We start from the raw sequence: 111,500 nt of genomic DNA, 5'->3' as shown, positions 1-111,500 counted from the left end.
GTTCTGGACGCCGGAGGGTGCGACGCGCCCCCCGTCTGCCATGCCCGACAGCGGAAGGACCGTCGACGTGAGCCAGTACGTGTCCCGGTTCGCCGGCACTCTGGCGGCGCCGCCCCGGCTCCGGCTTCCCGGCCGGCCCCGCAGCCCGCGCCGTGTGGCCATGCTCAGTGTGCACACCTCCCCGTTGCACCAGCCCGGCACCGGTGACGCCGGCGGTATGAACGTCTACATCGTGGAGCTGGCCAAGCGGCTCGCCGCGATCAACGTCGAGGTCGAGATCTTCACCCGGGCCACCACCGGCGGCCTCTCCCCGGTCGTCGAGCTCGCGCCCGGCGTGCTCGTCCGGCACGTGGACGCGGGCCCGTACGAGGGGCTCGCCAAGGAGGAGCTGCCGGCCCAGCTGTGCGCCTTCACGCACGGCGTCATGCAGGCCTGGGCGGGGCACCGGCACGGGCACTACGACCTGGTGCACTCCCACTACTGGCTCTCCGGCCACGTCGGCTGGCTCGCGGCCGAGCGCTGGGGCGTCCCGCTCGTCCACACCATGCACACCATGGCCAAGGTCAAGAACGCGGCGCTCGCGGAGGGCGACACCCCCGAGCCCGCGGCCCGGGTGATCGGCGAGACCCAGGTCGTCGCCGCCGCCGACCGGCTCATCGCCAACACGGCGGAGGAGGCCGACGAGCTCGCCCGCTTCTACGAGGCGGACCCGGCCAAGATCGCCGTCGTCCATCCCGGGGTGAACCTCGACCACTTCCGTCCCGCCGACGGCCGCGCCGCCGCCCGGGCCCGGCTCGGGCTGCCGCAGGACGCCTTCATCCCCGCCTTCGCCGGCCGCATCCAGCCGCTGAAGGCCCCGGACATCCTGCTGCGTGCCGCCGCCGTGCTCCTGGAGCGCGACCCGTCGCTGCGCTCGCGCATGGTGGTGCCGGTGGTCGGCGGGCCGAGCGGCAGCGGCCTGGCCAAGCCGGAGGGGCTGCAGAAGCTCGCCGCCAAGCTGGGCATCTCCGACCTCGTCCAGTTCCACCCGCCGGTCGGGCAGGACCGGCTCGCGGACTGGTTCCGGGCGGCCAGCGTGCTCGTCGTCCCCTCGTACAGCGAGTCCTTCGGCCTCGTCGCCATCGAGGCGCAGGCCGCCGGCACCCCGGTCGTGGCGGCGTCGGTGGGCGGTCTGCCCGTGGCCGTACGGGACGGCGTCACCGGCTTCCTCGTGCAGGGCCACGACCCGGCGGACTACGCCCGCGCGCTGGGCCGCTTCCTCGACGACCCGCAGCTGTCCGCCCGGATGGGCGCGGCCGCGGCCCGGCACGCCGCCTCGTTCGGCTGGGACACGGCGGCGTCGGCGACGGCGGACGTGTACACGGCCGCCATGCACGACCACCGGCTGCGCGAACACCGCCGTCGCGTACGCTCGCACCATGGCTGAGGGCGAGGCACAGGCACAGGACGTCCGGCGGATCGTCGAGGACACCTTCAAGGACGCGGAGCTGGAGTGGGAGTCCCCGGAGCCGGGCTCCTACGTGGTCAAACTCCCCGGCACCCGCAAGCTCTTCACCACCCTGTCGCTGCGCGTCGGCCGCCACTCCCTCTCGCTGAACGCCTTCGTCGTCCGCCACCCGGACGAGAACGAGCCCGGCGTCCACCGCTGGCTCCTGGAGCGCAACCTCAAGCTGTACGGGGTGAGTTACGCGGTCGACGCCCTCGGCGACATCTATCTGGCCGGCAAGCTGCCGCTGGCCGCCGTCAGCCCCGAGGAGCTGGACCGGCTCCTCGGCTCCGTCCTGGAGGCGGCGGACGGCGACTTCAACACGCTCCTTGAGCTGGGCTTCGCGTCGGCGATCCGGCGGGAGTACGCGTGGCGGGTGTCGCGCGGCGAGTCGACGCGGAATCTCGACGCGTTCAAGAACCTGACCCAGAAGCCCGCCAACTGACCCCTTCCTGACCCCTTCCTGCACGGGTGATGTCGTGCCATGCTCCCACCCGGCGCAAATCTGAACACCGTTCATATACGTGAAGGGCTCAGGTTCATGGCACTCGGCAGGCTCAGCAGAAGGACGTTCGTCGGCGGCGCGGCGGCCGTCGTGGCCGCGGCCACGACCACGGGCTTCACCCCCGGCCCGACCCCGGCCCGCGTCCCGCCCCGCACGACCGACCCGACCCCCGGGCGCACCCCCGCCCCTCTCCCGGACTCCCCCGGGGAACCCCGGACCTCCCTCTGGGAGGAGTACACCGCCGCCCCCCGCACCCACCCCCAGATTCCCTACGTGGGCTCCGCCGGCGCCCACGGCGGAGCCGCCCGGCTCCCGCGCCCGCCCGTCGTCGAGAACGTCCTGGCCCACGGCGCCACCCCCGACGGCTCCGCCGACTCCGCCCCCGCGATCAACCGCGCGCTCGCGGCGGCGGGGGAGCGGGGCGGCGGCACCGTGCTCGTGCCGCCCGGCACGTACCGGATCGACGGCTACCTGCACATCGGTGACAGCGGCGTCGTGCTGCGCGGCGCGGGCTCCGCCCGGACGGTCCTGCGCGCCACCCGGAGCCTCACCGAGCTCATCGGCCCCTACGGGTCCCGCTACGGCGGCGACAAGTCCGCCTGGTCCTGGGCGGGCGGCCTGATCTGGCTCTCCCCGCGGGCCCGGCACGCCTCCCTCGTCGCCGCGATCCGGGAACGGGCCTGGCCCTTCGAGGGCTGGACCGGCAACCGGCGCGACGGGTGGACCACCCTGACCGCCGTCCGCCCGGCCCGGCGCGGCGACCGCACGCTCACCGTCACCGACCCGTCCCGGCTGCACCGCGGACAGCTCGTGCTCCTCCGGCTCGCCGACGACGCCGACCACACCCTCCTGGAGCACATGGCGGGCGACGGACCCGGCCCCGAGGCGTACACCTGGGACGACAAGACCAAGCTGACCTCGTACGTCCCCTACGAGTGGCCCGTGCGGATCACCCGGATCGACGGCGCGCGCGTCCACCTCGAACGCCCCCTGCCCCTCGACGCACGCCCCGCGTGGGACCCCCGGCTCGTCTCGGGGGCCGAGGCCCTGACCGGCTCCGGGGTCACCGGGCTGACCCTGCAGGCGCCGCTGCTCGGCCAGTCCCCGCACCTGCTCGACCGCGGCTACAACGGCGTCACCTTCCAGTGCGCGTACGACTGCTGGGCCGAGGACGTCGTCGTCCGCGACGTCGACAACGGGTTCGGGCTCGTCGCCGCCTCCGCCTGCACCCTGCGCCGCACCCGCGTCGAGGGGCGCGGCGCGCACCACCCGTACTTCTGCCGGGAGGGCTCGCACGACAACCTGGTCGAGGACTTCCGCATCGCCGCCCGCACCGTGCCCGCCCCGGCCGGCACCCAGCTGCACGGCATCAACGTGGAGGGCCTGTCCAGCCACAACGTGTGGTCGCGCGGGGTCATGGAGACCGGCACCTTCGACACCCACCGCGGGATGCCCTTCGCCAACGTCCGCACCGAGATCACCGTCCGCAACGACGGACGCCACGGCGGCGACGCCTCCGCGGGCCCGCTCTACGGAGCCCGCTTCACCCACTGGAACGTCACGGTGACCAACGGCCGGGCGGGACTCGTGCGGCTGGACACGGTGGCTCCCTACAGCGCGACCGCCGGGATCAGCGAGGTCCGGGAGTTCGACCAGATCGACGTGCCGGACTTCGCGGGCGACCTCCACACACGCCTGGAGGCGTACGGCGCGCCCGACGCCGTACGCCCCCGGAATCTGTACGAGGCGCAGAAGGCCTTCAGGAGGTGCTGACGGCCTCCGCCTTGTCCTCGGGCTCCTTGACGACCGGGACGTCCGCCTCGGCGCCGGCGAGGGCGGTCCGCAGCCGGGTCTGGTAGCCGAGGGCGGCCACGGCGCCGACGACGGCGCAGGCGATCCACAGGACGTCCGGGCCGGGGCCGTCGACGATCCAGCCGGCCAGGATCGGCGCGACGAAACCGGCGACAGCCCAGGACATCCCCATCACGCCCTGGTAGCGGCCGCGGGCGTGCTCCGGGGCGAGACGGGCGGTGGCGGCGGCGTTGGTGGGGACGTGGACCATCTCGCCGATCGTCCAGACGACGACGGTCGCGCCGAAGGCGAGCGAGCTGCCGGCCAGCGCGGTGGCGCCGGTGCCGAGGGCGAAGAGGAGGGAGGAGACGGTCAGCAGGAGGACCGGCGAGCGCTTGTCGGTGACCTTGTTGACGAGCAGCTGGAAGCCGACGATGACGACGCCGTTGACGGCGATGACGGCACCGTACGCGGAGGGTTCGAGGCCCTCGGTGGCCATGGTCAGCGGCAGGCCGATCCAGGGCGCGGTGAAGACCAGGCAGACGAGCAGGTTGAGCAGCACCAGGGTCCGGAAGGGCGCGTCGCGCAGCACGGTCAGGACGCTGACCCGGTCCTCGGCGAGCGCCTCGCCGGTGGCCGCGTCGACCTTGGCCTCCGGCCGGGTCTCCGGCAGGCGGAGGAAGACGATCAGGGCGCACAGCACGGTGGCGGCGGCGTCGACGAGGAAGAGGGTGCGGTAGCCGAGGACGATGGCGACACCGCCGCCGATGGCGGCGATGGCGAAGCCGAGGTTGAGCGCCCAGTAGTTGAGGGCGTAGGCGCGGCGCACGTCGTGCTCGGGGACGAGGTCGGCGATGCTGGCGTTGATGGAGGGCCGCACGCCCTGCATGGCGATGCCCATGAGGAGGACGACGACGGCGACGCCCCAGGGATCGGTGACGACCGCGAGCAGGGCCGAGCAGACGGCGGCCGCGAGGTGCATGCTGACCATCGTGGGGCGGCGGCCCCAGCGGTCGGTGAGCATGCCGCCGAGCGGCGAGCCCGCCACACCGCCGAGCCCGTGGAGGGCGACGACGAGGCCGGCGAACCAGGCGGAGTGCCCGAGCTCCTGGGTGAGGTAGAGGGAGAGGAAGGTCAGGACGAAGGCGCCGGTCCGGTTCACCAGGGTCGACAGCCAGAGCCACCAGAAGCCCCCCGGAAGCCCCGCGACCGTGGTGCGCGCTGATCGTATGAGCGAGTCGATGGACATGTGTGGCCGGCCCCCTGGTGCGTGTAAGTCCCTCATGCGGCGCTCGAAACTTACGCATCTCATACGCCGGACGCCAGCGAATTGACGGTGCGCGTCAATCGTCGGCGGTCGTCTAGGCTCGGACACATGGCCGACGCACCGTACAAGCTGATCCTCCTCCGCCACGGCGAGAGCGAGTGGAACGAGAAGAACCTGTTCACCGGCTGGGTGGACGTCAACCTCACTCCGAAGGGCGAGAAGGAGGCGACGCGCGGCGGTGAGCTGCTCAAGGACGCCGGCCTGCTCCCGGACGTGCTGCACACCTCCCTCCAGAAGCGCGCCATCCGCACGGCGCAGCTCGCCCTGGAGTCCGCCGACCGCCACTGGATCCCGGTGCACCGCTCCTGGCGCCTGAACGAGCGCCACTACGGCGCGCTGCAGGGCAAGGACAAGGCGCAGACGCTCGCCGAGTTCGGCGAGGAGCAGTTCATGCTGTGGCGCCGCTCGTACGACACCCCGCCGCCGGCCCTCTCGGACGACAGCGAGTTCTCGCAGGCCCACGACGCCCGCTACGCGACCATCCCGCCGGAGCTGCGCCCGCAGACCGAGTGCCTCAAGGACGTCGTCCAGCGGATGCTCCCGTACTGGTACGACGCGATCGTCCCGGACCTGCTGGCCGGCCGCACGGTCCTGGTCGCCGCCCACGGCAACAGCCTGCGCGCCCTCGTCAAGCACCTCGACGGCATCTCCGACGCCGACATCGCGGGCCTCAACATCCCGACGGGCATCCCGCTGGCCTACGAGCTCGACGAGAACTTCAAGCCGATCAACCCCGGCGGCACCTACCTCGACCCGGACGCGGCGGCGGCGGCCATCGAGGCCGTGAAGAACCAGGGCAAGAAGTAGTCGCGGACGCCCCGACGACGAGGGCCCCCGCCGGTGATGTCGTGCCGGTGGGGGCCCTCTTCGGTGGTTTACGGCGTTCCTTGTCCCGGGATTGTCGCGGCTTGGCGACAGGCCATGGCCGAATATCGCCCCTTGGCCCGGGTGTTGCTACGTTCCGTACCGGGATGCGGCCCGTGGCGGGCCGCCGTGGCACGGGGGGAGCCCGGAATGAAGGTCATGCGCGTCAGGCGAGGAAGACCCGTCGTCGTCGCGGCCGCGGCGGTCGTGCTGGCGGTCGTGGTCACCGGGTGTCAGAAGGGCGGCGCCACGGACGGGGCGGCCGCCGGGCCGAGCGCCGTGGAAACGGCCACCGCGGCGCCCGCCGGTGACGCGACCGGCAGCGCCGAGCCGTCGCAGGAGCCGACGCCCGTGAAGCCGGTCGTGAAGCCGCGGCCGAAGGCCCCGTCGCAGTACGCCAAGCCGCCGAAGAAGCCGGCGCCCGGCAAGACGGCCACGGGTTGTGTCACCGAGCCGCCCGCCCCCGAGGCCTACGACCCCGACGAGTTCGCGCTCTACCGGATCGAGGAGCTCCCCGCCGACACCGGCAAGGTCAACCTCGTGGTCCAGCACGGCGCGTGGGGCTGCGGTGAGCCGGACACCGACGGCGCGCCGTTCGTCGTCAGCGGTGAGGAGTCCCGCTGGGCGCTCGACCAGGCCGCGTACGTCACGGCCACCGACCCCGTCGTCGCGAGCACCGAGAACCAGCGGATCGGGGTGCAGGAGCTGATCGACTGGGTGCACGCGCACCCGGACTCCGGCCTCGTCTTCCGGTACCAGGTCGGCGACGACGGCGCGATCCACCGGCTGGACCAGGTCTTCATGCCGTGACGGGGCCGGACGGGTGACGGAGAAACCTTCCGGCCGTGGCTCGCCGCACGGTGGGGGCGCGAGGGGCGGTACAGGTGCGGATGACCTTGGTCGTCCCTCACGAAACGAGACCCCTCGTGCGCCTTCGGCACACCCTCGCCGCCACCTGCGGCGCCCTCGCCCTCACCGCCGTCCTGGCCTCGCCCGCCCACGCCGCCACCGGCGACTTCTCCTACAGCGTGGTCGAGGCGAACGGTTCGCCCGTCCACGTCACCCTGCACGACCCCGCCGGCGGCGCGTGCATCACCCTCGCCGAGGCTGCCGACCCGGCCTCCTCCGAGCCGGCGTTCGCCCCGCACAACGACACCGACGAGTACGCGATGGTCTTCACCGAGCCGGACTGCACCGGCGACTCCTGGACCCTCCGCCCTCACGGCCGCCCGGCCTCGGACCGGCTGAAGCTCCGCTCGGTCGTCTTCCTCAGGCCGTAACCGCTCCCGCCTTCCCGACCGGCCGCAGGTCCCGCCGCATCAGCACCTCGTCCCGCAGGTCCCCCGGGGCGAGGCGCAGGGCGCCGGGCCAGCGGCCGGTCTCGTACCAGCCGAGGGCGCCGTAGAAGCCCTCCAGGCCCTCGCCGCCGCGGGCGGCCAGCCGGAGGTGGTCGAGCGCGAGGTCCTCGCGGGCGACGCGGTGCAGTTCGCGCATCAAGGCGGTGCCCAGGCCGTGGCCGCGGAAGTCGGGATGGGTCTGGAGGTGGTGGACCGTGCCCCAGTGGGCGATCAGGGGGTTCGGGTCGTGGCCGAGCACGACCCAGCCGGCGAGCCGCGCACCGACCGTCGCGGTGATCAGACGGTGCCCTTCCGGGGCGAGGCGGGCGGTCAGGGCGTCCACGGCCGGGGCCACCTCCGCCTCCGTGACCGGCGGGAACGGGAAGCCGGCCGCGCCGCCCGCGTTCGTGACCGCGATCCAGCACTCGGTCAGGCGCTCCCGGAGCGCCGGAGTGATCCGCTCGGGGCTCGTCGCGTGGGCCAGCAGCACGGGGTGGGGGAGGGGGAGCGGCGGCGTGGTGGGTGTGGTCGGCATGGACGGCATCCTCTCGTGGGCGCCGGGCGCGCTCCACCGTGGATCTTCGCGCGTGGCCGCCCCCGCGGAATTCGCGCGCGGCCGCCACAGCGGATCGTTTACCGTGCGCGCCATGAGCACGTCCCTGCGCCTTGAGCCGATCACCCCCGCCAACCTCGACGCCGCCCTCGACCTGCGCGTTCATCCTCATCAGGCCGAGAACGTCGCCCCCGTCGTCCGCTCGCTCGCCCTGGCGTACGCGTACGGCGAGACCGCCTGGCCGCGCCTCATCCTCGACGGGGACGAGCCGGTCGGCTTCCTGATGGCCTTCGTCGACATCCAGTGGGACGCGGAGAAGGATCCGGCCGACCGGCGCAGTGGGCTCTGGCGGCTCAACATCAGCGGCGAGCGGCAGGGCAAGGGCTACGGGCGGTTCGCCGTCGACGCCGTGCGCGAGGAGCTGCGGCGGCGCGGGGCGACCGAGATGTACGTCTCCTGGCACACCGGCGAGCACGGGCCCGGCGACTTCTACCGCAGGCTCGGTTTCCGCGAGACCGGCGAACTCGCCGGAGACCAGGTCGTCGGCGTGCTCGACCTCGGCTAGGGCGCCGGTGGGCGCGGGCCCGCCGCGTACGAGACGAACGGGGCGCGGAGCCCCCCGCGTACGAGACGAACGCCCCGCCCCGGGCCCCGCGTAGAAGACGAACGCCCCGCCCCGGGCCCCGCGTACGAGACGAACGCCACCACCCGGGCCCCGCGTACGAGACGAACGCCCCGCCCGGATCCCCGCGTACGAGACGAACGGGGCGCGCGGGCCCCGCCTACGAGACGAACGGGGCCCGCGGCTCAGCCGTGCGGTGTCCTACGACGTGCAGCCGCCGCACTGGCACGGCGCGCCGGACTGGCAGCCGCAGCCGCAGCCCGAGCCGCACCCGCAGGCGCCGAGGACGGGCAGGAACTCCGCGTCGCGCGCGAGCGGGGTCTCCTGCTGGGGGTCGGTGATCGGAGCGGATTCGGCCATGGGGGTCCCTCCCTGAGAGGCGTACCTCGCCTCCCCCCATTGCATGCCCACCGCCCAGGGCGCATCAACGGCGCACTGTTGTGCGAACCGTCGGCGGAAGACGCCTACGCGCCCTCGACCGGCACGTCCGCCGGCTGGAGCTCGTCCGCGTGCTCGCCCGTCACCAGGTACACCACGCGCTTGGCCACCGACACCGCGTGGTCGGCGAAGCGCTCGTAGTAGCGGCCCAGCAGCGTCACGTCCACGGCCGTCTCGATGCCGTGCGACCAGCGGTCGTCCATCAGGTGCTGGAACAGCGTCCGGTGCAGCAGGTCCATCTCGTCGTCGTCCTGCTCCAGCTGGAGCGCCATGTCGACGTCCTTCGTGATGATGACCTCCGCCGCCTTCGCCATCAGGCGCTGCGCCAGCTGCCCCATCTGCAGGATCGTGGCGTGCAGGTCGTTCGGCACCGCGCGGTCCGGGAAGCGCAGCCGGGCCAGCTTCGCCACGTGCTGGGCCAGGTCGCCCGAGCGCTCCAGGTCGGCGCTCATCCGCAGCGAGGTCACCACGATCCGCAGATCCGTCGCCACCGGCTGCTGCCGCGCCAGCAGGGCTATCGCCCGCGCCTCCAGGTCGTGCTGCAGGTCGTCGACCTTCTGGTCCGCGGCGATCACGCTCTCCGCGAGCTTCAGGTCGGCGTCCAGCATGGCCGTCGTGGCGCGCCCGATCGCGGACCCGACCAGGCGGGCCATCTCGACCAGGCCCTCGCCGATCGAGTCAAGTTCCTCGTGGTACGCGTCCCGCATCGATGTCCCTCTCTACGTTCCGGCTCTGGGCGGATTGCTCCGGGCAAGGCTCCGGTCCGGGTTCCGGCGTGGGACCGGTGACTCCCACGCTCCCACGTTCGGCCCCCTACGCGTCCGATTCCACCCCCACACGTGAACCGCCACTTTCTCCCAGGTGAACTCTGGGCAACGCGGGCCATAGGGTCGACCAGGTCAAATGAACCACCCCCGTCCCCTCGGTGAACTCTGAGCGACGAGTGTTCGAGCAGCCACTCGGACGGCTGGGAGAGTGTCCGTCGGCCCGCATAACCTGGATGGCATGGACGTGAACGCGGCGGTCGCCGCATTGGCCGCTATCGCCGGCGTGTGCACCGGCGTGATCGCCATGCTGGCGTTCCGCTGGAGCGAGCGCGACCAGGCGCGACCCACTCGTACCTCCCTGCACACCGACGCCGTGCTCCCGCCGGGCGTCGACACCGTGCTGTCCGTGCTGCGCTCGTCCGCGGTGGTCCTCGACGAGAGCGACTCCGTGGTCAAGGCCAGTTCGGCCGCGTACGCCCTCGGCCTGGTCCGGGGCGGGAAGCTGGCCGTCGAGCCCATGCTCAACATGGCCCGCGACACCCGCCGCGACGGGGAGATACGGCAGGTCGAGCTCGACCTGCCGCGGCGCGGCACCGGACGCGGCGAGGCCCTCGCCGTCTCCGCCCGTGTCGCCCCGCTGGGATCGCGGCTGGTGCTGCTGCTGGTGGAGGACCTGACGGAGGCCCGCCGCATAGAAGCGGTACGGCGTGACTTCGTCGCCAACGTGAGTCATGAGCTCAAGACTCCCGTCGGCGCGCTGTCCCTGCTGTCCGAGGCCGTCATGGACGCCTCGGACGACCCCGAGGCGGTCACCCGTTTCGCGGGCCGGATGCAGATCGAGGCCACCCGCCTCACCAACCTCGTGCAGGAGCTCATCGACCTCTCCCGGGTGCAGAACGACGACCCGCTGGAGGACTCCGAGCCGGTCCGGGTGGACGAGCTGGTCGCCGAGGCGATCGACCGCTCCCGGCACACCGCGTCCACGAAGCAGATCACCATGGCCTCGGGAGGGGCCTCCGACCTCCACGTCTGGGGCAGCCGCGGACAGCTCGCCGCCGCCCTGGGCAACCTCGTCGAGAACGCCGTCAACTACTCGCCGGCCCACACCCGGGTGGGCATCGCCGCCCGCCGGGTGACGGCGCCCGGCGGCGACCTCATCGAGATAGCCGTGACCGACCAGGGCATCGGCATCCCCGACAAGGACAAGGAGCGCGTCTTCGAGCGCTTCTACCGCGTCGACCCCGCCCGCTCCCGTGCCACCGGCGGTACGGGCCTCGGCCTGGCCATCGTGAAGCACGTGGCGGCCTCGCACGGCGGGGAGGTCACGGTGTGGAGCACCGAGGGCCAGGGATCCACCTTCACCCTGCGGCTGCCCGAGGCGGGCGCCGTACGGGACCGCCGGTCCTCCGACTCCGCCTCGACCCCCGATCTCATGACCGAACCGCTCCCCGCCCCGGAGGTCCTTCCGTGACCCGAGTGCTTGTCGTCGAGGATGAGGAATCCTTCAGCGACGCCCTGTCGTACATGCTCCGCAAGGAGGGCTTCGAGGTCGCCGTCGCGGCGACCGGGCCCGACGGCCTCGACGAGTTCGAGCGCAACGGAGCGGATCTCGTCCTCCTCGACCTGATGCTGCCGGGTCTGCCCGGTACGGAGGTGTGCCGTCAGCTGCGCGGCCGCTCCAACGTCCCGGTGATCATGGTGACCGCCAAGGACAGCGAGATCGACAAGGTCGTCGGCCTGGAGATAGGAGCCGACGACTACGTGACGAAGCCCTTCTCCTCGCGGGAGCTGGTCGCCCGCATCCGCGCGGTGCTGCGCCGCCGCGGTGAGCCGGAGGAGGTCACCCCCGCCGCCCTGGAGGCCGGCCCGGTCCGCATGGACGTCGACCGTCACGTGGTCACCGTCGCCGGCGGCAAGGTCGACCTGCCGCTGAAGGAGTTCGACCTGCTGGAGATGCTGCTCCGCAACGCGGGCCGCGTCCTCACCCGCATGCAGCTCATCGACCGCGTCTGGGGCGCGGACTACGTCGGCGACACGAAGACCCTCGACGTCCATGTGAAGCGCCTCCGCGCCAAGATCGAGCCCGACCCGGGCGCGCCGCGGTACCTGGTGACGGTGCGGGGCCTGGGCTACAAGTTCGAGCCGTAGGCCGTAGGCAAGGAGGCCCCGGGCCGGTGAGGCCGGGGGCCGCGAGCGGCCTCCTGCTCGCCGGGCACGGGGACCGCGGGCCTCGGCGGCCGCGCGCTCGTGAGCCGTAGGGCAGGGACGTCGCGAGCCGTACGGCAGGGGTCTCGTGGAGCCGCACGGCATGAAAAAAGGGGCGCCCCTCGGGGCGCCCCTCCTTCGTGTGGCTCAGTGACCGGCCGCGTGGCTGGCCTCGCCCGACGGCGTGGCGGTCCCCGACGGGGTCGCGGTGCCCGACGGGGTCGCGGTGCCCGACGGCGTGGCCGGGGTCGTCGGCAGGGTGGCCGGCGGCTTCGGGAGCTCGGACGGGCCGTACTCCTTGAAGTAGCTCTTCGCCGGGACGACGAAGGCGCTCAGGCCCACGTCGCCGGTCTTGCTCAGCTTGAAGACGACCTTCTGCGCGGCACCGTTGCGGTCCTGGTGCAGGCCGCCCTCGATCGTGGCGGACGCGTTGCCCTGGCCGCCGATGACGACGGAGCCGCCGGCGGGGACGACGATCGGGCCGTTGCCCTCGGCGGCCTTGAGCTTCACGACCCCGACCGTGCCCGGCAGGGTGATCGAGTCGATGGTCTGGCGCGTCCGGCCGTTGTTGAAGACGGTGGCGGAGACGACGGCGGGACCCACCGCGCCCGGTTCGGGCTGGGTGATCACCAGCGCGTTCTGGATCTTGACGTCGTCCACGGTGACGGCGGCGTTGTCCGGGCGGATCTCGAGGGTCTGCGCGTCGTTGCCCGCACCGCAGGCGGACAGGGCGGCGATCGAGATCACGACGGCGGTGGCGGCGAGGGCGCCGCGTCGAAGGCTGCGGCTCACGGCGGCGGCAACTCCTAGGACGTACGGGCAGGCTAGGGAAGGACTAAAGGTGTGTCAGCGGGCTTAGGTTACCGAGCCGCACTCTCCGTCCCGCACCCGACCCGCCCCTCCGCGGCGGCCCGCCACGCGGGCGGCTCCCCGGCCGGGCATCGAGAACTCGCCGTCCTGGCCGGATCACGACCCATTGACACGCCGTTCACATAAGCGTCGTGATCAATTCGGGTGCCGTCCGCGCATTCCGCCGTCCGCGCCATTCGGGAATCTCCGGTGATCAATTCCCGAATCCGCCCGGACGGGTGGTCGATCCTCGAACGGAGTACGTGAAGCAGGTCACTCCGAAACGGTCAAATCAGGACATCCGGCCCCTCGCGCACCCCTCGTGGCAGCTGTAACGTGGGTGTTTCTCTGCGTCCGCGCAGCGGCTCCGACCTGCGAATACCACCTTCCGGAAGTCCTCCGCAGCACGTTCGCGTCGCTGTTGTCAAGCCCCGAGATATGCCCTGACCTGCGAAAACGCCATTCAGAAGAAGCCGTATCCGTGTTACCCTGGATAGCCACGGAAGGGGTACCTGTCACATGACGTTCAAGGTTGGCGACACCGTGGTCTATCCCCATCACGGGGCCGCGCTGATCGAGGCCATCGAAACTCGCCAGATCAAAGGCGTGGACAAGACCTACTTGGTGCTCAAGGTCGCGCAGGGCGACCTGACGGTTCGTGTGCCGGCGGACAACGCGGAGTTCGTCGGTGTTCGCGATGTGGTCGGTCAGGATGGGCTGGACCGGGTCTTCGAGGTGCTGCGCGCACCGTACGCAGAGGAGCCGACGAACTGGTCTCGTCGCTACAAGGCAAATCTGGAAAAGCTCGCCTCGGGCGATGTCATCAAGGTCGCCGAAGTGGTGCGCGACCTGTGGCGTCGTGAGCGCGAGCGTGGACTCTCCGCCGGTGAGAAGCGCATGCTCGCCAAGGCCCGCCAGATCCTGGTGAGCGAGCTGGCCCTCGCGGAGAACACGAACGAGGACAAGGCCGAGGCCCTCCTCGACGAGGTGCTCGCGTCCTGACGCCGGTCGCCTGACGACTGGCAGTACGCCATGCCAAGCACATGCCGCGGTGCCCGCTGACATGCTGTGAATCTCCTTGATTCCACAGCGCCGTCGCCGGGCACTGCGGCATGTTCGTCTCTCTTTTCCGACCCCCTGCCGTTCCTCGCACGGCGACGCCTCGACCGTCGTCACGGAAGGGTCCGGTCGAGGCGTCGCCAGCAGCTTGCTGACGCCATACCCACGTCGCCCGCGGAAACAAACCTGCCGGAGTGCAACCGATGACAGACGAAGCGCGTCCCCCACGAACCGCCGTGGTGATCCCCGCGGCAGGCAGGGGCGTACGCCTCGGCCCCGGCGCCCCCAAGGCGCTGCGCGCGCTGAACGGCACCCCCATGCTCATCCACGCCGTCCGGGCGATGGCCGCCTCCCGCGCGGTCTCCCTCGTCGTCGTGGTCGCCCCCTCCGACGGGGCCGCCGAGGTGAAGAACCTCCTCGACACCCACGCCCTGCCCGAGCGGACCGACTACGTCGTCGTCCCGGGCGGCGACACCCGCCAAGAGTCCGTGCGACTCGGCCTCGAAGCCGTCCCCCGGGACGTCACGACCGTCCTCGTCCACGACGCCGCCCGCCCCCTCGTACCCGTCGACACCGTCGACGCCGTCATCGAGGCCGTACGGGACGGGGCCGTCGCCGTCGTCCCCGCGCTGCCCGTCGCCGACACCGTCAAGGAGGTCGAGCCGGCCGAGCGGCCCGGCGCCCCCGAACAGGTCGTCGCCACCCCCGTCCGCGCCCGCCTCCGCGCCGTACAGACCCCGCAGGGCTTCGACCGCGACACGCTCGTCGACGCCCACGCGACCGTCGCCCTCACCGGCGAGGGCGCCACCGACGACGCCGGCATGGTCGAGAAGCTCGGCGCGCCCGTCGTCGTCGTGCCCGGCCACGAAGAGGCCTTCAAGGTGACCCGCCCCCTCGACCTCGTCCTCGCCGAGGCCGTACTCGCCCGCAGGAGGGCCAACGATGGCTTCTGACAGCCGCCCCCAGCTCCCCGTGCTCCCCCGGACGGGCATCGGCACCGACGTCCACGCCTTCGAGAAGGGGCGCGAACTGTGGTGCGCCGGCCTCCTCTGGGAGGACGAGGAGTACGGACTCGCCGGACACTCCGACGGTGACGTCGCCGCCCACGCCGCCTGCGACGCGCTCTTCTCCGCCGCCGGCATCGGCGACCTCGGCGCCCACTTCGGCACCTCGCGCCCCGAGTGGTCCGGCGCCTCCGGCGTCACCCTCCTCGCCGAGGCCGCCCGCATCGTGCGCGCCGAGGGCTACGAGATCGGCAACATCGCCGTCCAGGTCGTCGGCGTCCGCCCCAAGATCGGCAAGCGCCGCGACGAGGCGCAGAAGGCCCTGAGCGAGGCGGCGGGCGCACCGGTCTCCGTCTCCGGCACCACCACCGACGGGCTCGGACTGACCGGTCGCGCCGAAGGACTGGCCGCGCTCGCGACCGCGCTCGTCCATCCCGTAACGGCTCCTTAGGGGCACAACCCCCCGAAAAAGTCGCCCCGTGACCGGGAACAGGTCGCGGGGCACTGCCCCCCGCCCACTACCCTGGAGTGGTGACCATTCGCCTGTACGACACCAGCGCCCGGCAGATCCGTGACTTCACCCCGATCCAGCCGGGCTGTGTCTCGATCTACCTCTGTGGCGCGACCGTGCAGGCCGCCCCGCACATCGGGCACATCCGCTCCGGCCTGAACTTCGACATCATGCGCCGCTGGTTCGAATACCGCGGCTACGACGTCACGTTCATCCGCAACGTCACCGACATCGACGACAAGATCATCAAGAAGGGCGCCGAACAGGGCCGCCCCTGGTGGTCCATCGGCTACGAGAACGAGCGCGCCTTCAACGACGGCTACCAGGCCCTCGGTTGCCTGCCGCCCAGCTACGAGCCGCGCGCCACCGGTCACGTCACCGAGATGGTCGAGATGATGCGCGGCCTCATCGAGCGCGGCCACGCCTACGAGGCGGACGGCAGCGTCTACTTCGACGTGCGTTCCTTCCCGGGCTACCTGGAGCTGTCCAACCAGGACATCGACGACCTGCGCCAGCCCACCGAAGAGGGCATTACCGGCAAGCGGGACCCCCGCGACTTCGCCATGTGGAAGGCGACCAAGCCGGGCGAGCCCGACTGGGAGACCCCGTGGGGCCGCGGCCGCCCCGGCTGGCACCTGGAGTGCTCGGCGATGGCGCACAAGTACCTGGGCTCCGCCTTCGACATCCACGGCGGCGGCCTCGACCTGATCTTCCCGCACCACGAGAACGAGATCGCCCAGGCCAAGGCCTTCGGCGACGAGTTCGCCCACTACTGGGTGCACAACGCCTGGGTCACCATGAGCGGCGAGAAGATGTCGAAGTCGCTCGGCAACTCGGTGCTCGTCTCCGAGATGGTGAAGAACTGGCGCCCCATCGTGCTGCGTTACTACCTGGGCACCCCGCACTACCGCTCGATGATCGAGTACAGCGAGGAGTCCCTGCGCGAGGCCGAGGCGGCGTTCGCCCGCATCGAGGGCTTCGTGCAGCGCGCCACCGAGAAGGCCGGAGCGCCCGTCGCCCCCGCCGCCGAGGTGCCGCCGGCCTTCGCCGAGGCCATGGACGACGACCTGGGCGTGCCGCACGCGCTGGCGATCATCCACACCACCGTCCGCCAGGGCAACAGCGCCCTGGCCGCCGACGACAAGGACGAGGCGATCGCCCGCCTCGCCGAAGTACGCGCCATGCTCGGCGTCCTCGGTCTCGACCCCCTCGACCCGCACTGGGCCGAGGAGACGGACCGCGGCGAAGAGCTCCACGGCGTCGTCGACACCCTCGTCCGGCTCGTGCTCCAGCAGCGCGAGTCCGCCCGCGAGCGCAAGGACTGGGCGACCGCGGACGCCATCCGCGACCAGCTGAACCGGTCGGGCCTCGCCATCGAGGACAGCCCCGACGGCCCCCGCTGGACGCTGGGCAACCGCTAGAGAACTGATGAGTGTGCCGTCCGGGCCTCCGGGCGGCACACTTCACTTACGGACTTCGTACGCAGCAGGCAGAGGAAACAGGTAGTAGTCATGGCCGGGAACAGCCAGCGCAGGGGACGACGTACGTCCAACAAGAAGGGCGCGACGGTCGGCAGCGGTGGCCAGCGGCGCAAGGGCCTCGAAGGCAAGGGCCCCACGCCCAAGGCCGAGAACCGCAAGGGCCACAAGGCCTTCCGCGTCTCCAACGCGATGGCCCGCAACGCGGCCAAGCGCAAGCCCGTCGCCCGCCGCGGCGGCAAGGGCCAGTCGGAGATGGTCGTCGGCCGCAACCCGGTCTTCGAGGCACTGCGCGACGGGGTGCCCGCCACCACGCTCTACGTCCAGCAGTTCATCGACAACGACGAGCGCGTGCGCGAGGCCCTCAACCTCGCCACCGGCCGCGGCAACATCAACATCATGGAGGCGCCGCGCCCCGAGCTCGACCGGATGACCAACGGGCTCAACCACCAGGGCCTCGTCCTCCAGGTCCCGCCGTACGAGTACGCGCACCCCGAGGACCTCGCCGAGGCCGCCTACGACGACCACGAGGACCCGCTGATCGTGGCCCTCGACGGCGTCACCGACCCGCGCAACCTCGGCGCCGTCGTCCGCTCCGTCTCCGCCTTCGGCGGCCACGGCGTGGTCGTGCCCGAGCGCCGCGCGGCCGGCATGACCGCCGGCGCCTGGAAGACCTCGGCCGGCACCGCCGCCCGGACCCCGGTGGCCCGCGCCACCAACCTCACCCGCTGCCTGGAGCAGTACCAGAAGGCCGGCCTCACGGTCGTCGGCCTGTCCGCGGACGGCGACACCGAGGTGCACGAGCTGGAGGCGCTCTCCGGCCCCGTCGTCATCGTCGTCGGCTCCGAGGGCAAAGGTCTGTCCCGCCTGGTCGGCGAGACCTGCGACTTCCTCGTCCGCATCCCGATGCCGGGCGGCGCCGAGTCGCTGAACGCCGGTGTCGCGGCCGGCGTCGTCCTGTACGAGGCGGCCCGCCGCCGGATGGCCTGACCCGCCTCCCTCGTACGGGCTGACCCGTACGAGGGACGCACCCCGGCCGTGATCTTGACGGGCCTCGGACATTTGGAGCCCGTCAAGGCAGTGTCCTAACCGCACATCACTCGGTTAGATGAGTGTGGACACCAGAACGCCCCGGCCGGGGTTCGACGATCAGCCCGCGCTGAGCATGGTCAAAGTGGCCTCCGATCCCGCCCAGGTGATCGTGAACCACGCCAGCTTCCGTGTGCGGCTCGCGCCGGCCCAGCAGCCGAAGTTCGCCGCGAACCCGCGGATCGCCGCGCTCGCCGGAGCCGCTGTCGGAGCGGGTGCGGCCGGCGCCGGCACCGCCCGCCGCAGGCCCGTCGTATGGACCGGGAAGTCCTCGCCCGGCGCCACCGGCCTCCTCCAGGCCGTCCGCGAGTCCTCCGCCCCCGGCGGCGTCTCCACCCTGGAGCCGACCACCCAGGCCATCCCGCGCATCGACACCACGATGCCCACCCCTGCGGTGCCCGCCGGGCCGCCCGCCCCCCTGCTCCCGCCGATGCGGAAGGCCGAAGGGGCGTACGACGAGCTCTACGCACTCGAACCCGACCCGCACGCCCCGGACACCGACCCGCACCCCCACGGCTCGCCCCGGCACGGCGCGGCCTGGACCTCCGCCGCCACCGCGGCCGGCGTCCGCCACGCCTACTACCCCGGCCGCCGCATGAACCTCGGGGTCGTCCTGCTGCCCCTACGGGTCTTCCTCGGCTTCATCTCCATCTACGCGGGCATGGGCAAGCTCTGCGACCCCGTCTACTTCGACGGCGGCGAGCGCGGCTCCATGGTGAAGTGGCTGCACTCCCTCCACCCGTGGGCACTGGCCGAGCCCCTCCGCGACTTCGCCCTCCAGCACCCGGTGGGCGCCGGCCTCACCGTCGCCTTCCTCCAGGTCGTCGTCGGCGTCCTCACCGTCCTCGGCCTGTGGCAGCGGGTCGCGGCCGTGGTCGGCGCGCTGCTCTCCGCCGCCCTGATCCTCACCGTGAGCTGGAAGACCGTCCCCGTCTACGACGCACCCGACATCATCTTCCTCGCCGCCTGGTCGCCGCTGATCATCGCCGGCGCCCCCGTCTACTCGATCGACGGCCGGCTCGCCGGCGAGGCCTGGCGCACCCTCGGCCCCCGCTCGGAACTGTGGGAACTGCGCCGCCGCGTGCTGCGCCGCAGCACGGTCGTCGCCGCGGTGGTCGTCGGACTCACCCTGCTCGTCGGCTCCATCCTCGGCGGCGCCGTGCGCTCCACGGAGATGGTCACCGTGCCCGGACCGAACGACGACCCGATCAACCACCTGCCGGGCGAACCGCTCCCCAAGGAGCCGGGCGCGACCAGCCCCTCCCGCAAGGCCCCGAAGAGCCCGAAGCCCTCGGCGACGACCGGGGCGAGCGGTGAGCGCGAGAAGGACGAGGAGGCCTCGCCGACCGAGTCGGCGAAGGAGACCCGGCGCAGCGAGCGCCGCAGCCCGTCCGCGACGCAGGGCACCCGCAGCCCGAGCCGGTCGCACACGTCCTCGCCGTCCTCGTCCAGCAGCAGCTCCGGCTCGGGCGGCTCGAGCGACTCCGGCGGTACGAGCGGCACGCCGAGCAGCGGCGGCAGCAGCGGCGGCTCGTCGGACGGCGGCTCGACGTCGGGCGGCGCGCGCAACCCGATCGGCGGCCTGCTGGGCTGACCGGACCGGGAGTCGGCGGAAGGGCCCCGGGTGTCGTCGGACACCCGGGGCCCTTCGTTCCTTCAGCACGTCCGCCGCCCCGTCGCCGTCGCCGGCTCCGCCGCGGCCCCGACCGCCGCCGCGCTGATCCCGATCCGAGGCCGGCACGGCACGGCCAGGACCTCCCGCGCGTACGCCGAAGGGGCGGCACCACGTCGATCGTGGCGCCGCCCCTTCTGTGTACGCGGGATCCGCGAGCCCCCTTCAGGCGTGGGAGGCGAGCTCCTTCGCCGCCTCGGTCAGGTCCTTCGCGGTGTCGATGGCCCGCCAGTACGCCCCCTGCGGCAGCGGGAAGCCCGCCAGGCTCCGCTCCCGGGCCAGCCGCGGGAAGGTCGTGCGCTCGTGGTCGCCGCGGTCAGGCAGCAGCTCCGTGAAGGCGGGCGAGAAGACGTACACGCCCGCGTTGATGAGGTACGGGGACGGCGGCGCCTCGATGAAGTCGGTGATGTGCCCGAAGGCGTCGGTCTCCACGGCGCCCCACGGGATCCGGGGCCGGGCCAGGGCCAGCGTGGCCGTCGCGTCCCGCTCGGCATGGAACTCCGCCATCTCGCGCAGCGAGAAGCGCGTCCAGATGTCGCCGTTCGTCGCGTACCAGGGCTGCCCGGGCTCGGGCAGGTGCGCGGCGGCGTACTTGAGGCCGCCGCCACGGCCGAGCGGCTCGGACTCGACGACCGTGGTGACCTTCAGCGGCAGATCGGCCCCGTCCAGCCACTCCTGGAGCACGTCGGCGAGGTGACCGCAGGAGACCACGGCGTCCGTGACCCCCTCGGCGGCGAGCCAGGACAGCTGATGGCCGATGATCGGGGTCCCGGTGCCCGGGATCTCGACCATCGGCTTGGGGCGGTCGTCGGTGTACGGGCGCAGCCGCGAGCCCTGGCCGCCCGCCAGGATCACGGCCTGCGTCGGGGAGGTGTGCATACCGGGAACGATATGCGGTGTACGGCAGGCCTACCGGGTGCGGCTCAGCTGGCGTGCAGGACGCCGTACGCGAACGACGTGTCGCAGACCGGGCGGGAGAAGGACTGGGCGCGGGTCGGACCGAAGCGGTCGACGGCGGCGGCGCCGAGGGCGCGCGCGATCGACATGCAGTGCCGGGCGAGCGACGGCCGGTTCTCCACCTCGCGCTGGAGGTGGGTCAGGGCGACGCCGGGGTCCTTCTCCTGCAGCTCTGCGAGGAGCTGGTCGCGGAGAACGTCCTGCGGGGCACGGGACTTGGCGCGGGTGGAGACGTCCGTGGACGACGCGGTCAGCATCTGGGTCCCGGAGCCCTGGCCGGCCCACGGAACGGCGGACACCGCGAGCGTTCCGGAGAGCACCAGGACGACGGGCAGGACGAGGGCGAGGGAGCGGCCGATTCGGCGGGCAGTGTGCGTCACGCAGGCGAGCGTAGCGGCCGGTAGTGAAACGGCGACATTTAGTCACTCTCGCGGGGGATGGTTCGAGGCGACTTTTCGAATCCTGTGTTGACGCGGGTGGGCGGCCGCGGGGGTGAATGCCCAGTTCTGCCGGGGTTTTCGCCGACTCGGCGATTCATGCCCGCCCGTACGCGAACGGCCCCGCCCCCGCAAGCGGGACCGGGACCGTTCGGCACGGCTGCCGACGCCGGGGCGCCGGGGTGCCAGGACGTCGGACGTCAGTGCGTCCGGACGTCAGGGCGTTCAGTCGGAGAGGCGCTCGCCCGTGGAGGTCGAGAAGACGTGCAGCTCGGCCGAGCGCGGCACGACGTGCAGCGTGGAGCCCTTGGCCGGGACCTCGCGGCCGCCCACGCGGACCACGACGTCCTTGTCCTCGCCGCCGACGCGGGTGGAGCCGTACACGAAGCCGTCGGAGCCGAGCTCCTCGACCACGTTCACGGTCACGGCCAGGCCGTCCTTGCTCGTCGGGCCGGAGACGTCGAAGTGCTCGGGACGGACGCCGACCGTCACGGTGGTGTCGCCCTTGTCGGCCGCGGCGGCGATGGCCTCGCGGGAGACCGGCACGATGCTCTCGCCGAACTTCACGCCGCCGTCGGTGATCGGGACCTCGATCAGGTTCATGGCCGGGGAGCCGATGAAGCCGGCGACGAAGAGGTTGGCGGGACGGTCGTACATGGTGCGCGGCGTGTCGACCTGCTGCAGCAGACCGTCCTTGAGGACCGCGACCCGGTCGCCCATGGTGAGGGCCTCGGTCTGGTCGTGCGTCACGTACACGGTGGTGATGCCGAGCCGGCGCTGCAGGCTCGCGATCTGCGTACGCGTCGAGACACGGAGCTTGGCGTCCAGGTTCGACAGCGGCTCGTCCATGAGGAAGACCTGCGGCTCGCGCACGATGGCGCGGCCCATGGCGACACGCTGGCGCTGACCGCCGGAGAGCGCCTTCGGCTTGCGGTCCAGGTACTCGGTGAGGTCCAGGATCTTCGCGGCCTCTTCGACCTTGGCGCGGATCTCGCTCTTGTTGACGCCGGCGATCTTGAGCGCGAAGCCCATGTTGTCGGCGACGGTCATGTGCGGGTAGAGCGCGTAGTTCTGGAACACCATCGCGATGTCCCGGTCCTTCGGCGGCAGGTGCGTGACGTCGCGGTCGCCGATGCGGATGGCGCCGGAGGTGACGTCCTCCAGGCCGGCCAGCATGCGCAGCGAGGTCGACTTGCCACAGCCGGAGGGGCCGACGAGAACGAGGAACTCGCCGTCGGCGATCTCGATCTCCAGCTCGTTGACGGAGGGCTTTTCGGCGCCGGGGTAGACCAGGGTCGCCTTGTCGTAGGTGACGGAAGCCATGGTGATGTGTCCCTTCACCGGCAGGAACGTGCCGGACGATCCGAGTAAAGGAAGGATGTGGTGTAGTCCACCTGGGTGAACTTCCGGTGACGGTACCTGGCGATGTCGGATCTGTCAGCAGTCCGGGGAGCGTGAGATTTCCGACCGTCGGCGCGCGGGCGTTCGTTACACTGCTTTCGCTGCCGCCTTAGCTCAGTTGGCTAGAGCGCTTGACTTGTAATCTTGAGGTCGTCGGTTCGATTCCGACAGGCGGCTCGTCGATCAGGTGTCCCGGACCCAGCAGGGTCCGGGACACTTGTGCGTTACGGGGCGTGTGCGAGGGGTGTTTCCGGGGAGGGGTGCGGCGGATGAGCCGGCGTTCCAGTGGGTTGATCGGGACCTGGGCCGAGGCGCAGCGGGTGGCGCAGCGCGAGCGGGAGGGTCAGCAGCAGGCGGTGCTGCGGCAGCAGCGCGAGGCGGAGCGGGCGCAGCGGGCGCACGAGCGGGATGTGGCGCGGATGCACCGGGAGCAGCGGGCGGAGTACCGGCGGCACCGGGAGGCGGATGCGCTGCGGCGGACGCGGGAGCTGGACGAGCGGGTGGCGGTCTTGGAGGGGCTGCTGGTGGCGGGGTGCCGGGCTCGGGCGTTGTCGGTGGAGGGGTTGCGGCAGCCGGAGGAGGTGGCGCCGTTCGCGCCGGGTCCGCTGGCGGAGCCGGTGGCGATGCCGGATCGCCGTTTCTACCAGGATGGGGCACGGTTCGAGCGCGACTGGTACGCGGCGCAGGCGGCGGAGGCGCGGAGGGTCGAGCAGCTGTCGGCCTACCGGCGGCAGTACGACGAGTGGGCGGCGGGCCGGCTCGCGGAGATCCGTGCGCACAACAGCGGGATCGCGGGGGCGGAGACGGCGTTGCGCTCCGGTGAGCCGGACACGGTGGTGGAGTACTTCTCGGCGGTGCTGTTCGCGTCGACGGCGTGGCCCGAGGGGTTTCCGCGGCAGGTGTCGGCGGCGTACGACCGGGGTTCCCGGGGGTTGGCGCTGGAGTGGGACCTGCCGGCGTACGACGTGGTGCCGGCGGCGAAGGGGGTCAAGTACCTGCCGAGCACGGACCAGGAGCGGGAGGTGCCGCGGCCGGTGTCGCAGCGGCGGGCGCTCTACCGGGAGGTGCTGGCGCAGAGTGTGTTGCTTGCGCTGCGGGAGTTGTTCGCCGCGGACCGCTTCGGGGTGCTGGACCGGGTGACGCTGAACGGCTTCGTCGGCGGGGTGGATCCGGCGACGGGGGTGGTGGGCCGGGTCTGTGTGGCGTCGGTGGCGGTGGAGCGGCGGGCTTTCGGGGCGTTGAACCTGGAGTTGGTCAGTCCGTTGGAGTGTCTGACGGGGGCGTTGTCGGGGCGGCTTTCGGCGAGGCCTGATGAGCGGGTGGCCGTGCAGCCGTTGTTGTTGCCGGAGCAGGTGGGGTCGGGCGTGGTGTCGCAGGGGGACGGTGCGGAGCCGGACCTGTTGGCGATGGACCCGATCGCCTTCGAGGGTCTGGTGGCGGAGCTGTTCCGGGCGCGCGGGCTGCAGGCGGTGACGACGCGGCGTTCCAACGACGGCGGCGTCGATGTCGAGGCGCTGGATCCGGATCCGATCAGGGGTGGGTCGATCATCGTGCAGGTGAAGCGTTACCGGAACACGGTGCCGCCGAGTGCGGTGCGGGATCTGTTCGGGACGGTGCAGGGGGCGGGGGCCAACAAGGGGGTGCTGGTCACGACGTCGGGTTTCGGTCCGGGCTCGTACGCCTTCGCGAACGGTAAGCCGCTGACGCTGATCTCGGGGCCGGAGCTGGTGGAGCTGTTGCACCAGCACGGGCTGCGGGGGCGGCTCGGGGCGGGGGAGCCGACGCCGACGCTGGTGGAGCCTGTGCGGGCGCCGGCCGAGGCGGACGAGGGCTTCAACCTGCTCGGCATGGTGTGGACGGGCTCGGTGGCGCTCGACGTGTGTGCGCTGGTGTGTGCGGGGAGCCGGGTGCTCGCGGACGAGTGGTTCGTCTTCTTCAACAACGCGGCGACACCCGACGGTTCGGTGGCGATGGTGACGGCTCCGGCGGGGGACAAGGCGGCGGTGCGGGTCGGCTTCGATGCCTTGCCGGCGCACGCGGACCGGCTGGTGCTGGTGGCGGCGGTGGATCCGGAGGTGAACCCGGACGCCGATCTGGCGGGGTTCGCCGACGCGGGGATCGTGTTGCGGGACGACGCGGGGGCGGAGCTGGACCGGCTGGAGGTGTCGGACGGGCGGCCGGGGGAGACGGCGCTGGTGCTCGGTTCGTTCCGGCGGCGGGCGAGCGGGGACTGGGATTTCGTGCTGGGCGGGAAGGGCTATCGGGGCGGGCTCGCGGAGCTGGTGGGGGACTTCGGGATCGAGGTGGAGTAGGCGGTCAGGGGGCGGGGGTTCTCGCCCCCTGACGTGTGGTGGGCGGCGCCCGTGCGGTGGGACGGGTTCGTCGGGTGGCGGGGGTCAGCGGCCGCTGAGGCGGTTGGCGAGGACGGCGATGCGGTCGGTGGCGGCGGTGCGGGCGGCGGCTTCGCGGTGGTCGGCGCCGCGGAAGGCGGCGTACATGGTCTGGACGCCGAGCCAGCGCAGGGGCTCCGGCTCCCACTTGCGGACCCGGTGGTTGACCCAGGGCAGGGTGGTCAGGTCGGTCGGGCCGGATTGGCCGGAGTCCTGCTGGATGAGGTCGCGCAGGGTGCGGGCGGCGAGGTTGGCGGTGGCGACGCCGGAGCCGACGTAGCCGCCGGCCCAGCCGAGGCCGGTGGAGCGGTCGAGGGTGACGGTGGCGCACCAGTCGCGCGGGACGCCGAGGACGCCGGACCAGGCGTGGGCGATGCCGAGGCCGGCGAGTTGGGGGAAGAAGCGGACGAGGATGTCGCGGAGGGCCTGGACGGTCTGGGGCTGGGTGCGGCCGTCGTTGTCGGTGCGGGAGCCGTAGCGGTAGGGGACGCCGCGGCCGCCGAGGGCGATGCGGCCGTCGGCGGTGCGCTGGGCGTACATGTAGGCGTGGGCCATGTCGCCGAGGGTCTCCAGGCCGTTCCAGCCGATGGATTCCCATTGGGCGTCGGTGAGCGGTTCGGTGGCGATCATCGAGGAGTTCATGGGGAGCCAGGTGCGGCGTTGTCCGGCGAGGGAGGCGGTGAAGCCTTCGGTGCAGCGCAGGACGTACGGGGCGCGGACGGTGCCGTAGGGGGTGACGGCGTGCTTGGGCCTGATCTCCGTGACGGGGGTGGACTCGTGGATGGTGACGCCGAGTGCTTCGACGGCGTCGGCGAGGCCCTTGACGAGTTTGACGGGGTGGAGGCGGGCGCCGTGGGGGGTCCAGGTGGAGCCGACGGCGCCGGTGACGCGGAGGCGTTCGGCGGTCTCGCGCGCGCTGTAGAGCCGGCGGTCCTTCTCGCCGAAGGCGATCTCGACCGCGTGGAAGGCCTTGAGGCGGGCGAGTTGGGCGGGGGAGGTGGCGATCTCGAGGACGCCGCCGCGGTGGATGTCGGCGTCGATGCCTTCGGCGGCGCAGACGTCGATGACTTCGGTGACGGTGTCGTTCATGGCGTGCTGGAGGCGTGCGGCGGCTTCGTGGCCGTGCTGCTCGGCGTAGCGGTCGCGGCCGGCGATGCCGTTGTAGAGCCAGCCGCCGTTGCGGCCGGAGGCGCCGTAGCCGCAGAAGGAGGCCTCGAGGACGGTGATGTCGAGGAAGGGGACGGCCTTCTTGAGGTAGTAGGCGGTCCACAGGCCGGTGTAGCCGCCGCCGACGATGCAGACGTCGGCGGTGGTGTCGCCAGGCAGCGGTTCGCGGGGGGCGGGGGCGCCCTCCTGCGCGTACCAGAACGAGATGCCGCCGTTGATCGTGCTCATTGTCTATCCCTCTTCCGGGTGCGTGCGCGGGAGGTTACCGGGGGCGTCGGTTCCGTGGATACGGGTCCTTCGGCGTGGGTTCGGCGTGGGTTCGGCGTGGGCGGGGCGGCCGGCTTCGGAGGCACGGATCTCGCGGGGGGCGGGGACCGGGTGTCCCTCGCGCGGAACCCGCTGGCGAGGCACCTGTCGGGGGGTGCACCCTGGCCGCATGATCCGTATCGCCACGCCGGCCGACGTCCCGGTGATCCATCAGCTCATCCGCGATCTGGCGGAGTACGAGAAGGCCCTGGACGAGGTCCGGGCGACTCCCGAGCAGCTCCACGAGGCCCTTTTCGGCCCCCGGCCCGCCGCGTACGCGCACATCGCCGAGACGGACTCCGGGGAGGTCGCCGGCTTCGCGTTGTGGTTCCTCAACTTCTCGACCTGGCGCGGTGTCCACGGCATCTACCTGGAGGACCTGTACGTCCGCCCGGAGATGCGCGGCGGCGGCCACGGGAAGGCCCTCCTCACCGAACTGGCCCGTCTGTGCGTGGCGCGTGGTTACGAGCGCCTGGAGTGGTCGGTCCTGAACTGGAACCAGCCGTCCATCGACTTCTACGAGTCGCTGGGCGCGCGCCCGCAGGACGAGTGGACGGTGTACCGGCTGACGGACGAGGCGTTGAAGGGGCTCGGCTCGTAGGGCGTGCGTGTCCGGCGTCGCGCGGTGCCGCGCTCAGCGTCGCGATGCGCCGTGGCACTGGCCGCCAAGGCAGTGTGGACACAGGAAGACGACCCCCGCGTCCCCTTTCGCGGGGGTCGTCTTCCTGTGTCCGCGGCGTCCTGTAGGAAAGGGGCATGGACAATGACATTCAGCAGCGTTTCGAGCGGATCACCGCTTTCGTCGAGGCACGGCTCACGCCGCTCTTCGATCCCGGGAACGGGAGCGACCACGGGTTCGGGATGGACGACACCTCGCGGGCGCTGCGGGCGTTGCGGTACACGGTGCAGGCGGCTTCGGCGGTGAACGGGCTGGTGGAGAAGCGGGAGTCGGCGCCCGAGCTGCGGCAGGTGGTGGACCAGGCGCTGGAGCACAACTGGGACGTGCTGCGCTCCATCGCCCGGATGTGGGAGGACCACCCCGACTTCCTGAAGGAGTTCAAGGGGCACTCCTGGGACGTGCTGGGGGTCTGACGGGCCGCTGCCGCCGCCGTCGCCACCCGGGTTGCCGGGCGGCGGGCGTTCGTCGACGACGGTCTCGTTCGGGCGCCCGGCAGTCCCGTTCGGGCGGGCCCGCGGTTCCGTTCCGGCGGGCCGACGACGGTTCCGTTCGGGCGGGCCCGGGGTTCCCGTTCGGGCGGGCCCGGGGGCCGGGGTTGCGACGTCCCGGAGCCCGGCCGGCCCGGCTACGGGATCAGGACCACCTTGCCCATCGTGCCCCGGGTCTCCAGGGCGCGGTGGGCCTTTGCCGCCTCGGCGAGCGGGAAGCGGTGGACGGCCGGGCGGAGGGTGCCGGCGGAGGCCGCCGCGAGGGCGGCGAGTTCGAGGTTGCGGACGTCGCCGCCGGCCTTCCGGATCATGACCGGGCCGAGGACGTTCTTGGACGTGATGCCCCGCTCCCTGAGTTCCTCCTCGGTGAACGTGAGCGGTTCGCCGTCGTGCGGGCCGGCGCCCGACCAGCCGAAGACGATGTGCCGGCCGCCCTTGCCGAGCAGGTCGACGGCCGCCCGGCCCGTCGTCCCGCCCACCGAGTCGTAGACCACGGTCGCCGCGCGGTCCCCCAGGTAGGCGCGGACCTGCTCCGGCCAGGTCGGCTCCGTGTAGTCGACCGCGATGTCCGCGCCGTTCTCCCGTACCCGTGCGACCTTCTCCGGGCCGCCCGCCAGGCCGATGACCGTGGCTCCCGCGTTCTTCGCGTACTGCACGAGGAGCGTGCCGATGCCGCCCGCGGCGGCCGGGACGACGGCGATCGCGTCGGGGCCGAGGTCGGTGAACTGCAGGATGCCGAGGGTGGTGCGGCCGGTGCCGATCATGGCGACGGCCTCCGCATCGCCGAGGTGTCCGGGGAGTGCGTGGAGGCGTGCGGCGTCGGCGACGGCCAGTTCGGCGTAGCCGCCGGGCGCCATGCCCAGGTGGGCGACGACCCGCTTGCCGAGCCAGGACGGGGCCGTGCCCTCGCCCAGCGCGTCCACCGTGCCCGCGACCTCGCGCCCGGGGACGGTGGGGAGCTCGGCGGGGGCGGGGAACGGGCCGGTCATGCCCTCGCGCAGGGCCGTGTCCAGCAGGTGCACGCCGGCCGCCGCCACCTTGATGCGGACCTGGCCGGGTCCCGGGGCCGGGTCCTCGATCTCCTCGTACGTCAGGTTCTCGGCCGGGCCGAAGGCGTGGAGGCGGATGGCACGCATGGTCTGCTCCCTGTGCGTCGGGCGTCGGATCGCTCCGTGACGTCCCACAGCCTCTGACCTCAAGCTTGCTTGAGGTCAAGGGGTGCCAGGTGACGGATCTCGGCGCGCATCGCGAGCGACACGGCCTCCACCGCGCTCGTGAACGACACCTCCGCCAGCACCCCCGGGGCCGCCACCTGGTCGCCGGCCAGGTAGACGCCGTCGCCCCGGTCGATCGCCGGCCGGTCGCGCCAGGTCGTGCCGGGGCGGTCGACCGCGCCCGTACGCCCCTGGGAGACGGCCTCGCGCCGCCACACCGTCCGCTCGCGCCAGCCCGCGAAGCCCAGATCGAGCAGCCGCTCCGCGTGCGCGACGCCGTCCGCCTTCGCGGCGCCCGGCCCGATCGGCATCTGCATCTGGAGCAGCTGCTCGCCGGCCGGGGCGAGGCTCGGGTCCTGGGTGGTGAAGCGCTCGATCCAGCCGGGTGCGTCCAGGTCCGAGATCGCGAACGGGTCGCCCTTCCGGGTCCGCAGTGCCAGGTCGAGGAGGACGGTGCGGCCCGACTCCCAGGTCAGGCCGGGGTCGCCCAGCAGGCGTGCGGCCGCCGGCAGGGCCGTCGCCACGATGACGGGGCCGCCGCCGACCGGCAGGGTGTCGACGCGTGACGAGGTCTCCAGGCGGACGCCCAGCTCCCAGGCGCGGGCCGCCATCCGGTCGATCAGCCGGCCCCAGCCGCCCTTGACGAAGTGCGCCTCCGCCGGGACGGACGCGGCACGGTGCAGCCGCTCCTGCACGAAGCGGGCGGAGAGTGCGCCCGGGTCGTGGTGGTAGAGGGCCACCCCGCTGTAGGCGGCCGCCGCCTCGGCCGCCTCGCGGCCGACCAGCCCGGTCGCCCAGGTGCGGAAGTCGACGTCCACGGGGGCCTGCTCCGCCTTGCGGAAGGACTGGCGCAGCAGCCCGAGGGGCGGGAGGCGGCGCAGGGTGCCCCGGTGGTGGAAGCGGAGCCTGGCGGCCTCCAGGGCGGGCAGCGGTGCGAGCTCGCCGAGCAGGCCGCGCTGCTTGAGCCAGGTCCAGTGCGGGCCGCCGTCGTAGATCGCGTGCGGGCCCTCGTTGGTGAGGTAGGGGCCCTCGGCCGTACGGGCCCGGCCGCCGAGGGTGTGGTGCGACTCGTACAGGGTCACCTGCGCCCCGGACTCGGCGGCGGTGACGGCCGCCGTGACTCCCGCGAAGCCGCCGCCGACGATCGTGATCTTCCGCATCTCTCTGGCTCCCTCGTGTCCTTCGTGTCCCTGCTGTGCCCGTCGTGTGGTGGCGGGCGTCGGGGTTCACGGAGGGGACGGACGGGGCGGGCGCGTTCGTGACATAGGCGGCAGGGTGTGTGTCAGTGGCGTGCGTCACCATGGCCGCATGAGGAAGAAGACGGTTCCGAAAGTGCGCCGGCCCGAGGTGCGGCTGCCCGACCTGGAGCGGTACGACGGGGGGCTGGAGCCCGACGGGGACTACGACTCGCTCCTGCTCGACGGGCTCGACCTGGCCGGGCAGAACGGCGCCGGGGCGCGGTTCCTGGACTGTGCCGTGCGGGACTGCGGGCTCGACGAGGCGCGGCTGACGGCGGCGCGCTTCCTCGACTCCGTACTGGAGGGGGTGCGGGGCGTGGGGACGGACCTCGCCGGGGCGCAGCTGCGGGACGTCGAGGTGGTGGACGCGCGGCTCGGCGGGGTGCAGCTGCACGGGGCCGTCCTGGAGCGGGTGTGGGTGCGGGGCGGGAAGATCGACTACCTGAATCTGCGCGAGGCCCGGCTGAAGGACGTCGTCTTCGAGGGGTGCGTGCTCGGCGAGCCGGACTTCGGCGGCGCGGTCCTGGAGCGGGTGGAGTTCCGGGACTGTGTGCTGGCGGGCGTCGACTTCCAGCGTGCGCGACTGAAGGACGTCGATCTGCGCACGGTCCAGCGCATCGACATCGCGCGCGGTGCGGACGCCCTGGCCGGCGCCGTGATCTCCACGACGCAGCTGCTCGACCTGGCGCCGGTGTTCGCGGCGCAGCTGGGGGTGCGGGTGGAGGACGCCTAGCGGATCTTCCCGGGAGCGGGAGCGGGAGCGGGAGCGGCGCGTCCAGCTGGTGCGGCGCGTCCCGCGGGTGCGGCGCGTCCGGTGGGTGCGGCGTGTCCCGCGGAGGCAGGTGTGTCCGCCGGACGCGGGCGCCGGAGGGGCGTCGGGGGCGGTCAGGAGACGCGGGGGAAGCGGGCCTGCAGGTCCCAGACCACCGGGTTGTCCGCCAGGCCCTCGTGCATGTCGGTCAGGTCGGCGATCAGGTCGTGCAGGAAGTCGCGGGCCTCGCGGCGCAGTTCGGCGTGGTTGAAGGTGAGCGGCGGCTGGTCGCCGGGCATCCAGTCGGCCTCGACCTCCACCCAGCCGAAGCGGCGCTCGAAGATCATGACGTCGGAGGACTCGGTGAAGTCGAGTTCCGCGTACTGGGGCTGTGCGGCACGGCTGCCGCGGGGGTCGCGGTCGATCCGCTCGACGATGTCGCACAGCGCCCACGCGAAGTCGAGCACCGGCACCCATCCCCAGGCTGTGGACACCTCCTCGTCCTTGTCGGTGTCCGCGAGGTACACGTCACCGCAGAAGAGGTCGTGGCGCAGCGCCTGGACGTCCGCGTGGCGGTAGTCGGTCTGCGGGGGGTCGGGGAAGCGGCGGGAGAGCGAGTAGCCGATGTCGAGCACGGATCGATGGTCCCATGCCGGGTCGGGGCCGCCGCCCGCCCCTCAGCGCCCGTGGACCGCCCGTGCCAGCCGCGGCCCCAGCCAGCGCTTCAGCCGGCGCAGCGGCTCGATGCCGTTGGCCGCGCGGTCGAGGCGGTAGTAGAGCTGCGGCGGGATGTACGGGAGGAGGGGCGAGTGGCGCTGGCCGAGCAGGGCGAACATCCGCTCCGGCTCCAGGCGCATGTAGCGGGGGAGGTTCTCGTACCACCGGGCGCTGTGGCGGGCGGCGCTCTGGGCCGGGACGAGTTCGGCGCGGCGGCGCGCGCCGTACGCGGCGAGGGCCGCGTCCAGCCGGTCGCCCGCGGGCGCGGAGCGCAGCGCGGCCGCGAGGACGAGGGCGTCCTCCAGAGCCAGGGTGGTGCCCGCGCCGATCGAGTAGTGGGTGGTGTGGGCCGCGTCACCGAGCAGCACCAGGCGGCCGTGGTGCCAGGTCCGGTTGGTCAGGGTGCGGAAGGTGAGCCACTGGGCGCTGCCGTCGGCGTGCTCGCGGCCGATCAGCGGTTCGCCGTCGAGGAGGTCGGAGAACAGCTTCTCCAGCAGGCGCAGGCTGTCGGCCTCGTTCATGCGGTCCAGCCCGAGGCCGGTCCAGGTGTCCGGGCCGCACTCCACCACGCAGGTCGACTGTTCGCCGCTGAAGCCGTACGCGTAGCACCAGATCCAGCCGTGCTCGGTCTCCTTGAAGGCGAAGCTGAAGGAGTCGAAGACCTTCGTCGTGCCCAGCCAGATGTACGGGTTGCGGCCGCCGGCGAGCACGGGGCCGAAGCGGTCCGCGTGCGCCTCGCGCAGCGCGCTGTTCACCCCGTCGGCGGCCACGACGAGGTCGGCGCCGGCGAGTTCGGGCGCGTCCGGGCCGTCGACGGCGTGCTCGTGGACGACCTGGACGCCGAGTTCCCGGGCGCGGTCGGCGAGCAGGTTGAGCATCCGGCGGCGTCCGATGCCGAAGCCGGCGTCGCCCCGGTGGACGGTCCGCTGGTCGCGGACGATCGCCACGCCGTCGGTCCACGTGACGGAGGCGGCGGCGATGGCCTCGGCGGACTCCGGGTCGCCCGCGCGCAGTTTGTCGAGCAGCCCGGCCCAGTAGGTGACGCCCCAGCCGTAGGTGGAGCCGGCCGGGTTCCGCTCGTACACGGTGATGTCGTGGGCGGGGTCCTGGCGCTTCATCAGGATCGAGAAGTACAGGCCGCCCGGCCCGCCGCCGACGATGGTGATCTTCACGCGTGCTCCCACGAGGACCTGACACTGTGCGCCTGAACGGCAACGCACAGTAGCAGCCCTACGGCAGCAGTCGCTGCTCCTTCGCCACGGCCACGGCGCCGGCGCGCGTGTCGACGCCGAGCTTCGCGTAGATCCGGCCGAGGTGGGTCTTGACCGTGGCCTCGCTGATGAACAGGGCGCGGGCGATCTCGCGGTTGCCGAGGCCGTGCGCGAGCTGCCCGAGGATGTCGCGCTCGCGGTCGGTGAGGCTCGGCGCCGCCGCGCCCCGCATCCGGTCCATGACGCGGCTGGCGACCGGCGCCGACAGCGTCGTGCGGCCCTGGGCGGCGGAGTGGATCGCGGCGAACAGTTCCTCGGGCCGTTCGGCCTTCAGGAGGTAGCCGGTGGCCCCCGCCTCGATGGCCCGGGTGATGTCCGCGTCCGTGTCGTAGGTGGTGAGGACGAGGACGTGGACGCCGGTCGGCGCGATCCGGCGGGTGGCCTCGACGCCGTCGATGCCCGTGCCGAGCTGGAGGTCCATCAGGACCACGTCCGGTCGCAGGTGGGAGGCCATCGCGACGGCCTCCTCACCGCTGCCCGCCTCGCCGACGACCTCGATGTCGGGGGCGCTGCCGAGCAGGGCGAGCAGGCCGGCGCGGACGACGGCGTGGTCGTCGCAGAGCAGGATGCGGACGGGCTCGCGGGCCGGCGCGTTCACGGGCGTACCTCCAGCGGGATCGCGGCCGAGAGCACGGTGCCCTCGCCGGGGGCGGACTCGATCGTCAGGGTGCCGCCCAGCTGCCGGGCGCGCACCTGCATCGCGGGCAGTCCGTGGCCCCGTACCCCGGTGTCGGCGGGACGGTCCGCGGGGTCGAAGCCGCGTCCGTCGTCGGCGACGTCGAGGACCACCTGGTCGTCGAGGTAGGTCAGGGTGAGGGCGGCCGAGGTGGCCCCGGCGTGCTCGCGGACGTTGGCGAGGGCGCCCTGAGCGATCCGCAGCAGCGCCGACTGCACCCGGTCGGGCAGCGGCACGGCCGTCCCGTCGACCCGGAAGGCGGCCGACTCGCGGGTGGCGAGCCCGCGCAGTGCCTGCTCCAGGCCGCCGCCCTCGGCGAGGTCGGCGGGGGCCAGGTCGTGGACGAAGCGGCGGGCCTCGGCGAGGTTCCGCTCGGCGATCGACTCGGCCGTGCGCACGTGACGGCGGGCGGTCGACGGGTCGGCGTCCCAGGTGCGGTCGGCGGCCTGCAGCAGCATCTGCTGGCTGGACAGGCCCTGGGCCAGGGTGTCGTGGATCTCCATGGACAGGCGCTGCCGCTCGGCGAGGGTGCCCTCGCGGCGCTCGGTCGCGGCCAGCTCCCGGCGGGTGCGGATGAGGTCCTCGATGAGCGCCCGCTGCCGGTCTGCCTGCCGTTCGGCGTGGACGAAGACGGCGGTGGCGATGGCGGCGACGGCCGGCGGGGCGATGACCAGGTTCGGGTCGAAGCCGCCGTGCGAGAGCTGCACCTGGGCGGTGACGACGAAGACGGTGAGCAGGGCGACGAGACCGAGCGCGGCGCGCGGCGGGAGGGTGCGCAGGCCGGTGTAGAAGAGCGGCACCGCGCACCAGGCGAAGCTCGGCGCGAGCACCACGAGGACCATCCACACGGCGACGACCGTGCAGAGCCAGGCGATCCGGCGGGGTGTGGCGCGGGTGCCGAGGACCGGCCCGAGGAGGTAGAGGGAGGCGAGCGCGCCGGACAGCGCGACGATCCAGGGACTGCGGTCCTCCCAGGGGTGGCGCAGCAGGAAGCGGGCGAGGGAGGCGCCGAGGAGGAGGAAGAAGGCGACGTGCATGACCCGCGCGAGCCAGCGTGCGTCCGGGTCACGGTCCATCGTCCACCTGCTTCGTGGTGCGTCGTCGTACGGCGTCATGCGTCCTGGCCCCCGGCCGTCGTGCCGCGGGCGGGCCACGTGCACGTCCGGCGTGCCGCGTGCCCGTCCGACGTGCCCGTCCGGAGTGCCACGTGCACGTCCGGTCGTTGCCCGTCCGACCTGGGGATACGTATCCATCCTGGCCCAGGGGGACCACGCGGGCATCAACCGATCGGCTGACGTCCCCGTCCTCCATGATGCGTGGCGAGGGCAGCCGGAACGTGGACCGCCGGGCCCCTGTTCCGGGCCGAGGATCGATGGCAGAGCGAACGGAACAGCCTCCCTTCCTCCCTCACCTCAGGAGCCCGCCATGAAGAAGAAGTTCCTCCTCGGCACCACCGCCGCCGTCGTCCTCGCCGCCGGCACGTTCGGCGCCGTGTCCGCGAACGCCTCCGCCCCGCAGGCCGCGCCGGCCGCGGTCGTCGCCAAGAAGGCCGACGCGGACCACGACAACCTGCGTCAGACCACGCACCTGACGATCGAGGCCGCGACGAAGGCCGCGCAGGTCACCCTGAAGGCCGCCGAGAAGGAGAACCAGCGGGTCTCCGTCGCCGTCGTCGACCGCAACGGCAACACCCTCGTCACCCTGCGCGGCGACGGTGCCGGCCCGCAGTCCTACGAGTCGGCCGTGAAGAAGGCGTACACCGCGGTGTCCTGGAACGCCCCGACGTCCGTCCTCGCCGGCCGCCTCGCCCAGGCGCCGAACCTGAAGGACATCCCCGGCACCCTCTTCCTGGCCGGTGGCGCCCCGGTGACCGCCGACGGCGGCCCCATCGCCGGCATCGGCGTGGCGGGCGCCCCCTCCGGCGACCTCGACGAGAAGTTCGCGCAGGCCGGCGTGGCGTCCCTCGACGACTGATCACGCGGCCCCACCCACGTCAGCGGCGCCCGGTTCCCCCACCGGGCGCCGCTGATCCGTGCCCGGCCGCGGGCGGACGCCCGCATACGCCCGTACGGCGGGCGCACGCCCGGATGCGCATGCCTGTTTAGGATCGGTTCGTGAACACACGCAGCCGAATCCGCGCCGGAGCCGCGGCCGTCGCCTTGGCCCTGCTCGCCGCCGGCTGCACCGGCTCGGGCAGCGGGGGCGGGGTGCGGGGCACCCCGGGCGCCGCCGGGCTGCGCGACCCGTTGTTCCCCAAGCTCGGCAACGGCGGCTACGACGTGAGCCACTACGCGCTCACCCTCTCCTACGACCCCGCCACCGGCCGGCTCGACGGCCGCGCCGAGATCACCGCGAAGGCCACCCAGGACCTCAGCGCCTTCAACCTGGACCTGGCCGGCCTCACCGTCCGCGGCGCCACCGTCGACGGGGCGCCCGCCGCGGTCAACCGGGCGGGCGACGAGCTGACCCTGCGCCCGCATGACGAGATCGAGGACGGGGCCGAGTTCCGCACGACCGTCAGTTACGGCGGGCTGCCGAAGACCATCACCGACTCGGACGGCTCCGAGGAGGGCTGGCTGAAGACCGCCGACGGCGCCCTGGCGCTCGGTGAACCGACCGGCTCGATGGCCTGGTTCCCCGGCAACCACCACCCGTCCGACAAGGCCGCCTACGACATCACGATCACCGTCCCGTCCGGGGTGAAGGCCCTCTCCAACGGCGTCCTGACCGCGGAGAAGCAGGCGCCCGGCGGGCGCACCACGTCCGTCTGGCACGTCGCCGAGCCGATGGCGAGCTATCTCGCGATGCTCGCGATCGGGCGCTACGACACGAGTTCCACGACGTCCACGGCCGGCGCGGGCGGCACGATCCCCGTCCTCACCGCCGCCGACCCGGAGGTCGCCGCGGAGACGGCCGCGCTGCGCGCCCGGATCCCGGAGATCCTGGACTGGCAGAAGGAGAACTTCGGCCCTTACCCCTTCGCCGCGTCCGGGGCGGTCGTCGAACGCGACGACGACGTCGGCTACGCCCTGGAGACCCAGACCCGCCCGGTCTTCCCCGCCTCCTCCTTCGACACCCACACCCTCGTCCACGAACTGGCCCACCAGTGGTACGGCGACTCCGTCTCGCCCGCGAGCTGGAAGGACATCTGGCTGAACGAGGGCTTCGCGACGTACGGGGAATGGCTCTACGCCGAGGACTTCGAGCACACCCCGGCGCAGAAGAACTTCGAGAAGGCCTTCGCGAACGACGCGGCATGGGCGTTCCCGCCCGCGGCGCCCCGTACCCCGGAGGACCTGTTCGCCGCGCCGGTGTACCAGCGGGGCGCGATGGTGCTGCACCGGATCCGCCAGGAGGTCGGCGACGACACCTTCTTCGAGATCCTGGAGGGCTGGCCCACGAAGCACCGCCACGCCAACGTCACCACCGAGGACTTCACGACCTACGTGGAGTCGGTGACGGGCCGGGACCTGAGCGGGCTGTGGGACGTGTGGCTGTACGGCGACGGGAAGCCGGACAAGCCGACGGACTAGGCGTCTCCTCCGGATCCGGACCTGGCGGACCGGATCGGACGGACCGGATCGGACGGACCGGACCGGACCGGATCGGACGGACCGGACCGGATGGACCGGATGGACCGGATCGGACGGACCGGACCGGATGGACCGGATCGGATGGACCGGATCGGACGGACCGGACCGGATCAGGAACCGGTGCCCGCGGTCCGGGTCACGACAGGCTCTTGCGCAGGACGACGCAGGGGCGGCCGTGCGCCAGGTCGGGGCGGCGGTCCGTCTCCTCGTAGCCGAGGGACGTCCAGAAGGCGAGGGCGCGGGGGTTGTTCTCCAGGACGGCGAGGCGCAGGCCGGTACGCCCCTGGGAGCGGAAGCCCTCCTCGACGTACGCGGCGAGCCGGCGGCCGAAGCCCTGGCGGTGCGCGTCGGCGTGGACCATCAACAGGCCGATCCAGGGATCGGGTTCGGCCGGGTCGGGGTGGCGGGCGAGGGTGACGGCGATCGCGACCAGACGCCCTTCGGAGCGGGCGAGCAGCACCTCGGCGGTGGGCTGGGCGAGTTCGTCGGCGAGCGCGGCGGCGACCTGCTCGGGCCGGATGCGGCCGGGGTCCGGGAAGTCGCCGCTGAGTTCCTGGAAGTCCTCGTTCGAGGCGTACAGCCCGGTGAGTTCGGTGAGCAGCGGGCCCGGGAGGTCGTAGGGGTCCTTGGCGGTCAGCGGTTCGACGATCACCGGGCAAGCGTAGAGCCCCGGCGCTCGGGCGCCGGGGCTCCGGGTCACGCGCGGGGCCGGGTCAGAGGTTGACGCCGAAGTCGCGGGCGATGCCCTCCAGGCCGGAGGCGTAGCCCTGGCCGACGGCGCGGAACTTCCACTCGGCGCCGTTGCGGTAGAGCTCGCCGAAGACCATGGCGGTCTCAACGGCGGCGTCCTCCGACAGGTCGTAGCGGGCGATCTCGGCGCCGCCGGCCTGGTTCACGATGCGGATGTACGCGTTGCGGACCTGGCCGAAGTTCTGCGAGCGGTTCACCGCGTCGTAGATGGAGACCGGGAAGACGATCTTGTCGACGCCGGCCGGGAGGCCCGCCAGGTTGACGTTGATCTGCTCGTCGTCGCCGCCGCCCTCGCCGGTGCGGTTGTCACCGGTGTGGACGATGGTCTGGTCCGGGGTGGACTTGTTGTTGAAGAAGACGAAGTGCCCGTCGGAGACGACCTTGCCCGCGGCGTCGACGCCGATGGCGGAGGCGTCGAGGTCGAAGTCGGTGCCCGTGGTCGTACGGACGTCCCAGCCGAGGCCCACGGTGACGGCCGTGAGGCCCGGAGCCTCCTTGGTCAGCGAGACGTTGCCGCCCTTGGAGAGGCTTACAGCCATGGGAAGTCCCTTTCCTCGTGGTGCCACGCGGTGGTCGTGCCGGTGATCGTGTCTGGAAGAACGCGAACGGAGGCCCGGTGGTTCCCGGGCGAAAACAGGGTGACGCATCGACCGGCCTCCGGGGAACATGGATGACATGTCCGGTCCGTATCCCATCCGCGGCTCCGTCTCGCTTCCCGAGGCCGAGCTCCACTGGCGTTTCTCGCGGTCGTCCGGGCCGGGCGGGCAGCACGTCAACACCAGCGACTCGCAGGTGGAGCTGCGCTTCGACCTGGCGGCGACGGAGGCCCTGCCGGAGGTGTGGAAGGCGCGCGCCCTGGAACGCCTGGCCACGCGCCTGGTGAACGGTGTCGTCACCGTCCGCGCCTCGGAGCACCGCTCCCAGTGGCGCAATCGCGAGACGGCCGCCGTGCGCATGGCAGCCCTGCTCGCCGAGGCGACCGCCCCGCCGCCGAAGCCGCGGCGCGCGACGAAGATCCCGCGCGGGATCAACGAACGGCGGCTGCGGGAGAAGAAGCAGCGTGCCGACACCAAGCGCGGCCGCCAGGGCCGCGACTGGGGCTGAGCGGGCACGGCCCCGGGCCGGGGCCGGTGCGGGCGTCAGGCCAGGGTGCGGTAGCGCCCGCGGAAGTAGGTGAGCGGGCCGCCCTCCGAGGAGGGGAGGGTCGTGGCGAGGACACGGCCGACGACCAGGGTGTGGTCCCCGGCGACCACGCGGCTCTCGGTGCGGCATTCGAGCGTGGCGAGCGCGCCGCCCATCAGGGGCGCGTTGCTGTGCGGGCCGCGGGTGTACGGCACGTCGGCGAAGAGCAGCCGGTCGCTGACGCGGCCCTTCATCGCGAAGCGGCCGGCGATGTGCCGCTGGCTCTCGGAGAGCAGCGAGACCGCCCACACGGGCACCTCGGCGAGCAGGTCGTCCATGCGGGAGTCGTTGCGCAGGCTGACCAGGACCAGGGGCGGGTCCAGCGAGACCGAGAGGAAGGCGGTGGCCGTCATGCCGACGTCCTCGCCGTGCGGGCCCTCGTCCGGGTCGTGCGCCGTCACCAGGACGACGCCCGCCGCCAGACGGGCCATCGCGGCCTTGAACTCGTCGTTGCTCACTCCCTCAGCATGAGGGATCGCCAGGTCGTGGGCGGTGGGCGGGGCGGCGGGCTGGGTGAGGGTCTTCTGCAGCACCCTCGCACGCTAGTCCGGACGGCGGGCCCCCTGCATCGGGCCCCGGGACCAGCCGGACTTCCCCCGCCGGTCCTAGGACCCCCTTCCCCCGCCGGTCCCGCGCTGTTCACGTGCCGTTCGTCAACCCCTGCGACCGCTTGTGACTTGAGTCACAGAGCGCAGTATTTGTTGACCCTGTGTACCGGGTGCACAGCTCGCTGTGATTCAGTGGCGGGGACAGTGCACCACGAAGCCGATGAAGCCGATGAGAACCCAGGAGTCAGCTGTCGAGGTCTCGGGGAGAGCGAGCGATGGAGACCGAGTCGGAGCCGTACGTCCGTCTTGCGACCCTGCGGCAGCTGCATCAGGTCGTGGCGGACCTCAACACCGCCCGCAGCCTGGCGGACACCCTGCAGGCCGTCGCCGACGGCATCGTCGCGGGGCTCAACTATGAGCTGGCCTGCGTCAATCTCGTACGCCCCGACGGCGATCTGGTCGTCGCCGCCTTCGCCGGCAGCCCCGCCGCCGAGGCCCTGATCACCGGCCGGGTCGGCTCCCGCGCCTCCTGGGACCGCCGCCTTTCCATGGGCGAGTCCTGGGGCGACCTGCGGTTCATCCCGCACACCGAGGGCTGGGTGCTCATCGAGGACGACGTCCCGCAGTGGCACACGGAAGGCCCGGCCCCCCGCTTCGAGGACGAGTGGCACCCCCACGACCGCCTCTACGCGCCGATGTACTCCCCCAGGCTCGGCTCCGGCCGCCCGGGGGGATCCGCGTCCGGCTCCGGCCGCGAGCTGCTCGGCGTCATCTCCGTCGACCGCCCGCGCAACGGGCGCCACCCGGGCCCCTGGGGCCGTGAGGCGCTCCAGATGTACGCCTCGCAGTCCGCCATCGCGATCAGCAACGCCCGGCTGCGGTCCAACATGCAGCGCGCCCTGGTCCGCCTGGAGCGCGAGCAGCAGGCGCTGCGCGCCAGCGAGGAGTCCTTCCGGCAGGCCTTCGAGTACGCGCCGTCCGGAATGGCCATCGCCGAGATGGGCGGCGACCAGCACGGCCGGCTGCTCCGCACGAACGACGCCCTGTGCCGGCTGCTCGGCCGCCCGGCCTCCGTGATGCGGCGCTATTCGTTCGCCGACCTCGTCCACCCCGAGGACATAGGCACCCTGCTCCGCACCTCCGCCGAGGGCGGCCGCGCCGAGCTGCGCCTCGGCCGCCGCGACGGCACGTACGTCTGGGTCTCCCTGCGCAATTCCGTCGTCGCCGACACCGCCGACGGCCCCCGCTTCCTCCTCACCCACGTCGAGGACATCGAGGAGCGCAAGCGGCACGAGCTCCAGCTCGCCCACCGCGCCTCGCACGACGCGCTGACCGGCCTCCCCAACAGCGCCGAGCTCCGGTCCCGGCTCTCCGCCCGGATCTGCGAGCGCCCCTTCGCCGCCACCGCGGGGGACCCGGTGGCCGCCCCCGCCGACGGCTTCGAGTCGCCGTACGACTACGAGCAGGAGCACGGCTTCGGCTTCTCGCCGGTCGGCGGCGGTGCCGGACCGTACGACCACCACGTCCACATCGTGGCCCCCACCGGGGGCGAGACCGACGACGGCACGAAGGGCCTCGCGGTCCTCTTCTGCGACCTCGACGGCTTCAAGTCGATCAACGACCGCTTCGGGCACCACACCGGCGACGCCGTGCTCATCGAGGTGGCCCGCCGCCTCACCACGGGCGTCCGGGACGGGGACACGGTCGCCCGGCTCGGCGGTGACGAGTTCGTCGTCCTCGCCGACGGTCTGGGCGCCGCCGACGCCGCCGACCTCGCCCTCCGGCTGCGGAACGCGATCATCCCGCCGATCCGGGTCGACGGGCGGGCGGTGCGCGTCGGGGCCAGTTTCGGCATCGGCTGGGCCGAGTGCGGCATGACCGTCGAAGAGGTCCTGAACAGCGCCGACCAGCGGATGTACATCGAGAAGCGGTCCCGTTCCAAGGTGCACCGGCGGGCCGGGTAGCCGGACCGGGCAGGGGCGTTCACCGGTCGTACACACATCGCCGAACCGTCGGCAGGGCCGTTCGAGGTAGGCTCGGCCGGTCGGCGACGGCTGGCGAGCAGGCAAGAAGGAGTGACCCGGATGGCTGCCGGTAACGACGGCGCGAAGACGCCCGAGGACGACGATCCGTTCGGCTACCTGTACGCGGACGGACAGGCAGCGGGTGCCCAGCCGCCCCAGGGCGGCGGCTACGGCTACCCGGGTCCGGCGGCGCAGCCGGGCGTTCCCCGCACCTCGTACAACCAGGTCCGCACGGTCGGCGAGCGGCAGTACGGCGGCCACGCCGCCCAGGGCCAGGTCCCGCACCAGCAGGGCTACGGCCAGCCGCACCCCCAGTACGCGGCGCCCGAGACCTACAACGGCGGCGCCCCCACCCGGCCCGTGCCCCCGGCGCCGGCGCAGCGCGGCGGCGGCCCCAACACCAGGGGCCTGCTCATCGGCGCCGTGGCGGTCGTCGCGGTGGTCGTGATCGGCATCACGGCGGCGGTGATCAGCAACACCGGCGACGAGAACGACTCGGCGGGCTCGGGCGGTACCCCGACGGGCACCTCCACCCAGGTCTCCGAGTCCCCGTCGACCGACCCCAGCCAGTCCGCGCAGCCCCCGCAGGAGCTGCCGAAGCAGGACGCGGCGACGCTGAAGCTGGGCGGCTCGGCGGCCCTCGCCAAGGACATCAAGGGCGCGGAGGGCGCGGACGGCGCGTACGTGACCGGGTTCAACGCGATCGGGTCCTCGGTGACCTGGCAGGCGGACGTGGCGCAGGCCGGCAGCTACCGGCTGTACGTGCGCTACGCGATCCCGGCGGCGGACGGCAACGCCACGCTGACGGTCAACGACAAGGCCAACAGCAACCCGATAGGCCTGAAGAACTTCATCGGCTCGTCGGACCCGAACCTGGAGAAGAACTGGCAGACCACCTGGGCGCCGGTCACTCTCAAGCAGGGCATGAACACGATCAAGCTGTCGTGCGAGCAGGGCAACCAGTGCAACGCGGTCTTCGACTGGCTGGAGATCCGCACCGGGAGCTGATCCGCCGGCCCCGGCCGTGAGCCGTGACGGGCCCCGGAGGCGTGCGCCTCCGGGGCCCGCGGCGTTCCCGGAGCGTCCCGGGACGGCCGTGAGCGTTCCGGCCGTCGCGGCTTGCAGGGCGTCGAGCGTGGGTCGATGGGGCCGGGGGCGCGGTTCGGGAGTACGTGCGCGGGCCGTCGCGGGCGCGCCGGGCGCTCACGTGGTCGGGCGCGGCTCGGGCGCCTACGCGGCCGTGGCCGGTTCGTGGACCGTGACGCGGGGGAGCAGGGCCTCGTACGCCGTCGCGTCGAACTCGCCGGCGACCGGGGAGAGCACCGTGGCCGCCGAGAGGGCGACGGCGTGGGCCAGGCGGGTGGGCCAGTCGGCGCCGTCGACGAGTCCGGCGAGGAGCGCGGCGACGGCGGAGTCGCCCGCGCCGGTCGGGTTGCCCTTCACGGGGGCGGGCGGGGCGGCCTGCCAGAGTCCGTCCGGGGTGGCCGCGAGGAGGCCGTCGGGGCCGAGGGACGTGACGACCGCGTGGGCGCCGCGGCGGCGGGCGTCGCGGGTGGCGCGGTGGGGCTCGCGGGAGCCGGTGAGCTGGGCGAGCTCCTCGGCGTTGGGCTTCACCAGGTCGGGGCGGGCGGCGATGCCGCGGCGCAGCGGCTCGCCGCTGGTGTCCAGGAGGACGGGGACGCCGGCGGCGCGGGCGAGCCGGACGAGTTCGGCGTACGCGCCGACGTGGATGCCCGGCGGCAGGCTGCCGCACAGGGCCACGGCCCGTGCCCCGGCGAGGAGTTCGGTGAAGCGGCCGGTGAACGCGGTCCACTCGGCGGGGGTGATGGCGGGCCCGGGCTCGTTGAGCTGGGTGGTGTCGCCGCTCGCGGCGTCGACGACGGCGACCGTGCGGCGGGTGGCGCCCGAGGTCGGCACCAGGGCGTCGTGGACCGGCTGTCCGGCGGTCGTCCGGGCGAGCAGTGTGCGCAGGGTCTCGCCGGTGGCGCCGCCGGCGAAGCCGGTGACGACCGTCTCGTGGCCGAGGGCGCCGAGCACCCGGGCGACGTTGAGGCCCTTGCCGCCGGGGCGTTCGATGACCTGGGTGACCCGGTGTGAGGCGTGCGGGACGAGCGCGGGGACGCGGTACGTGAGGTCCAGCGCCGTGTTGAGGGTGACCGTGAGGATCACCGGACCCACCCCCGTCTTCTCTGTCACCGGCTGTCAGCGCCCTGATCATGCCAAAGAGAAGGCGGTTGGCCCAGACCCCGGGACCAACCGCCGTGCGCCACCGTGCGGCAACGTGTGCCGAAATCAGCCCACTTGCGGCTCAACCACCCAGGCGCCCTTGCGCATCACGCCCTTGAGCTCGAAGTCCGCGTCGAGGACGACGAGATCGGCGTCCTTGCCGGGCTCCAGCGAGCCGACCCGGTCGTACACGCCGAGCAGTCTGGCCGGGTTGGCGGAGATGGCCTGGACGATCGACTCCACCGGCAGTCCGTCGACGGTGGCCGCGCGCTTGAACGCCCGGTCGAGGGTGAGCGTCGAGCCGGCGATCGAGCCGCCCTCGACGAGCCGCGCCACGCTGTCCTTCACCTCGACCTCCAGCGGGCCGAGCATGTAGCGCCCGTCGCCGAAACCGGCCGCGTCCATCGCGTCGGTGATGAAGGCGACCCGCTCCGGTCCCGCGTGATGGAACGCCAGCTCCAGTGCGGCCGGGTGGAGGTGGGTGCCGTCGTTGATGAGCTCGACGGTGATCCGCTCGTCCTCCAGCAGCGCGGCGATCGGGCCGGGCGCGCGGTGCCCGAGGCCGGGCATCGCGTTGTAGAGGTGGGTGGCGACGGTGGCGCCCGCGTCGATGGCGGCCCGTGTCTGCTCGTACGTCGCGTCCGTGTGCCCGATCGCGGCGATGACGCCGTGCTCGGCGAGCAGCCGTACGGAGTCGATGCCCCCGGGCAGCTCGGTCGCGAGGGTGACCATGCGGGCCTGTCCGCGCGCCGCGTCGACCAGCTTGCGCACGTCCGCCGGGTCGGGGTCGCGCAGCAGCGTCTCGTCGTGGGCGCCCTTGCGGCACGGGGAGATGAACGGGCCCTCGAAGTGGATGCCGGCGATGTCGCCCTGCTCGGCGAGCTCGGCGACCAGGCTCGCTCGGCGGGCGAGGAAGTCCATGTCACCGGTGACGAAGGAGGCGACGACGGTGGTCGTGCCGTGCAGCCGGTGGGTCCGGACGCCGGTGAGGATCTCGTCGACGGTGCCGGAGGTGAAGGAGGCGCCGCCGCCGCCGTGGTTGTGCATGTCGACGAAGCCGGGCACGACCCAGTGGCCGGAGAGGTCGAGCGCGGGGGCGTCCTGCGCCGCGCTGCCGGCGATACGGCCGTTCTCGACGATCACTCGTCCGTTCTCGACGATCCCGGTCGGCAGCACCACGCGGGCCCCGGTGAGAACTGTGGAAACGGCCATCAGGCGGATACCTCCGAGTCGGTGGGGCGGTCGGTCGGCTGCTCGTCGGTCGGCCGCCCGTCGGCGAGCAGGTCCCAGGCGAGGAGGCCCGCGCCCAGGCATCCGGCGGTGTCCCCGAGGGCCGCCGGGACGATGGCGGGCAGCTTCTGGAACGTGACGCGCTCCTCCACGGCGGCCCTCAGGGGTGTGAACAAGGTTTCCCCGGCCTCGGCGAGACCGCCACCGATGATGAGCGTGCGGGGGTCCAGCAGGGTGAGCGCGGTGACCAGCCCGTCGGCGAGCGCGTCGACCGCCCCCTGCCAGACGCGTGCGGCCCGGGGGTCGCCGGACTCGACGGCCTTGGCGCAGTCGGCGGCGTCGGCCTCGGGGTCGCCGGAGGCGTCGGCCCAGGCGAGGGAGACGGCGGAGGCGGAGGCGTACCGCTCCAGGCAGCCGCGCTGGCCGCAGCCGCACGCGGTGCCGCCCGGGCGGACGACGATGTGGCCGATCTCGCCGGCGTAGCCGTGCGCGCCGGCCTCGATCGCGGAGCCGATGCCGATGGCGCCGGCGATGCCGGTGCCGAGCGGCACGAAGAGGAAGCGGTCGGCACCGTTGCCGGCGCCGATCCGGCCCTCGGCGAGGCCGCCGGTGCGCACGTCGTGTCCGAGGGCGACGGGGATGCCGCCGAGGCGCTCGCTGAGCAGCGCGCGCATCGGGACGTCGCGCCAGCCGAGGTTGGCGGCGTAGACGGCGATGCCGTTCTCGGCGTCGACGATGCCGGGCACGGCGACGCCGGCGGCCGCGGCGGGCTCGCCGTACCGCTCCTGCCCGAGGGCGCGCAGCTCCTCGGCGAACCCGAGGATCGTCTCGACGACGGCCTCGGGCCCCCGGTCGCGGCCGGTGGCCCGCCGGGCCTCGTGGAGCAGGGTGCCGTCCGTCCCGACGAGGGCGGCCTTCATACCGGTGCCGCCCACATCGAGGGCGATGACGTGTCTCACGGGGACAGTCTGGCGCGAGATCCCCCGAAAGGTCTAGTCCACTGTGGAGGATTGTTGCGGTCGGATACAAATTCACGCCCGCCCGGCCCGCCCCGCGGCTCGGTGACCGGGACCCGTCCGCCCGGCACGAGGGTCGCACTCCGGGCCGGGTTCCGGGGTGGGTTCCGGGGTGGGGCGGGGGTAGGGCGGAGGTGGGTTCGGGGGCCTGGAGGGGGTGCCGACGGGGTGGCCGCGGGGCGGGTCGGGTGGCCTCGCCTGGTCCAGACCAGCAGGAAAATACGGAAGGTTCTGCCAGAAATGCGGAGCCGGATGCCGCCCCGCAGGCCAATGCGTTGCCGAAGCGATATGCGAGTGGTGTAGACCTCCGGTGAGCAGACGGGAGAAACTTGCGGCCGACCAAAACCTCGACGACGAGCAAAGGGTGGATTACGGCTGTGCAGCGGCGACGATTCCTTGGACTGGCCGCGGCGGCCACCGCTCTTGGTCTGACCGCCGGCCTCTCCGGCTGCGGCACGCTGAGCGGTGACGGCGGTGACGTCACCCTGAAGCTGGTGGCGGCCGACTACGACCTCACCGGCGGCGACTCCACCAAGAAGTACTGGGCCGGCCTCGTCGCGGCCTTCGAGGCGAAGAACCCCGGCGTGAAGGTCCAGGTCCAGATCGAGTCCTGGAACGACGTCGACAGCAAGGTCGCCGAGCTCGTCAAGGCCGGCCAGGCCCCCGACATCGCCCAGATCGGCGCCTACGCCGACTACGCGGCCGCCGGCGACCTCTACTCCGCCGACGAGATGCTCTCCATACCGGTCCAGGCCAACTTCCTGGCCCCGCTCGTCGACGCCGGCGAGTACAAGCGCACCCAGTACGGCCTGCCCTTCGTCGCCTCCACCCGGCTGCTCTTCTTCAACCGGGGCCTGTTCGACCGGGCCGGCATCGACGAGCCCCCCACCACCTGGGACGAGCTCGCGGCCGCCGCCGGGAAGCTCAAGAAGAAGGGCGTCGCGTACCCCTTCGCGCTGCCGCTCGGTCCCGAGGAGGCCCAGGCCGAGACGCTGATGTGGCTGCTCAGCGGTGGTGGCGGCTACACCGACGACACCGGCCGCTACCGGATCGACTCCGAGGCGAACATCCGCACCCTCGACTGGCTGCGGAAGAACCTCGTCGCCGAGGGCCTCACCGGCCCCGTCGCCCCGGGCGAGCTCAACCGCAAGGAGGCCTTCGCCGCCTTCACCCGCGGAGAGGTCGGCATGCTCAACGGGCACCCGTCCCTGATGCAGGAGGCCGAGAAGAAGGGCATCAAGGTCGGCAAGGTCGCCCTGCCCGGCGCCGACGGCAAGGCCAGGGCCACCATGGGCGTCGCCGACTGGATCATGGGCTTCAAGCAGAACGGGCACCGCAAGGAGGTCGGCGCCTTCCTCGACTTCGTCTTCAGCGACGAGAACGTGCTGAAGTTCGCCGGCGACAACGACCTGCTGCCCGCCACCGTCACCGCCTCCGCCGCCATGCAGTCCGCACCCGAGCACGCGAGCCTCCGCGAGTTCCTGGAGGCGCTGCCCGACTCCCAGCTGCCGCCCGTGGGCAAGACCTCCTGGGCGCAGGTCAGCGGTCGCGTGAAGAAGGACATCGGCAAGGCGGTCCGGCCGGACGCCAAGCCCTCCGAGATCCTCGGCCGGATCGCCCGGGAGGCGACGGCGGCGGAGAGCGCGGAATAAGTTGGTCTGTATGACCACCGAATCCGGCGAGCTGGGCGAGCGCGAGCGGGCCGTCCTGGCCATGGAGCGGCGCTCCTGGCCGGGACCCGGCGCGAAGGAGCGGGCCGTACGCGAACAGCTCGGCCTCTCCGCCACCCGTTACTACCAGCTGCTCAACGCCCTCCTCGACGACCCGAGGGCCCTCGTGCACGACCCGGTGACGGTCAACCGCCTGCGCCGGGTCAGGGCCGAGAGGGAAGCGCGCCGCTGAGACGGGGCGGCCGCCGGAACCGGTGCCGTGAGGCGGTGGCGCTGACGCGGACGCGATCCCTCGGTAGGGTCGTGGACATGGTCAGCCGCCTTCCGCACCCGGCCACCACCGCCGGCCGAGACGGTCTGGACGCGCTCCTCGCGCGCCCGGAGCAGGCCGTCGTCGCCCTCGACTTCGACGGGACGCTCGCCGAGATCGTCCCGGACCCGGAGCAGGCCCGCGCCCATCCCGGCGCCGTGCCCGCCCTGGCCGCCCTCGCCCCGCACGTGGCCTCCGTGGCCGTGATCACCGGCCGCCCGGCCGGGGTGGCAGTCCGCTACGGAGGCTTCGCCGGCGTCCCCGGCCTGGAGCACCTGGTCGTCCTCGGCCACTACGGCGCCGAACGCTGGGACGCCGTCTCCGGCACCGTCCACGCCGCCGCCCCGCACCCGGGCGTCGCCTCGGTCCGCGCCGAGCTGCCCGGCTTCCTGGACCGCGTCGGGGCCTGGCCCGGCACGTGGATCGAGGAGAAGGGCCGCGCGGTCGCCGTCCACACCCGCCGCGCTGCGGACCCCCAGGGCGCCTTCGAGGCCCTGAAGGGCCCCCTCGCCGACCTGGCCACCCACCACGGCCTGGTCCTCGAACCGGGCCGGATGGTCCTGGAACTCCGGCCCCCCGGCATGGACAAGGGCGTCGCCCTCGCCGACTACGTCCGCGAGATCGGCGCCGGCTCCGTCCTCTACGCCGGCGACGACCTGGGCGACCTGCCGGCCTACGCCGCCGTCGAGAAGCTCCGCTCCGACGGCACCCCCGGCCTCCTCGTCTGCTCCGCCGCCGCCTCGGAGGCCGTCCCCGGCCTCGCCGACCGCGCCGACCTCACGGTCCCGGGGCCGGCGGCGGTGGTGGACTTCCTGGCGGGTCTGGCGGAGGAGCTGGACCGGAGGGCGGATCAGGGGGCGTAGAAGCCCTGGATGTCGGCTACGAGGTCGACGCTGCCGCTGTGGTTGTAGAGCGTGACCTTGCCGTCGACGACGGGTACGACGACCAGGGTGGACACGGTCTGCCCGGCGGCCACGTTGAGGTTCGACGTGTTCGGCCGGGTGGTCCCGTACGGATAGACGCTGACGTACGTGCCGTTGGTGGCGTTGGTCGCCGTCACGTTCATGACGACCGCCGTCACCCCGGTGGCCGGCACCCCGTTCCGTCCGGCGACGGTGAGGGTGAGCGTCTTGCCGCCGCCCAGCTTGGCCTTCGGGGCGCCGATCGCGGCGCGGGTGTCGAGGGAGCGGGAGGGGGCGAGGGGCTGGAAGAGCGAGCCGAGGTGGTCGTTGCGGTAGTAGCCGACGACATCGGCGATCACGTCGGCCGCGCCGAACCGGTTGAGGAGGGCCAGGGAGTCGTCGTACAGCGGGACGACCACCAGGTTGGAGGCGGTCTGCCCGGCCGCCACCTGCACGTGCGACTGCGCGTAGGTGCCGATGTAGGGGGTGCCGTACGCCGAGACGAACGTGGCCGCCGAAGGGTTCGTGACGGTCAGCTGGAGCACCACGGCCGTGACGCCCGTCTTCGGCACCCCGCCGCGCCCGAGGACCGGAGCCCACCCGAGCATGCCTGCCTCCAGCCGGCCCTTCGCGACGCCGAGCCCGATCCGGGAGTCCACGATCCGGGCCGGCTTGAGGGGCTCGAAGAGCGTGCCCGAGCCGGCTGTGTAGTAGCCGGTCACATCGGCGACGAGGTCGACGCTGCCGGCGTGGTTGTAGAGGGTGACCTTGCCGTCCTTGACCGGGACGACGACCATCCCGGCCACGACCCGGCCCGCGGGTACGTTGAGGTTGGAGGCGTTGGGGCGGGCGGTGCCGTACGGGTGGACCGTGACGAACGTCGAGGCGCTCGGGTTGACCGCGGTCACGTTCAGTGCGACGGCCGTGACGTCGGTCGCCGGTACCTGCCCCTGCCCGGTGACCTGGAGCGTGATCGAGCCGCCGGGGCCGACCTTGCCCTTGTGCGCGCCGAGGCCGCTGCGCGTGTCGAGGATCCGGACCGGATCATTCGTGGTCCCCGACACGCCTGCGAACCGGCTGGAGGCGAGCGAGGCACCGCCGACCAGGGTCACGGTGCCGGACTCCTGGACGGCGGGGCCGATGCCGTCGGCGGGCGGAGCGGTGAGCGTCCATGTGTACGCACCGTTCGCCAGCAGGGTGCCGGCCCTGTCACGCCCCTTCCAGAAGACCTCCAGCTTCCCGCGTATCTCCGTTCCGGCAGCCAGCTCGCTGACCTGGCCCGTCCGGTTGTCGCGGGCCGTCAGGGTCCAGGAGCCCACCGGCTTGCTGTACCGACGGGTGAGGAGTTGCCACGCGCCGGTGGAGGCGGCGTCGACGTACGTCGACGCCGTTCCGTCCAGCACCGCCAGCGGCTGTGCGGGGATGCCCGTCGCCACGACGTGCACCTGCTGCTCGGCGTCGACGTAGGCGAGATGGCCGCCGAACTTGTCGACGCTCCAGCGGACATGGCGCTGGGAGACGCCGGTGTCGGGCAGTGCGCCCACGACTCGGCTCGCCGGACCGTCGGCGGCGGCGCCGGTGAGGACGAGCTCTCCGGCGGTCTTGTCGTGGGTGACGACGTAGCCGTCGCCGAGCAGGGCCTCGCCGGACGGCACGGACCGCGACGACTTCGCCGTACGGTCGTAGACGCCGGCCGGTCCGTTCGCGCCGCAGGACCAGTACAGCCAGCGGGCGGTCACCTGGAGTTCCGCGGGGACGCAGGGGGCACCGGTGTTCACGGTCTCGACCGCCTGGCCGGTCTTCAGGTCCTTGGCGGCCAGGGTCCCGTTCTCTCCGGTCGCGCTCCACAGCAAGGTGTTCCACAGGGCGGCGGCGACGGGTGCGCGCGTTTCGAGGATCCCGCCGCCGATCGACCGGATCGTCTGCGTGCCGGGCGTGGCCGACGTGCCGGGGACGGTGTGGACCAGGTAGCGGGAGGAGACGGCGTCGATCCTGCCGCCGGCGGGCAGGTACAGGTCGGAGAAATCGTAGTCCCCGGAACCGTTGACGTAGTAGCGCCAGTTCGTGTCGTCCGCGCTCACCCGGCGGACGAACCGTCCGTCCCCGAGTGCCATGTACGCGGCGCAGGCGGGGTCGTCGTCCTCGCACGGGTCCATCGCGATGCCGGTGAGCTCCGACCGGATCCCGTACGCCGGGGTGCCGGAGAGGCTGATGTCCCGGACGTACTCGAAGGCCGAGTGGTCGCTGTCGTCGAGGACGGAGAGGCGGCCTTGGGCCAGGGCGATGCCTCGGATCTTCGCGGGGTTGGGCAGCGGCTTCACCATCGTCACCACGGGCTTCCCCGAGGCGTCGGCGGCGACGCGGCGGACGCCCCAGTCGACGGCGTCGGAGCCGCCGACGACCGCGGCGGTGCCGTCCGGTCCGGCGGCCACCCCGTTGGACACCTTGGCGAGCAGGGTGACGGCGGGACCGCCTGCGATCGGCTTGGCGTCGAGAGAGCTGCTCGACGACACGTAGACGAGCCAGTCGCCGACGATGGCGAACTGGTCCTTGGAGGTGCCGTTCGCCTGGTAGTTGTCCACGGTGACCTCGGTGAGCGGAGCCGAGAGGTCGCTTCGCGAGGCCACCAGAACCTTGTGGTCGGTGCTGTCGGAGCTGTACAGCGCGATGTGGTCGGGAGACAGCTTCGCCCTGGCGAACGTGCTGGGGACAGGCGCGGTGAGCGTCTCGACGCGTCCCGTCTCGGTGGAGGCGATGCCGTACCGCCGCTTCTCGTCCTGGACCCGCGTCGTGGTGAGGATGCCCGACCGGTCGCCGGCGAGGGCCCCGCCCGCGAAGGTGTCGTCCGGGCCGGTCACGGGAAGGTCCCGGACGGTTCCGTCGGGGCGGAGGGACAGCAGGTGCCACGCGCCGGTCGTGTACGTTCCGTCCGGCTGGGGGATCCTCTCGTAGGCGACCACCGTGGAGTCGTGGACCGAGTACGCCTTCAGCCCCTCGGGGAGCTTCAGGTGGCGCGAGGTGCCGTCTGCGGCGCGCAGTTCGACCTCGCCCTCACGAAAGAGCGCCAGGGTGTCGGCGCCCGTGCCGAGGATGGTCGTCCCGGCTTCGTTCGACAGGGGGACCGGGGTGCTGCGGCCGTCCGCGTACCGGGTCCACAGGACCTGCCGGTCCGCTCCCTGGTAGTGGAAGACGCCCTCGGCTCCTGCGGCGTCCGCCCGGTAGTACCGCGACTGGGCGGTCAGATAGGGCGATGCGCTGATCGCGGACGACCTGCGGGCCGCCGGCACGACGACCTCTCCCGCCCCCGGCTCCTCCGCCGTCGCCGTCACCGCCAGTGGTGTCAGGACGCCGCCCACCGTTAGTGCGATGGCCGTCGCGGCGACGGATGCGCTCCGTGCCCAGGTGTGACGAAACACCAGGAAATCCCTCCCCAGAGACCCTGCCGTGCCCCCCACCGCAGGTGGACCGGAGGGTAACAGCAGGAAGAGGCGCCCCGGTCCGCCGGGGCGCCTCTTTTTGAACAGGGTCGGTCAGGCAAGGACCCTGCTACGGGGCCGGGTTGAGCACGCTGATCGTCAGGTCGTCGCCCGCGTCACCCGTGACCGTGACCTTCACGCCGTGGCCCGCGACCCGCACGCTGGCCTGGGGGGCCGTGGCGTCGTAGTACGCGTCGGGGTCGGTGTCGTCGAAGACCGGGATACCCGGGACCGAGGGGGCGCAGGCCGCCTTCGTCTCGACGGTCTTGTTGCCGCCCTTGCCGACCAGGACCTCCTTGTGGAGGCAGGTCGCGTCGGTGGGCTCCAGGCCGAAGGTGGCGTCGAAGGGCTGGCGCCGGTTCGTCGGGGCCGTGCCGTCGTCGTAGCGGAACGGGGCCGGGCGGGCGTCCACGGCCATCGCCGAGCCGCCGCCCGGGTGGGCGCTGACGTTGTTGTCGTCGTAGGAGCGGTCCACGTACCAGACCAGCATGCCGTTCTGGAAGCGGAAGAACTCCACCCAGTCCGGGGCGGTGATGCCCTTGCTGAACTGGTATGGGCCCTCGGCGAGGAGCGCGTCGGCGCCGACGTACTCGCGGTTCTCCAGCAGGTAGTAGCGCGTGGAGGTGGCGGTCTCGGTGCCGGTCGAGATCTTCCAGCGGCCCTGCGCCGTCCAGCCGTTCGCGCCCTGCTCGACGTCGTCCGCCGCCAGGGTCGTCCCGCCGGCGGTCAGCGTGACGTCGTCGACGAACGCGCCCGCGAAGTGGACGCCGCCGTCCGACTGGTAGCGGAAGCGGAAGAGGGAGGGCTTGCCCGCGGAGTCGTACGAGTAGCGCAGCGTCGTCCACTTGCCGGCCGAGGAGCCGGAGACGGCCGCGCCGGCCCGGGCCCAGGTGGCGCCGTTGTCGAGGGAGTACTCGGCGAAGAGGTAGTCGAAGTCGGCCTCGATCTCGTACCAGGCGCTCGCCTTGACGGTGACCTTGGGGGCGGCCGGGACGGTACGGGTGAGGGACTGGTTCAGCCCGTCGGCCGAGCCCGTCCACCAGGCGTGCGTGCCCGAGGGCGGTGTCGCGTACGTCGTGCTGCTCGTCTTGTCCGGGAGCGCCACGCGGACGGCCTGCGCCTTGCCGGCGACCTGGAGCGCGGCCGGGCTCAGCGTGTACGAGCCGGTGGCGCCGAGCGGCGCGTCGGCGACGTCGAGCCAGCCGAGGAAGAGCTTCTCCTCGGCGCCCATCAGGCCGGGGTGGGTGCCGATGCCCTCGCCGGCGGCGGCACCGTGGCCGAGCCAGGAGCCGGAGCTCATCAGGGTCCAGAAGGCGGTGGAGTTCTCGCCGCCGTCGGTGTCGTAGTAGTCCGGCAGTCCGAGGTCGTGGCCGAACTCGTGGCAGAAGACGCCGAGTCCGCCGTTCTCGCCCTCGGTGGTGTAGTCGCCGAACCAGTACTTCGACTGGCCGATGCGGGCGCCGCCCGCCTTGTTCTGCGTGCCGGAGACGTCCGGGCCGGTGAGGCCGAAGTCGTCGCCGTTGACGTACCAGCGGTGCGACCAGATGGCGTCCTCGCCCTGGGCGCCGCCGCCCGCGTCCTCGCCCATGCCGGCGTGGACGGCCTGGAAGTGGTCGATGTAGCCGTCGGGCTCGTCGAAGTTCCCGTCGTGGTCCCAGTCGTTGCGGTCCCAGACGTCGAACTGGGCGAGGTAGGCGTCGATCTCGGCCGGGCTCTTGCCCGCCGCGAGCTGCGCGTTCCACCAGGCGTCGCCGGTGTCCTGGACGAAGGCCCAGGAGCCGCCGGTGTCCTCGACGGCGTTGTCGCCGTACCGGGAGGCGTTGTACGGGACCTTGACCCAGTCCTCGACGGTGTTGCTCACCGAGTAGCGGCCGCCCGACAGTTTCTCGTAGAAGGTCCGCATCGACTCGCCGGAGCCGTTGAACAGGTCCTCGTAGTGGGCCTTCGAGAAGTCGGCGGTCCAGGCGTTGGAGTTGTCCAGGGTCCGGTCCGGCTGCGGGATCCGGTTGTGCAGCGGGCCGGGGACGCTGCCGTACTTGCCGAGGCTCTGGTCGCCGAACTCGGAGAGGATCGTGAGGATCTTCTCCTGGCGTACGGCGGTCGTGGTCGTCGTCTCGGCGAACTTGCCGGGCGCGACCTCGACGACGCCGCGGGCGTTCGCCTTCGCCTTGCCCTTGGCGACCAGGTCGATCGCCTTCTCGCGCAGCTCGCTGCGCTGCTTGGTGAGCGGTCCGGGGCGGTTGTCCGCGCGGGGCGCCGTGGTGGCGCCGGTGCCGCCGTCCCGGGATTCCTGCGCGGCGGCCGGGGTGAGGCCGGCGGCGAGGAGTGCGGTGAGCGCCGACCCGATAGTCATGCCCACGACAATCTTTTTCACGTGGTGCGATCCCTTCGCTCGCATGCGTAGGACGCATGGTGCGCATGGTTCCGTTGTGGGTGAACGGATCGCCTGGGGGAACGATCGGCGCAGAGTCTGGCACGAAAGACCCGCCCGCGAGGAGGGGTCTATCCGGTAGATCTTCCGTCAGAGGGCCCGCAGTGCTTCCAGCTGGTCCAGGAACCAGCGCTGGGGCGGGAGTGCCGTCGCCGCCGCCGCGAGGCGCTTCGTGCGGTCGGCGCGTTCCGGGGCCGGCATCGAGAGGGCCTCGTGCAGCGCCTCGGCGGTGCCCGTCACGTCGTACGGGTTCACGGTGAGGGCGTCGGCGCGCAGCTCCTCGTACGCGCCCGCCTCCCGGGACAGCACCAGGGCGCAGCCCGCGTCGGAGACCACCGGGATCTCCTTGGCGACCAGGTTCATGCCGTCGCGCACCGGGTTGACCAGGGCGACGTCGGCCATCCGGTACGCGGCGAGGGAGCGGGTGAAGTCGTCCTGGACGGAGACCAGGACGGGCCGCCAGTCCGGCGTGCCGAACTCCTCGTTGATCCGCTCCGCGAGCTCGCCCACCGAGGCCGTGTACGCGCGGTAGACCTCCAGGTCCTGCCGGGAGGGGTAGGCGGAGGCGAGGTGGACGACCCGGCCGCGCCACTCGGGGCGGGTGGTCAGCAGCTCCCGGTAGGCGAGCAGGCCGCGCAGGATGTTCTTGGACAGCTCGGTGCGGTCGACGCGGACGATCGTCTTCCGGTCGCCGACCTCGGCCCGCAGTGCCGCGAGGCGTTCGTCGACCTCGGGGCGGTGGGCGAGCGCGCGCAGCTCCTCGGCGTCCACGCCGAGCGGGTGCACCGCGACGCGCGTGGCGTCGGCGGCCCGCTCGACCAGCGGGTCGGCGAGGAAGGCGGACGCCCAGGCCCGGGTGTGGAAGCCGACCTCGTCGGCGCCGAGCATGCCCTCGACCAGCTCGTGGTGCACGTCGTCCGGGAGCATCCCCAGGTACTGCGGCGAGGCCCACGGCGTGTGCGTGAAGTGTGCGATCCGCAGGTCGGGGCGCAGCGTCCGCAGCTGCCCGGGCACCAGCGCCAGGTGGTAGTCCTGCACGAGCACCGCCGCGCCCTCGTCGGCCGCTTCGGCGAGGGCCTCGGCGAAGGCGCGGTTGTAGGCGCGGTACGACTCCCAGCGGCGGCGGAAGGCCGCGTCGAAGACGGGCTCGCGCGGGATGTCGTACAGATGGTGGTGGAGGAACCACAGCACCGAGTTCGCGATGCCGTTGTACGCGTCGGCGTACACCTCCGGGTCGATGTCCAGCATCCGGACGCCCGGCTCGGCCACCCCGCGCCGCACCGCCTCGCGGTCGGCGTCGCTCAGGGCCGCGCACACCCAGAGCCCGTCCTCCGCAGCGCCCTCCGACGCGACGGCGCTGAGACCCGAGACGAGCCCGCCGCCGCCCCGCCGGGTCTCCAGGGCGCCGTCGTCACGCACGGTGTAGGAGACCGGGCCGCGGTTCGATGCCACGAGGACAGAAGCCATATGGCGAACCTAGCCCGTCCGGTAAACGCTCAAACGTGCGGATTCGAGACGTACGGATTCGCGCCAGACGGGCCCGGCGGGGGCGGGTGGGGCCGGATCAGGGCCTGGTGCGGCGCGCGGGTCGGCGCGCCCGGGGCGCGGTCGCCGGTCAGGGCTCCGTGCGGCTGCTCTCCGTGCGGCTCCTGATCGCCGCCCTGGCCACCACGCCCGTCGCCGCCAGCGCGAGCCCCAGCCCGCCGAGCAGCCACACGCGCTCGCCCGTATGCGCCGTCACCCCACCTTGGCCGTCGCCGTTCGGACCGGCATTCGGACCGGCGTGCGGACCGGCGTGCGGGCCGCTGTTCGGGGCGGCCGGGGCGCGCTGCGAGGACGGGGGTACGGACGGGGCCGACGGGGACGGCTTCGGGTCCGGGGCGGGGCCGGGCCGGCCGGGTGTCGCGGAGCCGACGGCGGCCGGGTTCCCGGCCAGGGCGTCACCCGCGTGCGTGGTCTCATGGGCGGCCCGCGGGGCCCACGCGGCCCCGCCCGGGACGGCCCCGCCCGGGACGGCGGCGGCCGCGGCGGCCCCGGTGAGCGTCAGCGCTCCGGCCGCCATGCCGAGCGTCGCCAACAGGATTCCCGTTTCAGGTCTGAACCGCATGAAACGGAAATCTAGTCAGAAATGATCATTATCCGGTGTTACGCCACGCGGCGCTCCGCGTACTCCGCGATCTCCACCATCGGGGGCCGCTCCTCCGTGTCCACCGCGTACGTGTGCGGCGTGAAGCCGTCCTCGCCGCGCTCGAACTGCGTGAGCCGCGGCCGCACCAGGTGCCCCCGTGACAGGCGCAGCTGGGCCGTCCGGTAGATCGCCGCCGCCATCCGGCCGAGCGCCAGGCCGTCCTGGTGCCGGTGCTTGCGCACCCCCACGTCCACCTGGGCGAGCGCGTCCAGGCCGACCGTGTGCAGCGCGTCCACGAGGAGGCCCAGCTCCACTCCGTAACCGACCGGGAAGGGGAGCCGCTCCAGCAGCGAGCGGCGGGCCGCGTACTCGCCGCCCAGCGGCTGGACGAATCCGGCGAGCCGCGGCCAGTGCAGATTGAGCAGCGGCCGGGCCACCAGCTCCGTCACGCGGCCGCCCTGGCCGGGGGGCCTCCCCGAGGTGAGCCCGTCGAACTCGGCGCCGAGCGGGCGGTCGTACATGGCCTTCACGAAGTCGACGTCCGGATCGGTGAGCAGCGGCCCCACGATCCCGGTGACGAAGTCCGCCGAGAAGTCCCGCAGGTCCGCGTCCACGAAGCAGACGACGTCCCCGCTCGTCACCATCAGTGACCGCCACAGGACTTCGCCCTTGCCCGGCACCGCCGGTATGCGGGGCAGGATCTCGTCGCGCGCCACCACCCGCGCGCCGGCCGCCGCGGCCACCTCCGCCGTACGGTCGGTCGAGCCCGAGTCGATCACCACCAGCTCGTCCACCAGCGGCACCGCCGGGGTCATCAGCTCGTGGCGGATGACGGAGACGATCGCGCCGACCGTCGCCTCCTCGTTCAGCGCGGGCAGGACGACGCTGACCTTCGTCCCCCGCTTGGCGGCGAGGATCCGCTCCAGCGGACGGTCGGCCACGGACCAGGACCGCCGGGTCAGCCAGCGCTCCACTTCTTCCAGCAACGTGATCTCCATCTCGCGGATCGGACGACCGTCTCCACCTCGGAAGCCTTCGGTTACAGTCTTGAACAACGCGGATGCCCGATGCATGTCGGGGTGCCGACCGCGTCTCACAATCGAATACCGCTCATCCAGAGGGGCAGAGGGAAACGGCCCGTTGAAGCCCCGGCAACCCTCCAGTCGGTTACTCGCCCACCCGTCTCACGGTCACCACCCCAGGTGGAGTCCTGACGGGCGCAGCTTTCAGCGCGAGGCTCCCGGCTAGGGAAGGTGCCAAATCCGTCTCATGGCGAAATGCGTCATGAGGAAGATGAGGAGAAAGGGCCTCGCCTCCATGGCTGTACAGACCGTCGCACCCGGAACCACCGTCGATCTCGGTCCCGCTTCCGGACTCTCCTGTCGCGAATGCGGTGAATCCTTCCCGCTCGGCCCGATCTTTGCCTGTGAGCTCTGTTTCGGTCCGCTCGAGGTCGCCTACGACCTGCCCACCGGTGACCCCGAGGCCCTGCGCAAGCAGATCGAGGCCGGCCCCGCCAACATCTGGCGCTACGCCCCGCTGCTGCCCGTCCCGGCCGACGTCGCCGAGAAGCCCAACCTGAACCCCGGGTGGACCAAGCTCGTCCAGGCCGACAACCTCGCCCGCGAGATCGGCGTCGAGCCCGGCAGGCTCTTCGTCAAGGACGACTCCGGCAACCCGACCCACTCCTTCAAGGACCGGGTCGTCGCGCAGGCCATCGAGGCCGCCCGCGCCTTCGGCTTCACCACCCTGTCCTGCTCGTCCACCGGCAACCTGGCCGGCGCCGTCGGCGCCGCCGCCGCCCGGGCCGGCTTCCGCTCCTGCGTGTTCATCCCGCACGACCTGGAGCAGGGCAAGGTCGTCATGGCCGGTGTCTACGGCGGCGACCTGGTGGCCATCGAGGGCAACTACGACGACGTCAACCGCTTCTGCTCGGAGCTCATCGGCGACCCGCTCGGCGAGGGCTGGGGCTTCGTGAACGTCAACCTCCGCCCGTACTACGGCGAGGGCTCGAAGACGCTCGCGTACGAGATCTGCGAGCAGCTCGGCTGGGTCATCCCGGACCAGCTCGTCATCCCGATCGCCTCCGGCTCGCAGCTCACGAAGATCGACAAGGGTCTGCAGGAGCTCATCAAGCTGGGCCTGGTCGAGGACAAGCCGTACAAGATCTTCGGCGCCCAGGCCGAGGGCTGCTCCCCGGTCTCCGCCGCCTTCAAGGCCGGTCACGACGTGGTCCGCCCGCAGAAGCCGAACACCATCGCCAAGTCGCTGGCGATCGGCAACCCGGCCGACGGCCCCTACGTGCTCGACATCGCCCGCCGCACCGGCGGTGCCGTGGAGGACGTGAACGACGAGCAGGTCGTCGACGCCATCAAGATCCTCGCCCGCACCGAGGGCATCTTCGCCGAGACCGCGGGCGGCGTGACCGTCGGCGTGACGAGGAAGCTCGTCGAGAACGGTCTGATCGACCCCACGCTGACGACGGTGGTCCTCAACACCGGCGACGGCCTCAAGACCCTGGACGCCGTGGCCGAGACCTCGCAGGCGACCGCCACGATCCGCCCGAGCCTGGACGCGTTCCGCGACGCGGGCCTGGCCCACTGAAACCGAGAGGTACGAAGACAGCCATGGCCGTGAACGTCCGCATCCCCACCATCCTCCGCACCTACACCGGCGGGCAGTCCGAGGTGCCCGCCGAGGGCGGGACCCTCGCCGAGGTCATCGCCGACCTGGAGAAGAACCACACGGGCATCGCGGCCCGCGTCCTGGACGACCAGGGCAAGCTGCGCCGCTTCGTCAACGTGTACGTGAACGACGACGACGTGCGCTTCGAGCAGGGCCTGGAGACCGCGACGCCGGACGGCGCGGGCGTCTCCATCATCCCGGCCGTCGCCGGCGGCTGACCGTCGCGCACCGTGCCGGCGGCCGCAGGGCCGTACTCACGGGTATCCGCAATACCTGAATTGCCCCTTCCGCCAGAAGAAGCGGAAGGGGTAATTCTGTATGGTTGAGCGCGGTAGAGTTGGGGAAGTCCCCTCCGCTGCTCATGCCAGGCGCATATGAGAATGCGTCTCCGCGCGACAAGAAGCAGCCAAAGTGCCCGCGCCTTGTGTACCTTCTGCGCGTTTTGCCGGGCCCGACTTGCCCCGGAATTCCGGGGATTCTCCCCAATTCCCCTTTCCACCGTGCCCAGAATTCTCGTCCGATTGACCTGTTGCAGAGGGCAGTTGGGCAGATACATTCAGCCGCGGTCGACGCGTTCCGGCGCAGGGTCTGACCCGGGTCCGCGAAGTGCGGCCCCGCGCAAGGGCCAGTAATAGGGGAGTTAGGCATGGCTCAGGGCACCGTCAAGTGGTTCAACGCGGAGAAGGGCTACGGCTTCATCGCGGTCGACGGTGGTGCGGATGTTTTCGTCCACTACAGCGCGATCCAGATGGACGGGTACCGCACCCTCGAAGAGGGTCAGCGGGTCGAGTTCGAGATCTCGCAGGGCCAGAAGGGTCCGCAGGCGGACATGGTCAAGCTCGCCGTCTGAGCGCGGCGCGATCGGCCACCGACGCACTTCCGTCGAGGGGTCCGCATCCCACTGGGATGCGGACCCCTCGCGCGTGTCCGGACAGGTGCGCCCGCGCGTGCGCCGCGCGTGCGCCGAGAGATGGGTCGAGGGCGGCGGATCCACCTGAGTCGCTTGCACTCGCATGGGTCGAGTGCTAATCATTGGCGTTAGCACTCTGAAGGTGAGAGTGCTACGAGGATCGGGCAGACGAGGTCGCCGACCGAGTGGGGCAAGGAACCACGAGGAGCGCGGGACCGTCCGTCGCGGGCGTCGGCCAGGTCCAGGAGCGTTATCCACCCCATGTCCGGGAGGACCACTTCACATGGCCAAGATCATCGCGTTCGACGAGGAGGCCCGGCGCGGTCTCGAGCGCGGCATGAACCAGCTCGCTGACGCCGTCAAGGTCACCCTCGGCCCCAAGGGTCGCAACGTCGTCCTCGAGAAGAAGTGGGGCGCCCCCACGATCACCAACGATGGTGTCTCCATCGCCAAGGAGATCGAGCTCGAGGACCCGTACGAGAAGATCGGCGCCGAGCTGGTCAAGGAAGTCGCCAAGAAGACGGACGACGTCGCCGGCGACGGTACGACCACCGCCACCGTTCTCGCCCAGGCGCTGGTCCGTGAGGGCCTGCGCAACGTCGCCGCCGGCGCCAACCCGATGGCCCTCAAGCGCGGCATCGAGAAGGCCGTCGAGGCCGTCTCCGGTGCGCTGCTCGACCAGGCGAAGGAGGTCGAGACGAAGGAGCAGATCGCCTCCACCGCCTCCATCTCCGCCGCCGACACCCAGATCGGCGAGCTCATCGCCGAGGCGATGGACAAGGTCGGCAAGGAAGGCGTCATCACCGTCGAGGAGTCCCAGACCTTCGGTCTGGAGCTGGAGCTCACCGAGGGTATGCGCTTCGACAAGGGCTACATCTCGGCGTACTTCGCGACCGACATGGAGCGCATGGAGGCCGCGCTCGAGGACCCGTACATCCTCATCGTCAACTCCAAGGTCTCCTCGGTGAAGGACCTGCTCCCGCTCCTCGAGAAGGTCATGCAGTCGGGCAAGCCGCTGCTGATCATCGCCGAGGACGTCGAGGGCGAGGCCCTGTCGACCCTGGTCGTCAACAAGATCCGTGGCACCTTCAAGTCCGTCGCCGTCAAGGCCCCGGGCTTCGGCGACCGCCGCAAGGCCATGCTGAACGACATCGCCATCCTCACCGGCGGCACGGTCATCTCCGAGGAGGTCGGTCTCAAGCTCGAGAACGCCGGCCTGGACCTGCTGGGCCGCGCCCGCAAGGTCGTCATCACCAAGGACGAGACCACCATCGTCGACGGTGCCGGTGACAGCGAGCAGGTCGCCGGTCGCGTGAACCAGATCCGCGCCGAGATCGAGAACTCCGACTCGGACTACGACCGCGAGAAGCTCCAGGAGCGCCTGGCGAAGCTCGCCGGTGGCGTCGCCGTCATCAAGGCCGGTGCCGCGACCGAGGTCGAGCTCAAGGAGCGCAAGCACCGCATCGAGGACGCCGTTCGCAACGCGAAGGCGGCCGTCGAGGAGGGCATCGTCGCCGGTGGTGGCGTGGCCCTGCTGCAGGCCTCCGCGGTCTTCGAGAAGCTGGAGCTGGACGGCGACGAGGCCACCGGTGCCAACGCCGTCAAGCTGGCCCTGGAGGCCCCGCTCAAGCAGATCGCCGTCAACGGTGGTCTCGAGGGTGGCGTCGTCGTGGAGAAGGTGCGCAACCTCCCCGTCGGTCACGGTCTGAACGCCGCGACCGGTGAGTACGTCGACATGATCGCCGAGGGCATCCTCGACCCGGCCAAGGTGACGCGCTCCGCGCTGCAGAACGCCGCCTCCATCGCGGCCCTGTTCCTCACCACCGAGGCCGTCATCGCCGACAAGCCGGAGAAGGCCGCGGCGCCGGCCGGCGGCGGCATGCCGGGCGGTGACATGGACTTCTGATCCTCGTAGAGGATCGGCGGTTCATCGCTGAACGCCGAAGGGCGGCACCCCGTGGGGGTGCCGCCCTTCAGTCGTGTGCCCCGGATCCGGGCCGGGGGCCGGGGGCCGGGGGCCGGGGGCCGCGGGCCGGGGGCCGGGGGCCGGCGCACGTCGCCCCCCCGGATCCGGCCCGGGGGCCGGGCGTCAGCGCACGTCGACGTAGTCGCCCCGGCCGGTGGAGTCGAAGTGCGAGGCGTCACCGACGTAGACGACGGTGTACGTCCCGTCCACCGAGGTCCGCGCCTTCAGGCTCGCCCTGCCCGTGGCCGAGGTGCGGCCCCAGGCGACGGTCTTCCAGGTCTGGGAGCCCCACGCGGCGAAGCGCAGCTGCACCTGCTGGCCGGCCAGCGGCTTCCAGCCCGCCTGGTCGTGCTGCACCGTGGCCGTCACCGTGATCTCGGCGCCCTTGCGGACGGGCTCCGGCGTGGCGTCCACCGACAGCACCCGGGTGGAGGTCCGGGCCACCTGGAAGGTCCGGCTCACGGACTCCGCGTACATCGACGAGCCGAGGCTGTGCAGCCGGAACCAGCCGCCCCTGGTGGCCACGCCGACGGCGAACGACCGCCGCACATCGGTGGTGATCGGGGTCGAGGCGACCTTCTTCCAGCCGGTCAGCCCGTCCGGGGACTGCTCCAGGAGCACCGTCTGGTCGGTCATGTAGCCCGCCCACGTCTCGTACGGGGAGCGGAACTGGCCCCACGCCGTGAGCCGCCCGTTGCTGTCGAGCCGGTAGGCGACGAGGTTCGTGCGGGTGTCCTTCGGCATGGCGAGCGCACCGTTCGCGTACAGCCCCTCCTGGAACACGCCGGTGCCCCTGACGCTCCATCCGGTGTGGTCCGGGCCCGGAGCGGCGACGAGCCGCGCGGTGAACCGGCCCTCCGCGTCGGTGCGTACGGCCAGCGGAACCCCGCCGCCCAGCAGCGCCTCCAGCGGCTCGTCGGCGACCGGGGAGCCGTCCGCCGGGTCGGTGACCCGGCCGGTGACGGTGACGGTCTCGCCGTTCACCGCGAGCGTCTTGTCGGCGGTGGCGGTGAGGGCCATCCTCCTGGTCCGCACGTCGGCGTCGTCGGTGCGCGCCCCGAGGCCGTGCACCTCGTCGCCGTTCTCGCTGAACTCGGCCCGGTACCAGGCGTAGCGCGTGGTCAGCGGGATCGGAGCGGCGGTGAAGGCGCCGGTGGCGTCGGTCACGGCGGTCCCGATCGCGGTCTCGTCCCAGCCGAGCCGGAACGACACCGAGCGGCCGGGCAGCGGCACCTGGTCGAGGGATCCGGGCTGGATGCCGACCAGGGTGCCCTGCGGGTGGATGTTGCGGTCGGCCCAGGTGGAGACGCCGACGTCGAAGCTGGTCAGGACCGGCCGCAGGGTGAAGTCGAGGGTGCCCGCGTTCGCCCGCGTGACGGTGTTGCCGAGCGAGTCGGTGGCCGTCACGTCGATCGCGTACCGGCCGAGTGCCGGGATGGTGCCGCCGTCCTCGGTGAGCTTGAGCGCCGACTCCTCCGGCAGGGCGAACGTGCCCCGGCTCGAAGGGTTCTCGACGAGCGAGGGCAGGTCGGCGAGGACGGTGTCGCCCTGCCGGACCTTGGCGGACACCGAGGTGACGGTGGCCTGCGGTGCGTCGGTCCACGCGGTCACCCGGAAGGTGCCGCGCTGGGTGTCGACGGTCACGGCCCGTCCGACGCCGACGGTCGGGGCCGGCTCCTCGGCGAGGGCCGGGGCCGCGCCGGCGCCCAGGACGAGCGCCGTGACGAGGGAGACGGCGGAGAGCCGGAGGTCAGCGCGCATCGACATAGAAGTTCCTCGACTCGCTGTAGAAGTAGCCGGTGCGGGGCTGCGTGCCCAGGCCCCAGGTGCCGTCGCCGTAGGTGGTGGTGGTGACGCTGAAGGCGCCGTTGGAGCCGGTGGCGATGTTCTTGGCGGCCCAGTACCAGCTCGGGTCGCCCTTGGGCTTGACGTACAGCGTCAGCCGCGCGCCCGGCAGGGCCTTCCAGACCCCGTTCACCTGCTGCTGCACCACACCCTTGACGGTCATCTTGCCGTTGACCTGCGGCCGCGAGGGGCTGTAGGTGACGTTGACGATCCGGGTGGGGATGCGGGACAGGCGGATGTTCGCGGTGTTCTTGGCGACGTAGCGGTCGCTCTCCGGGTGGTAGATCCGGTAGACGGCGTTGACGTAGCCCCAGGCGCCGAGGTCGTACCAGCAGCCGGTGTCGACGTAGCCGGACTTCATGGTGCGCCAGGTGCGCCCGTTGTCCAGGGAGACCTGCAGCGCGACCCAGTCGGGCTTGGTGTCGCAGTACGTGCTGCCGGCGCCGAGACGCCCCCGCGCCTTCACCCAGCCGTACTCGTTCAGGGTGGTCGTGGCGCTGCTGTACGTGAACTGCTGCGGCACCGCGATGTCCGCGACGTCGTACAGGTGGGTCATCTCGCGGGCGAAGTAGACCGACGGCTTCGGCAGCGTGTACAGCTTGCCCGTCGTGTACTGGACCCGGGCCGGGTAGGCGAAGGAGCCGTCCGCCGCCGTGTCGCCGCCGCCGAGCGGGGCGAGCGCCTTGGTGTACGGGTACGGCTCGGCGCCGGTGGTGACGACCGGGACGCCGGCGAAGCCCTGCCAGCCGGCCTCGGTCAGGCGCTCCACGCGGCCCTGGACGTTGACGTCCGTTCCGGCGGAGACACGGAACCTGCCCGAGTCCGAGGTGATCCGGTACTTCAGCTTCTCCACACCCACGGCGGGGATGCCGCGCGGTGCCACGGGGTCGGTGTCGGCGGCGGCGGACACGACCTCGGCCTTGCCGCCGGTGATCTCGTCGTCCGCGGTGAAGGGCAGCGAGAAGGTGCCGTCCGCCGCGGTGGCGACCGTGGTGGTCCGGGTCTGGGTTCTGGAGAAGGCGTCGCTCAGGTTCAGCGTGACCTTGACCGAGGTGCCCTCGGCGGCCGGGGTGGTCGTGCCCGTGGCCGGGTTCCAGGTGGTGGCCCTGCCGGACAGGACGACGTCCCGGCGGTCGTAGCTGGTGGTCGTGCGGTCGAAGGAGGCGGCGGCGACCCCGGTGTGCAGCCGGTAGGCGAAGGTGCCGCCGGTCCAGCGCTGCACGGTGCCGCCGGGCAGCCGGTACTCGACGGCGAGCGGGTAGTCCCCGAGGGCGGTGCCCTCGGGGAGCCGGATCGGCGCTTCGGTGGTCCAGGCGGAGTAGGCCGTCAGGCCGAGCTCGTCCGTCGAGGCGAGGACGGCGGCGTCCGGGGCGGCGGAGGCGAGGACGCTCACCTTCACCCACAGGGCGTCGCCGGGCAGGCCGACGGTCAGCCGGCCGTCGTCCAGGGTGGTGGTCTGGCTGACGGTCGCCGCGTACGCGGCCGGAGCCGTGACGACGGCGGGCAGGGCCACGCCTGCCGCCAGGGCGAAGACGGTGGCCGCACGCACGAGGGCGTGCGGACGTGTGCGCGTGGTGCGCATGAAAGGGACCCCCCACAGGTCAGAAAAGGCGGTGCACGAGAGGCGTGCGGGCCGCGTGGTACGCACGATATCGCCTGGGGATTGAACATGTTCACTGGATTGCCGGGTAGGCGGGAGTCCTGCGAGCGACAGACGGAGGGGCGATGCTGGGGAGAGAGCCCGGAACGCAATCCCCCGGCCCGGAGTCCCGGAACGGAAGCGGGAGGCGGAGTACGTCATGATCACGCTGCTCACCACACCGGCGGACCGCGAGCTGGTCGTCACCCGCACCTTCGACGCCCCCGTGCGGCGCGTGTGGGAGGCGTGGACGCGCCCCGAGCACGTCCGCGCCTGGTACGGCCTCGCCTCCCTGACCATGTCCGTCTGCGACATCGATCTGCGCCCGGGCGGCGCGTGGCGCTGGGGCCAGCGGACCCCGGAGGGCCAGGAGATCGTCTTCTCCGGCACGTACGAGGACATCGTCCCGGCCGAGCGCCTCGTCTACACGGAGATCTTCGAGCAGATGCCGGACGCCGACCCGGTCCGCGTGATCCTCTCCTTCGACGCCACCCCTGACGGCGGCACCGCCCTGACCAGCACGTCCTTCTGGCCGACGACGGAGATCCGCGACCAGGCGCTGGCGGCGGGGATGGAGACGGGGATCCGCGAGCAGTACGACCGCCTAGCGGCCCACCTGCGCCTCATGGCGTGACGCCCGGACCCGGCCGTCAGGGCAGGTCGTACCGCAGGAGGGCCCGGGCGGCGGGCTCGCCGGTACGGCGGGCGTACGCCATGCGGGCCTTCACCTCGGCGAGGGTGCGCGGCCGGTAACCCGGGCCGCCGCAGCAGGACTTGTGGAAACCGATCCCCGCGTTCAGCACGACGGACAGCGCCCGCCAGGCGTTCCGGTCCCGGCGCGGCGGCGGCGCGAACGCCGACCCGGCATGGATCATCACCCGCGCGCAGCGCGGACAGCGCCGCTCGCGCCATGCGTCGTACGGCTGCTTGTACGAGGCGCGGCACGGCAGACACACGTACGAGGTCTTCCCATGGCCCATGCGGCCAGGTTAGGTGCTCGCGCGCCCGCGGTCGCGGTGAATTCCGGCCCGGCGGGGGAGGGGTCGTGCCTAGGGTGAGGCCATGGAGCTCTCCGCGATCACCCTCGACTGCGCCGACCCGCCGGCGCTCGCCGACTTCTACCACCGGGCGACCGGCCTGCCCCTCCACCCCAGGAACCACGAGGAGTTCGCCGGGGTGCAGCGCGAGGGCGGCCTCCTCCTCGGCTTCCAGCGCGTGACGGACTACGTTCCGCCGCGCTGGCCCGGCCAGGAGCAACCCCAGCAGCTCCACCTGGACTTCGACGTCGACGACCTGGCGGAGGCGGAGGCCCGCCTCCTGGCCCTCGGCGCCGCCCGGCCGGCCCACCAGCCGGACCCGGAGCGCTTCCTCGTCCTCACGGACCCGGCCGGCCACCCCTTCTGCCTGGTACCGCGGCGCCCGCGGGCAGAGGCGGGGTGATGACGGATCAGTCCGTGCAGAGGCAGGGGTCGGTCTCCCAGCCCATGCCCAGGACGTCCTTCAGGGCACCCTGGTAGGCCTGAAGCTCGTCGACGTCGCCCTTGACGTACTCGCCCCAGCCGTCGGCGGTCCGGCCGCGGCCCACCGTGAGGGCGCCGGTGCTCTTCCAGCCGTTGGGCAGGTGGACGGTCGCTCCGGCATCGGTGTAGCTGTCGGTGTAGAGCGTCAGCGTGTCGGTGGCGTCGTCGTAGACCACGGCGAGATGGATTCCCCATCCGCTGCTGCCGGAGGGCATTTCGGCCCGTGCGACGACCCTCTCCGGCGCGCCCGCCTCGTCCCGCTCGGGCACGATCAGCTGCCACGAGTACGTCGTCGGCTCGTAGCGCAGCTTGAATGCGTCGGTGTGCTCACCAGCCTGGGAGAGCACGGTCATCGGTCGTGTGGCGTCCTCGTCGGCGATCCGGACGCGGACGCCGATGGTGAAGCTGTCGCCGGTGTCCACGACGGGGCCGTCGGTGGCCGCGTAACCGGTGTCGCCGTCCAGCCGCAGGTTGCCCTCGCCGACGAGCGGCGGCCGCTGGTAGGTGCAGTCGGGATCGATGTCGGGAATGCAGCTGTCGTTCGTGTTCCGGTAGATCGTCGCGCCGGGCGTGAGCTTCAGCGGCGCGCCGCCGTTCTGCTCGGGCGTGGCACCGTCGGCCTCGGTGCTGAACGACCAGTGGCCGAGGAGCTTCGGCTTGCGACGCGCGAGCTCGGACACCTCGGCCGGCACCACGAGCCGGTCGTACACGCGGACGTCGCCGAGGGCGCCGTTCCAACGGTGCTTGTAGCCGGTCTTGGCGCGGATCCGGCCGATCTGGAAGGCCCCGTCCGAGGCCGTGGGCGTGGCCTTGGCCTTGCTGCCGACCTCGTGGCCGTTGACGAACAGCTGGGCGTAGCCGGTCTCGGTGTCGTAGAGGCCGAGCAGGTAGGCCCATTCCCCGACCTCGGGGGCGCCGCCCTCGATCTTGGCGTCACCGACGGTGAAGCTCCAGCGGGCGGTTCCGGCGACCGGGGCGTCGAGACCCAGCGAGTACGCGGCTCTACCGGTGGAGTCCTGGCTGGCCACGGTCATCGGTCGGCCGGTCTCCGCGGGCCGTACCCAGGCGCCGACGGCGAAGGTCTTGGCTGCGTCGACAGCAGGGCTTCCGGTGGTGAGGTAGGCGTGGCTGCTGCCGTCGAGGGTCGCGCCGGTGGTGAGTCCGGTACCGAAGGGCGCGGGGCCGCCGAAGGTCACACCGCTGCCTGCCTCGGCCGGCTTTCCGGTCTCCGCGGCGGCCGTGGTGGAGCCTGCTGGGTCGGCGAGTTTCCACTCGGCGACCGGCGCGCTCGCAGCCTTCACATAGAAGTTGTAGGACGTGGGAGGGCTCATGCGCCCGGAGCGGTCCCGGGCCTCCGCGTAGAGCCGCTGCGAGCCGTGGCGCTGAGGAGCGAAGCGGATGGTGGCCGGTCCGCCCAGCTCGGTGGGGCGGACTGTGCCGGTCGGCCCGCCTTCGAAGGTGTATCGGTATTCGGCGACGTCTGACGAGGGCGAGTCCATGGTGAAGCTGCCGTAGACGCCGACGCCGCCCACCCACCAGGTCTCCGCCGGGTATTCCGGCGAGCTGATGACCGGGGCGGCGGGGTTCTCGTCGTCGTAGACGAACCGGCAGGCGGCGCCGGGGGAGTCGGAGCTCCAGGCGCCGTTGACGGTGCCGTCGTTGGCTCGGACCCGCCAGGACACGATGGTGTCGGCCGGGATGTCCGACGGCGCGGTGACGCGATGAAGCTGGTCCGTGTATTGCGGGTACGTCGTGAGCGTGCGGCGTTGCTCGGCACCGGACGCGTCCGTCCACCAGACCTCGAACTCGCCCGTGACCCTCTCCGGGTAGCCGAGCCGGTCGTCCTCGGCCGGGTCGGACAGCGTGGCCGTGAGGACCGGCGGCTGGCCGGTCCAGGTCGGCTCGTCGCCGGTCGCGCACGGTTTGAAGTTCGTCTGCAGATCCGCGATTCGCGGCTGGTTCGGCGGCAGGTTGTCCACCGCGTACGCGGTGCCGGGTGCGGCCGTCCCCACGACCGCGGCGAGGCAGCTGCCGAGCAGCACGCCTCGGACACCGGTTCTTTTCATCACTGACAAGGTCCCTCCCCTATGGCTGCTCGAACCTGATGACGGTTCGAGCGCCAGGAGGCTAACAGCGGCCGCTGACATGATCCGAGCGAGTTTCGGCGGAGCGGCAGCGCTGCGGAGGAGACCCTTTCAGCGCGTCTTGGTGGCCGGGGCGCACCTCGGCCCTGCGTCAGCGGGCAGACCCCGTCGGCCGGCGGAAGAGGGCCGTCCAGAGGAAGGGTTCGCCGAAGTGGGGGGAGTCGGCGGGCTCGTCGTGCATGCGGCGGAGGGAGCGCTCTTCCCAGGGGGCGAAGATCTCGCGCAGGGCGTCGGCCGTGTAGGCGAGGCCGCCGTGGAGGGAGCCGTCGCGGTAGAAGGCCTCGTCGGGGAGTTCGGAGCCCATGCCGCCCGGGCCCGCGGCGAAGCACGTGAGGGCGAAGTGGCCGCCGGGGGCCAGGTGCCGGGCGAGGAAGGCGAGATACGTGACGCGGCGGTGCGGCGGCAGGTGGTGGAAGCAGCCGGAGTCGTAGATCAGGTCGTACGGGCGGCCGCCGGCCTCCGCGTCCCCGTCCGTGCCCAGGTCCATCGCGAAGGCGTCGCCCCGCAGGAAGCGGATGTTCTCCAGGCCCGCCTCCCGGGCCCGTTCCCGCGCCCACTCCAGGGCGCCGGGCGAGAGGTCCACCGCGTCCACGGCGAAGCCGCGCGCGGCGAGGTGCAGGGCGTTGCGGCCGGGGCCGCAGCCGAGGTCGAGGGCGCGGCCGCCGGTGGGGAGCAGGCCCCGGTCGAGGTGGTCGACGAGGTTCTCGTCGGGCTTCGGGACGAAGAACGGGACGGGCCGTTCGCGGTCGTCGTAGAAGCCCTGCCATTTGTCGGCGTCCGCGGCGAACAGGCCGTCCAGGAGCCGGAGTACGTCTTCGGCTGTGCGGGTCGTGCGGTCCACTACAGGTCCCCTCCCGGGTGGCTTCCGTGTGAGGCAAACGCTACGGGAGGAGAGGGTGAAAGCCCAGGTCAGAGGCGGTGGGGTCAGGCGCTGGGCGGGGGTGTGCCGGGCGTTCTCGGGAGGGGCGGCCACCCCCGTCCGGGGGTGCCGGGCGGGGGCCTGGAGGGGGCGTGGAGCAGCGCCTCAGGGGGTCTGCGGGCGGAGGTGGAGCAGGTTTTCGCGCGTGTTCCGGCGGGACCACGGGGCGAGTTGGGCCACGCCCCACGCCACCTCGACGCCCAGGAACAGCCACACCACCGGGGCCGCGCCGTGCGCCAGCGCGTACGCCTGCCAGCTCGTGAACAGCACGCGCGCGACACCGTCGAGGAGGCCGTACAGGGGAAGCGGGCGCAGGACGCGCAGGAGCGACCAGACGAGCACCACGGAACCCATCAGGTTCGCGTACAGGACCGTCATCCGGTCCGCGGGGCCGCCCAGCGCCAGGGCGTCGTGCAGCAGCCGGTACGTCCACGGGGTGGCGAAGGGGGCCGTGACGACGAGGTCGTACCAAGCGCTCGCTCGGACGACCCGTGCGTAGGAGGAGGAAGAAAGGAGCATGCCCGCGACGCTAGACATGGGACCACGCTCCAAGGTCAAGTCCCTTGAGGAGACGCATGCTCATCGGCGAACTCGCCGCCGCCACCGGTCTGGCCCGCGACACCATCCGCTTCTACGAGAAGCGCGGCCTCGTCAGCGGGGAGCGCCGCGCCAACGGCTACCGCGACTTCCCGCCCGAGTCCGTGCCCTGGCTCCAGTACGTCCGCACCGCCCAGGCCCTCGGCTTCTCCCTGGCCGAGATCGCCCGCCTCGGGGAGGACCTGCGCGAGGCGCCGGACTGCGCGGAGCGGCTCTCCGCGCTGTTCGAGGACAAGATCCGGATCATCGACGCGCGCATGGACGAACTCTCCGCGCTGCGCGCCGATCTGGTGGCCCGGGTGGACACCGGCTGCCCGCTGCGGGCGGCCACGTGACGCCGGTGCGCCGGAGGTCGTGACGCCGGGTCAGGACGGGTCGGCGGGCGGGGCCATCAGTTCCGGTGAGCGGCCGGAGCGGCGCAGCGCGTCCGCCACGAAGCCGGTCGCCTTCAGTTCCTCCACCGTCGCGCGCAGGAAGGCGACCGTCTCCGGGGCGCGGGCCACCGTCGTGCCGACGGCCTGGCGGATCTCCATGAAGCGCTCCTCGATGAGCCGGAGCTCCGGGTGCGCCGCCACATAGGCCGTCATCGGCTGGCGGATGCCCGCGCCCGCCTCCAGCCCCTGCTCGACGAAGACGTCGACGCCCTCCGCGCCGCGGACCGGCGTCGCGTGCCGCAGGGCGCGGGTGAGGTGCAGGTCGTACGCGGAGCCCGCCTTCACGCCGACGCGGACGCCAGGGGCGTCCACGTCCTGGGGCGTCCTCAGCGCGGAGTCGCGCGGCACCGCGTACACGCCCTCGATCACGACGTACGGGGCGGTGAACGCGACCTCGGCCTCCCGCGCCGGGTCCACGGCGAGGAAGCAGAGGTCGGCCCGGCCGGTCGCCATCGCCTCGTAGGACTTGCGCGCCGCGTCGAAGCACAGCAGCTCCACCGGCACGCCGAGCCGGGCGCCGATCTCGCGGGCGAGGTCGACGGTGATGCCAGCGGGGGCCTCCGGGGTGCCCTGGGCGAGCACCGGGTTGCCGAGGTTGACGGATGCGCGCAGGGTCCCGGTCGGGGCCAGGTCCGCGACGAGCGCGGCGTGGGCGGCGGCGGTTCCGGCGGTTCCCGCGGTGCGGGACCCGGTGGGCGCGTCGGGGGCGGCGGCGTGCGCGGCGTCGGCGTCGGTCATGCGGCGGAGTCTAGGTCGTGTCCTCCGGACCAGGCAGGATCGGGGGCCGGAGGCCCGGGCCCGGCGTGATCGGAGGACCCGGCTCAGACAGCCGCCGCCCGGTGCACCCCGTCGAGGAGGGCCAGCTCCTCCTCGCTCAGCTTCAGCGCGCCCGCGGCGACGTTGTCCGCGAGGTGGCCGAGGTCGCCGGTGCCGGGGATCGCGAGCAGGTGCGACCCCTGGTGCAGGGTCCAGGCGATCCGGATCTGCGCGGGGGAGGCGTCGTGCGCACGGGCCACGGCCAGCAGCTCCTCCGCCTCGGCCCCCGCCTTCGCGCCCGTCTCACGGCCGGCGGCGGCGATCGCGTAGAAGGGGACGAACGCGATGCCCAGCTCGCCGCAGCGGCGCACGAAGGCGTCGTACTCGGGGCGCACCCCGATCCCGTACATGTTCTGCACGCACACCACGGGAGCGATCTCCCGGGCCTCGTCGAGCTGTTCGGGCGTGACGTTGGAGACGCCGAGGTGGCGGATCAGCCCGGCCTCGCGCAGCTCGGCGAGGGCGCCGAAGCGTTCGGCGACCGAGTCCGTGCCGAGGATGCGGAGGTTGACGAGGTCGAGGTGGTCGCGGCCGAGCTGGCGCAGGTTCTCCTCGACCTGGGCGCGCAGCTCCCGCGGGGTGCGGGCGTGCGGGACCCACGCGCCGGAGGCGTCGCGGGAGGGGCCGACCTTGGTGGCGAGGACGAGGTCGTCGGGGTAGCGGCCGGAGGGTGCGAGGGCGCTGTTGATGAGCTCGTTGGCGGAGCGCAGCGGGGAGAAGTAGAAGGCGGCGGTGTCGATGTGGTTCACGCCGAGCTCGACGGCCCTGCGCAGGACGGCGATCGCCTGCCCGCGGTCCCTCGGCACGGCATCCTCGACGAGGGCCCCGCCGGTCTGCGGCAGCCGCATGGCGCCGAATCCGATGCGGTGCACGGGAAGGTCGCCGAGCGTCCAGGTACCCGCGGCGGAGGCGGGAGAGGGGACCGGGGCGGCGGAGGAGGCGGGGGAAGCGGCGGAGGGGGCGGGGCCGGACGTGGGAGCGGGGCCGGAGGGGGAGGCGGGAGAGGCGGGGGAAACGGGAGAGGCGGGAGAGGTGGGGGAGGCGGCGGGGGTGATCTGATCTGCGGTCATGACGGGGATGATCTCCCGCCGGCCGTGCTCGTGCCAGCGGCTTTGTCCGGCCGTACGCTGCGACGGGCGTGATCGTGAGTCTCACCCACCGCGCGCCCCGGCACGCCTCGCCCGCCCCGTGCACCTCGCTCACCCTGCCCGCCCCGGCATGCCCACCCCGCCCGGCATGCCCCACTCGACCTGGGCACCCCGCCCGCCCCGGGCCCCCACCCGCCCCCGGGGGCTACCCCCACCGCACACGTGCGTGCCTGCCGGATGGGGAGCTGACGTCAGGTCAACCATGCTCTGCACATGACGACTTCCGCAGGTATCGCGCTCGCTCTCGCTCTCGGCTCCGCCACCCTCGCCCCCACGGCGACCGCCGCCCAGGCCGCCCCCGTGGCCCCCGCCGCCCCCGCCCTGAGCTGGTCCGCGTGCGGCACCGCGGCCCTCGGCCAGGAGTGCGCCACGCTCACCGTCCCGCTCGACCACGCCGACCCCGCCGGGCGCCAGGTCGGGCTGGCGGTGTCCCGGATCCGCAGTGCCGACCCGGCGGCCCGGCGCGGTGTGCTGTTCGTGGTGCCCGGCGGGCCCGGCGGGTCGGGGGTGCAGCGGCTGACCTCGAAGGGGCCGGCGCTGGTGAAGGAGCTGGGCGGGACCTACGACCTCGTGGCCCTCGACCCGCGCGGCGTGGGCGGCAGCATGAAGGCGGGCTGCGGGCTCGCGCCGGAGGACCGGCACCTGGTGACCCTGCGCAGCTGGCCCGACGCCGACGGATCGATCGACGCCGGCGTCGCCCGGTCCCGCCGGGTGGCCGAGGCCTGCGCACGCAACGGCGGGGCCGAGCTGCGCAGCCTCAGCACCGCGAACCAGGTCCGGGACATGGACCGGCTGCGCGCGGCGCTCGGCGAGGAGAGGCTGTCGGCGTGGGGCGTCTCGTACGGCACGTACGTCACCGCCCAGTACGCGCAGAAGTTCCCGCGGCGCACCGACCGGATCGTCCTCGACAGCAGCGCCGACCCGAACCCGCGGACGGTCGCCCAGGGCTGGCTGCGGGGCATGGCGCGCGGCGCGGAGGACCGCTTCCCCGACTTCGCGGCCTGGGCGGCCCACCCGGACCGCGCGGCGGCCGGGCTGCGGCTCGCGGGGACGCCCGAGGAGGTCCGCCCGCTGGTCCTGGACCTGGCCGCCCGCCTGGACCGCGAGCCGAAGCCGACCACCACGCCCGGCGTGCCGCTGACCGGCACCCTGCTGCGCCAGGCCCTGCAGAACGCGCTGTACTCCGACTCCGCCTTCGAGGGCTTCGCCCAGCTGGTCCGGCAGGCCCGTACCCCCGGCGAGACGCCCGTGCTCCCGCCGATGCTGGCCGGTCCGATGCCGGACTCCGACGCGGCCGTCACGGTCGGCGTGATCTGCAACGACGTGAAGTGGCGGGGCTCCGTGCGCTCCTACGAGCGGGCCGTCGCCGCCGACCGGGTCGCGCACCCGCTCACCGCGGGCATGCCGTTCAACATCACGCCCTGCAGCTTCTGGAAGGGCGGCCCGGTCGAGAAGCCCACCCGCCTCACGGCCGACGGGCCCTCGAACATCCTGATGATCCAGAGCCTGCGCGACCCCGCCACCCCGCACTCCGAGGGCCTGAAGATGCGGGTCGCCCTCGGCGCCAGGGCCCGCCTCGTCTCCGTCGACCACGGCGGCCACGGCATGTACCTGGGCAACGGCAACGCGTGCGGCGACCGGACGGTCACCCGCTTCCTGCTGACGGGTGAGCGTCCGGCCGCCGATGTGACGTGCTGAGGCGGGAGCCCGGTGACCGACGGGGCCCGGGACCCCGCCGACCCGCCTTGGGGTGTCAGACCTTCGCGGACGCCGGCTCCGGCCCCGCCGGCCCCCCCGTCGGTGTGCCCGAGGCCACCGGAGCCCGTGCGGCATCCCCTGCGGCCTCCGCGTCCGTGTCCACGTCGAACTCCTCGATCATCTCCTTGCTGAAGCCGAAGAGGTACGTGGCCACGAAGCCCACCGCGTAGCCGACGAGCAGCCCGCCCGCGTAGATCGCGACCGTCGTGCCCAGGCCCTTGTCGCCGTCGAGGAGCGGGAAGAGGGCCCAGCCCGAGGGGCCGATGGAGGTCGAGCCGACCTTGTCGCCCAGCATGCTGAAGAGGCCGACGAAGCCGCCGCCGAATGCGCCGCCGACGCAGGCGGTGACGAAGGGGCGGCCCAGCGGGAGCGAGACGCCGTAGATGAGGGGCTCGCCGACGCCGAGGAAGCCGGCCGGGAGGGCGGACCTGATGGTGCGCCGGAGGGAGCCGTTGCGGGGGAGCTTCAGGTAGACGGCCATGGCCGCGCCGACCTGGCCCGCGCCGGCCATCGCCAGGATCGGCAGCAGGACCGTGTAGCCCTGCTGCTCGATGAGGGTGGTGTGGATGGGGATGAGGGCCTGGTGCAGGCCGAGCATCACGAGCGGCAGGAAGAGTCCGCCGAGGACGAAGCCCGCCCCGGCGCCCGCGTGGGCGAGCAGCCAGTCGGCGAAGTCGCCGATGGCCCGCGAGATCTCCCCGGCCACGAACATCAGGCCGAAGACGGTGACCAGGCCGGAGACCAGCACCGTGAGGGTGGGGGTGACCAGGACGTCGAGGGACTCCGGCACCCGGCGGCGGCACCACTTCTCCACGTACGCCGCGAGGACCGCCGCGCCGAGCGCGCCGAGGACGCCGCCCTGGCCGGGGGAGAGGGGCTGGCCGAAGACCTCGATCTTGGCGACGCCCGCGTAGACGATGATGGACGCGACGGCGCCGCCGAGGATGGGTGTTCCGCCGAACTCCTTGGCGGTGTTGTAGCCGACGAAGACCGCGATGAGGGCCATGAAGCCGCTCGCGACGGCGGCCAGGGCCGGGGTGACGCCGGGCAGCCAACCGAGGTTGACGAGCAGGCCGTTGAGGCCGGCGATGATGCCGCAGCCGATGAGGGCGGGGATCAGCGGGACGAAGATGTTGGCGATCTTCCGCAGGAAGAGCTTGAACGGGGTGGCGTTCTTCGTCTTCCGCGCGGCCTTGAGGGCCGCGCCCCGGTCGGCGAGCTCCTCCGCCGTGCGGCCGGAGGCGGGGGCCGGGGAGGGGCCGGCGGCGCCGGAAGAGGGGGCCGGGGAGGCGTCTGGGGAGGGGCCGGAGGCTCCGGAAGAGGGGGCCGGGGAGGCGTCGGGGGAGGGGCCGGCGGCGTCGGCAGGGGCCTCGGCCAGCAGGGCCTCGAACTCGGGGGTCACGCGGGCGACCGTGCCCGGTCCGAGGACGATCTGGTAGGTGTCGTCCTCCACCACGCCCATCACGGACGGCAGGGCTTTCAGGGCCTCGTCCCGGACGAGTGAGCGGTCCCGCAGACCCAGCCGCAGCCGGGTCATGCAGTGGGCCACGGAGCTGATGTTCTCGGCGCCGCCGACGAGGGGGAGGATCGCGGCGGCGATGGCGCGGTTCTTGTCGTCTGTGCTCATGGTGCGGTGGCGCCTTGCTGTGAGGGGGTCCTCGGGGGAGGTCCTACGGGGTGGGCCCGGTCGCGTGCAGCGCTGCGCGCAGGTGGCCCCGGGAGTCGCTCAGACGCTGTTCGGCGGTCTTGGCATCGATGTCGGCGAGGAGCATCAGGATCGCGGTCTTCACCTCTCCGTCGGCGGCGGCGAGCGCGGTCTCGATCTGCTCGTCCGGGGCGCCGGTGGCGAGCGCCACGATGCGGCGGGAGCGGGCCTGGAGCTTGTCGTTGGAGGCGCGGACGTCGACCATGAGGTTTCCGTAGGTCTTGCCGAGCCGGATCATGGTGATCGTCGAGATCATGTTGAGGACGAGCTTCTGCGCGGTGCCGGCCTTCAACCGGGTGGAGCCGGTGAGGAGTTCGGGGCCGGGGACGACCTCGATGCCGTGCTCGGCGGCCGCGGCGAGCGCGCTGTCCGCGTTGCAGGACAGGCCGATGGTGAGCGCCCCGTGCGCGCGGGCGTGTTCGACGGCGCCGATGGCGTACGGGGTGCGGCCGGAGGCGGAGATGCCGACCACGGTGTCGGCGGCGGTGAGCCCGAGCGCGGTCAGGTCCGCGACGGCGAGTTCCTTGGAGTCCTCGGCGCCCTCGACGGCCTGGACCATGGCGGAGGGACCGCCCGCGATGAGTCCGACGACCTCGGAGGGGTCGGTGTTGAAGGTGGGCGGGCACTCGCTGGCGTCGAGGACGCCGAGCCGTCCGGCGGTGCCGGCGCCCAGGTAGACGAGGCGGCCGCCGCGGGCCATCCGCTCGGCCGCGGCGTCGATCGCCGCGGCGATGGCCGGGAGCTGCCTGGCCACGGCGGCGGGGACGGTCTGGTCCTCCTGGTTCATGAGCGCGGCGATCTCGGCGGTCGGCAGCCGGTCGATGTCGGCGAGCTCGGGGCGGAAGGCCTCGGTGGTGAGCGTGGCGAGCTGGGCGCGCAGTTCGGAGTACGTGGTGGACACGGGGCGGCTCTTTCGTGGTTCAGCGGGTGCGGGGGGCGTGGCGGTGCGCCAGCGCTTCGTACGAGGCCGCGAGGGCAGGGGCCGCCGTCTCGTACGTCCGCTGGGTGACGCAGGTGAACAGGCAGTCCACGACCAGGAGCTGGCTGGTGCGGGACGACATGGCCGCGGGGCGCAGCTCGCTCTCGCGGGCGGTGGACGTGGTCAGTACGTGGTCGGCGTACTGCGTCACCGGCCCGTCCGGGCGGCCCGTGACGGCGACGGTGGTGGCGCCGTGGTCGAAGGCGACCCGCAGCGGTTCTATGACGTCGCCGGTGGAGCCGGAGTGGGTGATGGCGATGGCGACGTCGCCGGAGCGGAGCTGCACGGCGTTGGTGACGGCCAGGTGCGGGTCGCTGTGGGCGTGCGCGAGGAGCCCGATGCGGAGCAGCTTCTGGCCGAGGTCCTGGGCGACCAGGCCGGAGGCGCCGACGCCGTAGATGTCGATGCGGCGGGCGCCGGCGAGGGCGGCGACGGCGGCGCCGAGCTGGACGGTGTCGAGTCCGGCGGCGGTGTCGGCGAGGGTCTGCTGCTCGTCGTAGGCCAGCTTGGCGACGACGTCGGCGACGGGGTCGTCGACGGCGATGTCGGCGGTGACGGAGGGGGCGCGGCCCGACTGCTGCTGGGCGGCGAGACCGGCGAGGGCGAGCCGCAGGTCGCGGTAGCCGGGGTAGCCGAGGAGGCGCGCGGTGCGGACGACGGTCGCCTCGCTGGTGCCGGTGAGCTCGGCGAGACCGGTGACCGTGAGGGCGGCGCAGCCGGCCGGGTCCCCGGCGACGGCCTCGGCGACCCGCTGCATGGAGCGGGTCATGGAGGGGGCGAGGGTGCGCACCTTGGCCGCGAGGGCGGCGGGCGCGGGCGGGGCGGTGGCGGGCCCCGCGGCGCCGGTGAAACTTTCCTTCACTTCATTGGTCACCCCTGAAAGATATTTTCGGCTCCGGGGTGCGTCAAGACCCCCGGAGGTCCCGGGGAGGTCCCGGATCCGGGCAGGACATTGGTTCTGGGGAGCCCCGGGAGCAGAATGTGAACATGGACGACATCGACCCCGTGGAACAGGCTCTCCATGCCGCCCGCGCCCTGGTTCTCGCCGACCTGGTGACCCGCGAGGTCGCCATGGCCGAAGTCGTCTCGATGGTGGAGGACGCCGTCGCCCACCGCCGCTGGTGGGTCGAGCAGTGGCCCGAGGGAAGCGCCTTCGTGGCCGGACTGATAGCGCAGGACGTCCAGGACGCCCTGCTCGAACGGTACGGCCGCTGGCCGCTCTGCCCGGTCTGCTCCTCCGGTGACCCGCACGCCCTCGACGTCGAGCCGGAGCTGGGTCCCGACCCGCACTGGGTCTGTGGCAAACAAGGAGTGGTGGTCGCCCCGGTGGGCGGCCTCACATGACTCTCTACATCGACCCGCCCACCTGGCCGGGTCACGGCCGCATGTGGTCGCACCTGGTCAGCGACGTCTCCTTCGAGGAGCTGCACACCTTCGCCGCCGCCATAGGCTGCCCGCCCCGCGCCTTCGAGCGCGACCACTACGACATACCGTCCGACCACTACGCCTCGGCCGTGGCGGCCGGCGCGGTGGAGGTCGGCTCGAAGGAACTCCTGCGGCACCTCACGACGGCGGGGCTGCGCCGCCCGAAGGGACGGCCGGCGGAGGGGGAGACGCTGCCCAGCTACGACCTGTAGCGCGACGGCTCCCGGCACCGTGCGGGCGGGGCGCCGGACGGGCCGGGGAGAGAGGGGCGCCGGACGCGAGCCGGAGGGCTCCTGGGGACGGGGAGCGCGGCCGGCCGGAGCGGCCCGCCGGGAGGCGGGCCGCTGTCGGAGCTACGAGGTGTAGTAGCCGGCGACGTCGGCGATGAGGTCGACGTTGCCGGAGCGGTTGTAGAAGTTGACCTTGCCGTTGACGACGGGGACGACGACGAGGTTGGGGATGGTCTGTCCGGCGGTGAAGTTGAGGTTGGAGGCGGAGGTGCGTTCGGTTCCGTCGGGGTAGACGGAGATGAAGCTGCCGGTGGTGGGGCCGGTGGCGGTGACGTTCATGACGACGGCGGTGACGCCGGACTTCACCGGGAGGGTGACCGTTTCACCGGGTCCGATCTTGCCCTTGCGGACGCCGAGGCCCGTGCGGGTGTCCATCAGACGCGTCGGGGTCACCGGCTTGAAGCGGCCCAGGCCCTTGGTGTCGGCATTGCTGCACGGTGCGGTGGCGCACGAGAGCGTGGTCGCGAACGCGGCGTGCCCGGTTCCGTCGGGCAGCGACATCAGCAGCAGGCTCTCGCCGCCGGGCTTGCAGCGCCACGAGGCGGAGAGCGCGCACCACGTGCCGTTCTGCCTGCTGTAGAGCGCCCCTTCCGCGACGGGTCCGCCGTCCGTGGCCTCCACCGTGCCGTACAGCTCGGCACCGGTGGACGTGCCGAGCACGGCGCACGCGGCGGTCCGCTGCTCGGTCAGCTCGCCCGTCACCCGGCCGAACCCGGCCGCGACGGAACCGGCGCGCCGGCATTCGGGGGCGAGCCCGGAGGCGGTGGCGATCCGCCACGCGTCCAGACGGTAGGCGTCGGGCACGGTCCAGTCCGCGGGGACCTGCGTGACGACCTGGTAGCCGGTCGACCCGGAGACCGCACACGAGCGGGTATCCAGTCGGCACTGCACGTCACCGGCGTCGTTCATGACCAGCTGGTGCGTGCTGTCCTCGGAGTCCCGGACGTTGATCAGCAGCCGGTCCGTCGTCGCGGCGGTCGTGACCTGGTGGCAGCGCAGGGTGCCGTTCGGACCGGAGGCGCCCGGCACTGCCGGGGCGCCGACCGCGGAGGCGGCGACGGGGGAGCAGCCCTTCGCGCCGGCCGTGACGTCGCGGCGGTTCAGGATGTGGGTGCGCGTCTCGTCCTGGCCCTCCACGAGCACGGTGTACCCGGTGCCGGAGGAGAAGGAGCAGCTGACGAGGACGTCGGTCTTGAGCTGCTGCTGGTTCGGCTGGGCGGAGCACTCGGGGCCGTTGCCGTCCGTGCCGATGAGGTAGAGGCCGTAGTCCGGGAACTCGGCGAAGTCGTCCGGGAGTTCGTAACGGACGTGGAGGAGCTCGGCGCGGGAGTGGGCGCCGGCCGGGATCGTCAGGCAGTGCGAGAAGACGCCGTCACCGGTGTCGAGCCGTACGGCCGCCCGGTCGTCCGCGAAGGAACCGGCGGGCAGTTCCCGGCAGCCGGCCGTCTGGAGCTCGTCCGTCCGGACGAAGTGCACGCCGTACGCGCCGGTCTCATCCGGGTCGCCGGCATGCACCCGGGCCCGGAACGGCGCGGTGCCGGTGAGGGCGCAGCCGCCGTTCACGAGGTCGTAGGGCTCGCACATGGCCGTGCCGGAGGCGTCGACGACCTCGATCTCGACCTCGACGCCGGCGCCACCGCGCGATGTCAGGGCCGCCATCCGGGCCCCCTGCGGGAGGGGCAGTTCGAGGCAGGCGGTCTGCCCGGCGGTGGTGAACTCGCCCGTGTGGCGGCCCATCGCGACCGGTGCGCAGTCCTCGGCGGCCCGGGCGGTTCCGGTGGTGCCGGGCAGGAGCGAGAAGACGACGGTGAGCAGACAGAGCAGCGCGGTGGAGACCGCGGTGGACGGGCGTCTCGGAGACGTGGGCGCGTACGCGGACGCGTGCGCGGGTGACGACGGCATGTACCCCCCTCGGGTGTGATGACGAGCGATCGTCGCACACGCCACTCACACCCGAGGTGCGGGGGAACCGCCAGGTCAGCGGGACGGGATGCGGGCCGGCTCCGGCTTGCTCGCCGGCGATCCGGTCACGATCCGGGACGGGGACTTCGTCAGGCGGAGGGACACCGTGACCGCGCCGAGGCCCAGGAGGGTCATCGCGGCGCCCGCCCAGGCCGGGGAGGCGAAGCCGAGGCCCGCGTCGATGACGCTGCCGCCGAGCCAGGGGCCGCCGGTGTTGCCGAGGTTGAAGGCGGCGGTGGTGGTGGCGCCCGCGAGGGTGGGTGCTGCGCCGGCCACGTTGAACATGCGGGCGTTGAGCGCGGGCGCGGTGTAGAAGGCGGAGACGCCGAGCAGGAAGGTCAGGGCGATCGTGACGGCCGGGCTCGACGCGAAGAGGGCCAGGGCGACGAGGAAGACCGTCGAGGCGGTGATGCCGCTGAGCAGGACGCCGAAGAGGTGGGCGTCGGCGACCCGGCCCCCGATGTAGGTGCCGATGAGGGCGCCGATGCCGAAGAGCGCGAGCACGGCGGAGACCCAGCCCTTGTCGAGGCCGGCGACGTCGGTGAGCAGCGGCGCGAGGTACGAGAAGGCGCAGAAGACGCCGCCCGCGGCGAGCGCGGTGATCAGGACGGACAGCAGCACCTGGCGGTCGCGGTAGATGACCAGCTCGCCCTTGAGCCGGGGCCGGGTCTCCGGCAGGGGGATGTGCGGGATGCGGGTGACCACGCCGACGAGCGCGATGGCCGAGGCCGCGCCGACGGCCCAGAAGGCGGAGCGCCAGCCGAGGTGCTCGCCGAGGAACGCGCCGGCCGGGACGCCCAGGACGTTGGCGATCGACAGTCCGCCGATCATGACGGCCATGGCCCGGGCGCGCGCCCCGACCGGCACCATCGCGATGGCGACGGCCGCCCCGACCGCCCAGAACCCGGCGCACGCGAGCGCGCTCACCACCCGGGACGCGAAGAGCACCGCGTAGTTCGGCGCGAGCGCACCGGCGACCTGGCCGAGACCGAAGACGTTGATCAGGGCGATGAGGGTGGTCTTGCGGGGCAGCCGCAGGGTGGCGACGGCGAGCAGCGGGGCCCCGACGACCATGCCGATGGCGAAGGCCGAGATGAGCAGTCCGGCCCGGGGGATGGAGACGTTCATGTCCTCCGCGATGGGCGGCAGCAGCCCCGAGAGCATGAACTCGCTCGTGCCGAGCGCGAAGACGGACAGCCCGAGGATGTAGACGGCCAGCGGCATGCGGGTGGCGGCGGCGGAGGAAGGGGCGGGCTCGGGGGACGGGGCGGCGGAGGGCTCGGTGGGCTCGGCGGAGGAAGGCGGCATGACATGGGCAACCTGCGCTTTGTGCCTGTCATTCCTCCCGCGGTGAACGTCTCGCGATACGGGACGGCCCGGGCGTGGCCGCTCGGGCCCGGGGTTCCGCCCCCTCGGCTCCCCGGCCCGTCCGTCAGCCCCTCCGCGACGCCGGGGGGGGCTGACGGTCGAGCTCCAGTCCTCCTGCGCGCGCGTGGGCCGGCGGCGCCCGCCCGGGTCAGGCCCGGGTGCAGGTGAAGGTGTTCGTGTTGTCCCCCTCGATGTGCCGGACGCGCAGGACGTTGCCCGCGTAGTCCACGCTGAGGTTCTCGCCGCCGCTGCTGCCGGAGGAGCCGGGCGGCTGCCAGGGGAGGATCAGGGACAGGGAGTCGCCGAAGCTCGCGGGAAGGTTCGTGGCCGGCATGATCAACGGGCAGAGTTCCGCGCGCGGTTGGGCCGTCGGTGACGCCGGTGACCGGCCCTAGCTGTCCGGTGTCGGGTCCGGCGCCGTCAGTACCGCCAGCTCCCGTTCCAGGTTCTCCCGCGCCCTCTCCTCCCAGGCCGCCGCCCCGTAGGGCGTGCGGAAGAGGCGGGGGAGGGTGAGGAGGTGGCGCAGGATGCTCGCGCGGCCTTCGCGGAAGGCGTCCTCCGGGACGAAGGCGTACTCCTCGCGGACCGCCGCGGTATACCCCGTATAGGTATCCGGGTCGCTCGCCAGGATCGCCAGGTCCGCGTCGCACAGGGCCTCGCCGTTGAGGTCGCCGGGTGCGGGGTCGTGGGTGACGGTGAGGCGGACCAGGCGGGCGACCTCGGCGACCTCGTGCGCGGTCAGGCCCGCCTCGGTGAGGGCCCTTTCGGCCAGGGCCGCCGAGCGTTCCTCGTTCTCCGAGCGGTCCGGGAGGTAGACCGCGTCGTGGAACCAGGCGGCGAGCCGGACCAGCTCCAACTCCCCGCCCTCGCCGCCCTTTCCGGCCAGTTCGTCGATGCGGTCGAGAACCGCCCGCAGGTGGGTGGCGGTGTGGTACCTGCGCTGCGGCTCGGTCCAGCGGGCCAGCAGGTTCCGGCCGTACGGGAGCGGGTCGGGGCCCTCGCGGCCGGCGCGTGCGGCGCGCAGCGTCGAGGTCCAGCGCGCCAGTAGGTCCTGTTCCTGGGATGCGGTCAGCTCGGCGGTCATGGGCGCATTCTGCCGCCCGCCGGGGGTCCCCGGCGGGCGGAGGCGCGCGCTCCTGTCGGCCCGGTTCTGCCCCTCCATCGCCCCTCATCTCAACCTTACATACCCCCCATGGGTATGCTACGGTCCCCGAGTGGGTACCCCCTGGGGGTATGTGATCGTCATCGCGAGCGAAGGGTGCAGGGCACATGTCAACCGTCAATCCCCGGCGCTGGTGGGCACTTGTCGTGCTCGCCGCCGCACAGTTCATGGTCATCATGGACACCTCGATCATCGGCGTCGCGCTCCCCGAGATGCAGAAGGACCTCGGCTTCTCGCAGGGCGAGCTCCAGTGGGTGTTCAACGCCTACGTCATCGTCTTCGGCGGTCTGCTGCTCCTCGGCGGGCGCCTCTCCGACCTCGTCGGAGCCCGCAAGATCTTCGTCTCCGGCTGGGCGGTCATGATCGCCGGCTCGATCCTCGCGGCGGCCGCGCCGACCGCCTGGGTCGAGATCGCCGGCCGAGCCGTCCAGGGTGTCGGCGGCGCGCTCATCGCACCCTCCGCCATGACTCTGCTGATGATGCTCTTCATGCACGACCCGCGTGAGCTCGGCAAGGCGATGGCGCTCTACGGCGCGGCCGCCCCGGCCGGCGGCACCGCGGGCGTGTTCCTCGGTGGTGTCTTCACCGAGTGGGCCGCCTGGCAGTGGGTCTTCGTCATCTACATCCCGATCGGCCTCGCGACCCTCGCCGCGACCAGGCTGCTCCCGAACGTCGAGTCCCGCCGCGGCTCGGTCGACGTCCTCGGTGCCGTCGCCGTCACCGCCGGTCTGGCGCTCGCCGTCTTCGCCGTCGTCCGCGCCCCCGAGGTCGGCTGGGGCGCCACCGCCACCGTCCTGGAGCTGGTCGGCGCCGCCGTCCTCCTGTTCGTGTTCTTCATCATCCAGAAGTCCGTCCGCGAGCCGCTCATGCCGCTCAGTGTGTGGCGGGTGCCGCGCCTCGGTTCGGCGAACCTGGCGATGACGCTGCTCGGCGCGGCCTGGATCCCGATGTGGTACTTCCTCAACCTCTACCTCCAGCAGGTCCTCGGCTACGGCGCCTTCGCCTCCGGTGCCGCGCTGCTCCCGATGACCGTGCTCCTGATGATCTTCATGACGGCCGTCACCGCACGGCTCATGGGCAGGTTCGGGGCCAAGCCGCTCATCGGTGTCGGCCTGCTGGTCCTCGCCGCCGGCCTGGTCTGGCTGTCCGCCGTCGAGCCCACCGGCACCTTCCTCGTCGACGTCCTGCCGGCCTCGCTGGTCGCGGCGCTCGGCATGTCCCTCGCCTACATCCCGGCGATGATCGCCGCGATGTCCGGCGCCCCGCAGGAGCAGGCCGGTCTCGCCTCGGGCATCGTCAACACCACCTACAACGTCGGCTCCGCACTCGGCCTCGCCGCCCTCACCGCGGTCGCCATGTCGCAGGGCGCCGACCAGCTCGGCGACCTGCCGAAGCTGACCGACGGCTTCTCCTCCGCCTTCATCGGCGCGGCGATCGTCGCGGCGGTCGGCGGTGTCGTCACCCTCCTGGTGATGAAGAGCGACAAGGCGCCGACCGACGGGACGCCGGCCCCCGCCGCGCGGGAGCAGGGCGACAAGGTCACCGCCTGAACGCCCGTCCCGTCGGAGGGGCCGCCCGATGTCCGTTCACCGGTCGTCGGGCGGCCCCTTTTCCGTACCCGAGAGGGAATCCCGTGGAAGGAACTCCCATGGATCAGCGCACCCGAGCCGTCCATGTGGTCGACAAGACCCGACCCGAGGGCAGTTGGCCATTTTCCGTGCCCCTGGTGCAGTTCTCCGCCTTCGCCGTCGCCATCACCGCCGGTCTCGCGCTCGCCTTCTCCTCCGCCGACGCGCTCGCCGAGGCGATGGCCGGGACCGACGGGCGGTACGTCCACAGCCGCCGCGGCAACGCCACCGAGGACCTGCTCGGGTGACCACCGCGGGGTCGTCGGGCCGCCCGCTACCGGCTCGGGCGGTAGTCGCGGCGGCGCCGCGGTGGTCGTTCGTTCGGCCGCCGTGGCGGTGCGGGCGGGGATCCCGGCTGGTGTGCTGGTCGGGACCCGGCCCCACGTCGTACGGGAGCAGCAGCATGGCCGTCATCGTCACCGTCGAGATCCCCGGCGGCACCCAGGAGATGTACGAGCGCACCAACGCCCGGGTCACCGCGGCGCCCTGGTTCCCGCCCGAGGGGTTCATCGCGCACCTGGCGGGTCCCGACGGGATGGGCGGCTGGCGGGTTGTCGACGTCTGGGAGTCGGAGGAGGCGTTCGGGGCCTTCGTCGAGCGGGCGACCCCGATCTTCCAGGAGACCGGGATGCCGCCGGTCATTCCGAAGGTCGACCCGCTCGTGAACGTCATCGTGAAGTAGCCGGCCCCGGAGGTTCCACGCCCTGGGCTCCCGCCGCCCCAGTCTTCCGGGGTCCCGGGGTCCCCAGGTCTCGGGGTCCCGGGGGTTCCGCGTCCCGGCGTCCCGGGGTCTCGGGGTCTCGGGGTCTCGGCGTCCCGGGGTCTCGGCGTCCCGGCGTCCCCGCGCCCGGGCGCCTGCGCGTCCGGTGCCCCGGTGTCCCCGCGCCCCGTGGCCCTGGCACCCCGCGCCCCGGCACCTCGCGCCCGCGCGCCCCTCCCCTCCCAAGCGCGCGGTAATTCCGTTGCGGGCGGACGGGCCCCGGCGGGACGCTGCACGGCATGACTGCCGACCTGTTCACCGTCGAGGGGCGCCTCAAGGCGATCCCGCGCCGGCCGGCCCGCCGCGCCGCCCTGCTGGACCACCTCGCCGCCACCCTCTTCGAGCCGACCCGCGTCTACAGCGAGCGCGAGGTCAACGAGGCGCTGAAGACCGTTCACGAGGACTTCCCGGCCCTGCGCCGCTACCTCGTCATCGGCGGCCAGCTGGCCCGGACGAAGGACGGCTCGGCCTACCGCCGACAGCCCGGCACCCCCGCAGGAGCGACCCCCGCCGTCGCGTGATCACCGCGGTGGTGGCCGGCCTCCTGGCCGGCTACGGCATCGCGATCCCGGTGGGCGCGGTCGGCGCCTACCTGGTGGCCGTCACGGCCCGCGCCGGCTGGCGCACGGGCGCGGGGGCGGCCCTCGGCGTCGCCACCGCGGACGGCGTCTACGCCCTGCTCGCGGTAGCGGGCGGCTCGGCCCTCGTGCCGCTCCTCACCCCGGCGATGACCCCGCTGCGCTGGGCCTCCGCCGTGGTCCTGGTGGTCCTCGCCGTCCGGGCCGGCCTCGCGGCCGTACGCACGTACCGCGCCGGATCCCTCGCCTCGCGCGACGACGGCGCGACGACCCTGGGCCCGGCCCGCGCCTACGCCACCTTCCTGGGCATCACGATCCTCAACCCCATGACGGTGATCTACTTCGCCGCCCTGATCCTCGCCACCGGCCCCGACGCCCCGTCCTCGGTCCCCGAACGCACCGCCTTCGTCCTGGCCGCCCTCGCCGCCTCCGCCAGCTGGCAGCTCCTCCTCACCACCGGCGGCACCCTCCTCGGCCGCACCCTCACGGGCCCCCGCGGCCGGCTGGCCACGGCCCTGGCGTCGAGCGCGCTGATCGTGGTCCTCGCGGTGCGGCTGGTGGGGTAGGGCCTTGACTCTCGGGCGACGCGAGACACCAGAGTCGTCGCCGTGGACAGGATGAACCGAGAAGACCTCCTGCCGATCGGGCAGTTCGCACAGGCCAGTGGCCTCACGATCACCGCCCTGCGGCACTACGACGCGAGCGGTGTGCTCGCTCCGGCATACGTCGACCCGGACAGCGGCTACCGCTACTTCCGGCGCGAGCAGGTCCGCACGGCCCAGTTCGTCCGGGCCCTGCGGCAGCTGGACATGCCCGTCGAGCAGGTGCGGGAGCTCCTCGCCCGCACCGTCGGGGGCGCCGATCCGGTGCCGGCGCTGCACGCCCACCTGCGGGCGGCAGAGCGACGTCTGGAGGTCCAGCGGTCCCTCGTCCACGGCCTGGTGACCCGACTGACCGAAGGAGCGGACATGACCCACCGCGTCACCGTCCGGCAGAACGCGGCCGAGCGCGTCCTCGTGCGCGGCGCGACCCTGAGGAACTCCGGCCTCGACGCCTTCCTGCGGACCGCCTACGAAGAGCTCTACACGCTGGCCGGGCGCGGCCCGCTGGTCTTCACGGGCCCCGCGTTCGTGCGCTTCCACGGAGTGTGCGACGAGGAGAACGAGACCTTGGTGGAGGCGTGCCTGCCGTTCTGGGCGGACGGCGCCCAGCCGCCGGCGGACCTCCCGGACGGCACGTACGTCCGGGAGCTGCCGGAAAACGCCCTGGCGCGCACCGAGGTCCAGGGCCCGGCCGCCGCCTTCCCGGAGATCCTCACCGCCTACGACGCCGTCGCGGGCTGGATCACCGACCACTGCTTCGCCTTCGCCGGACCGGTCCGCATGGTCTTCCAGCGCTGGACCGGCACTCCCGGCCACCCCGACAACCGGCTGGAGATCGCCTGGCCGTTCGAGGAGCCCTCGGAGCGGTCCTCGGAGCCGGGCCCTGAGGGCGGGACGGGCTGAGGGGGTCGCTCCCGCTTCAACGGGCGAGGGCCCGGACCGGTCTCGGTCCGGGGCCTTTCCTCCGGTCCGACGCCGACGCCGACGCCGACGCCGACGCCGCCGCCGACGCCCGCGCCGGCCGTCGGCCGGTCCGTCCGTCGGCCGGTCCGCCGGCCGGGTCGACGACGCCGTGGGCCCGTGCTGCTAGCTCCCCGCCGGCAGGACGTTCTGGTTGTGGTGGAAGACGTTGTCCGGGTCGTACGTCCGCTTCACCTCGGCAAGCCGGTCGTAGTGTCCGCGGTAAGTGGCGCGGACCCGGTCGCCGCCCTCGTCCGCCCCGATGAAGTTGACGTATGCGCCGCCCATCGAGTGCGGGTGCAGGGCCTCCCAGTAGTCCACGGCCCAGGTGCGGATCCGGTCCGCGTCGGCCGCCTCCGGGCTGATGCCCCCGATCACGCCGGACCAGACCGCGTCGCGGTAGGCCCAGGCCGTGTCCATCGGACCGGGCCGGTGGGCCGCGCCGTCGACCGGGTAGAGGTGCATCGTCGACAGGTCACTGGGGAGGTTCTCCAGGAAGGCGCGGTGCACGTCGATCGAGCCGTCCGTGATCCGGTCGAAGAAGTCACCCCGCCAGTACCACTGCAGCCCCTTCGGGATCAGGTCGTCGAACAGTGCCTGGAGCGCGGGGTACGGGATCGGCGTCGCGAAGTGGAAGGCGGGCGGGGCGGGTTCGGCGACCGGGGCGAAGGTCTTCGCCAGGCTCTCCTCGTCCGTCGCGCCCGTGGAGCACCACACCACGCCGCACATCTTCCGGCCGTGGATCTCCTCCGGGAACGGCGGTCCGGGCGCGACCGTCAGGATGGCGAAGAAGCCGTTGAGGTCCTCGGCCGCGGCCGGCAGGAAGTCGCGGTACCAGCGCAGGACGGCCCCGATGTGCTCCGGCTCCCACAGGGTGACGCCGAGTCCCACGTTCTCCACGGGGTGCAGGGCGTAGCGGAACGCGGTCACGACGCCGAAGTTGCCGCCGCCGCCGCGCAACGCCCAGAACAGCTCCGGATGTTCGTCCGACGAGGCGGTGACCATCGAGCCGTCCGCGAGGACGACGTCCGCCGCGAGCAGGTTGTCGATGGTCAGTCCGTAGGCGCGGGTCAGATGCCCGTGCCCGCCGCCGAGGGTCAGCCCGCCGACCCCGGTCGTCGACATGATCCCGGCGGGGGTCGCGAGCCCGGAGCCGTGCGCCTCGTGGTCCAGGTCGCCGATCTGACTGCCACCGCCGACCAGGGCGGTCCGCCCCTCGGGGTCCACCCGCGCCCAGCGCATCCGCGACAGGTCGATCATCAGCGAGCCGTCGACGACGCACAGGCCGCCGCCGCTGTGCCCGCCGCCGCGCACCGTGAAGTCCAGGCTGTTCTCGCGGGCGAACCGCACGGCGGCCCGGACGTCCGTCGAGTCCGCGCACCGGGCGATGACCGCGGGCCGCCGGTCGATCATCGCGTTGTAGACCTCCCGGGCCTCGTCGTATCCCGCGTCCGCGGGGCCGATGACCTCGCCGCGCATCATTTCGCGCAGCATCTCCACAGCCGTGCCGCCCATGACCAGCCTCCAGGGCACCCCCTGTCGACGACGGCCGCGCTAAGGGCCCGTCGGGCCCACCTCCCAGTCTCCCCCTCGGCGTGGCACCCCGCCTCCCGGGCCGGGACGTCGGCATCCTTGGGTCCATGGGTGACGGCGACGCCGGCGATGCCGGTTCGTACGAGGTGCAGGCCTCGGCCCGCGGCTGGCTGACTCTCCAGCTCGCGGCCCTGGGCTTCGTCGGTCTGTGCGGGGCGCTGAAGGCCGGCGGGGCGGGCTCCCCGGCCCCGCGCGGCGTGGAGGTGGTGGCGGGCGTCCTGGTCGTGCTCGCGCTGCTCCTCGCGTGCCTCGCGGTCTACCTCGTCGGCCGGACCGCCTGGCCGCACGGGGGGCTCCCGGACGACCCGGCCCGGGCCGCGCGCCGGCTCCGCACGGGGCTGGTCCTGACCTTCGTGACCGTCCTCCTGACGGCCCTGGCGGCGTCGAGCTCCTGGTGGCCCACGCCGGACGCCCCCGCCGCGTCCGTCGAGGTCACGACGTCCGGCGGCACCCTGTGCGGGGAGCTCACGCGCGGCAGCGGCGCCCTGGCCCTGACCGTCGAGGGCCGGACGGTCGACGTCGCGGTCACGGACGTGCTGTCGGTGGCTCCGGTCGCCGGTTGCGGGAGCTCATGACGGCCCCGGTGGACCGCCACGACATGACGGCCAGCGCCGACCGCGCGGACAGCAGCGATCCGACGCTGAGGAACGACCCCGCGGACCCGATCGAGAACGCCGACCCGACGGACCCGATGGACATGAAGGACCCGACGGACCCGATCGACAGGAACGAGTCCTTCGACCAGAGGGAGAGGAAGGAGCCGGAGCTCCGGCGGCTGAGACCGCTGCTGATGCCCATCTGCCGATCGTAGGCCGGTCGCACCGCTCCGGGGGCGCGAAGCGTGCGGGTGCCCGGCACGCCCGAGGCCCGCCCGGCGTGGTGCGCCGGACGGGCCTCGGGGGATGCCCGGTCGGGCCTACTTCAGCGCGGCGAGGGCGGCCTCGTAGTTCGGCTCCTCGGCGATCTCGTTGACGAGCTCGACGTGCAGGACCTTGTCCTCCTCGTCGAGGACGACCACGGCGCGGGCGGTCAGGCCGGCGAGGGGGCCGTCGGCGATGTCCACGCCGTAGTTCGTGTGGAACTCACGGCCACGGAGGGTGGAGAGGTTCTTCACGTTCTCCAGGCCCTCGGCGCCGCAGAACCGGGCCTGGGCGAAGGGCAGGTCCGCCGAGATGCACAGCACGACGGTGTTCTCCAGGTCGCCGGCCTTCGCGTTGAAGGCGCGGACGGAGGAGGCGCACGTCGGGGTGTCGACGCTCGGGAAGATGTTGAGGACCTTGCGCTTGCCGGCGAAGTCCTTCAGCGACCTGTCCGCGAGGCCCTCGCCGACCAGGCTGAACTCCGGAGCCTGGCTGCCCGCGGCGGGCAGGGTGCCGTTGACCTGTACGGGGTTGCCCTTGAGCGCGACCTGCGCCATGTCGAATCTCCTTCATCGGGTGCTGACGACGGTCCCGATCGTACTGCGCGTGGAATCGGCATCTCGCGGAACGGAACGCGAACCATCCGTTTCCGCCGTGCGTCGCGCACCGGGCCGGGAAGCCGCACGCCTCCGCACGCCGGAGGGCCGGACCGCCGGTGCGGTCCGGCCCTCCCCGGGCTCCGGGTGCGGCCGGCGTCAGCCGCTGTACCAGCCGTTCAGGTCGGCGACGACCTGGACGTCGCCCGAGTGGTTGGCGAAGGTGATGCGGCCGTCGACCACCGGCACGACCACGAGGTTGGAGATCGTCCTGCCCGCCGGGTAGTTGAGGTTCGACACCCCCGGACGCGGGCGGCCGTGCGGGTGCACGATCAGGAAGCTGCCCGAGGTCGGGGCCGTGACGGTGACGTTCAGGACGACCGCCGTGACGCTCTCGGCCGGGACGCCGGCGACGCCGGAGACCCGCATGCTGACCACTCCGCCGGGGCCGACCACACCGGCACGCGCGCCGAGGCCGGAGCGGGTGTCGAGGAGGCGAACCGGCTCGGCGGCCGTGAAGGTCGCGCCCGCGGCGGAGAAGTAGCCCGTCACATCGGCGAGCAGATCGACCGAGCCCGCGCTGTTGCGCAGCACGACCGAGCCGTTCACCACCGGCACGACCACCAGGTTGGGCAGGGTCTCCCCGGCCGTGTAGTTGATGTTCGAGGCGGTCGGGACGGCCTGGCCGTCGGGGTAGACCGTCACGAAGCCGCCCGTGGTCGGGGCGACGGCGGTGACGTTCATGACGACCGCCGTGACGCCCGTCGCCGGGACGCCGTGGACACCGGCGACCCTGAGCTTCACCGTGCCGCCCGCGCCGACCCGTGCCTTCGGGGCGCCGGTGCCGTAGCGGGTGTCCAGGAAGCGGGTCGGGTCGATCGACGTGAGCGTCGAGCCCGTGCCCGCCGCCGTCGTGTAGTAGCCCGCCACGTCGGCGACGACGTCGAGCGTGGCGGCGCTGTTGCGCAGGTCGACCGTGCCGTTGTGGACGGCCACCGTCACCAGGTTGGAGAGCGTGCGGTTCGCCGTGTAGTTCAGGCTGGACGCCGACGGGACCGGGCGGCCGTCCGGGTGGACGGTGAGGAAGCCGCCCGAAGTCGGGGCGACCGCGGTGACGTTCATGACGACCGCCGTGACACCCGTCGCCGGGATGCCGTTGACCCCCGCGACCTTGAGCTTCACCGTGCCGCCCGGGCCGACCTTCGCCGTGGGCGCGCCCGTGCCGTACCGCGTGTCGAGGAACCGCTTCGGCGCGACCGGGACGAAGCGGCCGGGCGTGGCGGCCTGGGCCTCCGTCACGGTGAACGCGTTCGGCAGGTAACCGGGGGAGCGGGTGCCGGAGGTGAAGCCGCCGTCGCCGACCACCAGGTCGTAGCGGCCCGGGGGCAGGTCACGGGTACCGAGCAGCACCTTCAGTGAGGTCCCGTCGGGGCTCGCGGACACGACCTGGTTCAGCCAGGTCTCGCCGGTCGTGGAGTCGTTGCGGAGCTTGATCCGGGTGCCCAGGTTCAGGCCGGAGCCGCGCAGTTCGACCGGGTGGGACGTGCCTGCGGCGCCGCTCGTGCTGCTCAGCCAGGACACGTCGGCCTGCACCGGGGAGCTGCCGCAGGACATCTTGCAGACGCCCTGCATCGTGAACTCGTACGGCGTCGGGGCCTTTCCCGGGGTGACGAGCAGCACGTACTGGCCGGTGGGCGCGTGCATCGTGGTCAGGCAGTTGAAGCGGAAGCCGGATCCGTTGCACTGGTACGAGAGGTCCGTCGTCCCGCCGAAGGCGTTGGCCGCCAGCAGGCTCACGGTCGGGGACTCCCCGTTCGCCGCGCTGTGCACGCCGTACACGTCGAAGTTCTGCTCCGGCTTGCCGTCCAGCACCGCGCAGTACGCCGTCGCGGACTCGGTCAGGACCGCGCTCCGCTGGGCGAAGCCGGCCGCCGACACCTCGTGCGCGGTGCACTCCGGGGCCCAGCCGGTCGCCGTGGCGAGCCGCCAGGTGTCCACGTAGGAGGCGATCGGCGTCCCGGCGTAGCCCGAGGCCACGACGTACACCAGGTACGAGGTGGAACCGGTGACCCGGCAGGTGCCGGCCGTGCCCCAGGTGCGGCACTTGATGGTGCCGCTGCCGTCGACGACACCGAGGACCGCGCCCGTCCGGTAGGCCGCGTCAGGCGTCCGCACGGACAGCGACAGCTTGTCCGTAACCGCCGCGTTCACCCGCAGGCAGGTGCTGTCGAGGTTGCCGCGGAGGGTGTACGGGGTGGACGGCCCGCCGACGGTCAGCGACGCCGGCGCCGCGCACGGGGCCGTCGCGGAGATGTCCCGGCGGACGAGCTTGTACGTGTCGGGGCCGTAGCCGGTCTTCGTGAGCAGCGCCGAGTACGGGGCGCCCGCGGTGAGGCGGCAGGTCGTCGTCGAGGTGCTGTAGTTGGTGGCGCAGACCTCGTTGCCGGCGGCGTCGTGGATCCGCAGCCAGGCGTTCACCTGGTTGGTGTCGTTGGTGTAGTCGATCATCTCGGCGGTCGCGTGCGCGCCGCCCGCGATCGACAGGCACGCGGTCTGACCCGAGGTGAGCCCGAGCTGGGCCCCCCATGTGTTGCCGAAGCCGGACGGGGTCCACGGGGTGCAGCCCGCGGCCTCGGCCGTGCGCTGCACGGCCACCTTGTAGTCGCCGGCGGCCGGCGCGGAGAGCACCGCGTGGAACGGGGCGGTGCCGGTCAGCTTGCAGACACCCGGCGCGTTCTCGTTCGCGCACTGCGCGGCGCCCTTGGCGTCGTAGACCCGGATCGTCGGGTGGACGGCGTCCTCACCGGTCGCCTGGTCGAGGAAGTAGAGCCCGCGGCCGGAAGCCGTCGGCAGCCCCAGGCACAGGGCCTGGCCGGCGCCCGTGAAGGTGCCGGTGACCGCGCCGGAGGCGAAGCCGTCGTCCTTGACCGGGGTGCAGCCCTGCGCCTGCGCGGTCGCGAGGAACCAGACGCCGTAGGCGTCGTTCTCGGTGCCGGCCACGGCGGTGCGGGCCCAGGTGTAGTCGCCGGCGGTGAGCGGGCACGGGGTGGTGGGCTCCGCGGTGCAGACCGGGGTGCCGTCGGCGCGGTGCAGCCGGCCTTCGTCGCCCTGGTCCACGGCGTCGAAGAGGTACGGGCCGTCCGCCGGGACGTGCAGGGTGCGGCAGCGCTCGGTGCCGGTCGTGTCCGGCACCGTGCCGTACGCCTGCGGCTCGACGATCGGGCAGCCGCTCGGGTGCGAGAGGCGCGACACCGCGAGCGTGAGCTGCGCACCCGCCGCGTCCCGCTCGGACGAGAGCAGGCGGTAGGGCGCGGTGCCGGTCAGCGTGCAGTCCAGGTACTGGGTGCCCGAGACGCGCGTCGAGCAGATCTGCGCGCCTTCCGCGTCGTACACCGTGTGCGACACCCGCCAGTCGGTGCCGTACAGGCGCAGCACCTCACCGGCGGCCGTCGGCAGCGCGTAGCAGTTGCCCGTCGAACCGGCCGCGAGGCTCACGGCCTGGGCCGTGGGCCGGCCGAGGGCCGTGTCGGCCTCCGTCACCGTGGTGCACGAGGCGTTCGCCAGGAGCGGCTGGTACGACACGGAGAACCCGCCGCTGCCGCCCCAGGTGTCCCACGCCTTCAGCGTGTACGCGCCCGCCGTCGTGGTCGGGCAGCGGTGCGCGCCGGAGTAGTCGGGCCGGTCGCAGGTGACGGCGGAGCCGTCGGGAGCGGTCAGGGACATGGAGACGTCGTGGCCCTGGGTGCTCACGAGCTGCACGAACACGACGTCCTTCCCCCGCGGCGCGTCGATCGTGAAGCTCGTGGTGTCCTGCTCGGGCCAGGCGGAGCACGTGTGCACGGTGTTCGGGGCGATGGGCCCGGAGCACTCGTCCGCGAGCTCGCTCCCGGCGATCTCGCGGGCGGCGACGAGCCGGGGCTCGGTGGTGGTCTCGGGCGCTGCGGGCGCCTTGGGCGTCACGGTCTTGGGCGCGGCCTTCGTCGGCGTCGGCGACGCGGCGGCGGACGCGGTGGCGACCGGGCCGAGCACGGACGCGATGACCGCGACGATCAGCGCGAGCAGCGCGAGGACGCGTGGCGGGCCTGCCGGTCTACCGGCATGGGCAGTGTGCAAGAAGTCCCCCCCGGGACGGTGTGCATGCGGATGGAGAGCGAGGTCTCCTCGGAGCAGGCCGAGTCTATTTCCGTCCTGTGCGCACGAGTTGCCGGGTAGGGAGCTGTCGCTCACGGCGTGCTCGACGAAACCGAGCCGGGGGGACCGGGCCGCTCGCGTGGCGCTCGCGCGTGTGCACGATCAGCAGCGCGTCGACGTGCGGCAGGCGGAGGCCCTGCTCGGCCAGGGTCCGCCCGGGTCGCCACGCCCCGGCCGCCGGCGGCGGGTGCAGCCGGTAGCCGATCGCGTGGGCGTCACTCGGACGACCCGGGGCCGGTGGTGCCGGCCCTCGACGCCGGCCTCCCACCGGATCAGCCGGCGGCCACCGCCACGCTGTAGATCAGGTACCGGTGGTCGGACAGGTTGGTCTGGCCCTCCGGTGCCTTGGGCTCGACGATGCACCACCGGCCCGGCAGGCTGCCGAAGATGTAGTCGATCTTGACGCCGCTGTCGTGGGTCGCGGTGCCGTTACGGGTGCCCGGGTGGTTCTGCTGGTCGCACTCCGCGTACCCGGGGGTGCCGGATCCCGCGTACAGCTCGGCCGGCTTCCACACCTTGGCGTTCGCCGGGCCGAGGTCCGGCGGGGTGGCGTTGAAGTCCCCGCCGAACACCACCTGGGGGGAGTCCTCGACGATGTCCTTGAGCGCCAGCTGGTAGTCGTCGCGGTAGTCCAGCTGCGGGAAGTCCCGGTCGGAGGCCTGGCGCGGGGAGTGCACGGCGCAGAGCCGGACCTCGAAGTAGGTGGCCGTGGCGCACTGCAGCGGCGGGACCAGCTCCGTGCTCGCCCGCACCGTGGGGTACGCGACGGGGTCGGACAGGCCCGCCTTGACCACGATGGCGGTGCCCACGTCGTCGTTGGGGTCCAGCGGCTCGCTGGTGCCCGGCTTGGTCTCGCAGGGGCTGACGGTCAGCGCCCCCTTCTGCGACCAGTGGTACGGCGCGAACTCGGCGCTCCACGCGGGGCCGAGCTGGGTCAGCAGGGCGCTCAGGGTGCTCTGGCAGACCTCCTGCAGGAGCATGGCCTGGACGTAGTTCTCCTGGACCTTCTGCTTCAGCAGCGCGACCTTCTGCGCGGTCCGGCGTTCCGCGCAGCCGCCCCAGCGGACGACGTCGCACATGTTCCAGCTCAGTACCTGCAGGTTGGTGCCCGGCGGCGGGGCCGCCGCGACCGTCGTGCTCGGGCCCACTCCGACGAGGGCCAGCGCGACGGCGGCCGCCGTCGCCCAGAACTTCCAGAATCTGCGCACGTCTTCCCCGTTCCCCGTTTCCTGTCGTGTCCGGTGCCGGCGATCTTGCCGGTGACCGGTAGCACCTTACGAGGCGGGGCGGTCGGGGCGGTCGGGGCGGTCCGCCCGGCCGGGCGGACGCCCGTCGCGGTCAGTCGATGTGCACGGTGGGCCCGTTCGAGCGGCCAGGGCACCAGGAAGCCGGTGCACGGGACGAGGCCGAGCGGCGGCAGGACGTGGTGGTTCAGGGACTCTCGCCGCCCCGGGCGCGCCGGGCGGTGCGCAGCGCCGCGTCGAGCGCGGCCATGTCCTCGTCGGAGATGCTCTCCACGAAGCGCAGCAGTGCCGCGGGCCGGTCCTGGCTGTCGCCGAGCGCGTCCTGCATGAGTCCCGCGGTGTACTCCTCGCGGCTGCGGACGGGTTCGTACAGCCAGGCCCGGCCCGATTTCTCGCGGCGCAGCCAGCCCTTGCGGTGGAGTATGTCGGCGACCGTCATCACTGTGGTGTAGGCGACGCGGCGCCCCAGATTGATGTCGTCGACGATCTCGCGGACCGTCGCGGGCCGTTGCCACGCCCACAGCCGGTCCATGATCTCGGCCTCCAGCTCTCCCAGCCGGCGCACGCGCATCCCCTCCCCGCTCGCGGGCGGCTCGTCGTACGGGCCGCTTCACCCGCCCAGGTATACCCCGAGAGGTATGGTCGCGAGGAGGGGCGACGCTGATGCGGGACCGCCCCCGAGCGAAGGTCCGTGGCCCCGGACCGCCCGGTCCGGCGGAGCCGGAGCTGCTCCGTCAGGTGCTCGGCCCGTGTCTTCGGCCGAGCGTCCGGATGGTCCTGGGCCGCCCATCGCGCAGGGGCGGTCGGCCCCGTCTTCCTCTGTCGCAGTCCGTCAGGTCCGGATGAGGCGGGCGATCGCCTTCGACGCCTCGCCGACCTTCACGGTCACGCGGCCCGGTCGCCGGCGGCCCGGAAGCCCCGGAGGCGCAGGCTGTTGCCGACCACGAAGACCGAGGAGAAGGCCATCGCGGCGCCGGCGATCATCGGGTTGAGCAGTCCGGCCGCCGCGAGCGGCAGGGCGGCCACGTTGTAGGCGAAGGCCCAGAAGAGGTTCGAGCGGATGGTGCCGAGGGTCCTGCGGGAGAGCCGGATGGCGTCCGCGGCGGCCCGCAGGTCGCCCCGGACCAGGGTCAGGTCGCCGGCCTCGATGGCGGCGTCCGTGCCCGTGCCCATCGCGAGTCCCAGGTCGGCCTGGGCGAGCGCGGCGGCGTCGTTGACGCCGTCGCCGACCATGGCGACCGAACGGCCCTCGCCCTGGAGGCGCTTGACGACGTCGACCTTGTCCTGGGGCATGACCTCGGCGATCACCTCGTCGATGCCGACCTCGGCGGCGACGGCCTCCGCCACCGCCTTGTTGTCCCCGGTGAGCAGGATCGGGGTGAGACCGAGGGCACGCAGCCGCCTGATGGCCTCGGCGCTGGTGTCCTTGACGGCGTCGGCGACCTCCAGGACCGCGCGGGCCTCCCCGTCCCAGGCGACCGCGATGGCGGTCCGGCCGGCCTGCTCGGCCGCTTCCTTGGCGTTCTTGAGCTCGGCGGGGAGGGCCATCGCCCACTCGTCGAGCAGCTTCTCGCGGCCGACGAGGACGGCATGGCCGTCGACCACGCCCTGGACGCCGAGACCGGGGATGTTGGCGAAGTCCTCGGGGGTGGGCAGGGCGCCGACGCGGGCGGCGGCACCGGTGGCGACGGCCTGGGCGATCGGGTGCTCGGAGGAGTGCTCCAGGGCGCCGGCCAGGCGCAGGACGTCCTTCTCCGCGGTGCCGTCGGCGGTGTGGACCTTCAGCAGGGTCATCCGGCCGGTGGTGACGGTGCCGGTCTTGTCGAGGACGATCGTGTCGACCTTGCGGGTGGTCTCCAGGACCTCGGGTCCCTTGATGAGGATGCCGAGCTGGGCGCCGCGGCCGGTGCCGACCATGAGGGCGGTCGGTGTGGCCAGGCCGAGGGCGCAGGGGCAGGCGATGATCAGGACGGCGACCGCGGCGGTGAAGGCGGAGGTCAGGCCCTGTCCCGTACCGAGCCAGAAGCCGAGGGTGCCGAGCGAGAGGGCGATGACGATCGGCACGAAGACGGCGGAGATCCTGTCGGCGAGGCGCTGGGCGGCGGCCTTGCCGTTCTGGGCGTCCTCGACGAGCTTGGCCATGCGGGCCAGCTGGGTGTCGGCGCCGACCCGGGTGGCCTCGACGACCAGCCGGCCGCCGGCGTTCAGGGTGGCGCCGGTGACGGAGTCGCCGACGGAGACCTCGACCGGCACGGACTCGCCGGTGAGCATGGAGGCGTCGACGGCGGAGGAGCCCTCGACGACGGTGCCGTCGGTGGCGATCTTCTCGCCGGGGCGGACCAGGAAGCGGTCCCCGACCTGGAGTTCGGCGGTCGGCACCGTGACCTCGCGCCCGTCGCGCAGCACGGTGACCTCCTTAGAGCCCAGCTGCAGCAGCGCCTTGAGGGCGGCGCCCGCCTTGCGCTTGGAGCGGGCCTCGAAGTAGCGGCCGGCCAGGATGAAGGCGGTGACGCCGGCCGCGGCCTCCAGGTAGATGTTCCCGGCGCCGTCGGTGCGCGCGATGGTGAACTCGAAGGGGTGCGTCATGCCGGGAGTGCCGGCGGTGCCGAGGAACAGCGCCCACAGCGACCACAGGAACGCGGCGCCGGTGCCGACCGAGATCAGCGTGTCCATGGTGGCCGCGCCGTGCCGGGCGTTGGTCCAGGCGGCCCGGTGGAAGGGCCAGGCGGCGTAGGTGACGACCGGCGCGGCGAGCGTGAGGCTCAGCCACTGCCAGTACGCGATCTGGAGGGCCGGCACCATCGCCATGGCGATCACGGGCACGGCGAGTGCGACGGCGGTGATCAGGCGCTGCCTGAGCGGCCGCAGCTCCTCCGCGGCCCGCTCCTCCTCGGTGGGGCCCCCGGCGCCCGGGGTCTCGCTCTTCGGGGGCGTGGGCTCCTCGGCGGTGTAGCCGGTGGCCTCGACGGTGGCGATGAGCCGGGCGACCGGGATGTCGGCGGAGAAGGTGACCTTCGCCTTCTCGGTCGCGTAGTTGACGGTGGCCTCGACCCCGTCCATCCGGTTGAGCTTCTTCTCGATACGGGCCGCGCACGAGGCGCAGGTCATGCCGCCGATGGCGAGCTCGACCTGGGCGGTGCCGGGGGTCGTCGTGGTCATGAGGTCTGCTCCTCGTTCGTACGGGGTCGAGGTCGGGGGCCGGGGCCCGGGTGTGGTGGGCGGGCCCCGGCGGCCGGTCGGCGTCGGGACGCCGGTCAGGCGCGGCCGGTCAGCTCGTAGCCCGCGTCGTCGACCGCCGCGGCGATCGCGGCGTCGTCCGGCTCACCGCCGGTGATGACGGTCACCCGGCCGCCGGCCACGTCGACGTCCACGGAGATGACGCCGTCGAGCGCGCTGACGGCGGTGGTGATCGCGGTCTTGCAGTGGCCGCAGGTCATGCCGGTGACGGCGTAGAGGGTGCTGGTGCTCTCGGCGACGGCGGTGGTTGCCGAGATCTCGACGGTGCCGGTCGAGCAGCTGTTGTCGGGGGTGCAGCAGGAACCCATGGTCGTCCTCCTCGAATCAGATACCCTCCGGGGGTATCCCTGTCCGTCCATGTATACCCCCCGCCGGTATCTCACGCAAGGGGCGACCCGACTTGACTTGATACCCCCCAGGGGTATGGTGAAGTGCAGTGAAAGGGTTCCGACCACGCCGCCCGTACACCGGGAGAGCAGGAGAGCAGCCATGAACACCGGAGTGAGGATCACTGCCTTTGCGGCCGCCCTCGCCGCGACCTTCGGGGCCGCGTACGGCGTCGGCAAGGGCGTCGGCCCCCTCGGGGAGCCGGAGAAGGCGGAGCACGCGGGTCACGCGGAGGCCGCGCCGCAGGAGGGCGGCGGCCACGGCGGCCACGCGGAGGCGGCGAACGCCCCCGCTGCCGGTGGCCTGCAGGTCTCCGAGGGCGGCTACACCCTCGCCCTCGACACCCCGACCCCCGCCCGCGGCACGAGCACCCTGAAGTTCTCGATCAGGGACGCGACGGGCCGCAAGGTCACCGCGTTCGCCACCGAGCACGGCAGGGAACTGCACTTCATCGTCGCCTCGCGCGATCTGACCGTCTTCCGCCACCTGCACCCGGTGAAGGCCGCCGACGGCACCTGGTCGGTGGCCGCGGACCTGCCGGCGGCGGGCGCCTACAAGGCCTTCGCGGACTTCAAGCCCGCGGTGAAGGGCGCCCGGGGCGTGACGCTCGGCGTCGACCTGTCCGTCCCGGGGGCGTACGCCCCGAAGGCGATGCCACCCGTGACGCCGACGGCCGAGGTCGACGGCTACCGGGTGCGCCTCGGCGGCACGCTGGACCCGGGCCGCGCGGGTGAACTGCGGCTCACCGTCACGAAGGCCGGCAAGCCGGTCACGGACCTGGAGCCGTACCTCGGTGCCTATGGACACCTGGTCGCGCTGCGCGACGGCGACCTCGCCTACCTCCACGTGCACCCCAACGGGGGCGGCCCCGGTCCGGACGTCTCCTTCACGGCGACGGCGCCGAGTTCGGGCACGTACCGCCTGTTCCTGGACTTCCGGCACGGGGGCAAGGTCCGTACGGCCGCCTTCACGGTCCGCGCGGGAACGGCCGGCACCGACGCGGGAGCGGCCACCGGTGGTACGGATGAGGCGCCGCACGATGCGGCGGAACACTCGCACGGCTAGTCTGGACATTGGACTAGACCTGTAGCCGCGTGATCATGGAGGAATGGGCTCAATGAGCAACCGTGCAGTGCTGGAGGTGATCGCCCTCGACGAGGAGGACGCGGTCGCTGCCCAGGCCGGTGGGGCGGACCGCCTCGAGCTGGTCACCGACATGGCGGCGGACGGGCTCACCCCGTCCACGAGCGGCTTCGCCGCGATCCGCGCGGCGGTGGACATCCCGCTGCGCGTGATGCTCAGACTGACGGACGGCTTCGCGGCCGGGGACGCCGGGCAGGTGGCCACCCTGGTGGCTCGCGCGAGCGAACTCCGGGAGGCGGGCGCCGACGAGTTCGTCCTCGGCTTCCTCACCCCCGACGGCGACCCGGACCTGGTGGCGGTCGAGCGCCTGGTCGCGGTCCTGGACGGCTGCCGCTGGACCTTCCACCGGGCCATCGACCGCGCGGCCGACCGCGACGCGCTCCGCAAGCAGCTCGCGGACCTGCCGGGCCTCGACACGTACCTCACGGCGGGTGCGGCGACCGGTGTCGACGACGGCCTGGCCACCCTGAAGGCGGAGGCGGCCCGCGCCGGCGAACCGGGCTACGAGCCGCAGATCCTGGTCGGCGGCGGCCTCCGCCTCGACCACCTCCCGGCCCTGCGCGCCGCCGGCCTCACCGCCTTCCACATCGGCGGCGCCGCGCGCCCCGACGGCTGGACGGCCCGGGTCTCCGCCGCGGCGGTACGGACCTGGCGCGAGGCGCTGGACGCGTAGGCACGGCCCCGGAACCCCTCGGAAACGCCGAAGGCGGCGTACCCCGACGTGAGGTCGGAAGGTACGCCGCCCTGGGGCGCGGCCACGGTCCCTACTTGGCGTCGCCGTCGAACTTCGACGTCGACCAGAAGTAGCCGAGGACGGCGAGGCCGAGGCACCAGGCGACCGCGATCCAGCCGTTGTTGCCGATCTCGGTGCCGAGGAGCAGTCCGCGCAGGGTCTCGATGGCGGGGGTGAAGGGCTGGTACTCGGCGATCGGCTGGAACCAGCCCGGCATCGCGTCGACCGGGACGAAGGCGCTGGAGATCAGCGGCAGGAAGATCAGCGGCATCGCGTTGTTGCTGGCGGCCTCCGCGTTCGGGCTGATCAGACCCATGCCGACGGCGATCCAGGTGAGCGCCAGGGCGAAGAGGACGAGCAGCCCGAAGGCGGCGAGCCACTCCAGGGCGGTGGCGTCCGTGGAGCGGAAGCCGATGGCCACACCGACGGCGCCGACGAGGACCACGCTGGCGACCGACTGCAGGACGCTGCCCACGACGTGTCCGACGAGGACCGAACCGCGGTGGATGGCCATGGTGCGGAAGCGGGCGATGATGCCCTCGGACATGTCGGTGGAGACGGAGACCGCGGTGCCGATGGTGGTGCTGCCGATGGTCATCAGGAGCAGGCCGGGCACGAGGTAGGCGATGTAGTCGGAGCGGTCGCCGCCGCCGATGCCCGCGCTCATGGTGTCGCCGAAGATGTAGACGAAGAGCAGCAGCAGCATGATCGGCGTGAGCAGCAGGTTCAGGGTGAGCGAGGGGTAGCGCCGGGCGTGCAGCAGGTTGCGGCGCAGCATCGTCTTCGAGTCGCGGACGGCGAGGGCGAGGGAACTCATCGGACGGACTCCTTGGTCTGGGCGGGGACGGCGGCGGCGCCGGTGAGGGCGAAGAAGACGTCGTCGAGGTCGGGGGTGTGCACGGTCAGTTCGTCGGCCTCGATGCCGGCGGCGTCCAACCGGTCGAGCACGGAGCGGAGTGCGCGCTGGCTGCCGTCGCTGGGCACCTGCAGCGTGAGGGACTCGTCGTCCCCGGCGGCCCCGCCCAGGGCGGCCGTGGCCCGCCGGTAGGCGGCCGGGTCGGTGAAGCGGAGCCGGACGTGTCCGCCGGGAACGATGCGCTTGAGCTCCTCGGCGGTCCCCTCGGCGGCGATCTTTCCGTCGTTCAGGACCGCGATGCGGTCGGCGAGTTCGTCGGCCTCCTCCAGGTACTGGGTGGTGAGGAAGACCGTCACGCCGCCGGTGACCAGCTCGCGGATGATCTGCCACATGTTGTGGCGGGACCGCGGGTCGAGGCCGGTGGTCGGTTCGTCGAGGAAGATGATGCGCGGGTCGCCGACCAGGGTCATGGCGATGTCGAGGCGGCGCTTCATGCCGCCGGAGTAGGTGGAGGCCGGCTTCCCGGCGGCCTCGGTGAGGTCGAAGCGCTCCAGGAGTTCGGCGGCGACCCGTCGCCCCTCGCTCCTCGACAGGTGGTGCAGGTCCGCCATGAGGAGCATGTTCTCCTCGCCGGTGATCAGGCCGTCGACGGCGGAGAACTGTCCGGTGACGCCGATCGAGGCGCGGACGGACTGCGCGGCGGTGGCGAGGTCGTGGCCGCCGACGCTGATCGGCCCGCTGCCGGGACCGGCGGAGACGAGGGTGGAGAGGATCTTGACGGCGGTGGTCTTGCCGGCGCCGTTGGGGCCCAGGAGGGAGAAGACCGTTCCCTCCTCGACCGCCAGGTCGACGCCGTCGAGCACGGTCTTGTCGCCGTAGGACTTCCGCAGCCCGGTCGCCGCGATGGCCAACTTGCTCATCAGGAATGCTCCTTGGGGGTGGAAGGGTCGGGTCGGTCAGAGGCTGCGGGCGGTGATGTCGCCGTAGGCGGTGGTCGCGGAGATGTTCAGGGCGACGCCGGCGCCCTCGCTGTTCCGGAGGGCGTTCTGGATCCGGCCGTAGGAGGTGCCGGCGTCGAGGGTGGCGGAGACCCCGCGGGCGGCGCCCACCTCGATGTCGCCCTTCGTGGTGCGCAGGGTGACGGTGCCGGCGACGGCCTCGTCGACGCGGAGGTCGCCGGCCTGGGTGCTGATCTCGGCGGAGCCGCCGAGGCGTCCGACGGTGATGTCGCCGGCCTGCACGGTGACGCGGGCGCCCGCGGTCTCGTCGAGCGTGACGGTGGCCTGCGCGCTCTCGAACTCGACGTCGCCGAGCCGTCCTTCGCCGCGGAGCTCGGCGGCGGCCGCCTTCACCGCGACCCGCGAACCGGCCGGCAGCTGCACGGTCACCTGGACGGACCCGGAGTTGCCCAGGATCCGGCGCTCCCATCCGGGGGCCTCGATCCGCAGCTCGCCGTCGGCGTACCGCACCTCGACCTGCTCCGCGGCCTTCACGTCACGGCCCTTGGAGGCGTCGGCGGGAAGGACCTCGACGGTGGTGTCGGAGCGGTCGGAGGCGACGAGGGTGAAGCGCCCGGCGGGGAGGTCGAGGGCGGTGGTGATCGTGGCGGGGGTGTCGAACTTCTGCATGATGCTCTCCTTGTTTCGAGCGGTGCGCTCGGCGTTTCTGACATTGGAAACACTACGTTGCGTTCGAGGGGTCGGCAATGGATTCGTTGCGCGAAAGCTGCATCACTGCAGGTCAATTGAGGTAAATCGTTGCAACGCTTATCGATCTAACGCAACGTCAAGGTGGTGAGCGTTGCAATAGATTAAGAATGAACGCTATGCGGGGGGGCTCCAGGAATGCCGGGGGGTCTGCACCAGCGCGACGCGGGCCCGGTCGGGTGAGCGACTTCGGGGCGCGGAGCTGCCCGCGCTGCTCGACGGGCGGCTGGAGCCCAAGTCCAGCGTGCTGTACGCGGCCTACACCCTGGTGGCGTTCAACCGGCTCCACCCCCTCTACGACAGGCCCGGCGAGGTCTTCCGCGCCCCGTACGACAGCACCGTCGAGGAGCTCTTCGACGGCGCGCACACCGGCGAGCAGCTGATGCGCGGCACCCCGGGCGCGCTGGACGAGGTGCTGACGGAGCACGGCCGCGCGCTGCTCGCGGACCCCACCGGCCCGCCGGCGGCGGCGCTGCGCACGACCGACGCCGTGTGCACCGACTGGACCCCCCGGGCTCCGGTGCGGCTCTACATGGCGACGGCGGACGAGCAGGCCGTGACCGCCAACACGGAGCACTGCCGGGCGGCTCTGCGCGGGAAGGGTGTGGACGCACCGGTCGTCGACCTCGGTGCCGTCGACCACCACGGCTCCCGCCACCTGGGGGCCAACATCGCGGCCACGTCGGAGATCGTGCGCTGGTTCGGCGAGCTGCGCCGGAGCTGACGCCGGCCGCGGACCGCTCAAGACCGGCGCGTCACGGGTCGACAAGAAGGCGGGCGGGACGCTGTCGATTCGGGCGCGTCCCGTTCGACGTCCGGATGTGCGGTGCTTCGCCGCGCGCAGGACCCGACCGGATCCGACGAGGAGACCCGTGGAACAGCTGCTGAGAGTCATGAACTTCACCGTGTCGAGCGACGGCGTGGGTGCCGGTGAGCACCAGAGCCTCGAAAGGCCGTTCGGGCACGTCAGCCCCGAGCGGCTGTTCTCCTGGGCGGGCGCCACGGCGAGCTGGCCCATGCGCACGGACTCCGGCGGCAGCCGGGGCCTGGACGACTACTTCACGCGGGACTTCGCCCGCAACATCGGCGCCGAGATCATGGGCCGCAACAAGTTCGGTCCCCAGCGCGGGCCCTGGCAGGACCACGAGTGGCGCGGCTGGTGGGGTGACGAGCCCCCGTTCCACACCCCGGTGTTCGTCATGACCCACCACGAGCGTCCCTCGTTCACGCTCTCCGACACCACGTTCCACTTCGTCGCCGGCGACCCGGCCACGATCCTCGAACAGGCGCGGGCGGCGGCGGACGGCAAGGACGTCCGGCTCGGCGGCGGGGTCACCACCGTCCGGCAGTTCCTCGACGCGGACCTCGTCGACACCCTGCACGTGGTGGTCGCCCCGGTGGAGCTCGGGTCGGGACTGCGCCTCTGGGAGTCCCCGGACGAGCTGCTCGACCGCTTCCACCTGGAGGTCGTGCCCAGCCCGAGCGGCGTGACGCACCACCTGTTCTGGCGCAGGTGACCCCCGGCCCGGGTGGGCCGCCGGCCCTGGGAGGGACGCCGGCCCTGGGTGGGACGCGGGCCCTGGGTGGGACGCGGGCCGTGGGCGGGACGCGGGCCGTGGGCGGGACGCGGGCCCCGGGCGGGACGCGGGCCCTGGGTGGGACGCCGGCCCCGGGCATGACGCCGACCCCGGTGGGACGCCGGCCCCGGCGGGTGCCCCGCCGGGTTCCCGGGGCGCCGGGGCGAGGCGTGCCCTTCCCCGGCCTTCGGGGCCGTGTCGGACCCCGGCCTTCCGGGGCGGTGCCGGACCCCAGGCGAATTCGGTGGCGGTGCCGGGCCCCGGCGAATTCCGTGGCGGGAGGTGCGCTGTGTCGTTAGCCTCCCCCGCATGACACCCACCCCCCTCGACGAGACGCTCGTACGCCGCCTGGTCGCCGCCCAGTTCCCGCAGTGGGCCGGGCTGCCCGTGCGCGAGGTCGACTCCGCTGGGACCGACAACGCGATCTTCCGGCTCGGGGACGGGCTCGTCGTACGGCTGCCGAAGGCGGACTGGGCGCTGGGGCAGATCGAGAAGGAGCAGCACTGGCTGCCGCGGATCGCGCCCGGACTGCCGCTGCCCGTGCCCGTACCGGTCGGGGCCGGGGTGCCCGGGGAGGGGTTCGCACAGACCTGGTCCGTGTACGAGTGGCTGGACGGGCGGGACGCCTGGCACGCGCCCGTCGGCGATCTCGCGGGCGCCGCCGTCGAGTTGGGGCGGTTCGGGGCCGCCCTGCGCCGGGCCGACGCGACCGGCGGGCCCGTCTCCTCCCGGGGCGGACCCGTCACCTCCTGGGAGGACGGTGCCATGGCCGGGGCCCTGCGGGCCCTCGCCGAGGACGGGACGCTCGACGGCGAACGCGCCACCGCCGCCTGGGAGTCCGTGCTCCGGCTGCCGCAGTGGGAGCGCGAGCCGGTGTGGATCCACGGCGACCTGCTGCCCGGCAACCTGCTCACCCGCGACGGGCGCCTCAGCGCCGTCATCGACTTCGGCGCCCTCGGCGTCGGCGACCCCGCCTGCGACATGATGGCCGCGTGGACCCTGTTCACCCCGGAGACCCGGCCCCTCTTCCGTGAGGCCGCCCGGGTCGACGACGCGACCTGGGCCCGCGGCCGCGGCTGGGCCCTGTGCTGGGGCATCGTGACCGAGCACTACTACCGCGGCAGGAATCCGGTGCTCAGCGCCGTCGCCCACCGCACCTGGAGCGAGGCACTGCCGGAGTACGCCGGCCGGTGACACGGGCCGCGGAACCCACCGACGGCGGTCCGGCCCCGCGCACCCCTCAGCCCAGCTGTTCCGGCAGGTCCGACGCGTGCACCACCGTCAGGCCCGACACCGCACGGGTCAGCGCCACGTACAGGCGCCGCAGGCCCGTGCGCTCGTCCGGTTCGCCGTCCACGACGGCGGCCGGCTCGTCGAGGACCACGTAGTCGTACTCCAGACCCTTCGCCAGCGAGGCCGGGACCAGGGTCAGCCGGGACTCGGCCGTGGTCTCCTCGCCCGGGGCGAGGCAGGCGAGACCGGCGGCCGCCAGGGCCTCCGCCAGCGGGGCGATGCGCGCGTCGGCGGCGATCAGACCGATCGAGCCCTCGTGCGCCAGGGCCTCGACGCACGCCGCGACCACGTCCCCGTCCAGCGCCTCCGGCTCCGTCCGCCGGACCTCCAGCGAGCCGGGGTTCTCACGCACCGACTCCACCGGCGCGAGCCCCGGCGACATGTGCGGGAGCAGCCGGGAGGCGTACGCGATGACCTCGCGCGGTACGCGGAAACCGGCCGTCAGCTCCTCCACGACCGCCTCCGGCTTGCCCAGGTGCGCGAGCGCCTGCGCCCAACTGCCCGTAGCCCACGGGGTGGTGCCCTGCGCGAGGTCGCCGAGGACGGTCGCCGAGCCCGTCGTGCACCGGCGGCCGACCGCCCGGTACTGCATGGGGGAGAGGTCCTGCGCCTCGTCGACCACCACATGGCCGAGCGAGTGCGTGCGCTCGACCAGGTCCCGCGTCTCGTCGACGAGGACCGCGTCCGCCGCCGACCACTTCGCCGTCCGCACGCTCCGGTACGGCTTCTCCCACAGCAGGAGCTTCTGCTCCTCGGCGTCGAGGATCCCCGCCGCGTGCTCCGCCAGGAAGTCGGGGTCGCTCAGCAGGCGCAGCACCAGCTTCGCCGGCTCGACCGCCGGCCAGCACTCCTTCACGACCGCCTTGACCGCCGCGTTGCGCGCGACCGCGTCCTGCACCCGGTCGTCGGGCGCCTCGCCCGCCTGCTCCATACGGACCAGCACGGCGTGCGCGATGCGCTGCGGCAGGGCCTCGCGGGCCGCCCCGTACCGGATATCACGGGCCGTCAGCTCGCGGACCATCTCCTCGAGTTCGTAGGCCGGGACACGCCAGCGGCGTGAGCCGCGCACCACCATCAGCGGCTCCGTGGGAAGCGTCACGTGGGACCAGACCGCCCGGCGCAGCACCTCCGCCATCCGGGCGTCGCCCTTGACGACGGCGGTCGCCGCCGCGTCCGAACCGCGCACCTCGACGTGCGCGACGAGGTCGTCCACCGTCGCCTGCTGCACCTCGAGCTCGCCGAGGGCCGGGAGGACCTGCTCGATGTAGTGGAGGAAGGAGCGGTTCGGCCCGATGACCAGGGTGCCGGTGCGGGCGAGGCGCTCCCGGTGGGCGTACAGCAGGTACGCGACACGGTGCAGGCCCACGGCCGTCTTTCCGGTGCCGGGGCCTCCCTGGACGCAGATCGACCCCGACAGGTCGGAGCGGACGATCTCGTCCTGCTCGGGCTGGATGGTCGCGACGATGTCCCGCATCGGACCCACGCGCGGCCGCTCGATCTCGGCCTGGAGCAGCCGGCTGGTCCGCTCCAGCTCCTCCGGGTCGGAGAGGTGCTCGTCCTCGTACGCCGTGAGGTCGCCGCCCGTGTAGCCGAAGCGGCGGCGCAGCCCGACGTCCTGCGGGTCCTTCTTCGACGCCCGGTAGAACGGTTGCGAGACCGGCGCACGCCAGTCGATCACCATCGGGTCGCCGACGGCGTCGTGCACGTGCCGGCGGCCGATGTAGAAGCGCTGGCCCTCCTGCGTGGTGTGCAGGTAGTCGAGCCGGCCGAAGAACAGGGGCGTGTCGGCGAGGTCGGCGAGCGCCTTGATGCGCTCCTCGATCTGACGGGTGAGGACGACCGAGTTGACCCAGTTGGCGGTGACGTCCTTGATGTCGAGCGATTCCACGTCCTCCCGCATCGCGCGCAGGGCGGCGCGGGACTCGGTGAGGTGAGCGCGCTCCCGCGCGAGCGGATCGTCTGCGGGGGACGTTACGGACACGGTGGAGCCTCCGGGTCGGGTACGCGGACACGTCAAGGTGGCCGCCGGTTTCCGACCGGACGGCGGCGCTCCACGAGCGGGAGGCGGGGAAGCAGGCGAGTGTAGCCCCACCGTCGTGCCGGGCGCGAACGGATTTCCCCGGCCGCGACCCGTAGGGGTCGGGCTCTGCCTTCCGGGGGACCCGGGCTCCACCCTCAGGGTGATGTGTGCGGAATGTCCGTTTCGGATGATGGAGGCATGTCCGCCACCACCCTCACCCCCGCGTCCACCACCCTCACCCCCGCGTCCACCGCCCCGACCACCCTCCCGCACCGCCTCGCCTTCGGCGTCCGCGCGATACGGGCCCTCGGCGCCGCCGTCGGCACCGTCCTGCTCGGCTCGTACGAGGAGCTCGACGAGCGCGCCGGCGTCCGCGACCCCCGCCCCAGACACCTGAGCGACGTCTGAGTGACGCCGGAGCGCTGGCCGGGGAGGGGCGGGGGGCCCGGTCAGGACTCCAGCAGCTCGCTCGCGTCGACGATGCGGTACGCGTACCCCTGCTCGGCCAGGAAGCGCTGCCGGTGGGCGGCGAAGTCCTGGTCGATGGTGTCGCGGGCGACGACCGAGTAGAAGTGCGCCTGGTGGCCGTCGGCCTTCGGGCGCAGCACGCGGCCCAGGCGCTGGGCCTCCTCCTGGCGGGAGCCGAAGGTGCCGGAGACCTGGATGGCGACCGTCGCCTCCGGCAGGTCGATCGAGAAGTTCGCGACCTTGGAGACGACCAGGACGCCGATCTCGCCGTTGCGGAAGGCGTCGAAGAGCTTCTCGCGCTGCGCGTTCGACGTCTCGCCCTTGATCACCGGGGCGTTCAGGTGCTCGCCGAGCTCGTCGAGCTGGTCGATGTACTGGCCGATGACGAGGGTCTGCTGCCCGGCGAACTTCTTCACCAGGGCCTCGGTGACCCGCCGCTTGGTCGCCGTGGTGGCGCAGAAGCGGTACTTCTCCTCGGGCTCGGCCGTCGCGTACGCGAGCCGCTCCGAGTCGGTGAGGTCGACCCGCACCTCGACGCAGTCCGCGGGCGCGATGTAGCCCTGCGCCTCGATCTCCTTCCACGGGGCGTCGAAGCGCTTGGGGCCGATCAGCGAGAAGACGTCGGACTCGCGCCCGTCCTCGCGCACCAGGGTCGCCGTGAGGCCGAGCCGCCGCCGGGCCTGCAGGTCGGCGGTGAACTTGAAGACGGGGGCCGGCAGCAGGTGCACCTCGTCGTAGACGATGAGGCCCCAGTCGCGGGAGTCGAAGAGCTCCAGGTGGGGATAGATCCCCTTCCGCCGCGTCGTCAGCACCTGGTACGTGGCGATCGTGACGGGCCGGATCTCCTTGCGCGTCCCGCTGTACTCGCCGATCTCGTCCTCGGTGAGCGAGGTGCGCTTGACCAGCTCGGCCTTCCACTGCCGGGCCGAGACGGTGTTGGTCACCAGGATCAGCGTGGTCGCCTTGGCCTGCGCCATCGCCCCGGCGCCGACCAGCGTCTTGCCGGCGCCGCAGGGCAGCACGACGACGCCCGAGCCGCCGTGCCAGAAGCCCTCGACGGC

Annotated in this window: 104 protein-coding genes, 1 tRNA gene and 1 riboswitch (1 of these 106 cut by a window edge); of the genes, 52 read left to right on the top strand and 53 right to left on the bottom strand. The window is 72.7% G+C overall.

From position 1 onward, the window contains the following. Positions 1–67: 67 nt before the first annotated feature. The 3 genes from mshA (at position 68) to ACIRQF_RS22640 (ending at position 3,764) form a co-directional block, all read left to right on the top strand. Positions 68–1,426 carry a D-inositol-3-phosphate glycosyltransferase gene (gene mshA, locus ACIRQF_RS22650; protein WP_376632748.1) on the top strand — a complete coding sequence of 453 codons (1,359 nt, stop codon included), beginning with the start codon at positions 68–70 and terminating at the stop codon, positions 1,424–1,426. Continuing rightward, positions 1,419–1,931, top strand: coding sequence for a YbjN domain-containing protein (locus ACIRQF_RS22645; protein WP_376632750.1), 513 nt, complete (start codon positions 1,419–1,421; stop codon positions 1,929–1,931). Before mshA ends, ACIRQF_RS22645 begins: the two co-directional genes overlap by 8 nt. 96 nt (positions 1,932–2,027) lie before the next feature. After that, complete coding sequence (locus tag ACIRQF_RS22640; RefSeq protein WP_404094429.1) at positions 2,028–3,764, top strand: glycosyl hydrolase family 28-related protein; 1,737 nt, start codon at positions 2,028–2,030, stop codon at positions 3,762–3,764. Here the strand turns inward: ACIRQF_RS22640 and ACIRQF_RS22635 are convergent. Continuing rightward, positions 3,751–5,031, bottom strand: a complete 1,281-nt coding sequence (locus ACIRQF_RS22635; protein WP_404094426.1) for an MDR family MFS transporter — start codon at positions 5,029–5,031, stop codon at positions 3,751–3,753. The genes ACIRQF_RS22640 and ACIRQF_RS22635 overlap by 14 nt on opposite strands. 126 nt (positions 5,032–5,157) lie before the next feature. On the opposite strand from ACIRQF_RS22635, the gene ACIRQF_RS22630 reads away from it, so the two are divergent. The 3 genes from ACIRQF_RS22630 to ACIRQF_RS22620 all read left to right on the top strand — a co-directional run bounded on the left by ACIRQF_RS22630 (position 5,158) and on the right by ACIRQF_RS22620 (position 7,253). Next, positions 5,158–5,916 (top strand): phosphoglyceromutase, encoded by a 759-nt coding sequence (locus ACIRQF_RS22630; protein ID WP_376632755.1) that lies wholly within the window; start codon positions 5,158–5,160, stop codon positions 5,914–5,916. Positions 5,917–6,123: 207 nt separating this feature from the next. Beyond that, a complete protein-coding gene (locus ACIRQF_RS22625) occupies positions 6,124–6,783 on the top strand; it encodes a hypothetical protein (RefSeq protein WP_404094424.1) in 660 nt (219 codons plus the stop codon). Positions 6,784–6,899: 116 nt separating this feature from the next. Further along, a complete protein-coding gene (locus ACIRQF_RS22620; protein ID WP_404094421.1) occupies positions 6,900–7,253 on the top strand; it encodes a hypothetical protein in 354 nt (117 codons plus the stop codon). On the opposite strand, the gene ACIRQF_RS22615 is transcribed toward ACIRQF_RS22620, so the two are convergent. Then, positions 7,243–7,845: a GNAT family N-acetyltransferase gene (locus ACIRQF_RS22615; RefSeq protein WP_404094418.1), complete on the bottom strand. Its 603-nt coding sequence runs from the start codon at positions 7,843–7,845 to the stop codon at positions 7,243–7,245. The genes ACIRQF_RS22620 and ACIRQF_RS22615 overlap by 11 nt on opposite strands. A 112-nt stretch (positions 7,846–7,957) precedes the next feature. Between ACIRQF_RS22615 and ACIRQF_RS22610 the strand changes: the two genes are divergently transcribed. Further along, positions 7,958–8,428 (top strand): GNAT family N-acetyltransferase, encoded by a 471-nt coding sequence (locus ACIRQF_RS22610; RefSeq protein ID WP_382479368.1) that lies wholly within the window; start codon positions 7,958–7,960, stop codon positions 8,426–8,428. A 258-nt stretch (positions 8,429–8,686) separates the two neighbouring features. On the opposite strand, the gene ACIRQF_RS22605 is transcribed toward ACIRQF_RS22610, so the two are convergent. Together ACIRQF_RS22605 and phoU are read right to left on the bottom strand one after the other, a co-directional pair. Beyond that, complete coding sequence (locus ACIRQF_RS22605) at positions 8,687–8,845, bottom strand: hypothetical protein (RefSeq protein WP_376632766.1); 159 nt, start codon at positions 8,843–8,845, stop codon at positions 8,687–8,689. A gap of 104 nt (positions 8,846–8,949) precedes the next feature. Further along, positions 8,950–9,630, bottom strand: a complete 681-nt coding sequence (phoU, locus tag ACIRQF_RS22600; protein WP_376632768.1) for a phosphate signaling complex protein PhoU — start codon at positions 9,628–9,630, stop codon at positions 8,950–8,952. 298 nt (positions 9,631–9,928) lie between these two features. On the opposite strand from phoU, the gene ACIRQF_RS22595 reads away from it, so the two are divergent. Together ACIRQF_RS22595 and ACIRQF_RS22590 are read left to right on the top strand one after the other, a co-directional pair. Continuing rightward, positions 9,929–11,161, top strand: a complete 1,233-nt coding sequence (locus ACIRQF_RS22595; RefSeq protein ID WP_376632770.1) for a sensor histidine kinase — start codon at positions 9,929–9,931, stop codon at positions 11,159–11,161. Next, entirely contained in the window at positions 11,158–11,838 is a 681-nt protein-coding gene (locus ACIRQF_RS22590) for a response regulator transcription factor (protein WP_015035162.1), read from the top strand. Before ACIRQF_RS22595 ends, ACIRQF_RS22590 begins: the two co-directional genes overlap by 4 nt. Before the next feature lie 204 nt (positions 11,839–12,042). Here the strand turns inward: ACIRQF_RS22590 and ACIRQF_RS22585 are convergent, their stop codons facing one another. After that, positions 12,043–12,687 carry a DUF461 domain-containing protein gene (locus ACIRQF_RS22585; RefSeq protein WP_404094414.1) on the bottom strand — a complete coding sequence of 215 codons (645 nt, stop codon included), beginning with the start codon at positions 12,685–12,687 and terminating at the stop codon, positions 12,043–12,045. Positions 12,688–13,263: 576 nt separating this feature from the next. Here ACIRQF_RS22585 and ACIRQF_RS22580 point away from each other — a divergent pair. From ACIRQF_RS22580 to ACIRQF_RS22555, 6 genes are all read left to right on the top strand, one after another. Further along, positions 13,264–13,746: a CarD family transcriptional regulator gene (locus tag ACIRQF_RS22580; protein WP_003953493.1), complete on the top strand. Its 483-nt coding sequence runs from the start codon at positions 13,264–13,266 to the stop codon at positions 13,744–13,746. A 260-nt stretch (positions 13,747–14,006) separates the two neighbouring features. Then, positions 14,007–14,756: a 2-C-methyl-D-erythritol 4-phosphate cytidylyltransferase gene (ispD, locus tag ACIRQF_RS22575; protein WP_376632774.1), complete on the top strand. Its 750-nt coding sequence runs from the start codon at positions 14,007–14,009 to the stop codon at positions 14,754–14,756. After that, a complete protein-coding gene (gene ispF / locus ACIRQF_RS22570) occupies positions 14,746–15,258 on the top strand; it encodes a 2-C-methyl-D-erythritol 2,4-cyclodiphosphate synthase (protein WP_389751108.1) in 513 nt (170 codons plus the stop codon). The genes ispD and ispF overlap by 11 nt, the downstream gene beginning before the upstream one ends. A gap of 80 nt (positions 15,259–15,338) precedes the next feature. Further along, positions 15,339–16,739 carry a cysteine--tRNA ligase gene (gene cysS, locus ACIRQF_RS22565; protein ID WP_376632778.1) on the top strand — a complete coding sequence of 467 codons (1,401 nt, stop codon included), beginning with the start codon at positions 15,339–15,341 and terminating at the stop codon, positions 16,737–16,739. Positions 16,740–16,829: 90 nt separating this feature from the next. Beyond that, entirely contained in the window at positions 16,830–17,786 is a 957-nt protein-coding gene (gene rlmB / locus ACIRQF_RS22560; RefSeq protein WP_376632780.1) for a 23S rRNA (guanosine(2251)-2'-O)-methyltransferase RlmB, read from the top strand. 118 nt (positions 17,787–17,904) lie between these two features. After that, entirely contained in the window at positions 17,905–19,479 is a 1,575-nt protein-coding gene (locus ACIRQF_RS22555) for a DoxX family membrane protein (protein WP_404094410.1), read from the top strand. Positions 19,480–19,722: 243 nt separating this feature from the next. On the opposite strand, the gene ACIRQF_RS22550 is transcribed toward ACIRQF_RS22555, so the two are convergent. The 3 genes from ACIRQF_RS22550 to ACIRQF_RS22540 form a co-directional block, all read right to left on the bottom strand. Continuing rightward, positions 19,723–20,436 (bottom strand): NDP-sugar synthase, encoded by a 714-nt coding sequence (locus ACIRQF_RS22550; RefSeq protein WP_389751111.1) that lies wholly within the window; start codon positions 20,434–20,436, stop codon positions 19,723–19,725. A gap of 44 nt (positions 20,437–20,480) precedes the next feature. Beyond that, on the bottom strand, positions 20,481–20,894 hold the full coding sequence (locus ACIRQF_RS22545; RefSeq protein ID WP_382479364.1) for a hypothetical protein: 414 nt from the start codon (positions 20,892–20,894) through the stop codon (positions 20,481–20,483). 282 nt (positions 20,895–21,176) lie between these two features. Next, entirely contained in the window at positions 21,177–22,274 is a 1,098-nt protein-coding gene (locus tag ACIRQF_RS22540) for an ABC transporter ATP-binding protein (protein ID WP_376632788.1), read from the bottom strand. 181 nt (positions 22,275–22,455) lie between these two features. On the opposite strand from ACIRQF_RS22540, the gene ACIRQF_RS22535 reads away from it, so the two are divergent. Both ACIRQF_RS22535 and ACIRQF_RS22530 read left to right on the top strand, forming a co-directional pair. Beyond that, a tRNA-Thr gene (locus ACIRQF_RS22535) sits at positions 22,456–22,529 on the top strand. Positions 22,530–22,621: 92 nt separating this feature from the next. Further along, positions 22,622–24,664, top strand: a complete 2,043-nt coding sequence (locus ACIRQF_RS22530) for a restriction endonuclease (RefSeq protein WP_404094405.1) — start codon at positions 22,622–22,624, stop codon at positions 24,662–24,664. A gap of 84 nt (positions 24,665–24,748) precedes the next feature. Here ACIRQF_RS22530 and ACIRQF_RS22525 read toward each other — a convergent pair whose 3' ends face one another. Next, positions 24,749–26,137 carry an NAD(P)/FAD-dependent oxidoreductase gene (locus ACIRQF_RS22525; protein ID WP_404094403.1) on the bottom strand — a complete coding sequence of 463 codons (1,389 nt, stop codon included), beginning with the start codon at positions 26,135–26,137 and terminating at the stop codon, positions 24,749–24,751. Between the two features lie 208 nt (positions 26,138–26,345). On the opposite strand from ACIRQF_RS22525, the gene ACIRQF_RS22520 reads away from it, so the two are divergent. Together ACIRQF_RS22520 and ACIRQF_RS22515 are read left to right on the top strand one after the other, a co-directional pair. Next, positions 26,346–26,816, top strand: a complete 471-nt coding sequence (locus tag ACIRQF_RS22520; RefSeq protein ID WP_404094400.1) for a GNAT family N-acetyltransferase — start codon at positions 26,346–26,348, stop codon at positions 26,814–26,816. A gap of 155 nt (positions 26,817–26,971) precedes the next feature. Then, positions 26,972–27,307 carry a hypothetical protein gene (locus ACIRQF_RS22515; protein WP_376632793.1) on the top strand — a complete coding sequence of 112 codons (336 nt, stop codon included), beginning with the start codon at positions 26,972–26,974 and terminating at the stop codon, positions 27,305–27,307. Between the two features lie 212 nt (positions 27,308–27,519). Here the strand turns inward: ACIRQF_RS22515 and ACIRQF_RS22510 are convergent, their stop codons facing one another. Both ACIRQF_RS22510 and ACIRQF_RS22505 read right to left on the bottom strand, forming a co-directional pair. Next, positions 27,520–28,518 (bottom strand): zinc-binding dehydrogenase, encoded by a 999-nt coding sequence (locus ACIRQF_RS22510; protein ID WP_404094397.1) that lies wholly within the window; start codon positions 28,516–28,518, stop codon positions 27,520–27,522. 59 nt (positions 28,519–28,577) lie between these two features. Continuing rightward, complete coding sequence (locus ACIRQF_RS22505) at positions 28,578–29,756, bottom strand: NAD(P)-binding protein (protein WP_404094394.1); 1,179 nt, start codon at positions 29,754–29,756, stop codon at positions 28,578–28,580. A gap of 148 nt (positions 29,757–29,904) precedes the next feature. On the opposite strand from ACIRQF_RS22505, the gene ACIRQF_RS22500 reads away from it, so the two are divergent. Next, complete coding sequence (locus tag ACIRQF_RS22500) at positions 29,905–30,567, top strand: pentapeptide repeat-containing protein (protein ID WP_376632799.1); 663 nt, start codon at positions 29,905–29,907, stop codon at positions 30,565–30,567. A 152-nt stretch (positions 30,568–30,719) separates the two neighbouring features. Here ACIRQF_RS22500 and ACIRQF_RS22495 read toward each other — a convergent pair whose 3' ends face one another. Genes ACIRQF_RS22495 through ACIRQF_RS22480 form a run of 4 tightly spaced genes read right to left on the bottom strand, consistent with a single transcriptional unit; the run spans position 30,720 to position 34,364 of the window. After that, positions 30,720–31,220, bottom strand: coding sequence for a hypothetical protein (locus ACIRQF_RS22495; RefSeq protein ID WP_376632800.1), 501 nt, complete (start codon positions 31,218–31,220; stop codon positions 30,720–30,722). 42 nt (positions 31,221–31,262) lie between these two features. After that, positions 31,263–32,474, bottom strand: coding sequence for an FAD-dependent monooxygenase (locus tag ACIRQF_RS22490; protein WP_404094390.1), 1,212 nt, complete (start codon positions 32,472–32,474; stop codon positions 31,263–31,265). A gap of 58 nt (positions 32,475–32,532) precedes the next feature. Next, positions 32,533–33,171 carry a response regulator gene (locus ACIRQF_RS22485; protein WP_376632804.1) on the bottom strand — a complete coding sequence of 213 codons (639 nt, stop codon included), beginning with the start codon at positions 33,169–33,171 and terminating at the stop codon, positions 32,533–32,535. Beyond that, entirely contained in the window at positions 33,168–34,364 is a 1,197-nt protein-coding gene (locus ACIRQF_RS22480) for a sensor histidine kinase (protein ID WP_389751119.1), read from the bottom strand. The genes ACIRQF_RS22485 and ACIRQF_RS22480 overlap by 4 nt, the downstream gene beginning before the upstream one ends. Before the next feature lie 310 nt (positions 34,365–34,674). On the opposite strand from ACIRQF_RS22480, the gene ACIRQF_RS22475 reads away from it, so the two are divergent. Both ACIRQF_RS22475 and ACIRQF_RS22470 read left to right on the top strand, forming a co-directional pair. Beyond that, a complete protein-coding gene (locus ACIRQF_RS22475) occupies positions 34,675–35,223 on the top strand; it encodes a heme-binding protein (protein WP_376632808.1) in 549 nt (182 codons plus the stop codon). A gap of 140 nt (positions 35,224–35,363) precedes the next feature. After that, the gene (locus ACIRQF_RS22470) at positions 35,364–36,782 is read left to right on the top strand and encodes a M1 family metallopeptidase (protein WP_404094385.1); all 1,419 of its coding nucleotides are present in this window, start codon (positions 35,364–35,366) and stop codon (positions 36,780–36,782) included. Between the two features lie 196 nt (positions 36,783–36,978). Here ACIRQF_RS22470 and ACIRQF_RS22465 read toward each other — a convergent pair whose 3' ends face one another. Both ACIRQF_RS22465 and ACIRQF_RS22460 read right to left on the bottom strand, forming a co-directional pair. Next, a complete protein-coding gene (locus ACIRQF_RS22465; RefSeq protein ID WP_404094382.1) occupies positions 36,979–37,494 on the bottom strand; it encodes a GNAT family N-acetyltransferase in 516 nt (171 codons plus the stop codon). Positions 37,495–37,555: 61 nt separating this feature from the next. After that, positions 37,556–38,131 carry a TerD family protein gene (locus ACIRQF_RS22460; RefSeq protein WP_265867343.1) on the bottom strand — a complete coding sequence of 192 codons (576 nt, stop codon included), beginning with the start codon at positions 38,129–38,131 and terminating at the stop codon, positions 37,556–37,558. A gap of 127 nt (positions 38,132–38,258) precedes the next feature. On the opposite strand from ACIRQF_RS22460, the gene arfB reads away from it, so the two are divergent. Next, positions 38,259–38,696 (top strand): alternative ribosome rescue aminoacyl-tRNA hydrolase ArfB, encoded by a 438-nt coding sequence (gene arfB, locus ACIRQF_RS22455; protein ID WP_376632815.1) that lies wholly within the window; start codon positions 38,259–38,261, stop codon positions 38,694–38,696. Positions 38,697–38,731: 35 nt separating this feature from the next. Here arfB and ACIRQF_RS22450 read toward each other — a convergent pair whose 3' ends face one another. Then, positions 38,732–39,307, bottom strand: a complete 576-nt coding sequence (locus ACIRQF_RS22450; protein WP_389751124.1) for a flavin reductase family protein — start codon at positions 39,305–39,307, stop codon at positions 38,732–38,734. A gap of 290 nt (positions 39,308–39,597) precedes the next feature. Between ACIRQF_RS22450 and cdgB the strand changes: the two genes are divergently transcribed. Next, entirely contained in the window at positions 39,598–41,286 is a 1,689-nt protein-coding gene (gene cdgB / locus ACIRQF_RS22445) for a diguanylate cyclase CdgB (protein ID WP_382479345.1), read from the top strand. Positions 41,287–41,406: 120 nt separating this feature from the next. After that, the gene (locus ACIRQF_RS22440; protein WP_376632821.1) at positions 41,407–42,354 is read left to right on the top strand and encodes a CBM35 domain-containing protein; all 948 of its coding nucleotides are present in this window, start codon (positions 41,407–41,409) and stop codon (positions 42,352–42,354) included. Between the two features lie 222 nt (positions 42,355–42,576). On the opposite strand, the gene ACIRQF_RS22435 is transcribed toward ACIRQF_RS22440, so the two are convergent. The 3 genes from ACIRQF_RS22435 to ACIRQF_RS22425 form a co-directional block, all read right to left on the bottom strand. Beyond that, positions 42,577–43,515 carry a 1-phosphofructokinase family hexose kinase gene (locus ACIRQF_RS22435; RefSeq protein ID WP_382479434.1) on the bottom strand — a complete coding sequence of 313 codons (939 nt, stop codon included), beginning with the start codon at positions 43,513–43,515 and terminating at the stop codon, positions 42,577–42,579. A gap of 123 nt (positions 43,516–43,638) precedes the next feature. Further along, positions 43,639–44,784 (bottom strand): N-acetylglucosamine-6-phosphate deacetylase, encoded by a 1,146-nt coding sequence (nagA, locus tag ACIRQF_RS22430; RefSeq protein WP_376632823.1) that lies wholly within the window; start codon positions 44,782–44,784, stop codon positions 43,639–43,641. Then, positions 44,784–45,761 carry an ROK family protein gene (locus ACIRQF_RS22425; RefSeq protein WP_376632825.1) on the bottom strand — a complete coding sequence of 326 codons (978 nt, stop codon included), beginning with the start codon at positions 45,759–45,761 and terminating at the stop codon, positions 44,784–44,786. Before ACIRQF_RS22425 ends, nagA begins: the two co-directional genes overlap by 1 nt. A gap of 425 nt (positions 45,762–46,186) precedes the next feature. Here ACIRQF_RS22425 and ACIRQF_RS22420 point away from each other — a divergent pair, with 425 nt between their 5' ends. From ACIRQF_RS22420 to otsB, 3 genes are all read left to right on the top strand, one after another. Beyond that, positions 46,187–47,470: an extracellular solute-binding protein gene (locus ACIRQF_RS22420; protein WP_404094568.1), complete on the top strand. Its 1,284-nt coding sequence runs from the start codon at positions 46,187–46,189 to the stop codon at positions 47,468–47,470. Positions 47,471–47,480: 10 nt separating this feature from the next. Further along, positions 47,481–47,720: a DUF3263 domain-containing protein gene (locus ACIRQF_RS22415; RefSeq protein ID WP_376632826.1), complete on the top strand. Its 240-nt coding sequence runs from the start codon at positions 47,481–47,483 to the stop codon at positions 47,718–47,720. A gap of 77 nt (positions 47,721–47,797) precedes the next feature. Next, a complete protein-coding gene (gene otsB, locus ACIRQF_RS22410; protein ID WP_382479342.1) occupies positions 47,798–48,661 on the top strand; it encodes a trehalose-phosphatase in 864 nt (287 codons plus the stop codon). Here the strand turns inward: otsB and ACIRQF_RS22405 are convergent. The 5 genes from ACIRQF_RS22405 to ACIRQF_RS22385 form a co-directional block, all read right to left on the bottom strand. Beyond that, on the bottom strand, positions 48,649–52,116 hold the full coding sequence (locus ACIRQF_RS22405; RefSeq protein WP_404094375.1) for a hypothetical protein: 3,468 nt from the start codon (positions 52,114–52,116) through the stop codon (positions 48,649–48,651). The genes otsB and ACIRQF_RS22405 overlap by 13 nt on opposite strands. A gap of 130 nt (positions 52,117–52,246) precedes the next feature. Further along, on the bottom strand, positions 52,247–54,529 hold the full coding sequence (locus tag ACIRQF_RS22400; RefSeq protein ID WP_404094373.1) for an immune inhibitor A domain-containing protein: 2,283 nt from the start codon (positions 54,527–54,529) through the stop codon (positions 52,247–52,249). Between the two features lie 168 nt (positions 54,530–54,697). Continuing rightward, positions 54,698–56,074, bottom strand: a complete 1,377-nt coding sequence (locus ACIRQF_RS22395) for a trehalose-6-phosphate synthase (RefSeq protein ID WP_404094370.1) — start codon at positions 56,072–56,074, stop codon at positions 54,698–54,700. A 148-nt stretch (positions 56,075–56,222) separates the two neighbouring features. Then, positions 56,223–56,714 carry a hypothetical protein gene (locus ACIRQF_RS22390; RefSeq protein ID WP_404094368.1) on the bottom strand — a complete coding sequence of 164 codons (492 nt, stop codon included), beginning with the start codon at positions 56,712–56,714 and terminating at the stop codon, positions 56,223–56,225. Positions 56,715–56,752: 38 nt separating this feature from the next. Beyond that, the gene (locus ACIRQF_RS22385; RefSeq protein ID WP_376633240.1) at positions 56,753–57,721 is read right to left on the bottom strand and encodes a glucosyl-3-phosphoglycerate synthase; all 969 of its coding nucleotides are present in this window, start codon (positions 57,719–57,721) and stop codon (positions 56,753–56,755) included. A 121-nt stretch (positions 57,722–57,842) separates the two neighbouring features. Next, a riboswitch (SAM riboswitch) is annotated at positions 57,843–58,035 on the top strand. On the opposite strand from ACIRQF_RS22385, the gene thrC reads away from it, so the two are divergent. From thrC to groL, 4 genes are all read left to right on the top strand, one after another. After that, positions 58,029–59,339 carry a threonine synthase gene (thrC, locus tag ACIRQF_RS22380; RefSeq protein ID WP_376633242.1) on the top strand — a complete coding sequence of 437 codons (1,311 nt, stop codon included), beginning with the start codon at positions 58,029–58,031 and terminating at the stop codon, positions 59,337–59,339. It overlaps the preceding riboswitch by 7 nt. 23 nt (positions 59,340–59,362) lie before the next feature. Then, a complete protein-coding gene (locus tag ACIRQF_RS22375; protein WP_376632838.1) occupies positions 59,363–59,638 on the top strand; it encodes a MoaD/ThiS family protein in 276 nt (91 codons plus the stop codon). 428 nt (positions 59,639–60,066) lie between these two features. After that, the gene (locus ACIRQF_RS22370) at positions 60,067–60,270 is read left to right on the top strand and encodes a cold-shock protein (protein WP_005315736.1); all 204 of its coding nucleotides are present in this window, start codon (positions 60,067–60,069) and stop codon (positions 60,268–60,270) included. 343 nt (positions 60,271–60,613) lie between these two features. Continuing rightward, positions 60,614–62,236, top strand: coding sequence for a chaperonin GroEL (groL, locus tag ACIRQF_RS22365; RefSeq protein ID WP_376632840.1), 1,623 nt, complete (start codon positions 60,614–60,616; stop codon positions 62,234–62,236). 183 nt (positions 62,237–62,419) lie between these two features. Here the strand turns inward: groL and ACIRQF_RS22360 are convergent, their stop codons facing one another. Then, a complete protein-coding gene (locus ACIRQF_RS22360; RefSeq protein ID WP_404094364.1) occupies positions 62,420–64,057 on the bottom strand; it encodes a hypothetical protein in 1,638 nt (545 codons plus the stop codon). Beyond that, the gene (locus ACIRQF_RS22355; protein ID WP_404094361.1) at positions 64,047–65,723 is read right to left on the bottom strand and encodes a hypothetical protein; all 1,677 of its coding nucleotides are present in this window, start codon (positions 65,721–65,723) and stop codon (positions 64,047–64,049) included. The genes ACIRQF_RS22360 and ACIRQF_RS22355 overlap by 11 nt, the downstream gene beginning before the upstream one ends. A gap of 217 nt (positions 65,724–65,940) precedes the next feature. Here ACIRQF_RS22355 and ACIRQF_RS22350 point away from each other — a divergent pair, with 217 nt between their 5' ends. After that, complete coding sequence (locus ACIRQF_RS22350; RefSeq protein WP_404094359.1) at positions 65,941–66,414, top strand: SRPBCC domain-containing protein; 474 nt, start codon at positions 65,941–65,943, stop codon at positions 66,412–66,414. Positions 66,415–66,430: 16 nt separating this feature from the next. On the opposite strand, the gene ACIRQF_RS22345 is transcribed toward ACIRQF_RS22350, so the two are convergent. Then, a complete protein-coding gene (locus ACIRQF_RS22345; protein WP_376632848.1) occupies positions 66,431–66,760 on the bottom strand; it encodes a deoxyxylulose-5-phosphate synthase in 330 nt (109 codons plus the stop codon). An 82-nt stretch (positions 66,761–66,842) separates the two neighbouring features. On the opposite strand from ACIRQF_RS22345, the gene ACIRQF_RS22340 reads away from it, so the two are divergent. After that, positions 66,843–67,220 carry a VOC family protein gene (locus ACIRQF_RS22340; protein WP_403519521.1) on the top strand — a complete coding sequence of 126 codons (378 nt, stop codon included), beginning with the start codon at positions 66,843–66,845 and terminating at the stop codon, positions 67,218–67,220. 7 nt (positions 67,221–67,227) lie between these two features. Here the strand turns inward: ACIRQF_RS22340 and ACIRQF_RS22335 are convergent, their stop codons facing one another. The 3 genes from ACIRQF_RS22335 to ACIRQF_RS22325 all read right to left on the bottom strand — a co-directional run bounded on the left by ACIRQF_RS22335 (position 67,228) and on the right by ACIRQF_RS22325 (position 70,882). Beyond that, on the bottom strand, positions 67,228–69,366 hold the full coding sequence (locus tag ACIRQF_RS22335; RefSeq protein WP_404094356.1) for a LamG-like jellyroll fold domain-containing protein: 2,139 nt from the start codon (positions 69,364–69,366) through the stop codon (positions 67,228–67,230). A gap of 169 nt (positions 69,367–69,535) precedes the next feature. Beyond that, positions 69,536–70,285, bottom strand: a complete 750-nt coding sequence (locus ACIRQF_RS22330; protein ID WP_404094353.1) for a class I SAM-dependent methyltransferase — start codon at positions 70,283–70,285, stop codon at positions 69,536–69,538. A 183-nt stretch (positions 70,286–70,468) separates the two neighbouring features. Continuing rightward, positions 70,469–70,882, bottom strand: coding sequence for a hypothetical protein (locus tag ACIRQF_RS22325; protein ID WP_404094350.1), 414 nt, complete (start codon positions 70,880–70,882; stop codon positions 70,469–70,471). A 56-nt stretch (positions 70,883–70,938) separates the two neighbouring features. Here ACIRQF_RS22325 and ACIRQF_RS22320 point away from each other — a divergent pair, with 56 nt between their 5' ends. Beyond that, positions 70,939–71,295 (top strand): MerR family transcriptional regulator, encoded by a 357-nt coding sequence (locus ACIRQF_RS22320; RefSeq protein ID WP_404094348.1) that lies wholly within the window; start codon positions 70,939–70,941, stop codon positions 71,293–71,295. Between the two features lie 30 nt (positions 71,296–71,325). On the opposite strand, the gene ACIRQF_RS22315 is transcribed toward ACIRQF_RS22320, so the two are convergent. Both ACIRQF_RS22315 and ACIRQF_RS22310 read right to left on the bottom strand, forming a co-directional pair. Then, positions 71,326–72,132: a transporter substrate-binding domain-containing protein gene (locus ACIRQF_RS22315; protein WP_404094345.1), complete on the bottom strand. Its 807-nt coding sequence runs from the start codon at positions 72,130–72,132 to the stop codon at positions 71,326–71,328. Between the two features lie 83 nt (positions 72,133–72,215). Beyond that, positions 72,216–73,280, bottom strand: coding sequence for an aldo/keto reductase (locus ACIRQF_RS22310; RefSeq protein ID WP_404094343.1), 1,065 nt, complete (start codon positions 73,278–73,280; stop codon positions 72,216–72,218). Between the two features lie 291 nt (positions 73,281–73,571). Here ACIRQF_RS22310 and ACIRQF_RS22305 point away from each other — a divergent pair, with 291 nt between their 5' ends. Further along, positions 73,572–75,056 carry an alpha/beta hydrolase gene (locus tag ACIRQF_RS22305; protein ID WP_404094340.1) on the top strand — a complete coding sequence of 495 codons (1,485 nt, stop codon included), beginning with the start codon at positions 73,572–73,574 and terminating at the stop codon, positions 75,054–75,056. A 55-nt stretch (positions 75,057–75,111) separates the two neighbouring features. Here the strand turns inward: ACIRQF_RS22305 and ACIRQF_RS22300 are convergent, their stop codons facing one another. The 3 genes from ACIRQF_RS22300 to ACIRQF_RS22290 are packed head-to-tail and all read right to left on the bottom strand — an operon-like array spanning position 75,112 to position 78,674. Next, on the bottom strand, positions 75,112–76,743 hold the full coding sequence (locus ACIRQF_RS22300) for a PTS transporter subunit EIIC (protein WP_404094337.1): 1,632 nt from the start codon (positions 76,741–76,743) through the stop codon (positions 75,112–75,114). 43 nt (positions 76,744–76,786) lie between these two features. Further along, positions 76,787–77,722: an N-acetylmuramic acid 6-phosphate etherase gene (gene murQ / locus ACIRQF_RS22295; protein WP_404094334.1), complete on the bottom strand. Its 936-nt coding sequence runs from the start codon at positions 77,720–77,722 to the stop codon at positions 76,787–76,789. A gap of 19 nt (positions 77,723–77,741) precedes the next feature. After that, positions 77,742–78,674, bottom strand: coding sequence for a MurR/RpiR family transcriptional regulator (locus tag ACIRQF_RS22290; RefSeq protein ID WP_382479316.1), 933 nt, complete (start codon positions 78,672–78,674; stop codon positions 77,742–77,744). Between the two features lie 113 nt (positions 78,675–78,787). Between ACIRQF_RS22290 and ACIRQF_RS22285 the strand changes: the two genes are divergently transcribed. Both ACIRQF_RS22285 and ACIRQF_RS22280 read left to right on the top strand, forming a co-directional pair. Then, positions 78,788–79,144 (top strand): hypothetical protein, encoded by a 357-nt coding sequence (locus ACIRQF_RS22285; protein WP_376632870.1) that lies wholly within the window; start codon positions 78,788–78,790, stop codon positions 79,142–79,144. After that, on the top strand, positions 79,141–79,437 hold the full coding sequence (locus ACIRQF_RS22280; protein ID WP_376632871.1) for a DUF4031 domain-containing protein: 297 nt from the start codon (positions 79,141–79,143) through the stop codon (positions 79,435–79,437). The genes ACIRQF_RS22285 and ACIRQF_RS22280 overlap by 4 nt, the downstream gene beginning before the upstream one ends. Positions 79,438–79,578: 141 nt before the next feature. Here ACIRQF_RS22280 and ACIRQF_RS22275 read toward each other — a convergent pair whose 3' ends face one another. The 4 genes from ACIRQF_RS22275 to ACIRQF_RS22260 form a co-directional block, all read right to left on the bottom strand. Further along, complete coding sequence (locus ACIRQF_RS22275; protein WP_404094330.1) at positions 79,579–81,417, bottom strand: hypothetical protein; 1,839 nt, start codon at positions 81,415–81,417, stop codon at positions 79,579–79,581. 75 nt (positions 81,418–81,492) lie between these two features. Beyond that, entirely contained in the window at positions 81,493–82,701 is a 1,209-nt protein-coding gene (locus ACIRQF_RS22270; RefSeq protein ID WP_404094564.1) for a Cmx/CmrA family chloramphenicol efflux MFS transporter, read from the bottom strand. Between the two features lie 292 nt (positions 82,702–82,993). Then, positions 82,994–83,179: a hypothetical protein gene (locus tag ACIRQF_RS22265; protein WP_404094327.1), complete on the bottom strand. Its 186-nt coding sequence runs from the start codon at positions 83,177–83,179 to the stop codon at positions 82,994–82,996. Between the two features lie 57 nt (positions 83,180–83,236). Continuing rightward, positions 83,237–83,929 carry a hypothetical protein gene (locus ACIRQF_RS22260; RefSeq protein WP_404094324.1) on the bottom strand — a complete coding sequence of 231 codons (693 nt, stop codon included), beginning with the start codon at positions 83,927–83,929 and terminating at the stop codon, positions 83,237–83,239. 185 nt (positions 83,930–84,114) lie between these two features. Between ACIRQF_RS22260 and ACIRQF_RS22255 the strand changes: the two genes are divergently transcribed. From ACIRQF_RS22255 to ACIRQF_RS22230, 6 genes are all read left to right on the top strand, one after another. After that, complete coding sequence (locus ACIRQF_RS22255) at positions 84,115–85,557, top strand: MFS transporter (protein WP_404094321.1); 1,443 nt, start codon at positions 84,115–84,117, stop codon at positions 85,555–85,557. A gap of 176 nt (positions 85,558–85,733) precedes the next feature. Further along, positions 85,734–85,883, top strand: a complete 150-nt coding sequence (locus ACIRQF_RS22250; RefSeq protein WP_404094319.1) for a hypothetical protein — start codon at positions 85,734–85,736, stop codon at positions 85,881–85,883. A 155-nt stretch (positions 85,884–86,038) separates the two neighbouring features. Continuing rightward, on the top strand, positions 86,039–86,317 hold the full coding sequence (locus tag ACIRQF_RS22245; protein WP_404094317.1) for a hypothetical protein: 279 nt from the start codon (positions 86,039–86,041) through the stop codon (positions 86,315–86,317). Between the two features lie 317 nt (positions 86,318–86,634). Continuing rightward, a complete protein-coding gene (locus ACIRQF_RS22240; RefSeq protein WP_404094315.1) occupies positions 86,635–86,916 on the top strand; it encodes a DUF2087 domain-containing protein in 282 nt (93 codons plus the stop codon). Then, on the top strand, positions 86,913–87,539 hold the full coding sequence (locus ACIRQF_RS22235; RefSeq protein WP_404094313.1) for a LysE family transporter: 627 nt from the start codon (positions 86,913–86,915) through the stop codon (positions 87,537–87,539). The genes ACIRQF_RS22240 and ACIRQF_RS22235 overlap by 4 nt, the downstream gene beginning before the upstream one ends. Before the next feature lie 51 nt (positions 87,540–87,590). Beyond that, entirely contained in the window at positions 87,591–88,478 is an 888-nt protein-coding gene (locus ACIRQF_RS22230) for a MerR family transcriptional regulator (protein ID WP_404094562.1), read from the top strand. Positions 88,479–88,661: 183 nt separating this feature from the next. On the opposite strand, the gene ACIRQF_RS22225 is transcribed toward ACIRQF_RS22230, so the two are convergent. Continuing rightward, a complete protein-coding gene (locus tag ACIRQF_RS22225; protein WP_376632882.1) occupies positions 88,662–90,050 on the bottom strand; it encodes an FAD-binding oxidoreductase in 1,389 nt (462 codons plus the stop codon). Positions 90,051–90,175: 125 nt separating this feature from the next. Here ACIRQF_RS22225 and ACIRQF_RS22220 point away from each other — a divergent pair, with 125 nt between their 5' ends. Continuing rightward, complete coding sequence (locus ACIRQF_RS22220) at positions 90,176–90,703, top strand: hypothetical protein (RefSeq protein WP_389751166.1); 528 nt, start codon at positions 90,176–90,178, stop codon at positions 90,701–90,703. A gap of 8 nt (positions 90,704–90,711) precedes the next feature. Then, on the top strand, positions 90,712–90,939 hold the full coding sequence (locus ACIRQF_RS22215; RefSeq protein WP_376632885.1) for a hypothetical protein: 228 nt from the start codon (positions 90,712–90,714) through the stop codon (positions 90,937–90,939). A gap of 105 nt (positions 90,940–91,044) precedes the next feature. On the opposite strand, the gene tpx is transcribed toward ACIRQF_RS22215, so the two are convergent. The 6 genes from tpx to ACIRQF_RS22185 all read right to left on the bottom strand — a co-directional run bounded on the left by tpx (position 91,045) and on the right by ACIRQF_RS22185 (position 100,564). Continuing rightward, positions 91,045–91,545, bottom strand: a complete 501-nt coding sequence (tpx, locus tag ACIRQF_RS22210) for a thiol peroxidase (RefSeq protein WP_376632887.1) — start codon at positions 91,543–91,545, stop codon at positions 91,045–91,047. 198 nt (positions 91,546–91,743) lie between these two features. After that, on the bottom strand, positions 91,744–95,697 hold the full coding sequence (locus tag ACIRQF_RS22205) for a hypothetical protein (RefSeq protein WP_404094308.1): 3,954 nt from the start codon (positions 95,695–95,697) through the stop codon (positions 91,744–91,746). A 350-nt stretch (positions 95,698–96,047) separates the two neighbouring features. Continuing rightward, complete coding sequence (locus ACIRQF_RS22200) at positions 96,048–96,983, bottom strand: endonuclease/exonuclease/phosphatase family protein (protein WP_389751171.1); 936 nt, start codon at positions 96,981–96,983, stop codon at positions 96,048–96,050. A gap of 223 nt (positions 96,984–97,206) precedes the next feature. Beyond that, on the bottom strand, positions 97,207–97,584 hold the full coding sequence (locus ACIRQF_RS22195) for a BlaI/MecI/CopY family transcriptional regulator (RefSeq protein WP_382479292.1): 378 nt from the start codon (positions 97,582–97,584) through the stop codon (positions 97,207–97,209). 320 nt (positions 97,585–97,904) lie between these two features. After that, the gene (locus tag ACIRQF_RS22190) at positions 97,905–100,178 is read right to left on the bottom strand and encodes a heavy metal translocating P-type ATPase (RefSeq protein ID WP_404094305.1); all 2,274 of its coding nucleotides are present in this window, start codon (positions 100,176–100,178) and stop codon (positions 97,905–97,907) included. Positions 100,179–100,273: 95 nt separating this feature from the next. Beyond that, complete coding sequence (locus ACIRQF_RS22185) at positions 100,274–100,564, bottom strand: cation transporter (RefSeq protein ID WP_404094302.1); 291 nt, start codon at positions 100,562–100,564, stop codon at positions 100,274–100,276. A gap of 181 nt (positions 100,565–100,745) precedes the next feature. On the opposite strand from ACIRQF_RS22185, the gene ACIRQF_RS22180 reads away from it, so the two are divergent. Next, entirely contained in the window at positions 100,746–101,708 is a 963-nt protein-coding gene (locus ACIRQF_RS22180; RefSeq protein ID WP_404094299.1) for a hypothetical protein, read from the top strand. 52 nt (positions 101,709–101,760) lie between these two features. After that, a complete protein-coding gene (locus tag ACIRQF_RS22175) occupies positions 101,761–102,459 on the top strand; it encodes a copper homeostasis protein CutC (RefSeq protein ID WP_376632901.1) in 699 nt (232 codons plus the stop codon). Positions 102,460–102,550: 91 nt separating this feature from the next. Here the strand turns inward: ACIRQF_RS22175 and ACIRQF_RS22170 are convergent, their stop codons facing one another. From ACIRQF_RS22170 to ACIRQF_RS22160, 3 genes are read right to left on the bottom strand one after another with little or no spacing between them, the layout of a single operon-like run. Further along, positions 102,551–103,336: an ABC transporter permease gene (locus ACIRQF_RS22170; protein ID WP_376632903.1), complete on the bottom strand. Its 786-nt coding sequence runs from the start codon at positions 103,334–103,336 to the stop codon at positions 102,551–102,553. Further along, positions 103,333–104,295, bottom strand: a complete 963-nt coding sequence (locus ACIRQF_RS22165; protein WP_404094295.1) for an ATP-binding cassette domain-containing protein — start codon at positions 104,293–104,295, stop codon at positions 103,333–103,335. Before ACIRQF_RS22165 ends, ACIRQF_RS22170 begins: the two co-directional genes overlap by 4 nt. A gap of 36 nt (positions 104,296–104,331) precedes the next feature. After that, positions 104,332–105,003, bottom strand: a complete 672-nt coding sequence (locus ACIRQF_RS22160) for a DUF4097 family beta strand repeat-containing protein (RefSeq protein ID WP_404094293.1) — start codon at positions 105,001–105,003, stop codon at positions 104,332–104,334. Between the two features lie 322 nt (positions 105,004–105,325). Between ACIRQF_RS22160 and ACIRQF_RS22155 the strand changes: the two genes are divergently transcribed. From ACIRQF_RS22155 to ACIRQF_RS22145, 3 genes are all read left to right on the top strand, one after another. Continuing rightward, complete coding sequence (locus ACIRQF_RS22155) at positions 105,326–105,805, top strand: hypothetical protein (RefSeq protein WP_404094290.1); 480 nt, start codon at positions 105,326–105,328, stop codon at positions 105,803–105,805. A gap of 148 nt (positions 105,806–105,953) precedes the next feature. Further along, entirely contained in the window at positions 105,954–106,598 is a 645-nt protein-coding gene (locus ACIRQF_RS22150; RefSeq protein WP_382479277.1) for a dihydrofolate reductase family protein, read from the top strand. Between the two features lie 369 nt (positions 106,599–106,967). Next, positions 106,968–107,852, top strand: coding sequence for an aminoglycoside phosphotransferase family protein (locus ACIRQF_RS22145; protein WP_376632910.1), 885 nt, complete (start codon positions 106,968–106,970; stop codon positions 107,850–107,852). A gap of 46 nt (positions 107,853–107,898) precedes the next feature. Here the strand turns inward: ACIRQF_RS22145 and ACIRQF_RS22140 are convergent, their stop codons facing one another. Continuing rightward, positions 107,899–109,851, bottom strand: coding sequence for a HelD family protein (locus ACIRQF_RS22140; RefSeq protein ID WP_404094560.1), 1,953 nt, complete (start codon positions 109,849–109,851; stop codon positions 107,899–107,901). A 318-nt stretch (positions 109,852–110,169) separates the two neighbouring features. Here ACIRQF_RS22140 and ACIRQF_RS22135 point away from each other — a divergent pair, with 318 nt between their 5' ends. Further along, the gene (locus ACIRQF_RS22135; RefSeq protein WP_382479273.1) at positions 110,170–110,379 is read left to right on the top strand and encodes a hypothetical protein; all 210 of its coding nucleotides are present in this window, start codon (positions 110,170–110,172) and stop codon (positions 110,377–110,379) included. Between the two features lie 41 nt (positions 110,380–110,420). On the opposite strand, the gene ACIRQF_RS22130 is transcribed toward ACIRQF_RS22135, so the two are convergent. Then, a protein-coding gene (locus ACIRQF_RS22130; RefSeq protein ID WP_376632914.1) for a DNA repair helicase XPB crosses the window boundary here: on the bottom strand, positions 110,421–111,500 show its 3' portion. It continues 561 nt past the right edge of the window; 1,080 of the gene's 1,641 nt are visible here — the last part of the coding sequence; its start codon lies beyond the right edge, outside the window; its stop codon occupies positions 110,421–110,423.

The organism is Streptomyces sp. NPDC101191, from assembly GCF_044767915.1.
Classification (GTDB): domain Bacteria; phylum Actinomycetota; class Actinomycetes; order Streptomycetales; family Streptomycetaceae; genus Streptomyces.
Note: the sequence above shows the minus strand (reverse complement) of the source record. Positions and strands in the feature narration are given on the sequence as shown.

Bases quoted from the DNA above. Each gene is read 5' to 3' on its own strand.
- ACIRQF_RS22645 (WP_376632750.1), top strand. From the start codon at position 1,419: ATGGCTGAGGGCGAGGCACAGGCACAGGACGTCCGGCGGATCGTCGAG.
- ACIRQF_RS22640 (WP_404094429.1), top strand. From the start codon at position 2,028: ATGGCACTCGGCAGGCTCAGCAGAAGGACGTTCGTCGGCGGCGCGGCG.
- ACIRQF_RS22635 (WP_404094426.1), bottom strand. From the start codon at position 5,031: ATGTCCATCGACTCGCTCATACGATCAGCGCGCACCACGGTCGCGGGG.
- ACIRQF_RS22630 (WP_376632755.1), top strand. From the start codon at position 5,158: ATGGCCGACGCACCGTACAAGCTGATCCTCCTCCGCCACGGCGAGAGC.
- ACIRQF_RS22625 (WP_404094424.1), top strand. From the start codon at position 6,124: ATGAAGGTCATGCGCGTCAGGCGAGGAAGACCCGTCGTCGTCGCGGCC.
- ACIRQF_RS22615 (WP_404094418.1), bottom strand. From the start codon at position 7,845: ATGCCGACCACACCCACCACGCCGCCGCTCCCCCTCCCCCACCCCGTG.
- ACIRQF_RS22610 (WP_382479368.1), top strand. From the start codon at position 7,958: ATGAGCACGTCCCTGCGCCTTGAGCCGATCACCCCCGCCAACCTCGAC.
- ACIRQF_RS22605 (WP_376632766.1), bottom strand. From the start codon at position 8,845: ATGGCCGAATCCGCTCCGATCACCGACCCCCAGCAGGAGACCCCGCTC.
- phoU (WP_376632768.1), bottom strand. From the start codon at position 9,630: ATGCGGGACGCGTACCACGAGGAACTTGACTCGATCGGCGAGGGCCTG.
- ACIRQF_RS22595 (WP_376632770.1), top strand. From the start codon at position 9,929: ATGGACGTGAACGCGGCGGTCGCCGCATTGGCCGCTATCGCCGGCGTG.
- ACIRQF_RS22580 (WP_003953493.1), top strand. From the start codon at position 13,264: ATGACGTTCAAGGTTGGCGACACCGTGGTCTATCCCCATCACGGGGCC.
- ispD (WP_376632774.1), top strand. From the start codon at position 14,007: ATGACAGACGAAGCGCGTCCCCCACGAACCGCCGTGGTGATCCCCGCG.
- ispF (WP_389751108.1), top strand. From the start codon at position 14,746: ATGGCTTCTGACAGCCGCCCCCAGCTCCCCGTGCTCCCCCGGACGGGC.
- rlmB (WP_376632780.1), top strand. From the start codon at position 16,830: ATGGCCGGGAACAGCCAGCGCAGGGGACGACGTACGTCCAACAAGAAG.
- ACIRQF_RS22555 (WP_404094410.1), top strand. From the start codon at position 17,905: ATGAGTGTGGACACCAGAACGCCCCGGCCGGGGTTCGACGATCAGCCC.
- ACIRQF_RS22550 (WP_389751111.1), bottom strand. From the start codon at position 20,436: ATGCACACCTCCCCGACGCAGGCCGTGATCCTGGCGGGCGGCCAGGGC.
- ACIRQF_RS22540 (WP_376632788.1), bottom strand. From the start codon at position 22,274: ATGGCTTCCGTCACCTACGACAAGGCGACCCTGGTCTACCCCGGCGCC.
- ACIRQF_RS22530 (WP_404094405.1), top strand. From the start codon at position 22,622: ATGAGCCGGCGTTCCAGTGGGTTGATCGGGACCTGGGCCGAGGCGCAG.
- ACIRQF_RS22525 (WP_404094403.1), bottom strand. From the start codon at position 26,137: ATGAGCACGATCAACGGCGGCATCTCGTTCTGGTACGCGCAGGAGGGC.
- ACIRQF_RS22520 (WP_404094400.1), top strand. From the start codon at position 26,346: ATGATCCGTATCGCCACGCCGGCCGACGTCCCGGTGATCCATCAGCTC.
- ACIRQF_RS22515 (WP_376632793.1), top strand. From the start codon at position 26,972: ATGGACAATGACATTCAGCAGCGTTTCGAGCGGATCACCGCTTTCGTC.
- ACIRQF_RS22510 (WP_404094397.1), bottom strand. From the start codon at position 28,518: ATGCGTGCCATCCGCCTCCACGCCTTCGGCCCGGCCGAGAACCTGACG.
- ACIRQF_RS22505 (WP_404094394.1), bottom strand. From the start codon at position 29,756: ATGCGGAAGATCACGATCGTCGGCGGCGGCTTCGCGGGAGTCACGGCG.
- ACIRQF_RS22500 (WP_376632799.1), top strand. From the start codon at position 29,905: ATGAGGAAGAAGACGGTTCCGAAAGTGCGCCGGCCCGAGGTGCGGCTG.
- ACIRQF_RS22480 (WP_389751119.1), bottom strand. From the start codon at position 34,364: ATGACGCCGTACGACGACGCACCACGAAGCAGGTGGACGATGGACCGT.
- ACIRQF_RS22475 (WP_376632808.1), top strand. From the start codon at position 34,675: ATGAAGAAGAAGTTCCTCCTCGGCACCACCGCCGCCGTCGTCCTCGCC.
- ACIRQF_RS22460 (WP_265867343.1), bottom strand. From the start codon at position 38,131: ATGGCTGTAAGCCTCTCCAAGGGCGGCAACGTCTCGCTGACCAAGGAG.
- arfB (WP_376632815.1), top strand. From the start codon at position 38,259: ATGGATGACATGTCCGGTCCGTATCCCATCCGCGGCTCCGTCTCGCTT.
- cdgB (WP_382479345.1), top strand. From the start codon at position 39,598: ATGGAGACCGAGTCGGAGCCGTACGTCCGTCTTGCGACCCTGCGGCAG.
- ACIRQF_RS22440 (WP_376632821.1), top strand. From the start codon at position 41,407: ATGGCTGCCGGTAACGACGGCGCGAAGACGCCCGAGGACGACGATCCG.
- nagA (WP_376632823.1), bottom strand. From the start codon at position 44,784: ATGGCCGTTTCCACAGTTCTCACCGGGGCCCGCGTGGTGCTGCCGACC.
- ACIRQF_RS22415 (WP_376632826.1), top strand. From the start codon at position 47,481: ATGACCACCGAATCCGGCGAGCTGGGCGAGCGCGAGCGGGCCGTCCTG.
- otsB (WP_382479342.1), top strand. From the start codon at position 47,798: ATGGTCAGCCGCCTTCCGCACCCGGCCACCACCGCCGGCCGAGACGGT.
- ACIRQF_RS22400 (WP_404094373.1), bottom strand. From the start codon at position 54,529: ATGACTATCGGGTCGGCGCTCACCGCACTCCTCGCCGCCGGCCTCACC.
- ACIRQF_RS22395 (WP_404094370.1), bottom strand. From the start codon at position 56,074: ATGGCTTCTGTCCTCGTGGCATCGAACCGCGGCCCGGTCTCCTACACC.
- ACIRQF_RS22390 (WP_404094368.1), bottom strand. From the start codon at position 56,714: ATGCGGTTCAGACCTGAAACGGGAATCCTGTTGGCGACGCTCGGCATG.
- thrC (WP_376633242.1), top strand. From the start codon at position 58,029: ATGAGGAGAAAGGGCCTCGCCTCCATGGCTGTACAGACCGTCGCACCC.
- ACIRQF_RS22375 (WP_376632838.1), top strand. From the start codon at position 59,363: ATGGCCGTGAACGTCCGCATCCCCACCATCCTCCGCACCTACACCGGC.
- ACIRQF_RS22370 (WP_005315736.1), top strand. From the start codon at position 60,067: ATGGCTCAGGGCACCGTCAAGTGGTTCAACGCGGAGAAGGGCTACGGC.
- groL (WP_376632840.1), top strand. From the start codon at position 60,614: ATGGCCAAGATCATCGCGTTCGACGAGGAGGCCCGGCGCGGTCTCGAG.
- ACIRQF_RS22360 (WP_404094364.1), bottom strand. From the start codon at position 64,057: ATGCGCGCTGACCTCCGGCTCTCCGCCGTCTCCCTCGTCACGGCGCTC.
- ACIRQF_RS22355 (WP_404094361.1), bottom strand. From the start codon at position 65,723: ATGCGCACCACGCGCACACGTCCGCACGCCCTCGTGCGTGCGGCCACC.
- ACIRQF_RS22350 (WP_404094359.1), top strand. From the start codon at position 65,941: ATGATCACGCTGCTCACCACACCGGCGGACCGCGAGCTGGTCGTCACC.
- ACIRQF_RS22345 (WP_376632848.1), bottom strand. From the start codon at position 66,760: ATGGGCCATGGGAAGACCTCGTACGTGTGTCTGCCGTGCCGCGCCTCG.
- ACIRQF_RS22340 (WP_403519521.1), top strand. From the start codon at position 66,843: ATGGAGCTCTCCGCGATCACCCTCGACTGCGCCGACCCGCCGGCGCTC.
- ACIRQF_RS22335 (WP_404094356.1), bottom strand. From the start codon at position 69,366: ATGAAAAGAACCGGTGTCCGAGGCGTGCTGCTCGGCAGCTGCCTCGCC.
- ACIRQF_RS22325 (WP_404094350.1), bottom strand. From the start codon at position 70,882: ATGCTCCTTTCTTCCTCCTCCTACGCACGGGTCGTCCGAGCGAGCGCT.
- ACIRQF_RS22320 (WP_404094348.1), top strand. From the start codon at position 70,939: ATGCTCATCGGCGAACTCGCCGCCGCCACCGGTCTGGCCCGCGACACC.
- ACIRQF_RS22315 (WP_404094345.1), bottom strand. From the start codon at position 72,132: ATGACCGACGCCGACGCCGCGCACGCCGCCGCCCCCGACGCGCCCACC.
- ACIRQF_RS22310 (WP_404094343.1), bottom strand. From the start codon at position 73,280: ATGACCGCAGATCAGATCACCCCCGCCGCCTCCCCCACCTCTCCCGCC.
- ACIRQF_RS22305 (WP_404094340.1), top strand. From the start codon at position 73,572: ATGACGACTTCCGCAGGTATCGCGCTCGCTCTCGCTCTCGGCTCCGCC.
- ACIRQF_RS22300 (WP_404094337.1), bottom strand. From the start codon at position 76,743: ATGAGCACAGACGACAAGAACCGCGCCATCGCCGCCGCGATCCTCCCC.
- ACIRQF_RS22285 (WP_376632870.1), top strand. From the start codon at position 78,788: ATGGACGACATCGACCCCGTGGAACAGGCTCTCCATGCCGCCCGCGCC.
- ACIRQF_RS22280 (WP_376632871.1), top strand. From the start codon at position 79,141: ATGACTCTCTACATCGACCCGCCCACCTGGCCGGGTCACGGCCGCATG.
- ACIRQF_RS22275 (WP_404094330.1), bottom strand. From the start codon at position 81,417: ATGCCGTCGTCACCCGCGCACGCGTCCGCGTACGCGCCCACGTCTCCG.
- ACIRQF_RS22270 (WP_404094564.1), bottom strand. From the start codon at position 82,701: ATGCCGCTGGCCGTCTACATCCTCGGGCTGTCCGTCTTCGCGCTCGGC.
- ACIRQF_RS22265 (WP_404094327.1), bottom strand. From the start codon at position 83,179: ATGCCGGCCACGAACCTTCCCGCGAGCTTCGGCGACTCCCTGTCCCTG.
- ACIRQF_RS22260 (WP_404094324.1), bottom strand. From the start codon at position 83,929: ATGACCGCCGAGCTGACCGCATCCCAGGAACAGGACCTACTGGCGCGC.
- ACIRQF_RS22255 (WP_404094321.1), top strand. From the start codon at position 84,115: ATGTCAACCGTCAATCCCCGGCGCTGGTGGGCACTTGTCGTGCTCGCC.
- ACIRQF_RS22245 (WP_404094317.1), top strand. From the start codon at position 86,039: ATGGCCGTCATCGTCACCGTCGAGATCCCCGGCGGCACCCAGGAGATG.
- ACIRQF_RS22240 (WP_404094315.1), top strand. From the start codon at position 86,635: ATGACTGCCGACCTGTTCACCGTCGAGGGGCGCCTCAAGGCGATCCCG.
- ACIRQF_RS22230 (WP_404094562.1), top strand. From the start codon at position 87,591: ATGAACCGAGAAGACCTCCTGCCGATCGGGCAGTTCGCACAGGCCAGT.
- ACIRQF_RS22225 (WP_376632882.1), bottom strand. From the start codon at position 90,050: ATGGGCGGCACGGCTGTGGAGATGCTGCGCGAAATGATGCGCGGCGAG.
- ACIRQF_RS22220 (WP_389751166.1), top strand. From the start codon at position 90,176: ATGGGTGACGGCGACGCCGGCGATGCCGGTTCGTACGAGGTGCAGGCC.
- tpx (WP_376632887.1), bottom strand. From the start codon at position 91,545: ATGGCGCAGGTCGCGCTCAAGGGCAACCCCGTACAGGTCAACGGCACC.
- ACIRQF_RS22190 (WP_404094305.1), bottom strand. From the start codon at position 100,178: ATGACCACGACGACCCCCGGCACCGCCCAGGTCGAGCTCGCCATCGGC.
- ACIRQF_RS22185 (WP_404094302.1), bottom strand. From the start codon at position 100,564: ATGGGTTCCTGCTGCACCCCCGACAACAGCTGCTCGACCGGCACCGTC.
- ACIRQF_RS22180 (WP_404094299.1), top strand. From the start codon at position 100,746: ATGAACACCGGAGTGAGGATCACTGCCTTTGCGGCCGCCCTCGCCGCG.
- ACIRQF_RS22175 (WP_376632901.1), top strand. From the start codon at position 101,761: ATGAGCAACCGTGCAGTGCTGGAGGTGATCGCCCTCGACGAGGAGGAC.
- ACIRQF_RS22170 (WP_376632903.1), bottom strand. From the start codon at position 103,336: ATGAGTTCCCTCGCCCTCGCCGTCCGCGACTCGAAGACGATGCTGCGC.
- ACIRQF_RS22165 (WP_404094295.1), bottom strand. From the start codon at position 104,295: ATGAGCAAGTTGGCCATCGCGGCGACCGGGCTGCGGAAGTCCTACGGC.
- ACIRQF_RS22160 (WP_404094293.1), bottom strand. From the start codon at position 105,003: ATGCAGAAGTTCGACACCCCCGCCACGATCACCACCGCCCTCGACCTC.
- ACIRQF_RS22145 (WP_376632910.1), top strand. From the start codon at position 106,968: ATGACACCCACCCCCCTCGACGAGACGCTCGTACGCCGCCTGGTCGCC.
- ACIRQF_RS22140 (WP_404094560.1), bottom strand. From the start codon at position 109,851: ATGCGGGAGGACGTGGAATCGCTCGACATCAAGGACGTCACCGCCAAC.
- ACIRQF_RS22135 (WP_382479273.1), top strand. From the start codon at position 110,170: ATGTCCGCCACCACCCTCACCCCCGCGTCCACCACCCTCACCCCCGCG.